Raw genomic sequence first — 115343 nt, 5'->3', positions numbered from 1 at the left:
CACTGTGAGAATGGCCGCAAAGTAGCCGAGTTTCTCAAGGTCCACCCCAAAGTGGAGAAGGTATACTGGCCGGGCTTCGAGGATCATCCGAACCACGCCGTGGCCGCCCGGCAGATGCGCGACTTCGGGGGCATGATTTCCTTCGTGCTTCAGGGCGACCGGAAAGAAGATGCCATTGCAGTCCTCGAAAAATTCCAGCTCTTTTCCCTGGCCGAAAGCCTGGGCGGCGTGGAAAGCCTTTCGGGCCACCCCGCCACCATGACCCACGCCAGCATTCCCGCCGAGGAGCGCCGCAAGGCTGGCCTCTCTGACTCGCTGATTCGTTTGAGCGTGGGCATTGAGGATGCCGAGGATCTGCTGGAAGACCTGCACCAGGCCATTGGGTAGTGCAGGCAGGCAAGATACTTCTTGGGGTAGGTCTGCTGCTGGGCTCAGCTGGTGCGGCCGTGGCTCAGCAGCAGGCTCCGAAGCCGAACGGCGCGCCGTTTAGCCGGGCCAATATCATTTTGGCCTACACTTCTGCTCCGCCTGACTCCGTACTGACGCGGTTACGGCAGCATGTAGCCTCCCGCGGGTTTATCATCGACAGTCTGGACGCTTCCCGCGGCTTGCTGACAACCAAGGTGGTAGTGCCCGCCCAGCGCCCGGAGGAACAGCTGAAGCTGCGGGCTGTGCGCGTGGCAGGCGGCTGGAAACTGACGGGTCTGTTTACGTTGGAAGGGCCCGGACGCGGCAATGCTACTGCGTTTCCGGCGCAGTTCCTGGGCCTGGAAAACGCCCCTGCCAAAACCGCCTTTCGGCAGGTGGAAGCCCTGGCCCGGGCCGTGCCCCAAGCAACGCTTCGCTATGACCGGGGCAAAGTCAGTTTCAGCGCCTTCACGCAGCTGGAAGAAGCCCTAAAAGCTGTGTGGTAGCAGAAAATTACCTTGTTTTGAACGCCCGGTCTTATGGCCGGGCGTTCGTGTTTGGGGTGGGGTAGGCGCGGCCTCAGGTTAGCCGACAAACCGGGGGTAGGCAAACGCCGGTGGCAATCTGCCGCACTGGAAATGGCGTACATCCTGGCTCATGTTTTCTATCTGCCTGCTTTCCTGATGCGGATTCTCCCTTTTCTCTTCCTGCTGCTGGGGTTCAGCTGCACTCAGCCCACCTCGGACCCGGCTCCGCGGCCTTCCGTGCCTACTGCGCCAGCCCCCAACAGCGCCCCCATCAGCTACCTGGCCCTCGGCGACTCTTACACCATTGGCGAGGGGGTAGGGGAGGCCGACCGGTGGAGCGTTCAGCTCGCCCGCCAGGGCCAGACGGCCGGGATTCAGCCCCCCGACATCATTGCCCAAACGGGCTGGACCACTGCCCAACTGCTTCAGGCCATTCGGGCCAGCAATACTACGCGCACCTACGAGCTAGTTTCCTTGCTTATTGGCGTGAACAACCAGTATCAGGGCCTGCCGCTGACTACCTACCGCGCCGAGTTTCGGGAATTGCTGCAAACGGCCACGCGCTTTGCCGGCGGCCGCCCAGGCCGGGTGGTGGTGCTGTCTATCCCAGACTGGGGCCAGTCGCCCTACGCCCGCCGCCTAGACCCCGCCCGGATTGCCTCCGAAATCGACCAGTACAACGCTGTAGCCCGGCAGGAGTGCACCCAGGCTGGCGTGGCCTTTGTTGATATTACCGACCTGACCCGGGCGGCAGGCGGCGACCCAACCCAGTTTGCCAATGACGGGCTGCACTACTCCGGTAAGCAGATGCAACAGTGGGCTTTGCGAGCGTGGCCAGTGGTGCGCCAGCTGTTGCCCTAAGGGCAGCCGGCGCGGGGTAGGTGGCAGAGAAGGGAGCAGGCAGAAGCTACCCCTTTTCGCGGCCCCATAAAGTAAAAGCGGCGCGGCCTCGTCAGCGGGTACAGGCTTGCCTATTGGGCCTCTGATTTTATGAAAACACCTTCCCGCTTTACCGGTAAAAAGTACCTGAACACCGTGCCCACCAGCATGGCCATGAACTACGGGCGCCTATTGCGCCGCTGGTTGCTGGGCAAGGAAGAGCGGGAGCCCCGCCGGCCCCTGGGCCCCTTCCGCACCGATGCGGCCGTTTTGCAGGAGCCCGTACCCACCACCGCCCTCCGCGTTACCTGGTTCGGGCATTCGAGCACCCTACTGGAAGTTGATGGTAAGCGGTTTCTGACTGACCCAGTGTGGCGGCTGCGGGCCTCGCCGGTAGCCCTGGGGCCCAAGCGCTTTTTCGCCCCGCCGCTACCACTTGCCAAACTGCCCCAACTAGACGGCGTTATTCTCTCCCACGACCACTACGACCACCTCGACAAAGACGCCATTCGGGCGCTGGCCCCAACGGGAGTGCACTTCTACTGCCCACTGGGGGTAGGCGCCCACCTGCGCCGCTGGGGCGTGCCCGCCGCCCAGATAACCGAGCTAGACTGGTGGCAGGAAGTTCAGGTAGGAGAGACCCACACGCTGGTTGCCACGCCCGCCCGGCACTTTACCGGCCGCCGCCTCACCCGCGACAATACGCTCTGGGCCTCCTGGTGCCTGCTCGGGCCCACGCACCGCGCCTTTTTCGGCGGCGACTCCGGGCCCTACGAATCGGGCTTCCGGGAAATAGGTGCCGCCTACGGACCTTTCGACTTGGTAATGCTCGAAATTGGCGCTGCCGATGCCCAATGGGCCGATATTCACATGGGCCCCGATGAGGCGCTGGTAGCGCATCGGGCCTTGGGCGGCGGGGCCCTGCTGCCCCTGCACTGGGCCACGTTCAACCTGGCTTTTCACAGCTGGCACCAACCCGCCGACCGCCTCGTAGCCGCCGCTGGCCCCGCCGTGAAGCTCCTACTACCCCCTCCCGGACAGCGTGTAGAAGTAGCCGCCGGGCCACTGCCTGGGCAGTGGTGGCAGGCCTATAGGTAGGCGTAATGGGCTCTGGTTAAGCAGGCTGACTCACGCTAGCAACAGAACACACTAACTGCTTCGCCTCCGACTCCGCATGATGTTCTGCTGCGCTGTTCTTCACTCATTAAGCAAGTAGTAACCTAAATAAGAGGGGGAGGCGCAAACAAAAACCGCTGGCTGCTTGTAGTAACCGCACTTGCAGCCCAAAGGAGTAATTCGGGCTGCGTCTTTTACCATTGCCGCGTGAAAAATTACTTCTCAGCCGCTTCTGCTTGGCAGGCCCGCCGGTTGAATCCAACTGGCGTTTTAGTGCATATGTCTTGCTTGTCCGCTGCTGTGGTGGCAGCCGGGGGCGCAGGTTGCTGTTGCTGTTGTAAGTAAAGTGCATGGCTGCGTGTGAGCGGCCCCTGGGCTAGTAGCTGCCCGTTTTTCATTCCTCCTGTTGCTTCCTGTTTGAGCTGAACGCTACCGGCCCCTGGCCCTCAGGTTGCGTATGCGGCAAAGAGGCCGTTGGTTTCACTGGCTGCCTCACGCGCGTGCTGGCTCCGTGTTGATGAAGGAAAACCTGTCCCTTTCGTGAGTTGAACCAGCCCCGGCCCCTGAATGGGCGCTGATGGCTGGTCGTATGTTTCTTTTTCCGTTTCTTATGAATTCTCTTTTCCCAAGCCGAATCGGGTTGGTTGCGGCATTGTCGCTGACCAGCTTGGCTGCTGCGGCCCAGAACGTGTCCGTATCGGGGCGCGTAACCAATGCTGCCGGGCAGGGCCAGCCGGGCGTAACGGTGCTGGAGCGCGGCACCACCAACGGCACCAGCACCGACGCCGACGGCCGCTACCGCCTGGAGGTAGCACCCACGGCCACCCTGGTTTTCTCCGCCATCGGTTCCACTACCCAGCAACTCCCCCTCAACGGTCGGACCAGCCTGGACGTGCGCCTTACGGACAACGAAACGGCCCTGAATGAGGTGGTAGTCACTGGCTCGCGCGCCACGGAGGGCCGGTCTAATATCCTGACTACCTCGCCCGTCGACGTTATTTCGGCCCGCGAAATCAAGGCCTACGCCCAGACCGACGTCACTCAGATCCTGACTTACATTGCTCCTTCCTTCCAGAGCAGCCGCCAGACCGTAACCGATGGCACCGACTTCGTGGACCCCGCTACCCTGCGCGGCTTAGGCCCCGACCAAGTGTTGGTGCTGGTGAACGGCAAGCGCCGCCATACCTCGGCCCTGGTGAACATTAACGGCACGCCCGGTCGGGGCTCCGTGGGCACTGATATGAACGTTATTCCGCCCGCAGCCATCAAACGCATTGAGGTGTTACGCGAAGGCGCGGCGGCTCAGTACGGCTCCGATGCCATTGCCGGCGTTATCAACATCCAACTTAAGGACGACACCACCGGCGTATTTGCCAGCAGCACCGTGGGCCAGACAGTGGAAGGCGACGGGGAATTGGTGCAGGCTGATGCCAATGCCGGCTTTGGGCTCGGACGCCGGGGCTTTGTGAACGTGAGCGGGCAGTTCAGTAACCGTAGCTTCGTAGACCGCAGCCGCCCCGATACGGCCCCACTAATTTACCTAGGCAGCGGCGGCAACTACCCCAGCGGCCTCACCGACCAGCAAAAGCGGGAGTTGAAAGCTCAGGACGATGCCCTGGTAGCCGAGCGCGGCTTCAACCGCCGCAACATCCGGGTGGGTAGCTCCGACGTCCGGACCTACGGGGGCTTCCTGAACGCGGCCTATACTTTGGCCCCGAGCCTGGGGCTGGAAGCTTACGTGACGGGCGGCCTAACCCGCCGCACCGGCCGGGCCGGCGCTCTTTACCGCCTACCCAACCAAGCTACCCAAAGCGACCTGACCATCTACCCGAACGGCTACCTGCCCTTCATTAACAGCACCGTCGATGACGCCTCCTTGATTACGGGGGTGCGCGGCACGGTGCTAGGCTTCGCCGCCGATCTGAGCAATACGTACGGCCGTAATAGCCTCCGCTACGACGTCACGAATACGCTGAACGCTTCTTTGCCCCAGGGCACTAGCCCCACGGCGTTTTACGCCGGCACGCTCACATTTCAGCAGAACACCGTGAACTTGGGCTTCTCGCGCAAGTTTACCAGCGTGCCCGCCCTGAGCACGCTGAACGTGGCTTTCGGGGGGGAATTCCGGACGGATATATTTGAGATTGAGGCCGGTGAGGAAGGCTCCTACCTGGCCGGCACCCGCACCGTGAACGGGGCCCGCGCTGCCTTCGGAGCCCAGGGCTTCCCCGGCTACAAACCCCAGGACGCTACCAACCGCACCCGTACCAACGTGGCTGGCTATCTGGATTTGGAAAGTGACATCACGGAAAAGCTGCTGGTAAGCGTGGCAGGTAGGGCCGAGCGGTACTCCGATTTTGGCAACAACGTGAGTGGCAAGCTAGCCGCCCGCTACAGCCTGCTGCCCGACCTGGCCGTGCGCGGCAACCTGGGCAACGGCTTCCGGGCGCCCTCCTTGCAGCAGCGCTACTTTACCAACTCCAGCACCCAGTTTACCAGCGGGGAACTGCGTGAGGTGCTCACCACCAACAACGACGACCCCCTAACCCGGGCCTTCGGCATTGGCTCGCTGAAGCAGGAAAAGTCGAAGAACTACAGCCTGGGCCTGACGGCGCGCGTACTCCGCACGATTACGCTCACCGTGGATGCCTACCAGATTGACATTGACGACCGAATTGTGCTTAGCAGCCAGTTCAACCGCGGCAATGCGGCCGTGAATACCATTCTTGGCACGCTGCCGGTGCAGGGCATCCAGTTCTTTGCCAACGCCGTGAATACCCGTACCCGGGGCCTGGATGTGGTAGCCAATGAGCGGTTGCAACTAGGCGCTGACAGCCGCCTGACCCTGACGGCAGCGGCTAACTTCAACGAAACCACGGTGCGCAGCTTTAACAGCTCGTCCTTCATTGATGCCAACCCCAGCCTGCAAAACACCCTCTTTGACCGGGCTCAGCGCGCCCGCCTTGAAAACGGCCAGCCCCGCAGCAAAATCAACCTCAGCGCCGACTACGGCTACCGGATTTTCAGCGTGAACCTGCGCACGGTGCGTTTCGGGGAAATCCAAACCAAGGACGCCAACCCCGACCGTTCCTACATCGACCAGACATTCTCGGCCAAGTGGGTAACGGACCTCGTACTCAGCGCCCAAGTGCACAAGTACGTGGGTGTGAGCATTGGGGCCAACAACCTCTTCAACGTTTACCCCGACCGCCTCTACCAGGACCCCAACAACAACGAGCAAAGCCTAACCTACTCCACGTTAGATGCCACCAACCGGGGCCGCTTCCCTTACAGCTCCAACCAGTTCGGCTACAGCGGCGCCTTTTACTTCGGCCGCCTGAATGTGTCGTTTTAAGCGTTGATTGCCTTGTTACAGAAAAGCCGCTCAGATAAGCTCTGAGCGGCTTTTCTGTGTTATTAGGCTAGTTCGTCTGCTCTACGCCCACACCTAGCCAGCTTGTACAATGCTGCTTGTCATTCCGAGTGAAGCGAGGAATCTGAGCTAGCCGCTAACGAACAACCCAGATTTCTCGCCTCGCTCGGAATGACAGCAAGTACGCCTCAGAATGACAAGTGGCTATGACGTGGAAGAGCAGATTTACCGCGTCTGATAGCTAATTGAGCAGGCTCAACAGAAACAACGGATATAAGATGCTGAACCCAACAGAATTGGGTTGGCGGCCCCTTGCCTGCAGAGCTGAACAACTCTAGTGTTGTGTATTACCATTCCATGATTATATTGACTCAATTGTAGTCTGCTGCGCCGGGAGATTCTGCAAGTCACCTACTGCCTAACGCCTCTTACCTCAGATTGTATGAAGAGACTTCTCCTCCTGCCCGCCGTTGCTATTGCCCTAGTAAGCCAGGCGCAAGCCCAGAACGTCACCGTTACGGGGCGCGTGACCAATGCCGCCGGCCAGAGCCAGCCGGGCGTAACCGTGCTGGAGCGCGGCAGCAACAACGGCACCAGCACCGATGGCAACGGCCGTTTCGAGCTTTCCGTGTCGCCTACTGCTACCTTGGTTGTCTCGGCCATAGGCTCGGCTACCCAGCAGATTCCACTCAATGGCCGCACTATCCTGGAGGTGCGCCTGCAGGATGCCGCCACCGATTTGAACGAGGTAGTCGTAACCGGCTCACGCGCCACTGAAGGTCGTTCCAACGTGCTGACTACCTCACCCGTCGACGTTATATCGGCCCGCGAAATCAAGGTGTTTGCCCAGACCGACGTCTCGCAGATCCTGACCTACATCGCGCCCTCGTTTCAGTCGTCGAGGCAGGCAATTTCCGATGGCACCGACCACGTGGACCCGGCCTCCCTGCGCGGGTTGGGCCCCGACCAGGTGCTGGTGCTGGTGAATGGCAAACGCCGCCACTCTTCGGCCCTGGTGAACATCAACGGTACCGTGGGCCGCGGCTCGGTAGGAACTGACCTCAACACAATCCCGAATGCATCCATCAAGCGCATTGAGGTCCTGCGCGACGGGGCCGCCGCTCAGTACGGCTCCGATGCCATTGCTGGCGTTATCAACATCCAGCTCAAGGACGACACTACCGGCGTGCAGGCCAGCAGCACCGTGGGCCAGACCTATGAGGGCGACGGGCGCCTGTACCAAGCCGATGCCAACGTGGGCGTGGGCCTGAACGGGCGCGGGTACCTGGATTTGAGCGGGCAGTTTAGCAACCGGGGCTACACCAACCGTAGCGGCGTAGACACGGCTCCGTTGATTTACTTAGGCGGCAACAGCGGCACCTTCCCCGCCAGCGCCAACACCGAACAATTGCGCCGTGACCTAAAAGCCCAGGACGACGCCTTAGTGGCCCAGCGCGGCTACGACCGGCGCAACCTGCGCCTGGGTCAGTCGGAGGCTCGCACCTACGGGGGCTTCCTGAATTTTGGCTATACCTTGGTGCCCGCCGTTGGGCTGGAGGCCTACGTAACGGCTGGGGCGTCGCGGCGCACGGGCAAGGCCGCTGGCTTTTACCGCCTGCCCAACCAAGTTACCCAAACCGACGCCACCCTGTACCCCAACGGTTTCCTACCCTTCATCAACACCACCATCATTGACCAGTCCATTATTGCGGGGCTGCGGGCACGGGCCCTGGGGTTCGACATTGACCTGAGCAACACCTACGGCCGCAACGAACTGGCTTTCGACATTAGCAACACGCTCAACGCTTCCCTACCGGTGGGCATCAGCCCCACGAATTTTTACGCCGGCACCATTGCCTTTCGCCAGAACACGAGCAACCTAAACTTCACGCGCCGCTTCACCAACGTAGCCGTGCTGAGCACCCTGAACGTAGCCTTCGGGGCCGAGTACCGCGACGATAACTACCAGATTGAGGCCGGTGAACGAGGCTCCTACGAAAACTACGGCCGCGTAATTGCGCCGGGTCCGCCGCCCACCTTCGCGGCGGCCGGGGCCCAGGTGTTTCCTGGCTACCAGCCCTCTGATGCCCTGAACCGCTCCCGCACCAATACGGCCGGCTACGTGGATCTGGAAAGTGACATTACGGAAAAGTTGCTGGTAAGCGTAGCGGGTAGGGCCGAGCGGTACTCCGATTTTGGCAACAACGTGAGCGGTAAGCTGGCCGCCCGCTACAGCATTCTGCCCGATGTGGCCGTGCGCGGAGCAATCAGCAATGGCTTCCGGGCCCCGTCGTTGCAACAGCGCTATTTTACCAACACTAGCACCCAATTCGTGCAGGGTGCTCCCAACCAGGTGCTGACCGTTAATAACGACAATCCTATTGTGCGCAACGGCTTTACGGCTGGCGGCGTGGGGCAGCAGGGCTTCGGTATTGGCTCGCTGAAGCAGGAAAAGTCGAAGAACTACAGCCTGGGCCTGACGGCGCGCATCCTCAAAACCGGTACTATCACGCTGGATGCCTACCAGATTGACATTCAGGACCGCATTGTGCTGTCCTCGCAGTTTAGCCGCGCTAACCCCACGGTGGCCGCCATTCTCGGAACGCTGCCGGTAAGCCAGGTGCAGTTCTTTGCCAACGCCGTGAACACCCGTACCCGGGGCATTGATGTGGTAGCCAACCAGCGCCTCGACCTGGGTCCCGGCCGCCTAACCCTGACGGTGGCGGCTAACTTCAATGAAACCGAGGTGCGTAAAGTCAACAGTTCCCCAACCATTGATGCCGACCAAACCGGCCTGCAAAACACCTTATTCGACCGTCAGCAGCGTGGCCGCCTCGAAAACGCCCAGCCCCGCAGCAAAATCAACCTTACGGCCGGCTATGCCCTGGGTATTTTCAGCGTAGAAGCCCGCACCGTGCGCTTCGGGGCAGTGCAGTACAAGGATGCCCGGCTGGATAACCCCGGTGCTAACAACGGCTTTCTGTTCTCCAGCATCGACCAGACGTTCTCGGCCAAATGGGTAACCGACCTAACGCTGAGCGCCCAAGTGACCCGCCAGATCGGCCTGACGGTAGGGGCCAGCAACCTCTTCGATGTCTACCCGGATAAGTACCGCGTGAACGTGCTGAATAACGAGCAAAACGTGGCCGTAGGCGCTTTAGCCTACAACTCCTCTCGCGACAATACCAACCGGGGCCGCACCATCTACAACCCCAACCAATTCGGCTACAACGGCGGCTTCTACTTCGCCCGCGTTATCGTGAACCTGCCTACTTCCAATTAAACAGCTGTAGTGTGCGGAAGAAAAACGGCCGGCTCCCTCTAGGAGAGCCGGCCGTTTGGTATCGTGATAACCAGCAAACACTACTCACGCAGGAGCCGCACCTGCCGCCCATCAGCAGTGCGGGCTACATAGATGCCGGGAGCAAGGCTGGCGGCTGGCTGCCACACCACACTGCCATCCGGCTTACTAGTCAGCTGAGCCACCGTGCGACCCAGCCCATCCAGGACGCTTACCGTTTGAGTTCCGGCTTGGCCGAGTTGGAACTGCACCTGCTCGCGGAATGGGGTAGGGGTGGCAAAAATCGACAAAGGTTGCTTACCAAATTTGGTAGATAAAACTTGGCTGGTAACCAAGAAAGTAAGTGTCCGGCTGTCGGAGCCTAAGAGGGGGCATCCATTATCAGTTACGGTAACAGGCAGATAATAGCGGCCCAGCGGCAGGTTGGCCGGAACCTGCCACGTTAGGCGGGATTGGGTAGCCGACACAGTTTGAAGTGAAACGCCAGGCACAACGGTAGCAGCGGCGGTGCTAAAACTCAGCATCTGGCCAGCATCAGCGTCACTGGCATCCAGGGTAACAGAAATGGTCTGCCCTGGATTTGCCCGGATGGCTTTTTCGAACGGCTGGGTAGCCGCTCCGACCTGAAGAGAGGTGAAAGTAGGATTGGTATTACCACCAGGATTTGCCAGGTACGTAATGTCGCGGGTAATACTCCCAATGAGCGTCCAGGTAGAGTTGATACGCCGATACTCTTCCACTTTTACAGCTATAACGTAGGAGCCCACTATCAGTGAGAAAGGAGAGGTAGTAGCTTCGCCGGTAGCGGTGTTGAGCTGGAACGGAGAAGGCATAAACCCCGCAACTGGCTGAGCGCAGGGGAGAGCTGGTAAAGCAGCGCGGTACCCTCCTCCATCCATAGGGGTGACTAGCTTATGCACCAATGAATCGCCATCAGGCTCGAAAGAGCTAAAGCTGTAGCGCTGCATTTGGTTTCCTTGTAGGGTAGGAAAATCAGTATTAATAAACTTAGGAGAAGTGTTAATCAGCCCCGTCGAATTGTCCAGTAGCGCTTCGATATACACGCCCTGATCAATTGGGTTAGTAATATTCATTATACCACCGGTTCGATTTACTTGACTTACGTTCAAAACCCACCGCGCTGGTGGTAGCTGCACTTCTGTTTCAAAGACAACTGCCCGTATGGCGCTGGGGCTGGTGCAACTAATAGTGTTTAACGTGAACTTCCGAGTTGCTGTTAATGGAACAATAAAGCTACCCGGTAGCAAATCTGAGCAGCCGCCGCGGCCACACACTAGTGTAATGTGGCTAGTTCCCGCTGGTCCAACGCCTTCATAAAGTTTTACCGTGATGTGGTATCGGTCGGGAGAACCACTCACAGGCTCATAAAAAAATTCACCACCCCGATTATGAGTGGCGAATAACGGAGTAGTAATTAATAAAAGGGCCCCAAGTGCCATCAGCAGGCGGAACACCGAAGAAGTGGGCATGGTAAATAGGTTAAGAATGAAAGGAGTATGTTGTAGTAGTCGGAGCTAAGCATTACGGCCCGATATAAGTAGATGTAGCGGCTATTAAGCCGCTACATCTTGTTTCCAAGATAGTTAAGCGCCGTCTTACTTCCCACTTGCCGTAGAATTGCTGTCCAGAATCTTGAGCAGTTCGTTGAGCTTGGGCGTCAGGATGATTTCAGTGCGGCGGTTCAGGGCCTTGTTCTGGGGCGAGTCGTTCTGGGCCACGGGCACGTATTGGGAGCGGCCCGAGGCCGTGACGCGGGCCGGCGCTACCCCGCCCGTGGTAAGCAAGCGGGCAATTTCGGTGGCGCGCAGCACGCTCAAATCCCAGTTGTCCTGCATGGCGGCGGTGGGGCGGCTGAAGGCTACGTTATCGGTGTGGCCTTCTACTACCACGTTCACGTCGGGCTGGTTTTGAAGTACGGTAGCCAATTGCTTCAGGGCCTCCTGGCCTTTGGGGTCCACTTTCGTGGAGCCGGACTTGAACAGCAACTGCTCGGAAAGAGACACGTAGACTTTGCCGTCCTTCATTTTCACCTGCAAATCGGTGCCCTGGAAGCCGCGCAGGGCGTTCGTTACGCTGGCTTTGAGGTCGTCCACGGCTTTGTCTTTTTCAGCCAGGGCTTTTTGCAGCTCCGCTAGTCGGGCTTCGCGCACTTTCAGGTCGGCGTTGAGCTTGTCGATGTCGGCGCGGCTTTTCTTCAGGTTGGTGTCCAGCTCGCCCAGCTCGGCCTCGCGGCGGGCCAGGTCCTTGGCTACTTTGTTGTAGTCGGCCGACTTATCGGCCATGGCGCGGTCGGAGTTCTTGAGCAGCTTGTCGTAGGAGTCGGTGAGCTGGGTGTTGAGCTGCTGCATGCGGCGTAGGTTGCGGCCGGTTTCAGTGGAGTCGTCCACGAGGCGGCGGGTGTCGAGGCGCAGTTGGACCAGTTCATCGGAAGCCTTTTTTAGCTCCGTCACGGCTTGGCGCTGCTGGCGCTCCAGGTCGGTTTTGGCCTGCTCAGTGGCCGTCTGGCGGGCTTTCAAATCGTCGTATTTCTTGGAGGCTACGCAGCCGGGCAGGGTAGCGGCGGCGAGCAGGGCGGCCACCGTGAGGGTAGAAAAGCTTTTCACGAACAAAGAACAAAGTAGAGCGAAGGGTAAGGAAGCGAGCCGGGGGCCAGGCATTCCGGTGGCAAGGTACGGGCCCGGGGCCGGAAGTTCTACCAAACTAGGGGCCGCCGGCGTGGCCTCTTGGCTATATTTACCGTATGCCCCCCTCAGCCCTTTCGCAACTAACCCGTTCTGTGTATGGCCTCTATCCTCGATGACCTCGCCCCGGAAACCCTAGCTCTACTGGAACACCAGTGCCACACCATACCCAAGGAGCAACTGCACCGCCCCGGCCCCGATTTTCTGGATGACTACTTCGTGCCATCTAGCCGCAGCCCTCAGGTATTGCGCAGCTTGGGTCAGCTCTACAACCACGGCCGTTTGGCGGGCACCGGCTACCTCAGCATTCTGCCCGTCGACCAAGGCATTGAGCACACCGCCGGCGCCTCCTTCGGACCGAACCCCATGTACTTCGACCCCGAGAATATCATTCGGCTGGCTCTGGAAGGCGACTGTAACGCTGTGGCCACTACGTTCGGCACCTTCGGAACAGTAGCGCGCCGCTATGCCCACAAGATTCCGTTTCTGGTGAAAATCAACCACAACGAGCTGCTAACCTATCCCAATACCTACGACCAAATTCTGTTTGGCTCGGTGGAGAAAGCCTGGAATTTGGGCGCAACGGCCGTGGGTGCTACCGTGTACTTTGGCTCTGAAGAATCGAACCGGCAGATTCAGGAGGTAGCGGCGGCGTTTGAGCGGGCCCACGAGCTGGGCATGGCCACGGTGCTCTGGTGCTACACCCGTAATAACGCCTTCAAAACCAAGGACAAAGATTTCCATGTGGCCGCTGATCTTACCGGCCAAGCCAACCACTTGGGCGTTACCATCGGGGCCGACATCATCAAGCAGAAGCTACCGGAAAACAACGGTGGCTTCAGCACCCTAGGCTTTGGCAAAACCCATCCGGCCATGTACAGCCAGCTGGCCTCCGACCACCCCATCGACCTGACCCGCTACCAGGTAGCCAACTGCTATATGGGCCGCATTGGCCTTATCAACTCCGGGGGCGAAAGCCTGGGCAACGGCGACCGGGATGCAGCCATCAAAACGGCCATCATCAACAAGCGCGCCGGTGGCCAAGGGCTGATTTCGGGCCGCAAAGCCTTCCAGCGTCCCTTCGCCGAAGGTGTGGCCCTGCTCCACGCTATTCAGGATGTGTACCTCGACGACAGCATCACGCTGGCGTAAGAAGTAAAATGGTGACTGAGTGTCTGCTGCTTCACTCACTCCTCACTTCACAATTTCGCCACTTCACAAATTCACTATTTCACCATCTGGCTTAACTTGCACCGTGGAAGCAACCTCAGCCCGGTAGTAGCTGCCCTCCCCGGCCTTCCCCTCTCTCACCGATTCCAAGCATCCCAACCCCTATGTCTTCCTGGTTTAAGCGCAAAGAAAAAGGCATCGTCACGCCCACGGAACAGAAGAAGGAGACGCCCGACGGCCTGTGGTATAAGTGTCCGGAGTGCAAAACCGTGGCTACCATGGCCGAGCACAAGCGCCTGCTTTCTACTTGCGGCAGTTGCCATCACCACGACCGGATTGACGCGGCCGAGTACTTTGATTTCCTCTTCGACAACCACGAGTATCAGGAGCTGGACGCCGAACTGCGTTCCGCTGACCCGCTCAATTTCGTGGACACGAAAGCCTACCCCCAGCGCGTAGCTGCTACCGAGAAAAACACCGGCCTCAAGGACGCCGTGCGCGCGGCCCACGGCCAGCTCAACGGCCTAGGCCTGGTAGTAGCCGCCATGGATTTCAAGTTTATTGGGGGTTCCATGGGCTCGGTGGTAGGCGAAAAAATTGCCCGCGCCATTGACTACGCCCGCCAGAACCGCCTGCCTTTCCTGATGATTTCCCGCTCCGGTGGCGCCCGTATGATGGAGGCTGGCTACTCCCTGATGCAGATGGCCAAAACCTCGGCTAAACTGGCCCTGCTCTCCGAGGCCGGTATTCCCTACATCTCCCTGCTGACTGACCCGACCACGGGCGGCGTTACGGCCTCGTTCGCCATGCTCGGCGACTTTAACATTGCCGAGCCCGGCGCCCTGATTGGCTTTGCTGGCCCCCGTGTTATCAAGGAAACCATTGGCAAAGACCTGCCCAAAGGATTCCAGAGCGCTGAGTTTGTGTTGGAGCACGGCTTCCTCGACTTTATTGTGGACCGCAAGGAGCTCAAGCAAAAGCTTACCGATTTGCTGACCATGCTTAAGCCTGCGGAAGTGCCTGCTGCTGAGAAGGCTGTGCTGGTTCGATAAGGAGCGGCCCGCCGCCGGAATAATTTTCGGCAAGCTTTTTGGAAAAAGCCCGTTGAACGCACGAGTGGTGCATTCAACGGGCTTTTTGCTGCGGCTTATCAAGCCTTACCTGGCTGCTGGTAGCATTGAAGCTGCGCTACAGTTGCCGAACATTTTTTCCTTAACCGTAGTAAGAAGGCCCAAACAACTCACCCGCCTCTTTCCCTTCACTCAAGTTCCAAGAATATGACTTCTCGCACTTCACTGTTGACCCTATTGATGGCTCTGGTGCTCTTCGTAAGCTCCTGTGCTAGCACCAACACCCGCAACCCTAACATTCCGGAAGCAGACACCAACGGCACGGGTCCGCGCAAAACCGGTACTAGCCGTACCGTGAAAGGCGGTGCTATTGGCGCTGGTGCTGGCGCAGTAGCCGGAGCTGTGTTGGGCCGCGTAATCGGTGGTAAGTCGGGTACGGCGGCCGGCGCTATTATCGGGGCGGCCGTGGGCGGCACTGGTGGCGCCCTGATCGGCCGCCGCATGGACAAGCAGGCCGAAGAACTGCAGCGTGACATGCAGAACGCTAAAGTGGAGCGTGTAGGCGAAGGCATCAAAATCACCTTCGACTCGGGCATCCTGTTTGATACCAACAAGAGCGACCTGCGCGCGGCTTCCATGACGGAAATCCAGAAAATGGCCGAAGTCCTGAAGAAATACCCTGATACCAACGTACTGGTAGAAGGCCACACCGACAACACCGGTTCGGATGCCATCAACCAGCCCCTGTCGGAGCGCCGGGCCCAGGCTGTAGCCAACTACACCCAGCAGCAAGGCGTTGATGCTGCTCGCATCACGAGCAAGGGCTACGGTTCTAGCCAGCCCATTGCCGATAACACCACGGCTGAGGGCAAGCAGGCCAACCGCCGCGTTGAAATTGCCATCTACGCCAACGAAAAGATGAAGAAGGCTGCCGAAAACGGCACGCTGTAAGCTTCTTCCGCTTTGCACAGCAAAAAGCCGCTCCCACTGGGGCGGCTTTTTTTGTTAGTTGTTTTTAGAACTTTCTACCCTAACTGGGAAATAGAAGGAAGGGTAGTAAAAGGACTTTTACGGGGTGTGACCCGAAAAGCAACCGGCAAAATTCAGTGATTCAGAAGGAGTTTAGCAGCAGACGTGGCAGAAGCAAATCGGGTAGTATAGCGAGCTGCACAGGTTTTTGCATAATTTTATCCGGGTCTACACGTTTTTGGCAAGGTGGTTGCAAACTAGGTATTCACAGAGGAGGTAGTCGAAAGAAAGTTGTACCGAATACCTTTGCCGCTAGATTGTTCTCTTACTTCAAACCAACACCCTTTTACTTCTGAACTCATGAAGAATCTTCGTTCCTTGTTCGCCTTGCTGCTGGCGGTTTTGCTGCTAGGCAGCAGCTACGCTGAAGCACAAACCACAACGACTGCGAAAAAGCCGTGGAGCAAAACCGCTAAGGGCGCCGTTATTGGTGGTTTGGGTGGTGCTGCCGGCGGCGCTGTTCTGGGCCGCGTGATTGGCGGTAAGTCGGGTACGGCCAAGGGCGCCATCATTGGCGCGGCCGTGGGCGGTGGCGCTGGTGCCCTGATTGGTCGCCGCATGGACAAGCAGGCTGCTGAACTGCAAAAAGAAATGGCCGGCGCCAAAGTAGAGCGCGTAGGCGAAGGCATCAAAATCACCTTCGACTCGGGCCTGCTGTTCGCTAAGAACTCTTCCGCACTGACCTCGGCTGCCCAGGAAAACATCAAGGACCTGGCGAGAACCCTGGTTAAGTATGGCGACACTAACGTCATCGTGGAAGGCCACACCGACAACACCGGTTCGGATGCCATCAACGACCCCTTGTCGCAGCGCCGGGCCCAGGCCGTGGCTAACTACACCCAGCAGCAAGGCGTAGACGCTTCGCGCTTCACGGTGTCGGGCTACGGCTCGAAGCAGCCCATTGCCGACAACTCCACGGAAGCTGGTCGTCAGGCCAACCGCCGCGTAGAAGTGGCCATCTTCGCCAACGAGAAGCTGAAGAAAGCTGCTGAAAAAGGCACTATCTAATAGCTACCACAGCTACGTAAAAGCGGAGGCTTCCAAATTGGGAGCCTCCGCTTTTTTGTGAACGGCCCTGAATGAGGTGAGCTATAAAGACTGCTCCCTGGCTGAGTCATAACGCCAGCCTTGGCGCAACCCCGTACCGGACTCGGCGGTACAACGGTTATGCCCATAACTTACGACTCTGCCGCCCCCGAAAAAACCAACGAGAATCATCGGATTCTAGATCAGTTCTACCCTCCACTCACCCAGGGTACTACGCGCCGCTCGCCCATGCGGGAGTTGATATCTACCGTATTGTCGCACCGCACTACCCACGCCGACGAAGAGCTGGCCTACGACCGGATGCTGGAAGCTTTCGGCGACTGGGAAGGGGTAGTGGCGGCGCCCACCGCGGAGCTGGCCCACGCCATCCGGACTACCCGCTGGCCCGATACCCAAGCTCCACGCATTCAGGAAATCCTGCGCCGCATTAAGGCCGAACGAGGCGAGTACAACCTGGACTTTCTGGAGGAGTGGCCAACGGAAAAAGGCATGCAATGGCTAAACGACATGCCCGGCATCGGGCTGAAAACGGCCTCGCTAGTGTTACTCTTCAACTTCCGCAAGCCAGTGTTGCCCGTGGATACGCATGTACATCGAGTGGCCCAGCGGGTAGGCATGATTGGGCCGAAAGCCTCCGTGGAGAAAGCCCACCAAGTGTTGCTAGAGCAACTGCCGAAGGACTCGCTGCTACTGCTCAACTTTCACAAGCACAACTACTGGCACGGCCAGAAAATCTGCTTTTTCACCAAGCCAGATTGTGCCCGCTGTCCGCTGAAGGGTTTCTGCAACTACTATCGGGAGCATTATGGCCCGGCTACCGCGGAGGCCCTGGCCGCTACCCCCACCCACTGGGACCTAGCCTGGGGCAGCCTGCCTCACTGAAACCACTTGCTATTGCAGCCGCGCAATTCGGCTCTGAAGGGTGTCCACCAGCGGGTGTAAGTAGGCCGGTATATTCCGCTTCTGCGTGTCAATCAGCCAGAAACGCCGGGTGCCCTGGTCGTTCAGTTCGAGGTAGTAGCCACCCCAGTCGCCGGCGTCCGGCTGTCCAATCACATGCCCAGATTCGGCGAGCAGTTGCGTCGGAATCAGGTTAGGCAGGTCGCTTACCTGGGTGTAGTCGGTGGTGGGGCGGGCTACAAACTGACCTTGGTAGGGGGTAGTGGCGCTGGGGTACTGATCTTGGGTATCCTCGGCCAGCGTGCGGGCGCGGGTATTCAGCTGATAGATTTCGATGCACCGTTCGCCGGAACACTCCCCGTAAAAATGGCCGAACACTAGCGTGCTAGGGGCTGCATTTTCTTTGGCGCAGGCCATGAGAAAGGTAGTAGCCAAAACAAAAGGGTATACCGCAAGGCGCATAGTAAGGTCATTTAGTGGATAATGGAGGTTGTGGAAGGAGCCTTCAGCCTCTGGAATAGTTGCATGCCGTTACTTTTCCTCCGCGGTCTGGTTTAGTAGAAGCGGCTTGGGGCCGCGTGCTGTACCTTTACCTGCCTATGCGCCTTGTTCGTCATCCGGTCCTCTGCAACTACTACGTTACCTACCGCTGTAATGCCCGGTGTTCTTTCTGCGACATCTGGGAGAAACCCTCGCCCTACATTCAGCTGGCCGACGTGGAGCGCAACCTACACGACCTGAAGCGGCTAGGGGTATCGGTAGTGGATTTTACGGGGGGCGAACCGCTGCTGCATCGCCAAATTCATGAGTTTGTGGGCCTGGCGCACGATATGGGGTTTATCACGACCCTTACGACCAACTGCCTGCTGTATCCTAAATACGCCGAAAAGCTCCGGGGCAAAGTCGACATGCTGCACTTCTCCCTGGACGCCTCCGAGAAGGAAGTACACGATAAAGGTCGGGGCGTGGCCTGCTTTGACTTCGTGCTGGAAAGCATTCGGGTAGCCAAGGAGCTAGGGGAGCGGCCCGACATTCTCTTCACGGTATTCCGGGAAAATTTGGCCGACCTGGAAAAAGTGTACGAGCAAATTACCCGGCCCAACAAGCTAGTCCTAATTCTGAATCCGGCTTTTGAGTACAACACCGTGGACGCGGGCGAGCAATTGACGCCCGCGGAGCTGGATTATCTCTCGGCCTTTGGCAAGCGCCCCGGCGTGTACCTCAACGAAGCATTCATCCAGCTTCGGCGCGACGGTGGCAACCACGTAGCGGCGCCCATCTGCCGGGCCGCCAGCACTACCCTGGTTATTTCGCCCAGCAATGAGCTAGTGCTACCCTGCTACCACTTAGGTGAGCAGAAATTCCCCATCGACGGCCAGCTCTATGACTTGTACCAGTCGGCCCCGGTGCAGCAACTAGCTGCTCTGGAAGGCCGGCTGCCGCAGTGCGAGGGCTGCACCATCAACTGTTACATGCAGCCCAGCTTTGCCGTGGAAACCAGCAAGTATTTCTGGCAGGCACTACCCAGCACGCTCAAATACAACTGGGAAAAAGGCACCTGGAAGCGTATGCTTGCTCGGTGAAGTAGTGAGTCTGGGGAATTGTGGATTGAAAAATAGAGACGTTATCATCTTGAACGGAGCGAACGATAATGGCCGGTTTGTTCACCACGCGCTACTTACTTAACCACGACTTTCTCTCCTGGTCAACTTGTTAATTCTTCAAATCAGCACTTCATCTCATGCCATTACTGCTACCTGTTCAAGGAAAATACCCGCAGCTGGGAGCCAACTGCTTTGTAGCTGAAAATGCTACTATTGTAGGCGACGTTACGCTGGGAGCCGACTGTACCGTGTGGTTTAGCGCCGTGGTGCGCGGAGATGTAAACAGCATCCACATCGGCGAAAAAACGAATATTCAGGATGGCGTCGTAATTCACTGCACTTACCAAAAGTCGGCTACCACCATTGGTTCACGGGTAAGCATCGGGCACAAAGCCGTTGTGCACGGCTGCCGCGTGGAAGACGACGTGCTCATCGGCATGGGCGCCATTGTGATGGACCAAGCGGTAGTGGGGGCGGGCTGCATTATTGCGGCCGGTGCTGTAGTGTTAGAGAATACCCAGTGCGAGCCGGGCTACCTATATGCAGGCATTCCCGCTCGTAAAATCAAGCCCGTTACCGAGGAGCAGCGCGCCAACATGCTCCGCACCGCCGATAATTATGTGCTGTACGCCAGCTGGTTTACTGCTGCCAGCAATACATCCACCTAACAACAAAAGGGGCCGTACGTTGTGCGGCCCCTTTTGTATGTCGAAACTAAACTCAACTACTTGGTAGTAGCACTAGCAGGCTCAGGTTTGTAAATAGCGCCGGTAGCGAAGTCAATGACAGCACCTGGCCAAAATAACAGAATATCGGCTATCAGTGCGCCTACCCGAATATCACGCTGAGGCTGGCCAGCAGCAGGCTTGGTCTTTTGATACGTGCTAATAGGGCCACCGAAAACGGTAGCGCAGCTAGATAGGGTGGCCGCCGTGAGAGCCATGATAGCAAGCTGTCGAAGTTGCTTCATAAGGAGGAGAATATGAAAGAGAAAAGAAACAATACGATCCAAAACTAGAGCTAATAATTTATAAAAACCACCTTCGTTCCAGAAAGCATATCGTGCCACGTGCGCTTCTTGTTGAGGAGCAAGCTAGCGGGCTCCAGCGGAATAAAGCGACAAAGCGTGCGCAAGAATACAGCGGCCAAGGAAGGTCGTTCGTCCTGCCGATTCACTACCAGCGTGTGCGTGAGAAACTTACCCAAACTACGCTGGAAGAAATACTCAGTGGCTAGATAGTACACAAACAGGAAGCCTACAGACGTGAGTCGTAACTGCAGCTGCGTTGTAGTGGAGGGGCTACCCCACCGGATTAGCGCGGAAATAAGTAACAGGACGCCAATGTTATCAATCAGCCAGTTGAAAAACCGACGCGTTTTGGAAGCTTCCACAGCAAATAAGTGAGTAAGGCCGCAAAGGTGCCCGTTTTTCTGCAGTGTCCAAGCTCTTACAAGGCCAGCGTTTCGTCGGCTTCTTCCTGCTCTTCTTGGGTTGTTACGCGCAGCTGCACTAGCTCCACGGCGCGGCGGGAGCGTTTCAGCACCCGGAATTCGTAGTTGTCGAGCACGGCCACGTCGCCGACCTCTGGAATGTTACCGTAGAGCACATTGAGCAGGCCGCCTACGGTTTCGTAATCGTCGCCCTCGGGCAGGGGGTAGGGCAGGTACTCATTGGCGTCGGGTATGGCTGTAGCAGTGTTTACGCGGTATTCCGACTCCGACACTTTCTCTACTACCGGCACCTCATTGTCGTACTCGTCCTGGATTTCACCCACGAGCTCCTCCATGATGTCCTCGATGGTCACGATGCCGGACACGCCCCCAAACTCGTCTGAGACGATGGCCATGTGCATGTGCTTGCGCTGGAACTGGCGCAGCAGGCGGTTGATTTTCTTGGTTTCAGGCACGAAGTAGGCCGGCCGCATAATCTTGGCTAGCTCAATGGGTTCGTGCCGACGAATAATCTGTAGCAAGTCCTTCACGTAGAGTACGCCCACAATATTGTCGATGTTCTCTTCGAACACCGGAATGCGCGAATAGCCCTCGTTGTACACCATTTCCAGCACGCCGTCCTCGGGCGTATCCACGGCAATGGCGCAGAGCTTGGTGCGCGGCACCATGATTTGCTTCACCATCCGGTCGTTGAACTCGAAAACGTTCTCCAGCAGCTCGTGCTCTGACTCCTGAATTTCACCGCTCTGCTTGCTCTGGTCGAGTAGCAGGCGCAGTTCCTCAGACGTATGCACCTCCGAGCCGTGGGTAGCATTGCCTCCAAACAAGCCAGCTACCATGTTGGAGAGCCGGTCCAGAATCCAGATGAAGGGTTTGGTTACAAAGGCAAACGCGTAAAGGGGCGCCGCAATGGCAATGCTAGTCGTTTCGGGCTTCTGAATAGCCAGCACTTTGGGGGCCTGCTCCCCAAGCACGATGTGCAGCACCGTAATCAGGGTAAACGACGTGAACAGGGCAATCTGGTGCACGGTCGCGTCGGAGAGAGTGATGCCAAACTGGTGAATAATGGCCATTACTACTTCCGCTACCACACTTTCCCCAATCCAACCCAGCGCCAGCGAGGCCAGGGTAATGCCCAGCTGGGTGGCCGATAAATAGTAGTTCAGGTCGTGCAGCATGTTCTGCACGAGTTTGGCCAAGCGGTTGCCGCTCTGTGCCTTTATCTCAATCTGCGAGAGGCGAACCTTGACGAAGGCAAATTCAGCGGCTACAAAAAAGCCATTCACCAGCACCAGCAGAATTGTCAGTAATATTTTTAAGCCCATAGGTTTGGAGGCGAGACTCGACCGGCCTGCCTTCCTTTGTAAGGCAAAAGTACGACATTCGGCGCAAGCGGTTCGGAATGAATGACGAGGCCGCCGGGCACAAGGTTATGGTTGGCCTAGGAAGTAATAGGCGGCGGCCATAAAACTCCTGTTGCCATCCGGCTGTTGCGGTTTCTGCCGACCTTTGTATTTCCTGTCGACTTTCTCTTGCTATTTCTTCCCCGAACCCATGCCCCGCAGTAAATTTCTTCTGCTTCCGCTGGTGCTGCTGCTCCTGACTACGCTCAGGGCCGCCGCCCAAATTCTGACGCCTACCACGCTTTCTACCGCCCTTAGCAAGCCCACGGCCAAGGTAGGTGAGGAGGTGGAACTCATCGTGAATGCCCGCATCGACAACACCTGGCATCTGTACGCCACCAATTTCGACCCCGACCTGGGCCCGACGGTGTTTACCTTCACCTTCGCCAAAAGTCCGGCCTATGAGTTGGTGGGCAAGCCGCAGTCCATCGGCACCAAGAAAAAATTCGACGAAGTATTTAAGGGCGACGTAACCTACTTCGAACGCACCGGCCAGATTCGGCAGCGCATCCGCCTGCTCCAGCCCGGGGCCCTGACCGTGAAGGCCGAAACCGAATTTCAAACCTGCACCGACGTGGACGGCCGCTGCATTCCGGGCGAGGAAAGCCTGAGCTTCGGGCCCATTGAGGTAACGGGTACGGCCGTCCCAACTCCCGCGGCTACTTCCAAGGGCGCGACGGGCGCGGTAGTTGTTCCCCCCGCCGCTGTTGCTACCACAACTACTCCCGACACGGCAGGTACGGCCGTCAGCCCCGCGCAGACAACCCCTGCGTCCGCAACGGTTACTACCCCCGACTCCAGCGCTGGAAGCGTGGCCGTTGCTCCGGCTGAGGCAGTAACGCCGCCGCCTACCAGCCTGGCGGCTAGCAGCGCAGCCGCAGCTACTGATGCTACCAGTGGAGGGTTGTGGAGCTTTGCGTTGGCGGCCTTCGTATCGGGGTTACTGGCCCTTGTCACGCCCTGCGTGTTTCCCCTGATTCCGATGACCGTGTCCTTTTTCACGAGCGGCTCGGGCAGCCGGCAGCAGGGCATTCTTAAGGCCGTGGTGTATGGCCTATCCATCATCTTCGTGTACGTGGTAGTCGGTTTGCTCGTCACCATTTTGCTGGGGGCCGATGGCCTGAATTTAATTAGCACCCACTGGCTGCCTAACCTCATTTTCTTTGTGGTGTTCGTAGTGTTTGGGCTATCATTTCTGGGCTTGTTTGAAATCACGCTACCCCACGGCATGGTCAATAAGATTGATGCCCAGGCCGACAAAGGTGGTTGGGGTGGCGTATTCTTCATGGCCCTCACCCTAGTAGTGGTATCCTTTTCTTGCACCGGCCCCATTGTGGCAACCATTCTGAGCTTGGCTGCCCAGGGCGAGCGGGTAACGCCCGTGGTTGGCATGTTGGGCTTTTCGCTGGCATTTGCGCTACCCTTCACATTGTTCGCCATTTTTCCGGCCTGGCTGAAGGGTCTGCCCCGCTCGGGCGGCTGGCTAAACACCGTGAAGGTGGTGCTGGGCTTTGTGGAGCTGATGCTAGCCCTGAAGTTCCTGAGCATGGCTGACTTGGCTTACCACTGGAACTTGCTCCCGCGTGACATCTACCTCGTGCTCTGGATTGCCTTGTCGGGCCTGCTGGGGTTCTACCTGCTGGGTCGCTTCAAACTTTCCCACGACTCCGACCTGACCCACCTGAGCGTGGGACGCCTGTTGATGGCCGTGCTGGCCTTCAGCTTCATGACCTACTTAGTGCCCGGCCTGTTTGGGGCCCCGCTGCCTCTGCTGGCCGGTTACCTGCCGCCCCAAAGCCGCAACGACTTTACCCTGGCCCGCCCGGAGCAAGCGGCATCTACCCCCATCAGTGCCACGGGTAACAGCCTCTGCGAAGCCCCGCGCTACGCCGAGTTTCTGGAGCTACCCCACGGCTTGCCCGGCTACTTCGACCTGGAGCAAGCCAAGCGCTGCGCCCGCGCCCAGAACAAGCCCATCTTCATTGATTTCACGGGCCACGCCTGCGTAAACTGCCGCAAGATGGAGGCTACCGTCTGGAAAGATCCGCAGGTGCTCAAGCGGCTGCGCGAAGACTTTGTGGTGGTAGCTCTCTACGTGGATGATAAAGCCAGCCTACCCCAAAACGAATGGTACGTTTCTGCCCACGACGGCAAGCAGAAAACCACGCTGGGCAAGAAAAACGCTGATACGCAGCTTACGGGCTTCAACGTGAATGCTCAGCCCTACTACGTGCTTCTCGACCCCAACTCGGCAACTGACTTGGCGCATGCCCTAACGCCCCCCATTGCCTACGAGCCCGACGTTGCCGCCTTTGTTCAGTTCTTGGATGCCGGATTAGCCCAATTTCGTCAGCAGGCCGCAGTAGCTGGTCGCTAGCTACAGGGGCCCTCACAAAGCAGAAAGCCTACCCCGGTACTACTACCAGCGGTAGGCTTTCTGCTTGATAAATGAATAAATAGAACTGAGCCCGAGTTGTTACACCCAGCGGGAAGGTTGTTGGGCGCTTCAACGCGTTGGGGTGAGTTAGGGGTAAAGGCGGCTTTTTTTACAATAACCAATGCTTATCCGATGATAAACTGCGAACTTTGCGGCCGATTTCGCCGGGTAGCACTGGTTGCAATTTGCGTAGGAACCATCAACAAAAGAAAAGGCGGCACCCACCCAGATGCCGCCTCTCGATTCAGAACGTACCCACCCAGATACGTCCCGTTTTTCCTCCTCACTTAGTCCACCCAATACGTATTCGTGCTGTAGAAGAAGGAGTCGAACCTTCACGGAGTAGTTAGCCGGCCGCCGGACCAGTTTTTCCCGAATCTCCACCCTCGAGAGAGGAGGGCATGTCTGCCAGTTTCATCATTCTACAGTGTGTAAAACAATCCCCTGCCGTTCGCGTTGGATTATGACAAATGTAGCAGGTTGATTGCTGTGATAAAATAATTTCAGACATTTGAAAAAATATTTACATACTTTTTAAAAAGCGCCTGCTTTCATTGTAATATATACAATCAACCAGTAAAAAAATGGCCCGCAATTACGAACTTGACGACACCGACCGGAAGATTCTGGCTCTGTTGATTGAAGATGCCAAGATGCCGTACACTGAAATTGCCCGGAAGGTGCATGTTTCGGGCGGTACCGTGCACGTGCGCATGGCCCGGCTGGAGGAGCTGGGCATCGTACAGGGGGCTACCCTCAAGATTGACTATCAGAAGCTTGGCTACGGAGTGCGCGCCTTCCTCGGGATTTACCTGCAGAAAAGCTCGGTGTACGAAAGCGTAGTAGAACAGCTGCGCCAGATTCCGGAGGTAGTGAGCATTGATTTCACAACGGGCGCCTACGGTATTTTCGCCCGACTAATCTGCCGCGACACCAACCATCTGCGCGAAGTACTCCACGAGCAGATTCAGCTTATTGAAGGCATTGAACGCACGGAAACCCTAATTTCTTTGGAAGAAGCCTTTAACCGTCCTATCCAACTTCAGGAAGTGGAAGAGCGCACCAATTAAGCTCACGTATTCCCTTAGCTTACCAGCCTTGAATGCCGTTACCTCATGTAGTTTGAGGTAGCGGCTGCTGCGTTTTTGGGGGGTTCAGTAGGCCATGGCAACGAGGCGCAATTGGCTCGCAAAAAGCTAGAATAGTATTTTTTCGGTTTAGTTGGATTGTGTCTTGGGCGCTGATAAACTGTTAGTTATATTTCGTACCATCCGTTGTGGTTACTTAAGCTGTGGTCTACTAACTAGCTGCTCATGAGAATACGTTACGCTTTTCTCTTGCCTGCCCTATTGGCAGCACATCTAAGTAGTGGGCAGAGTCTGCCAGCCGTATATTTGAACAAGCGGGATGAGGCCACCATTCCCGACAGTGCTACCCACTACCGCATCGTGGATCGGAAAAGTGACCTGCTTGGAACTTACTCCATGCGGGAATATTCGCTTTCCGGCACGCTGCTGCTGCGCGGCACTTTATCTTCCATTGACCCACCTGTGCGCAACGGCCTGCTTACCTGGTACCACCCCAGCGGCAGCAAGGCCGGCCAAGTTCACTACAACAATGACGAAGCCGATGGCCTCTACATTGGTTGGTACGATGACGGCCGTGTGAGCCAGCGCGGGGAGTACGCCGACGGACAACGGGTAGGACGCTGGATTTCTGTGCACCGCAACGGCCAAAAACGCTCGGAAGGGCGCTATAATCTGGGCCGCCCGGTGGGCGAGTGGCATTACTACTACGATACGGGCGAGCTAAGCGCCATTGAAATGCCCGACCGTCAAGGCAAACCCTTGGCCTTGGCTTTCTTTAACAAAGATGGCTCTCCCTACATGGGCAAGGTGCGCACGCGGGAGCTGCCTCAGTTTCCGGGTGGAGAGGCCGCCTTGCTCAACTTTGTGGCCCGCAACACCACCTATCCGCGCAACAGCCGCCGCAAAGGCATTACGGGGAGCGTGTACGTAAGCTATACGGTGGGAGAAGATGGCCACGTGGGACAGGTACGAGTGGTGCAGGGCCTCGCGCCGGAAGCCGACCAGGAAGCCCGGCGGGTGGTGGCTAGTCTGCCCGCTTTTGAGCCGGGCCGGGAGTACAACCTGCCCACGGCCATGACCTTTACCATCCCCATCTACTTTGCTCCGAATTTCTCGCTGCTCTCCGGACTGCGCCCGCCCCAGGTACCGCCCTCCGAGGCCCGGGCTTCGGCCCCCGATGAGGAGTAGATAACCGCCATTCAATCAGAAAGCCCCGCTCCTTGGTTAGGAAGCGGGGCTTTCTGATGGGTAGCTGGCTACACTAAGCCGTTACCTGAGCGTCAAGCTTTTGGGCCAGTACGTGCTTGGGCACGGCACCTACTTGCTTGTCTACAATCTGGCCGTTCTTGAACACGAGCAGCGTCGGGATGCTGCGGATGCCAAACTTGGCCGAAGTCTGCGGGTTCGAGTCTACGTCAACTTTGCCAATGATGGCTTTGCCTTCGTATTCGCCAGCCAGCTCTTCTACTACCGGGCCTACCATGCGGCAGGGGCCGCACCACTCGGCCCAGAAATCCACGAGCACGGGCTTATCGGAGTTGATGATCTGGTCGAAGTTAGCATCGGTAATTTCGATGGCTTTATGTCCCATAACAGTAGGGGGTTTAATGGAATGTGTGTGCTGTTTACGGTCAACCGGGCCGCAAGGTAGCAGATTGCGTTTCAACAAGGCTCGGGCCGGAAAGTTCATTCGGCCAAGGTGGCAGCCCGCCCGGCCAATATGGGCAAAGCCCGGGTGGCCCTGGCCGCGCTCAGGCCAGGCCACCCGGGCCGCATTACACGAAGGATAGCTTACGAGTGATAGGCCCGGGCATATTCCTGCGCCCGGTTACGGAGCTTATAGAACACATAGAGATTAAAGAAGTGCATGCCGCCCAGAATCAGAATGATAGTGCCAATCTTGATGCTGAGTGTTTCCACCGATTGCTGGTAACTGGTAACTGCATCGGTGCTGCGCAGGGTGAGGGTAGCGTAACCGATGTTGATGAGGTAGAAACCTGTCAGCAAAAGTTTGTTCACGGAGTCGGCCAGCGGCTCATTACCGTGAAAAATATCGACCAGGAACGTGCGGCCGTTCTTGAAAAGCGTGCGGGCTACCCATACTGTCAGCAGCACCGTGGTGGGCAGATACACCCCGTACACCAGCAGATAATAGTTCATGATTTTGAGAGGTTAGATGTGAGAAAAGAAAAGGGGATAAGCGCGTTATTACTTAATAAAAGGTCCGCCTACACCAGTTGCGGTAGCAGGTTAGCCAGGGCCGTAGGGCAGGAGGGGTAGCGGAACTGAAAGCCCGCCTCTAGCAGCCGTTGGGGCACTACCTTCCGGCTTTTCAGAAGTAGCTCGGTTTCGGTGCGTAGCAAGAAGGCCCCAATTTCCAGCAGCCACCGCGGCTGCGGCAAGCGCCAGCGCGGTTGGTAATGGGCGGCCAGCACAGCATTAAACTCGTGGTTGGGCAACGGCTGCGGGGCGCACAGGTTAAAGGTGCCTTCCAGGGCGGGATGAGCCAGCAAAAACTCCACGGCCCGGCAGAAATCCGTGATGTGCAGCCAGCTCATCCACTGCTGTCCACTGCCCTGGGGTGTGCACAGCCCAAACCGGGCCAGCCGGGCCATCACTGGCAGCGCTCCACCGTCAGCCCCGAGCACAATGGCAGTGCGCAAGGCCAAGCGCCGAGTACGGGGGGTAGGAGCTAACCAGAATTCTGCCTCCCACTGCTGGGCTACCATTTCCGAAAAGTCGCGGCCCAGTTTGCCGGTAGCTTCCGAGTTAGCGGGTTGCTCGTCGGTGGTGTGGGCGTAAATCGTAGCCGAGGAGGAATTCAGCCACACCGCCGGCGGATTCTGGCAGCGAGCAATAGCCTCGCCCAGCACCCGGGTGCTTTCCGTGCGGCTGCGGGTTATAGCGTACTTGTTAACGGCATTGTAGCGGCAATCTACGCTCCGACCCACCAGATTAATAACAGCCGCGGCCCCTTCCAATTTGGTCGCCCAGGAGCTTAGCGTGCGGCCATCCCAGGCCGTTTCGCCAAAGCGTTGAACTCGGCGCGTAAGCGTGAGTACCTCGTAGCCCAGCTGCCGAAAGTAACGCGCCAGATGATTGCCTAGGAACCCGGTACCACCAGCTAAAATCAATCGAGGCTGATTCATGAGAGGAGGGAATAAGGAGAGGAGAAATGACCTTTTGTGACTGGTTGTGTTTATTTTGAACTTTCAATAAAATTTGAAATACTAGAGTAAAAAAATAAGCGCTTAGGTGCCCGGGCGCATGAGCTTCATGAACGTGCTAAGAAACCAGTTTTCATCAGCCTTAATAAGGGTAGCAGCAGCTCGATCAGCAAACTCGGCGAAGTTGTGGATGCTACCGATCATCTTGGTAAACGCTTCGGCTTCTTCGGGAGTAGTTGTGGCAGAAGGCTCTACTTGGCTGATTTCGCCAAGTACGCGCATAATGGGCTCCAACTCGCGCTTGCGTCGCTCCTTCAGAATCAGGGTAGCTACCCGGTGAATGTCTTTCTCCGCCGAAAAAAACTCCCGCCGCTCCCCGGGTCGCAACTCTTTGCGCACAATGCCCCAGTCCATGAGGGCGCGCACGTTCATGTTCACATTGCCCCGGGAAATCTGCAGCTGCTCCATGATGTCCTCGGTGCTCAGCGCCCCCACCGACACCAGCAACAAGGCGTGCACTTGCGCCATTGTGCGGCTCACGCCCCAGGCCGAGCCCAGAGTGCCCCAGCCTTCAATGAATCTGCGCTTGGCTTCGTCGAGTTGCATGGTTCAAATGTAGAAGAGTATTTTAAACTTTCAATAAAAATTGAAAGAATATTTTGAAGGGAGTGGTCCGCCGGGATAAGAATGTTTTTGATAAGTAGGGACACTGATAATAGGTTGATTTTTGATGGGGAACATGCTACTGCGTATCAGGCAGAAAACAGCTTGATAACTATTCTTACTGCTCCAAATAAGGCCGCTAATACAACCAGGAAGGCCAGCACGCTCAAAGCCGGCGAAAGCGGGAAAAGCAGCAGCCCCAAAACTGTAAAAATGGCCGCACCGGCCAGTAGTCCTAGGCAGCGCAGAAAAGCAAACGCGGCTTCTCCTCCTGATACCTGCGGTTGAATTACCCGGTCCTTACCAAAAGCTTGGGGTACGAGTATGGGCAGACTACCTATCCCAGACCTTGGAAGGATAATTCTACCAGGAAGCGTATGCTGCTTACGCCGTGTGGCACGTGTTCCTTCCGCCGAACAACGTAGCTTAGGAAGCCGCTGTACTGCTACTAATGGGTGATTAAGAGAACAGCCCGTGAGCGTATCGGAAACCTGGCGAGCCGTTGAGGAAACCAACTGCTGGGGTGCCATACCAGGGGCGGGCGGTAGGAGCAGGCGGTTCGACTGACAACCGAATAGCTCCGATAGCAAGAGGCTTACCAGTACAATCCTTACTTTCTGCATACTAGCCGGTTGGTTGAAAGTGCCCGTTCATCGCAAACAGGTGCGTGAGAGAATAGGTGGCGAGGTGGTTCTCTGGCCGATTGATAACCTATTTACCCGCACTTTCCCGAAGCTTATCCAACTCATCTAGGTCAATTTCGCCCCGGGCTGCCGGTACCCAGCGCCACGCGGGCCTATGGTTGGAAGGAGCGTCGGCGCTGACTTCCAGGTAGCTGGGCTGAGCGGCGTTGGGAATGAGGAGCTGGCAGAAATCGGCGCCGGGTAGCTGCACCTCCAGCCGCAAAATGCGGCCGTAGTAGGGCCAGCGAATTTCCATGTACTCATTCGGGCCAATGTAAGCTACCTGCTTCGTGCCCATAAACACGGTAGCAGGTGCCGTTATAGCATCAGCCCGGCGGTAAATATAAATATAGCAAGTATCGGGGTGAGCTAGGCGCGACTGGAGCGGGCTAGGATAGGGTGCCAGTTGGCCAGTACGCATATCCACCTCGTAGCCGGTTGGCTCGCCGGTATGGTCGGGAGCCCTGACGGTAGCTACGCCCATTGCCCCGGCTCGCACCTGTGCTTCGGACCGAGCCCGCGCGTACTCCAGATCAAGCGGCGCCTCCCCAACGAACGTGAAGAAGTTACGCTGGTGAACGAGGGGAAAGTACTTCTTTTGGTGTTGCACGTACAGCTGCCGGCCATCGGAATACGCCCAAGCATCGAGCGGTATGTGTTTTTTAATGTAGTTGTTATACACGAAAGGGCGGATCTGTTGGACCCCAGCCCACAATACCCGGCTCATTTGCCCGCCCAGCTTTGAAGGAATTGTATCAAGCTGGACTAAAGAAGTAGAGTCGGGGAGGTTAGCCAGAAACTGCTCGAACGTGTAGTAAATGCCGGCCCGGGGAGCTTTGCGCAGGATGGCAGGTAGGGCCGCTGCCGGATCAGAGGTAGTGGTGGACATCGTACTACGAAGGAGTTCCAACAGCTGGGCCGGGGTGGCGGCAGCCCGTTGCCAGGAAGCATCCTGTACCTGCCCCAGGCACTCCTGTAGTAAAGCAGCCAAGTGGTTGTCATGAAACCGGGTGGTTTCCATGGCGCGCTTGGTTCGGCGAGCGGCTATACTCTGCATGAAATGGTATCCGTCAGGCAGGTGAGCGTACACGTCCGCCGCCAAGTCCGCGCTGGCTTCCTCCGTAAAACCGTTCAGAACTTCGCTTACGCGCAGCTGGCGCAGGCAAAGCACCACCGGATGGTCCGTGGGTCGGGCCGGCAATTGCTTCTGCAGAAAGGTTGTTAACTCCGTTTCCAGCCCATTACGGAAGAGCACTGCCGTCGGGCGGTTATCTAACTTCCGGTACACAAGGCCGATACTAGATTTGTTGGCTCGGCCATCCAACACCTGCTCCACATATATTGTGCGGGCGGGTAACTGAATGGTTTGCTGGCTTAAGTTCAGGTAGTACTGTTGCGCCTGAGAAGGAAGAGTAGTAAAGAAAGTAAAGAATAGAAAGAAATTGAAGGCGTAGAGTTTTCTCATTAATCCTGGAAAAATAACACGTAAATACCCCGGCTAGGTGAGGAATGAAGTCTGTCTAGCCGGGGTAAATGAAAGTAAATCAATTGCTTAAATCAATTGGCAGGCGTCGATTTCCATTTCGCGCATTTTGCGGATGAATTCCTTGGGCTCAATGCGGTAGCGGCGGGAGTAGGTGTCTACCGTCAGGTGCTCATGGGGCTCGGCGAACTTGATTTCGAGCTTCTTCGAGCCGGCGCAGCCTTCCACGGCTTCCATGAACCGGTCCATGAAGGGCTCCGTGATGGTACGCAGGTCCAGTTGCACGCGCACGCCGTTGGCGAGCTTCTCAGCCACGTTGAACAGGGGCTCCATGGTCAGAATCTTAAACTCAAACTGGTCGGAGTCGCGGAAGCGCTGGGCGTACTTGCCCCGGATGTACATGGGCGGTACCTGTTCTTTGTCGTAGTTGCGCGGGTTTATCAGGGCCGAGAAGCGGGAGTAGTCGTCGCGGAACAAAGCTAGGTTCAGACTCGACTCGTAGTCTTCCACGCTGAAGGAAACGAAGGGCTGACCGGTCTTGGTGGTTTTAAACAGCACATTGGAAATCAGGCCTGCTACCGTCACCTCGCGGTTTTTGTAGTTCTCTACCTTGTCCAGCCCGCAGGTGCAGTAGGAGTCAATTTCCAGCTTGAAGTCATCCAGTGGGTGGCCGGAGAGGTAAAAGCCTACTACCTCTTTTTCGCGGCGCAGCAGCTCCGTAGCGGCCCAAGGCTCCATGTCGGCCACTTTGGGTAGGGGCATGGCTACGGCCCCAAAGGCCCCGCCCCCAAACAGACTCTGCTGGGCCGAATCCTGGTCGGCCTGGTATTGCTGGCCCATACGCACGGCTTTCTCAATTAGGTTCTGGTCGCCGCTGGGGGCCTCCACAAACTGACGGCGGTGGTAGCGCTCAAACGAGTCGAAAGCGCCCGAGAGAGCCAGGCTTTCAAATGTTTTCTTGTTCACGGCCCGCAGGTTCACGCGCTTCGAGAAGTCGAAAATATCAGTGTAGGGGCCTTTTTTGTCGCGCTCCTGCACAATGTTTTCAATGGCGGCCTCGCCCGCGCCCTTCACGGCGGCCATGCCAAAGCGGATCTGGCCCTTTTCGTTTACGTTGAACTTGAGGATGGATTCGTTCACGTCGGGCCCGAGTACGGCCACGCCCTGGCGGCGGGCTTCCTCAATAAAGAAAGTCACCTTCTTAATGTCCGACATGTTGTTGGTCAGCACAGCGGCCATGTACTCGGCGGGGTAGTTCGCTTTTAGATAACCCGTCTGGTAGGCAACCACCGAGTAGGCGGCGGAGTGGGAGCGGTTGAAGCCGTAAGCCGCAAACTTCTCCATCACGTCGAACACCTCATTGGCCTTTTTGGCCACGATGCCGTGCAGCTTCTTGGCGCCCTCGCAGAATTTCTCCCGCTCCTGCGCCATCTTTTTCATGTCTTTCTTACCCATGGCCCGGCGTAGCAAATCGGCGCCGCCCAGGGAGTAACCGGCCAGAATCTGGGCGGCCTGCATGATCTGCTCCTGGTACACCATAATGCCCTGGGAGTAGTTCAGGATGGGCTCCAGCAGCTCGTGGGGGTATTCAATTTCCTCGCGGCCGTGCTTGCGGTTGATGAAGTTCGGGATGAACTGCATGGGGCCTGGCCGGTACAGGGCGTTCATGGCAATCAGGTCCTCGATGTTGGTGGGCTTGAGGTCCTTGAGGTACATGCGCATGCCCTCGGATTCAAACTGGAACGTGCCAATCGTGTCGCCGCGCTGGTACAGCTCGTAGGTTTTGGGGTCGTCGAGCGGGATGTCGTCGATGTTGATGTCGACGCCGTGGTTCTTCTTGATCAGGGCCAGGGCGTCCACGATAATCGTGAGCGTCTTGAGCCCCAGGAAGTCCATTTTCAGCATCCCGGCACTCTCAATCACCTTACCGTCGAACTGGGTAACGAGTAAATCCGAGTCCTTGGACGTGGACACCGGAATGTACTTGGTGATGTCGTCGGGGGCGATGATGACGCCGGCGGCGTGGATGCCCGTGTTGCGCACCGAGCCTTCCAGCTTCTCAGCCAGACGCAGAATTTGCCCGCGCAGGTTGTCGGGGGCGTCGTCGCGCCGAATCATGTCCAGCTCCTGGTTTTCGGCAAAGGCTTTTTGCAGGGTGGTGCCTACCTGCTCGGGTACCATCTTGGCCAGTTCGTTGGTCTGGGGCAGGGGTAGCTCCATGGCCCGGGCCACGTCCTTGATGCTGGACTTGGCGGCCATGGTACCGAAGGTGATAATCTGGGCCACCTGGGTTTTGCCGTACTTACCCACCACGTAGTCGATGACGCGCTGACGGTTCACGTCGTCGAAATCGATGTCAATATCAGGCATCGATACGCGCTCCGGATTCAGGAAACGCTCGAACAGTAGGGAATACTTAATCGGGTCGATGTTGGTGATGCCCACGCAGTAGGCCACCGCCGAGCCCGCCGCTGAGCCCCGGCCTGGCCCTACGGCCACGCCCACACTGCGGCCGTGGTTGATAAAGTCTTGGGTGATAAGAAAGTAGCCCGCAAACCCCATGGTTTCAATGATGCGCAGCTCATAATCCAGGCGTTCCTCGATTTCCGGCGTGCGCTCGGAATAGCGGGGCGGCTTGGTCATGGTCACCACGCCTTTGCCTGCACTCGGCCCGAAAGCCCCCACGTAGGTCAGCTCGCGCAGGAATTCATCGGCGTTGGCGAAGGGCGCGGGAATGGGAAAATTAGGGAGCAAAATGTCGCGCTGCAGCTTGGGCGGCGTGATTTTGTCTACAATTTCGTTGGTGTTGTCCACGCTTTCCGGCACGTCCCGGAACAGGTGGTTCATCTCGTCCTGGCTCTTGAAATAGAACTGGTCGTTGGGGAAACCGAAGCGGGAGCGGGGCTTGGGCATTTGGGCTTCCTCATCAATGCGCATGAGCTGGCGGCGCACCTGGTCGTCGGAGGAAGCCAGGGGGCGCAGGTTGTCGAGGTGGTCATAGAGCACTTTGTTTTCCCCCGAAACCAGCCGGAAATACTTGGTTTGGAAGTCACCCACCGGGATGCTGTGCTCCTCGCCCGTGTTTACGCACAACAGCAGATCGTGAGGCGCAAAGTCGGTCTGGTCAACGTAGTGGGAGTCGTTGGTGCAGATAACCTTAACGTTGTACTTCTGGGCCCACTTTAGCAGCACCTGGTTCAGGTCTTCCTGGCTTTTGCCCGTGTTGTCGATGTTCTCGATGCCGTGGCGCTGAATTTCGATGTAGTAATCCTGCCCGAACACATCCAACCACCATTGCAGCAGCTTCTCGGCTTCTGCCTCGGTTTTCCAGAGCAGGGCTTGCGGAATTTCGGCGCCGATGCAGCAGGAAGTAGCAATAAGCCCTTCGCTGTACTGCAGCAGCAGTTCCTTATCGATGCGGGGGTACTTGCTGTACACGCCCTCAATAAAGCTCATGGAGCAGAGCTTGGCCAGGTTCTGGTAGCCGGCCTGGTCCTTGGCTAGCAGCAGCTGGTGGTGGCGCACGTCCCGCTCGCCTTTTTCGCGGCTGAAGCTTTTCTTGTGCCGGTCCTCTACCAGGTAAAACTCGCAGCCCACAATGGGCTTCACGTTGTACTTATTGGCTTCCGCTACAAAGTTGAAGGCCCCAAACATGTTGCCGTGGTCGGTAAGGGCTACGGCGGGCATGCCATCGGCTTGGGCCTTTTTCATCAGGGCCGAAATGCTGGCCTGACCATCGAGCAGGGAGTATTGGGTGTGGCAGTGGAGGTGCGAGAATACGGGCATGGGCAACAAACCGGGCACCGTTAGGGCGCCAAGCGGAAAGTAAAGTTACCCACGAAACAGCCGCCGGAAAAGAGTGCGCGGCAAGGGATTTTAGCGTATAATCAGCAAGCCGCCGCCGGCAATTTGGCCCCCAACTGCTCATAAGGAGGCCCAATTCACAACGTAAGCGGGTACTACTGCTTTAGCTTGGTTAACTCGGCCTGCTCCAACTGGGTTACGGCCTCGGCCAGCTGGGCATTTTCTTCAACCCGCCGGTAAAACCGCTTAAACTCAGGGCTGCGGGGCATGGAGTTCATGTCGGCCCACACCTTGCTGGCGGTGAGCCGGCGCTGGGCCTGTTGCCGCTGCTTCTCGGAAAGGGCAATAAGCCAGCCGTACAGTTCTACCGCTACACTATCCCGGCGCGGCGACATTTCGGCTACCATGCGCCGGGCTATCCGAATGGCCGCCGTATCGGTGGTGGTAGTGAATAGCTTTCTGGAATAGGCTACGTAGTCGTGGATATAGGTAAGCAAGTGCACTTCCGCGCGCGAGGTTGGCACCAGCTCCGGCGCCGACGAGGAAGGTGCCCCTTGTGCTAGCGTAGTTGCGGGCAGCAACATAAATCCACTGAAACAGGTGGCTAACCAGCGTATTCTTGACGGCTTCATGGGGGCAAGCTACAAACTGAACAAGAAAACGAAGCTCCTTCCCGAGTTGTTCGCCTCACCTCCCGCTTCTCGCTGCTGAATGATGGAGAAGTAAAATCAGCTACAACACGCGGCGATAGTGCGGTTTTATGAGGCAAGGCTAGTACGTAGTCAGGGCCAGTTAGGAAGCAAACCAGCGGGTAGTAGCCAGCCAGAAGCAGCGGGCGTAGGAAACGGCTGCGGTAGCGCACAAAAAAGGCCACCTGCTTTGTCAGGTGGCCTTTTTTGTGCGCTGTAGGGTAGGCTACTTGGTAGCTTCCACGGTCAGTACTTCTCCGATCTTCACGGCTCCATCGTTCTTGCTGTTCCACTCCTGCAACTGCGCCGGCGTGACCTTGTACTGCTTGGAAATGCTAAACAGTGTTTCGCCCTTTTGCACGGTGTGGCTGCGGGCGGCCTTTGGGGTAGTGGCTTTTGCCGGGGCGGCGGGCTGGGGCTTTGCAGGTGCTGGTGCTGCGCTGGGGGTAGTTGTTTTGGCTGGCGTTCCGGAAGCTGTAACGGCCGGAGCAGCTGAGGCAGCACCAGCTACCTTGGCAGCTACGACTGGCGCCGGTTGCGCCTTAGCCGCGGTCGGAGTAACCGTGGCCACAGTGGCCGGCGCTGCAGGTGCAGGTGAGGCAGCCGGGGCTTTGGTCGTGCCCACGAACCCCGAGGCGAGCAGGCGCGCAGCGGCGTCTTTGAGGGCCGGATTCTTGGCCGCGCGGGCATCGAAGTTCTTAAACTGGGGGCTGCGTAGCAGCGTGTTCAGCTCTACCTGCCAGGGTTGGCTCCGCAGGCGCTGGGCTAGGAGCTGCTGCTGCTCGCGCGGCAGGCTGGCCGTGTAATGGCTCAGTCGCTGATTCAAAGCGGGAATTTCGACCAGCGCTGCGTCAATCAGCGCCACGGCGCGGGTATCATTGGGCTCGAAGTAAATGGCCCGGAGCTGGCGGACGCTGGTTTGCACCAAACTCGACATCACGCGCACGGAATCGTCGGAAAGGGTAGGGACAGGTGGGGCCTGCTGGGCCTGGGCGGCAAAAGAGACCAGGGACAAGCCGATCAGCAGATAAAAGGTGCGGGCTAAAAAACGCATGAGAAATAAAAGCGGAAACTAACTCAAAGACGAAAAGGGTAGGACTTACTTAGCGGGCTTGATAACAAGTACTTCGCCCGGTTTCACGGAGAAATCAGGCTTGCTGTTCCACTCCATAATTTGCTTAATGGTAACCCCGTACTTGCGCGACACGCTGTACATGGTTTCCCCAGCTAGCACCGTGTGCCGCACGGAGGCCGGTGCGGCCGGGGCTGCAACGGCAGGAGCCACTGCCGGGGTAGCGGCCGGTTTAGACGCCGCAGGCACGGGTTTGGAAACCGGAGCGGAAGGAGCTATTGCACCGTTTTCTGCATCAGGAGCGGTAAGACGCAACACCTGACCGATGCGCAGGGAAGGATTTGGGGGCAGGTTGTTCCACGCTACAATATCGGCGGGGCGCAGGCTGAAGCGCCGGGCCACCGAGTACAGGTTTTCCTTGGGCTGCACCACGTGCTGGCCGCTGGCCGGAATGGGCTCCACCACGGTAGGAACTGGCATGGCTGGGGCCGCCGGACGCGGAGCACCCGAAACAGCCGGGGCCGCTGGGGCAGAAGCGGGAACAGTTGTCGTTGGCTTGGTTGCCGGGGCTGGCACGGGAACGGAAGCCGGGGTTACAGGCGCCGGATGAGGAGCAGGGGTAGCGGCTGGCTCGGCAAGGGGCTCTTCGTCCTGGGGCTCATCGGCTACGGCGGTGGTAGCAGGCAGCGGCTTTTTGGGCGCGGGGGCGCTCGGCGAGGGGTTCGGGGTAGCAGCAGGAGTAGCGGCCGGGGGGAGGTCGTTGAGATTTTCAGTGTGCTCGTCGGTGGCGCTGTCGGGCTGTACTACGGTGCCGCTTTCTTCTTCCACGGCATCTTCCAGGACGCGGCTGGAGCCCGCCGTACGACCCATGTACGGCTCGGTTTCGTCCAGCTTGCGTTTCTTTTCCGGCTGCTTGGCTGGGGCAGCGGGGGTAGGGGCCGGTGCTGCCGACGTTGTTGTTGGAGTAACGGCGGGGGCAGCGGCCGTCGCAACGGGCTTTTCAAAAGCGGCCAGGGCCGTGGCGTTGTTGCCATCGGCGTACTCCACGGGCACATTTTTGGGCCTCGTGTGCTGCAGCCAGAGCACGCGGCCGGGGCGCAGCTCCTCGTTGCGGGCCATGCGGTTCTTACTCCAGATGGCCTTAGCCCGCATGCCGTACTTCTGCGACACGATGGCCACACTTTCGCCGGGGCGGGCCACGTGGTACTCCACGGCGGCTTTGTCGCGCTTTTTCTGCACGAAGTAGGGTTGGCCGGGTACAATGTTGTCGAAGGCGAACAGGTCATTGTACTGCATGAACCGCTTCATCTTCAAGCCCGCCCGCTTAGCCAGGCTTTCCTTGGTGTCGCCGGGCAGAGCCACCAGGGCGCGTAAGCCGTTCACCCGCACAAAGTCGGCGTTTTCCGGATCGGGGGCGGGCTGGTTGAGGAGCTGGCCGGCGGTAGCGTTTTTCTGCTGGGCGGCCAGGGCTGTCAGCTGCAACGGGTCGGTGATGGGCACCAGCATGGTGTACACCCGGTCGGTGGGTACGGTGGGAGCCAGTAGCCAGCGGTTGTGCTTGGCAATGTCCTCGGGGTCTTGCTGCAGGGCCTGGGCCATTACCGACAGGGATTTACCCGCCGGAGCCGGAAACTCCTGAAACAGCAGGGGCGGCCGTGTATTCAAGCCCAGCGCCGGCTCAAAGGCTACTTTATGGGCCAGGAAAGTCAAAATGTACGGGTTGGTCTGCTCCGTAACTTCTACTTCGGTAGCGTCGAAATCAGTAGGTAAGGTGTAGGGTTTGGTGCCGGTGAGGCCCAAGTTGTAGCTGAGCAGCGTATTGGTCCAGTTATGAAACGTTTTGTTGTTGCGCAGCAAATACTGCGCAGCCGCTTTCGAGGAGGCCACCACGTGCTTGCGCTCATCCACGGCATCGTTCATCACCAGCCCAAAATCGGCGGCCGACTCGCGCTTGAACTGCCAGTAACCCACGGCATCGTGAATGCTCTGGGCGTCGCCTTGCAGCCCGCTTTCCTGCAGGGCCAGAAAGTGAAAGTCCAGGGGTAGTCCTTCCTGTTGAAATACCCGGTCAATGAGCGGAAAATAGGCATCGGCCAGCACCACGCGGGCCTGGAAAGAGGCCGGATGACGCCGCAGGGCATCTACTTTTTGCTGGATGGCCGCCCGGCCGCCCGGCGTAAGGCGCAGGCGCAAGCCCGCCAGACTAAGCTCGGCAGGCACCGGAACAGTTTGCCCCGTTACCAGCAACGGCAGCAGGAAAAATAGCAGGAGTACAACTCGTTTCATAAACAGGCAAGCAACAAGCCGGGCCGCTCGCACATGCGTTGCCAGCCCCGTCAGTCTACAAAGTAGAGGAAAAAATGGGTGTCGACGGGACTCTTTGCTGCAAATCCAACAGAATGGTAGAATACTACCCTAGACTTACCTCCGGCTTCTAGCATCGTTCTGGGGGTGAGGCCCTACATGCCTCCACCGGGCGGAGGCCCAAACCCGCCCGGACGCTGGCCGCCGGGGCGCTGGCTCTCACCAGGCAGGGCGTCGGGGCGGCCACTGCCGCTGAAGCTGCGGATGTTGTAGGTGAACATCAGCATGAAGTAGCGCTGCAGAATGTTGGTTTGAATGTCCTCGGTGTAGGCGGCCGTGATGTTGCGCTGAATGCTGTTGTTCTGGCCCAACAAGTCAAAGGCAAACAGCTTCACTTCCGCCTGCTGCTTCTGGCCCAGCTTTTTGCCCACCGAGGCATTCCAGAGCACAAAGTTCTGGTTGTAGCCGGCCGAGAGGCCCGTGAACAGCTGGTGGTTCACATCGGACTGCACCGTGATGCCCTTCACCACAATCCAGTTCAGGCGCAGGCTGGTGTTCTGGCGGAAAAAGCGGCTGTTGAGCTGCTGGCGCAGGGTGTTGCGCACATAACTCTGGCTGGAGTTCGAGGACAGCGTGAAATCCAGCTCGGGGCTGATGTTGCTACTGAGCACGGCGCCCAGCCCCACGTTGGGCGTGCGGCTGTAGTTCAACTCCCCGAATACTAGGCCCGGCGTTTGGGCGTAGGTGGCGTTGGCGTTCAGGTTCAGATTCGACTTGATGAAGGCCAGCGGCAGGCTGTAATTCACGAAGGAGCGGAGCGAATACTGCTGGTTCAGGTTGACGGGCCGCGTAAGCTGGCCCCCGGCCGGAATAACTACTCCACCGGCTATTATGGGTTCGGCGCCGGCATATATCGTGTTGTTAGTAATGTAGTTATCGACGTAGGAACCGCCGAGCAGGGCAAAGAAGGAAGTCGACTTTTCGGGCACGGCCGAGGAGTAGCGCAGAAACAGGTTGTGGCGGTTTTCCTGGCGCAGATTGGGGTTGCCAGTGGTCAGCTGCAGCGGGTTGGAGTTGTTTACTACTTCCTGCAACTGGCTGATGCTCGGCGGATTGGTATTCATGCGGTAGTTTACCCGCAAGTTCTGCTGCTTCGAGAAGTTGTAGCGCAGCTGGGCATTCGGCAGCACGTTCAGGAAGGTGCGCTGGGTAGTGCCGGGGCGCGGAAACTCCTGCTCGCTGCGGAGCTGGGCGCTTTGCACGGCCGCGCCCACCGCCCACTGGAAATCCTTGGTTTGGAAGCGGTAGGTCACCTCGCCGGTGTTCGTGAGGTAGCGGCTCTGAAACACGTTGCTCAGCGTGTCGTTCAGAATGGAATAGCGCTGCTCACCGGGCGAGAAGTTGTAGGTTTTCTTGTCCGAGTCGTTGGGAGTGTAGGAGACGTTGTAGCCCAGCTGCAGAATGCTGTTTTGGCCCAGAGGCTCCGTGTAGTTGACGTTGCCGGTCCAGGCCCAGCCAGTTTGCGCCAGCTCCGAGAATTGATTGAGGGTAGTTGTGCGGAGCGTGTCCCGGCGCAAAAACGAGGTAGTGGAAAACAGGTTGTTGTCGCCGTCCTTGTTGTTATAGCTCGTGTTCAGGCCCAGCGAGAAGGTGCGGCCGCGCTTCTGGAAGCGGTGGCGGTACAGCAGTTGATTGCTGGCCGTTAGGCCCGTCAGGGCCGAGCGGTAGCTGCTGTTGTTGGTGCCTTGGTCAGTGCCCGCCTCGCTGCCGGTGGCCTCAAACGTGCGTCCATCGAGCAGGCTGGTGCCGGTGTTGCGCTGCATCGAGAAGCTGGGTCGCCACAGCAGGGAGTTCAGGGAGTCGAACTTGTGGTCGAGGCGTAAATTGAAGCGGTTGTTGATGTTACGGCTGCTGGCCAGGGAGTTTTCGTTGTAGCGTAAGTCCTGGGTTTGGCCAGTGGGCGCCACGTAACGGCGCAGCAGGTTGGTGCGGCTGGTGTTGTCGCTGAGGTTAAAGAAGTAGCTACCCTGCACGTCGGTTTTAGAGCCCCAGCTGTCGGAGTAATTGAGGCCCAGGGCGTGGGTTTTCGAGATGCCGCCCTGCTGGCTCACCAGGAAGTCGCCGGCATTATTGCTACCCCCACCCTGGCCGCCTTGCCCGCCACCGCCCACTCGGCCGCCGCCCTGGCCCCGTTGGCCCTGCCCGCCGCCTCCGCCCTGGCGCGAGGAGCCCACTACCCCCAGCAAATCCTCGGTGCCGAAGTTCTGCTCGTTCACATTGTTGCTCTGGGCTACCACGGAAAGGCGCTGCTTTCCTTTAAAGGAGTTGATGTTGCCGCTTACCCGGTATCGGTCGTCCTGGGGGCCGTAGCCGGCCAGCACCCGCCCGAAGGTGCCGTTGCGGAAGCTGGGCTTGGTTACAATGTTGATGGTTTTCTGCTGGTTGCCATCATCAAAACCCGTGAACTGGGCTTGATCCGAAGACCGGTCGTAGACTTGAATCTTGTCGATGACTTCGGCCGGAATGTTTTTGAGTACGGCGTCGGGGTCGTTGCCGAAAAACTCCTTGCCATCCACCAGCACCCGCTGCACCTGCTCGCCCTGGGCCTGTACCCGGCCCGAGGTGGGGTCCACGGTTACGCCCGGCATTTTGGTAATTAAGTCCTGGGCGTTGGCGTCGGGGTTGGTTTTGAAGGAGCCGGCATTGAACTGGGCCGTGTCGCCCTTCTGCACGGCCGCGGCGGCCCGGCCTACCACTTCCACCCCTTTCAGGGCAATACCGCCGCCTGCCTGCAGCCCCAGCGTGCCCAAGGCCAGCGGCTGCCCGGCGCCTACCTCCACCGTGCGGCGCAGGTTCTGGTAGCCCAGAAAAGAAACGACCAACACGTAGCGGCCGGGCGCCACGCCGGGCACCGTAAAGGAGCCATCGGCCTCCACGGCAGCCCCGCGCCGAGCGGAGTCGGGTATCTGGGTGAGCAGCACGTTGGCCCCAATCAGCGGCGACTGGTCTTTGCCGTCAACTACCCGCCCACTGACGGTAGTGGTTTGCGCCTGCGCCGCCCCCCGGATAAGTAGCGTAAGCAGGAGCAGCAGGAGTAGAAAACGTTGTTGCATCAGTCGGAAAAAATGAGTCCCTAGCCGGGATAGACGCAAATTCCGAGGGTTCGTTTAACGCAATCAGCCGTGTTCTATATAGATGTTCAGTAATTGTAAGGCTACACCTTGAAAACCAAGGTTTTATTTTAGAGAAATTGCAAGAAACGTACACCGATGCAGCCTGTGCTTGGCCTTGCTACTATTTCTTACGCACCAGCAGTAGCCCGTCGCGCAGGGGCAGAAACACGTTTTCTACCCGCTCATCGGCCTGCACTTTATCGTTGAAGGCGCGCACGGCGTGGGTGTCTTTGTCGGCGGCTTTTACGGGGTAGGAGTCAACCACTTTGCCGCCCCACAGCACATTATCAATCAGCAGAAACCCGCCGGGCCGAACCTGGGGGAGCACCAGCTCATAATAGGTGTCGTTGTTGATTTTGTCGGCGTCGATGAACACTAGGTCCCAGGGGTCCGCCAAGGTAGGTAGAATGCGGCGGGCGTCGCCGATGTGCAGCTGAATCTGCTCTTCCCGGCCCGCTTCCTGCACGTAGCGCCGGATGCGGCTTTCCAGCTCCGGGTTCTGCTCAATGGTGTGCAGCACCCCGTCCGGGGTCAGACCCTCAGCCAGGCACAACGCTGAGTAGCCCGTGAACGTGCCCAGCTCCAGCACCCGCCGGGGCCGTATCATGTGGCTGATCATGCTCAAGAGCCGGCCCTGGGCGTGACCCGAGAGCATGCGGGCGTGCAGCAACTGCACGTGGGTTTCGCGGTTCAGGCGAGCCAGCAATGGGCTTTCGGCGGTGGTATGGCGGTCGGCGTAGAGCTGGGCTTCGTCGGCGGAGTACATGGTAGGGAAAATAGAACTGTCATTCCGAATGCAGTGAGGAATCTGGGGTTGCTACCAGGAGGGTAGGCCAGATTCCTCACTGCGTTCGGAATGACAGACAATTAGGATTCAAGAAACGGAACCAGGAAGAATTTCCAGACCAGAAAGCCCGACTTCCCGGCCTCGTACACCGCATTTACTACCTGATACAGGCCCTCGTAGCGGTAGCCGCTGCCGGTTTCGGTGGGTACTTTGCGAAATACACGCACGGGCAGTTCGGTTTCTAGGCTGCGGCGCAGCATCAGGTTACGGCCGGTCATTTCCTGGTTGGTCACCTGCTTGCCCGAGCGCGGGTCGCGCCCGCCGCTGCCGGAGTAGATGATGTCTTCCTCCCGAAAATCATCGTCCTCGTACTGGTCAGCCAGGATAATTGAGTCGGCTCCTTCCAACTCACTACCGCTCACGCCCGCCCGGGTAGGCCGGTGCAGCCCCGCCCGGCTCAGCGCCAGCCGGTTCTCTAGCACGTCGCCGGGCCGGTAGTAACTGATATGGCCGAAGATGGGCATAGGAAGTAGGGTAGGAGGGTGTGGGGGTAGGAGGGGAAGAGGAAAAAAACCATCGTACATGTGCCCGGCGGCCTTTATTCGCGCTGGCTTGGTAGGCGGGTTTATCTACTATTTCCTTCGTCGGTTTGCCGGCATAACTAGTTGCACTCTTACCCGCTCACCTTCCTCCCCTCATACCCTTAGCAAGCTACTCCGGCACGTACTGGAGCACGCTTAGGTTGTCCTCGTGCAGAATGTCGTTGGCCAGTTCCAGGAGCTGGGAAGAGGTAATGCCCCGAACCTGCTCGAAGATTTCGTTGATGCTTTCTACCCGGCCCAGGTCGAGGGTGCTTTTGCCTAGCAGCTGCATAAGGCCGCCGTTGCTTTCCTCGGCCATGGCCAACTGGCCCATGAGCTGCTCCTTGGACGTGTGCAGCTGCGAGGTGCCCAGAGCTTGCTCACGCAGGCGCTTCAGCTCCTTTTGCACCAAAGAAATTGTGCGGTTTACCTGCTTTTTCTCGGTGCCGAAGTAGATGCCAAACAGACCCGTATCGGTGTAGGGCGAGTAAGTCGCGTCGATGGTGTACACCAGACCGTATTTCTCGCGCACGGCTAGGTTCAGGCGGGAGTTCATGCCGGGACCGCCCAGCAGGTTGCTTAGCAGGAAAAACGGAATGCGTCGCTCGTCGTGCAGGGCGTAGGCGGGGCCACCAATCAGGCAGTGAGCCTGGGTTATGGGCTTGCGTTCCACCCGCTCCAGGCGCTGGTAGCCCGTAAACGGCACCCGCGGCCGCTCACCTAGCTTGGCCGGCAGCGGAGCCAAGAATTTATCGGCCAGGCGCTTTACTTCCTTGAAGGGCAAGTTGCTGACGGAGCTGAACACCAGCCGGTCGGTGCGCACGTTATCCTGCAGAAACTGCCGGAAGTCGGCCTGTTGAAACCCCGATACGCTTTCCCGAGTCCCTAGAATGTTGTGGCCCAGGGTGTGACGGGCAAATACTACGTCGTCGAAGTCGTCGATAATGGCGTCCTCGGGGGCGTCGTGGTACATGGCCATTTCCTCCAGAATCACGCCGCGCTCCTTCTCAATCTCCTTTTCCGGGAACACCGAGTGAAACGTCAGGTCCGTGAGCAGCTCAAAAGCCCGCTCAAAGTGGGTGCTGAGCAAGGAGGCGTAAAAGCAGATTTTCTCCTTAGTGGTGTAGGCGTTCAGCTCGCCGCCTACCGTTTCGAGGCGGTTGAGAATATGGAAGCTCTTGCGCTTTTCGGTGCCTTTAAAGGCCATGTGCTCCCAAAAGTGCGCCAACCCCAGCTGATGAGGTTTTTCGTCGCGGGAGCCAATATCCAGCAGAAAGCCGCAGTGCGCAATTTTGGTGTGCAGAACTTGTTTATGCAGAACCCGGATGCCGTTGGGCAGCTCGTACAGGTCGTAATCAGACATTTAGTTAGGGTCTTAGGGACTTGGGGGCTTGGGAACTTGGTTTATCTAACTTAACCAAGCACTACCCCGGCCCTGTATAACCACGCAAGTGCGCAGCTGGTTGCAAAGGTACGAGTAGTGAAATGGTGATTCGGCGAGTTGGTGATGTAGCAAAGGACCTTGTCACGAAAGCACGGCAGTGTAACAACGAATCGTTCAGGCGTAATAAGGTCCTTCGCAAGCTCAGGATGACAGGCAGTTATAAAGTCATTACCCTCGCTAACTCACCGAATCACCGTTTCACCAACTCACTTTCCGCCAAGGCAGCTAGTAACTGCTGGGTTTCGATGCCGTGGGCGCAGCGGAAATGGCCGAGCGGGCATTGGCGGTGGCCGTGCAGGCCGCAAGGCTGGCACACCAGCTTCTCCTCAATCTGCACTACCCTCGAAAACGGGCTCAGCGGCCCGAACCCGAAATACGGTACCGTGGAGCAGTACACGGCGCACACCGGCGCACCCACGGCCGAGCACAAATGCATGGGTGCCGAGTCGTTGACGTAGTTAAGGGTAGCGCCGCGCATCAGGGCCGCCGAGGCTAGCAGGGAAAGTTTGCCGGCTAGGTTAACGACGCCCGGGCGGGTAGTGGCCGCTTTAATTCGCTCACAACCCTCCACATCGGGCGGGCCCCCAAGCAAAAACACGGTGTACTGCGGCGGGAGGGCAGCCAGCAACTTCAGCCACTGCTCCTCGGGGAATTGCTTGGTAAACCACACCGAAGTGGGTGCAATGCAGAGGTAGGGGCCGCCGGCCGCGGTGCGCGCTACCTGGGCCGCGGCGGCCTCGTCGGCGGCCGTGGGGTAGAGGCGGGGCGGCGTCAGGGGGCCGTCGTAGGTGGGGTCTAGCAGGTGCAAGTTGCGCGACACCTCGTGCACGCCCGCCCCAATTACGTGCGGAATGGCCCGGGTAAAGCGGGCCGCGAACGGGTTTTTGTCGAAGCCGATGCGCTCCGTTGCGCCCGAGAAGGCCGTGAGGAAACCCGTGGAAGCAAACCGCTGCAACGTCACCACGCGCCCGTACTGGGCGCGGCGGATTTGCTGCAGCAGACGCCACAGGCCGCGGTACTTGTCTTTCTTTTTGTCCCAAATAAGCACCTGCCGCACGTGCGGATGGCTTTTCAGCAGCCCTTCGTTGCCCTTACGCACCAGAAAATCAACGGGGGTACCGGGCTCCGTGCGCTGCAAATGCTCCAGCAGCGCCGTACCCAGAATGACGTCGCCGATGAAAGCGGTTTGAATGAGCAGAACGGCGGAACGGTTGGCAGGCTCGGGCATAGTGCAATAGCAGGCCACAAAGATACCGCTTACTCGCACGTTCACCACCTTTTTGTCTTATTACTGGCCGGAGGGTAGGCGATGCTGGCTGCACAAGCCCAAACGAGCGGCCGAAAGGAAACTTCGCCGGCCCGGCCGCCCGTAGCACACCTCCCCCGCAGCCAACTCCTCCCAAAGCCGCGCGGAACTGCCTAACTTGCCCCGGCCGCTGCGGCGGCTGCCCTTGGTTTCCGTTTGTGCCACCTTTTCCGCTTGCCACTCATGCGCTACGGCTCTATTTCGCCCGATTTATTTACGCAGAACCGCCGCCGCTTCACCCAGCTGCTGCCCCCGGCTTCCCTGGCCATCTTCCAGTCCAACGACATCATGCCCACCAACGCGGATGGCACCATGCCGTTCCGCCAGAATAACGACCTGTTCTACCTTTCCGGCGTTGACCAGGAGGAAAGCATCTTGGTCATCTTCCCCGACGCGATACTGCCCCAGCACCGCGAAATTCTGTTCCTGAAAGAAACCTCGGAGCACATTCTGGTCTGGGAAGGCTATAAGCTGACCAAGGAGCAGGCCCGCGAGCAAACCGGCATCCGCACCATCATGTGGCTCGACTCCTTTAAGTCGGTGCTGCCGGCCCTCATGAATGAAGCCGAAAACGTGTTTCTGAACGCCAATGAGCACATCCGCTCCGTGGTGGAGGTAGAAACCCGCGACGCCCGCTTTATCAAGTGGATTAAGGAAGCCTACCCCCTACATACCTACCGCCGCGCGGCGCCCCTGCTGCACCAACTGCGCGCCATCAAGAGCGAGGAGGAAATCCGGCTGATGCGCCGCGCCGCCGACATCACCGAGCAGGCCTTCCGCCGCCTGCTGGGCTTCGTGAAGCCGGGTGTAATGGAATACGAAATTGAGGCTGAAATCTTCCACGAGTTCCTGCGTAACGCTTCCCGCGGCCCGGCTTACGGCTCCATCATCGCCAGCGGAGCCAACGCCTGCATTCTGCACTACGTCAGCAACGACCGGGAATGCAAGGACGGTGACGTGCTGCTCCTGGACTTCGGGGCTGAGTTTGCCAACTACGCCGCCGACCTCTCGCGCTCTATCCCCGTGAATGGCACCTTCACCAAGCGCCAGCGCGACGTATACGAGGCCGTGTTGCGGGTGATGAAGTTTGCTACCTCCCAGCTCGTAGCCGGCAACAATATTGAAGAATACCATGCCGCCGTGGGCCGCCAAATGGAGCAGGAGCTGATTAAGCTGGACCTGCTCAACGAACAAGATGTAAAGAACCAGGACCCCGCGGCGCCGCTTTACAAAAAGTACTTCATGCACGGTACCTCGCACTACCTGGGCCTGGATGTGCACGATGTGGGTGCTAAGTACCGCGTGTTCGAGCCAGGCATGGTATATACCTGTGAGCCAGGAATCTACATTCGGGAAGAGGGCCTGGGTATTCGCCTCGAAAACGACATTCTTATTACCAAAACCGGTAATGAGGACCTGATGAAAAATATCCCGCTGGAGGCCGACGACATTGAGCGGCTGATGCGGCGCTAGGCGGCACCCGTTCAAACCAGTTTGGCTCTGTTGAAGACGCTCCCCGGTCGGGAGCGTCTTCTTTTTCTATAAGTCAATTAATTGGCCTTATCCGAGAAAAAATTTTATTGCTGCAACACGAATGCAAAACCGCCTCCTGCTATACGTGGTAAATATAAATAACTGAATATGTAGTTGTTGAGCTTGGTAAACACGGCTTTAAAATGGGTTTTTGCCAGCTGAAGGGCAACTTTATTAGGATAAGGAAGGTATAGGCGGATAGCTCGGATTCATCCTGCCCGGGCGGTGGCGGCTTCCGCCTGTGCAATTCTTCCACCTAATATCGCCCTCATGAGACACCTTTTAACAACTTCAGCGGCCCTGGGGCTGACGCTTCTTCTGGCGGCGGCGCCGCGGGTCCAGGCGCAGAACGCCGACCGCAAGACGGCCATCGGCCTCAACGTGAGTGCCATGCAGTACAAGGGCAACTTCGGTTCTGACTACTGGAACTGGAGCGAGAACAAGTACGCGCCCGGCCTGACGATCAGCCGCTACCTGACCAGCGGCCTGGACCTGCAGCTGAGCGGCAATTACGTGGAGCTGAAGAAGACGGCCCCGGCCGGCGCCCCCTACTTCGGCAGCAACTTCGCCACCAACGTGGTAAATGTGAACCTGGGCCTGAAGTTCAAGCTGCTGAGTGAGGATTCGCCCGTGCGCCCCTACTTGCTGGCCGCCCCGGGCCTGACCTACACCAGCCGCGAGGGTACTATCTTCCGCAACAACCGCACCGAGCCCACCGACCAGGACAAGAACTACTTTGACTTGTTCGGGGCCGCGGGCATTGACTTCCGCCTGGGCGAGGCCGTGCACCTGTTCGTGCAAACCGGCCAGCACTTCCCGCTCAATGCCAACATTGACGGCGACCCTGCCCGCGACGACAACAGCATCGACGACCGGTTCTTGCAGCACACCGTGGGCCTGAACTTTGCCTTGGGTAAAGCCAAAGACACCGATAACGACGGTGTTTCCGACCGCAAAGATAAATGTCCTGACACGCCCGCTGGCGTAGCAGTTGACGAAACCGGCTGCCCACTTGATGGCGACAAAGACGGCGTTCCAGATTACCAGGACCAGTGCCCAACCGAAGCTGGCACGGCGGCCATGCAAGGCTGCCCCGACCGGGACAACGACGGTGTGGCTGACAAGGATGACCAGTGCCCCGACCAGGCTGGCCTACCCGCCCTGCGCGGTTGCCCCGATGCCGACGGTGACGGCGTAGCTGACCAAAACGACAAGTGCCCCGGCACCCCGGCCGGTACCCAGGTGGATGCTAACGGCTGCCCGCTGGTAGTAGACGCCGACGGTGATGGTATCCCAGATAGCGCTGATAAGTGCCCCGACACGCCGCGCGGCGCCAAAGTAGACGCCAACGGCTGCCCCATGGAAATTGATCCGGGCGTGCGCAAACTGGAGCAGCCCATCCGCTTCGAAACCAACAGCACCGTGATTAAGCGCACCTCCTACGGCACGCTCGATAAGATGGTGAAAGCCCTCAACGACCATCCCGAGTACAGCCTGCGCGTGATTGGCCACGCTGACTCCCGTGGTACCGATGAGTACAACCAAGCTCTGTCGGAGCGGCGGGCTGGCTCGGTGAAGCGTTATTTCACCGGCAAGCAGGTTGACCCCACCCGCATCGTAACGGAAGGCCGTGGCGAATCGGAGCCAGCGGCGCCAAACACGTCGTCGAAAAACATGTCGCAGAACCGCCGGGTAGAGTTCAAGTTTGAATTCTTCATCCCGAACGCTCCCCAGCCCTAAGGCCCGGTAGCAACCTCCAGAAAAGCGGCGTGCCTCTAGGCGCGCCGCTTTTTTTACGGGCTGGTGCTGATGGTAAGCGCCACCGTGCCAACAGCCAACCGCTTGCCCGCGTACAGGGCCTACAATCTCTCTTCTCAATCTACACCTACCCCACATGAAGCTTCGTAACTTCTCCTTCCTGCTAGCCGTGGCTTTGTTGCTGCTGGCTGGCTGCCGCGCCAGCGGCCCGGGCCAGCCCGCCCGTACGGTCGCTGAATTCTTCAACAAATACGAAAACCGTCCTGGCTTTAAAGCCACCGATTGGAATGCGGGCCTGACCACGCGCTTTTTGCTCGGGCGCATTGCCAAAATAGGCGGCGACAATGACGTAAGTCAGGCCCTAACCGCCATCCGCAGCGCCCGGATCATCACCTTCGCCCCCACCACCGGCAGTGCCCGCGACCTAGTGGCCGAGGGGTTAGACAAGGAAGTGGAAGGGCTACTGGCCAATGAGCGCTACACTCCTTTAGCCGTGTCAGCCTCCGCCGATAATCCGAATCAGCTGCGTTACTCCGTGCGCGAGCAAGGCGGCCGGGTATCGGAGTTTGTGGCGGTAGGCAAGCAAGAGTCAGCCGATTCGTTTGTGCTGGTTTCGGTAGCCGGCAACTTCACTCGGGAGCAGGTCAGCCAACTGGCCAAAATTCTGCCCAATGTAGTGGGCGAGGCCAGCCGGTAGTCATCTGCTTGGTTTGAAAAACAAAAAAGCGACCCTGCCGGCTGGCAGGGTCGCTTTTTGTGTGGGGGCGCCAAGGCTTATTTGAATTCCAGCACATTCAGGAAGAATACCTCCCGGTCGGGGCCTTTTGTGGGCTTGATGTGCTGATAACCCGAAGCCAGGAAGCGGCCACCATACCAAGTGATGAGTTGCTCCTGCTGAGTATTGGTGGTTTTTTCGGCGGCCTCGGTGGTAGTAGTCTGGAGCTCTACCTTCCAGTCGTTGGGGGTAGCGGTGGTCTGGTCTACCATTTTGTAATAGAACTCATTTTCTTTCAGGTAGGCCATTACCAAGCGGCGCCCGTCGCCTAGGGGGCGCACCCGCACGGCTTCCTGCAACGAAAAATGCTCTACCTCATCAAGCAGAAAGGAATTATCCCAGAGTAGGTTGCCCTGGCGGTCGAAGCCACAGATTAGGGCGTGCGTGGTCCGGTAGCCCTCATTACGCCGATTCACGGCGTTGTAGGAGCGCGCCAACGGGCCGAAGTTGTTGCCGTAGCCGTAGTTGTAAAGGCCACCCAGGTTGTTGTAGCTAGACGTGTTATAGCGCGGGAAATACACTTCGGCTACCAACACGTACCCCTCGGGGCTGGGCAGCATATCATGCATGAGCAGGCGGTAGCGGTGGCGGTACTGACGGTCGGAGGCGCGAAGCCGCTCACTGCGTTGCCGCATGCGGGCCACCCGCGCGGGCTTCATAAAGTCAAAGAAGTGCTTGAAATTCAGGAAATCGTAGTAGCGCAAGGAGCGGCGCTGCCCGGTGGGCGTAACGCCAGCGTTTAAATCGGCGGCAAACAAGCCCTGGGAGTAGCGAGAATCGCGCAGGGTATAGGTGCCCGCTAGGAGCCGGGCAGCGCTGTCGCCGGGGCTGAGCTGGGCCTCCAACAGTCCCCGCTCACTGCCCGCCTGCACAAACTCGGAGTGCAGCAGCTGCCCGTTGTCGGAGAGCTGCTTGAGCTGCAGCCGCGACTTAAACCCGTTGGTTTCGCTCAGAATCAGCTCGGCACGCTTAGTTACAGAGTCGGCCAGGAACGTGAAGGTAGCGGGCAAGGGCTCATATACCGAAGGCAGAAACCGGAAGGTGGCGGCCCGTAAATCCAGCAGCAAAATGGTTAGGTGCATGTCGGCCTCAACGGTTACGAACAAGTTGCCATCCAGGGCTTTGAGGTCGTGCACCTGGCGGGCGCGCTTGGTTTTGAACTCCCCCGTACCTAGCTCTCCGGTGCGTGAGTCGAAAGCTGCTACCCACAAAGTGCCTTCCGTGGTGCCCTGAAACAAGGCATACACATCAGTGCCCTCGGCGCAGATCTGCCGAAACTCGTAGCCGCGTGGCACGGGTAGGGGCACCACTTGGCCCGGCTGAAGGCGGTGGTCAAACTTTTGGAAGGTATACTCCGATTTGCCCGTCAGCAAGGGTTCCTTTTCTACTAGCAGCACCAAGCTGCTGTCTTCCAGCAAGGGCTGCACTAGCACGTCGCTGGAGTAGGCTTCCAGGGGTAGCTCCAGCCGGTAGGGCTGAGTGGGTACTACCGGGGGCTTGGGCGCTTGGGCTGCCGCCGCGAAAAAGCAGAACAGCAGGCCAGTAAAGAGGTACAGGTGTCGCATAAGGAGGGCCGGAAAGGGTGGGAGCCGCTGGTTAAGTAAGATACGGTGAAACCCGCACAACACCTAACTGAACCGCCTGGCGGTCCGGCATTTGTTCGGCGCTCTGGCCCTGGTAACGCAAGCTGCCCAGGCCGCTGGCGGCCTGGGCAGTAGGTACATTGGTAAAAACTGGAACGGGCGTTTAGCTGGCTAGCTCCAGCAGCACATCAAACTCTTCTCCCTTGAGGGGCATCACCGAAAGCCGGGACTGACGCAGCAGCCCAATCTGCGAGAGGCGGGCGTCTTGCTTTATTTGGGCCAGGGCTACGGGGCGGGGGAGGGGCTGATGAGGTTTCAGGTGCACCGCTACCCAGCCGCTGCCGGCTTCGGCGGTGGCATCGGGCGCGGCTGGCGCGGCTACTGCCGCAATGCCCACTACCTGCTTGTCCGTGACGCTATGGTAGTACAGTACCAAGTCGCCGGGCTGCATTTGCTGCAAGAAATTGCGGGCCTGAAAGTTGCGCACCCCAGTCCAGTCGGTGCCGCCGTCGCGGGTGAAATCGGCCCAGGAGTAGGCCGCGGGTTCGGATTTAACGAGCCAGTAGTTCATAGCCCGCAAGCTACAAAAGAAGCCGCAGTGCCTGCTGGCGCCCTGGCCGGGCTAGTACACCCGGCGCGCCTGCAAGCTTTGCTTGTCTAGGAGCTTAACTTCCAGCAAATACCCCGGCCGCGTGCCATCCGTAAACCGGATGCGGTACTTGTGGGCATCTTCTCGGGTCCAGGCGCCGGGGCGTGATTCCAGGCCGTCGGCGGGGCCTGGTCCTTCCTCCACAAACTGACCATCGGCCTCCAATCGGAAGCTGTCGTAGTGCCACCCGACGTTCATCTGGGGCTCGGACTTGAAGACAAAGAAGTCGCCCTCCTTTTGCTGGAAGGTGTTGTGCCAGGTCTGGCCAAATAGTAGCTCAGCTGGCACCGAGGACTCCTCTTTCTTGCAACCGCTCAGAAAAAGGACCATTACAAAGCAGACAAGCAAAGTAGCGCGCATAAGTCAGGAAATCAGTACGCCTAAGGGAGCCTCGCGCCCGCCGAATGGTTGCACGGCGCTACGGCTCTACCCGGCGCACTTTCAGCATGTCGTTTTCCAAGGACACAATTTCCAGGGTGTAATCGGGCTCCTTTTTATCGTCGAGGGTGATGCGCAGGCTATGGTCGTTAATGGCTGACCAGCGGCCCTTGCGGCCCTCAATGCCATCGGTGGGGGCAATGTCGTACTGGGTGAATAGGCCGTTGTGGTCGAAGGCAAAGCCGGTGCGGCCCCGCGAGGGCGGGAAGGCGTAGGTGTTGGGCCGGTACACACGCACGTCGCCCTGGTCTTCCTCGTGGGCGTGCAGCCAGGTGCGCTCTAGTTGCTTGAGTTGGGTGGCCGTTTTGGGGTCGTTGTTGCAGGTAGCGGCCAGCAGCAGCACGCTTAAAGAGCACAGGAGCGTGAACAGACGCATGAAAGAGCGGTTTACGTGAGCAGGAAGTAAAAAGGAAATAACCGTTACCTAAACGGCTTTCGTAGCAGGAAAGACGATTCCCGGCCCGCTTCCTGCTCCGAATGTAGCAAATCGGAGGCCGGGAACTGTGTTTCGGCCGGGAGCACGCGAATGCCTCTCCCACAAGTTACCTTTGCCCGCTATGGACAACCGCGCCCTTATTCGTGCCTTCCGCCTCACGGCCCAACTGCTGGAGCTGCACGAGGAAAATCCGTTTAAAATCAGGGCCTACGAGGGCACCGTGAATGCCCTGGAGCAGCTAAGTGTGCCCGTGGCCAGCATTGAGCGCCACGGCCTACCCGACCGCACGGGCCTGAGCAAAACTGCCGCCGCCAAAGTGGCCGAAATGCTGGATACCGGCTCGTTTGAGGAATTGACGCGCCTGCTGAGCATCACGCCGCCCGGCGTAATCGAGCTGCTGAACATCAAGGGCATCGGCCCCAAGAAAATTCGGGCCCTGTGGAAAGAGCTGGGCATTGAAAGCCCCGAGCAACTGCGCCAGGCCGCCGAAAACAACGAGGTCAGCAAGCTCAAAGGCTTCGGCCAGAAAACCCAGGACTCTATTCTGGCGGCCCTTGAATTTACGAGCCAGAGCCAGGGCAAACTGCTCTATCCGCAGGCGGAGGAATTGGCTGAGGACTTGGCCCGCCGCGTGCACGAGGTAGCCGGGGTGGAGCAAGCCGCCGTAGCCGGCGAAGTGCGCCGCCGCCTCGAAACGATTGAAACTGTGCTGCTGGTAGTGGCTACTACCCAGCCTGCCGAGGTGCACACTTTGCTAGACCAGTTGGAAGGCATTACGCCCGATGCGCGCCGCAGTGGCCCCTTTGCCTGGCGCGGCACGGCCACGACCTCCGGCGTAAAGGTGGAAATCGTGCTGGCTACCCCCACCGACTTCACCAACCAGCTGCTGCTGCACTCGGCCGCCGAACCCCACCTGAGCGGGGCTATTTCGACGGAAACCCGGCCCGGCCAGCCCGCCACCCTGCGTCAGTGGTTAAAGCGGGAACGGTTTGCCTCGGAGCAGGACCTCTACCAGCGCGCTGGCCTGCAGTACGTGGAGCCCGAGCTGCGCGAAGGCCTCGGCGAGCTGGCTTTGGCCCGCGAAAACAAGCTGCCTACCCTGCTGGAAGACCAGGACCTGCGCGGCTCCCTGCACAACCACAGTACCTACTCCGACGGTAGCCACAGCCTGCGCGAAATGGCCACGTTCCTGCGCGACCAAGGCTACGAATACCTCGGCATCTGCGACCATTCGCAGGCGGCGCACTACGCCAACGGCCTGCAGCCGGAGCGCGTGCGCCAGCAGCAGCGCGAAATAGATGAGCTCAACCAGGAGCTGGCCCCGTTCCGCATTTTTAAGGGCATTGAGTCGGATATTCTCTCCGATGGCTCCCTAGACTACCCGCCCGCGGTGCTGGAAACCTTCGATTTCATTGTGGCCTCGGTGCACTCCAACCTGAAAATGGACGAGCGCAAGGCCACTACTCGCGTGCTGCGCGCCATCGAAAACCCTTACACCACCATGCTGGGCCACCCTACCGGCCGCCTGCTGCTGCGCCGGGAGGGCTACCCCCTCGACCACAAAGCAATTATTGACGCCTGCGCCCAGCACAACGTCATTATCGAAATCAACGCCAACCCCTGGCGCCTCGACCTGGACTGGCGCTGGGTACGGTACGCCCTAGACAAAGGCGTGCCGCTTAGTATCAACCCCGACGCTCACCACACCAACGGCTACGCCGACATGCGCTACGGCGTGCTCATGGGCCGCAAGGGTGGGCTGACCAAGGACATGACCTTTAACGCCAAGTCGGCGGCGGAAGTAGCAGAATACTTTGCCCAGCGCAAGGCCGGCATTAAAGCTCCGCTGGAATTCAAGGATTCGTTGTTTGGGTAGAGGTGATACGTGGTAGGTAACAGGTGACAAGCCGGGTCGTCGTTCCGGGCTTGGTGAGCGGTCTTGCGGGCTGACTCTGAGTAGCACCACAACCTCAGCCCGCGAGATGCTTCGCCTTGGGCTCTGCACGGCGTTCTTGTAGTCTTTACCTATCACCTCATCACCATTCACCTGTCACTTACACCCATGAAGATTCTGGTTCTGCGCTTTTCTTCCATCGGCGACATTGTGCTGACCACACCCGTGGTGCGGTGCCTGAAGCTGCAGGTGCCGGGGGCGCAGGTGCACTTTGCTACCAAGCCAGGCTTCCGCAGCTTTCTGGAGCCCAATCCCTACATCGACAAGGTGCACTGCCTGACCGGTTCGTTGCGGGAGTTGGTAGCCGAGCTGAAGGCCGAGCAATTCGACTTCGTTGTGGATTTGCACCACAACCTGCGCACCGCTTTGCTTAAGGCTCAGCTCGGGGTGAAGTCGGCCTCGTTTGACAAGCTGAACTGGCGCAAGTGGCTGTTGGTGCGTTTCAAAGTGAATACCCTGCCCCGCGTGCACATCGTGGAGCGTTACCTGGCCGCGGCCGCGCCGCTGGGCGTGAAAAACGATGGGCAGGGGCTGGATTACTTTATTCCGGCCAAGGATGAGGTGAACCTGAGTGCGGCGCTACCCCCGGTTTTTCAGCGGGGCTACGTGGCCTTTGCCATTGGAGCCCAGCACGCTACCAAGCGGCTACCCGTGGAGCGCATTATTGAACTGTGTGGACTGCTGCGCCAACCCGTGGTGCTACTGGGCGGCCCCGAGGACGAAAGTACCGGCCATATCATTGAGCTGGCCTTTGACAACCAAACGGCCAGTTCCCCGCCCGCGCCCGCTCAAATTCCTGACAGCCCCTACTATTTTCCGGCGCTACCTGCTGCGCCGGCTCCGGCCACCGTTATTTACAATGCCTGCGGCAAGTTCAATCTGAACCAGTCGGCGTCCTTGGTGCGGCAGGCGCGCTTCGTAGTCAGCCATGATACTGGTTTAATGCACATAGCCGCTGCATTTCGGAAGGAGATATTCAGCGTTTGGGGTAACACGGTGCCGGAGTTTGGCATGTACCCGTACCGCACAGAATTCCGCATTCTGGAGGTGCCTGGGCTACCCTGCCGGCCCTGTTCCAAGATTGGCTACGAAAAATGTCCGCAGGGGCACTTCCGCTGCATGCGGGATATTCAGTTTACCCTGGACCTGCCCCCAGCCCGTGACGGACGGTAAAATTCAATTTTAGGTCAGCTAAGAAACGCATGATATTGGGATGGTATCTAGTATACTTGTAGGCTGATTGGTCAGGCATAATCCTAAAATCATTCATTTTCTTTTTTCTATGCAAGTTTCTACCCTTCGGGTACTGATGGTTCTGTTCGTGTCCGTGCTGTTGACGGCCTGCGGACCCAGCATTTATATGGCCCAGGACTTCCGTTCCTATGCCCCCAAGCACAAAACGGTAGCCATCCTGCCCGCCGCCGTTACCATGCAGTTGCGCCCCAACCAAATGAAGAGCACTACCCCGGCCCAGCTGCAGGAAATGGAGCTGAAAAGTGGGCACGACTTTCAGGAAAAAGTGTACTCCTGGCTGCTTCGTCGTAAAACGCAGCGTGGCTACACCGTTGATTTTCAGGATGTGATGCAAACCAACGCACGCCTGCGGGAAAGCAACATTCCGTATAACGAGCTGCGCACTCACTCTCCCCAGGAGCTGGCTAAAATTTTGGGCGTGGATGCTGTGCTGACGACCAGCGTGCGGACCACCAAACCCATGAGCGACGGGGCTGCCGTAGCTGTCGGTCTGTTGGTAGGTGCCTGGGGTGCTACCAACCAAGCCAACATCACCGTGAACATTCACGAGGGCGAAGCCGGCAAGCTGCTGTGGAAGTACGACTACCTGGCTTCGGGCTCGGTGTTCAGCTCCACCGAGAACATCGTGGACATGCTGATGCGCAACGCCTCCAAGAAATTCCCCTACACGCCGAAATCCTAAAGATAGCACTGCCTGACCGCCGCTATCCTATCAAGCCGCTTCTGTCTACTGGGCAGGAGCGGCTTTTTCGTGCCGGCACAGCTCGTGCTGATGTGGAACGGCAGCGCTTACCAGTTCTCCAGTTGTGCTCTTTGTGCGATTCCGTGAGACAGGATGAGGAAAAATTCGTACGTTCTGCTTTTAAGTAGTCGCCGCATCTTACCTGTTTTTCCATTTGCCATGCCTGAAGCTTCCCCTCCCGCCACGGTACTTGTTAAAGTTGGTCCTGAGGCCTTGTTGGCCGAAATTCAGGCGGGCCACCATACGTATTTCGTGGATGAGCCGCGGAGTGTAGGCGGGCAAGACCGGGGGCCTACTCCGTACGATTTGCTGCTCTCGGCCTTGGGCGCGTGCACGGCCATCACGCTCCGGCTGTATGCCACCCAGAAACACTGGCCGCTCGAAGGCATTGAGGTGGGCCTCAGCCACCACCGCGTCCATCGCCTCGACTGCGACCAGTGTGAGCAGGCCGGGGAAATGCTGGAGGAAGTCCGCAAAGAGCTGCGTCTGCTGGGGCCCCTGACTCCGGAGCAGCGCCAGCGTCTCTACCTGATTGCGGAGAAATGCCCGGTTCAGAAAACCCTCACCAGCGGGGCCCTGCGCGTGGTAACCACCGTGCTGGACTAGGTGCCCTGCGGCACGTACCGGACCCGTGACTGTTTCCGTAGCGGGGTATATTCGTTCCTGCTTTCACTCCCACTTGCCATGCCTCTCTGCCACCATCTTCACTCCTTGGCAACGATACTGCCCGCACCCGCTGAGCCCACCTGCCCTGAATGCGTGGCCCTGGGCGACACCTGGGTGCACCTGCGGGTATGCCAAACCTGCGGCCAAGTAGGGTGCTGCGACTCCTCGAAGAACAAGCACGCTACTCGCCATTTTCACGCTACCCAGCACCCAATAGTGGTTTCGGCTGAGCCCGGCGAGCAATGGGCCTGGTGCTACGCGGATAATCAACTGGCCCACTATTGATTTACTGGAGCACGGATTCACCTACCTTTGCTTCTTACGCAGCGTACGGGTCATCACTATCCGCCTGATTCGGCGTTGTCTGCTGCATATGTCGTCTTCGAGTACTACCGTTGATATTCTTGCCCGCCTGCGCCACGAAACCCGGGCCGTGCACGAGGCTCTCGAGCAACTGCCCTTCAACCAGGCCCTGGGTAACGGAACCATCACGGAGGCGCTTACCCAGCAGTTTCTGGCGCGGCTCTACGGCTTTGTAGCGCCGTTCGAAGCCCAGCTCCGTTCTAACGAAGAATTACTGGGCCCGGCCTGGGAGTTGCCCCGCCGCTACCGGGCCCACCTGCTGCGCCAGGACTTACCCGAAGCTGCTACCCTGCCGCTCGTGCCTGAGCTGCCCCCCTAGAAACCCGCGCCCAGCTTTTGGGGGCTATGTACGTTCTGGAAGGCTCCACCCTGGGCGGGCAGGTAATTGCCCGCCAGCTAGCCAAAGCCAATATTCCGGCCCGCGCGTATTTCAGTGGGCACGCCGAGCAAACCGGCCCGCTCTGGAAAACCTTTGTGGGTTTGCTTACGCAAGCTGCTACTCCCGCCAATGCCGATGCTATTGTAGCGTCGGCCTCGCTTACTTTTCAACGTTTACACGCATGGTTAGAACAGGCGCAACCCTGACCGACGAAAGTCTGGTAGGGCAACCCATTACCCTCACCAACTGCGACCGGGAGCCAATTCATATTCCGGGCTCCATCCAGCCCTATGGGTTTCTGTTGTGCCTGGACCCGCGCACCCACCGGGTGGTGCAAGCCAGCGCCAACACCGACCAGCTGCTGGGCTTACCCGCCGAAACCCTGATTGGCCGCGACCTAACCTTCCTCTTCCATGAGGAGCGCCTGCAGGAGCTGTCTACCCAGTGGTTTACCCTCGATGAAAACCAGCGCCTGCAGGGCGTGCGCCTCGATCAGCTGGCTAGCCAACCCTACTTCAAGCTTATTCAGCACCGCTTCGACGACTTGCTGTGGCTGGAGTTCGAGCCGGTGCAGGACCTGACCGCCGGCCCGCTGGACATGCCTTCGCTTAACGAAGCCCTGGGCCAGATGCTGGGGGCTACTTCGGTCAAGGAATTTTGCCAGCACGCCGTGCGGCAGGTAAGCAACATCACGGGCTTCGATAGGGTGATGCTCTACCGCTTTGCCGAGGATGAAAGCGGCGAGGTGGTGGCCGAAGCCTGCCGCCCCGACATGGAGCCCTTTCTGGGCCTGCACTACCCCGCTACCGATATTCCGCAGCAGGCCCGGGCCATGTACCTGCGCAACTGGCTGCGCTTTATTGCCGATGTAAACTACGCGGCTGTGCCCCTGGTGCCCGTGCGCACGCCCTCCACCGGCCGCCCGCCCGACATGACCTACGCTACCTTGCGCAGCGTGTCGCCTATTCACGTGGAGTACCTGAAAAACATGGGTGTGCAGGCTTCCATGAGCATTTCCCTGATTCAGGACGGCAAGCTATGGGGGCTGCTCATGTGCCACCATGAGTCACCGCGCCTGATCAGCTACGAGTTGCGCGACCTGTGCCAGTTCATTGGCAAAACGTTTTCTTCCCTGCTTAAAAGCAAGGAGCAGGCCGAGGTATTCGCCTACCAGCTGCGCCTGCGCGAAACCCAAGCCCGGTTGTTTGCCCTGATGGCCGAGCTGCCCGATTTCCGCCGGGCCCTTTACGAACATACGCCTACCGTACTCGATGCCTTTGCGTGCGGGGGCGTGGCCGTGTGCTTCGACGGAGAACGGGCGCTGCTGGGCGCTACCCCTACCCCGGCGCAGCTAGATGAGCTTATTACCTGGCTGCATACCAACGTACCGGAGGAGGTCTTCTATACCAGTTCCTACGCCCGCCACAACCCGGCCGGCGTCCAGATTCGGGCCGTGGCCAGCGGCATTCTGGCCATCAGCCTCGACCGGCAGCACCGCGACTACATCATCTGGTTTCGACCGGAGGTGTTGCAGCAGGTAACCTGGGCCGGCAAGCAGCAAAAGCAGGAGGAAAACCGTAACGGCGAAATCGTGCTGTCGCCCCGGCAGTCGTTTGCGGCCTGGAGCCAATCGGTGGAAAACACGTCGGAAGCGTGGCGCCCCATTGAAATTGAGGCCGCCCAGGAGCTGCGCCTGCGCATTGCCGATATGCGCCTGAAGATGTTCAGCGAAATGGAAACCCGCGCCGCCGTGCTCAGCCGCCTGAACACTGAGCTGGAGCGCAGCAACGAGGAGCTGGATTCGTTTGCTTACGTGGCCTCCCACGACTTAAAGGAGCCGCTACGGGGCATTCATAACTACTCCCTGTTCCTGCTGGAAGACTACGCCGACAAGTTGGATGAGGAAGGCGTAGAAAAGCTCCGGACCCTGATTCGCTTGAGCCAGCGCATGGAAAACCTGATTGAGTCCTTGTTGCAGCTTTCCCGGGTAGGCCGCGTGGAAACCGAGCTGCGGCCCGTAAGCGTACAGGCTGTGCTAGCGGAAGTGACGGATATACTGCAAGTGCGCCTGCGCGAAACCAACACAACTTTGCTAGTGGAAGGAGAGTTGCCCGTGGTACTGGCCGACGAAGTGCGCCTGCGGGAAGTGCTCAATAATCTGCTTACCAACGCCATGCGCTACAACGATAAACCCGACCGGTACGTATGGGTAGGCGTAGCGCCCGAAGGTCTGCTGAGTCCGCGCGGACCGGTTCCGGCCAAGTTCCGGACCCTGTACGTGCGCGACAATGGCATTGGCATCGACCCCAAGCACCACGAAAGCATCTTCCGCATTTTTAAGCGCCTGCACGGACCCAACAAGTACGGCGGCGGCACGGGGGCTGGGCTGGCCATCGTGAAAAAAATGATTGAAAAAATGGGCGGGCAAATCTGGGTTGATTCCATAACCGGACAGGGCTCGACCTTTTATTTTTCCGTTCCAATACCCGATTAAGTTGAACACAACTGCTATAAAGCCTATTCTAATTGTTGAAGACAGCGCCGAAGACTTTACGGCGCTGGGCCGGGCTTTCCGTAAGCATGCGCTCCAAAACCCGGTGCTCCGGTGCGAAGACGGCGAACAGGCCCTGGACTACCTGCAGGGCCAGGGCCGCAAAATTGGCTGGCCGCAAACCCTACCGGCCATCATTCTGCTCGACTTGAACATGCCCGGCCTGGACGGGCGCGACGTGCTGGGCGCCATCAAAGGTGACCCCTCCCTGCATTCTATTCCGGTGGTCATATTCACCACTTCCGCCAACGCCAAGGACGTGGCTACCTGCTACCAGCTCGGGGCCAACAGCTACCTGACCAAGCCGCTGGCCTACGCGGAGCTGGAAGAGAAGGTTCGCCTGATTGTGCATTATTGGCTGGAAGCCTCTGAATTGCCTGCTTAGCCCGCCGCCCCGTTGCCTATTACCGCGTGAAAAAAATCTTGCTGGTTGAAGACAGTGATACCGACCGGGCAGTGCTGCGCCGCTACCTAAGCCGGAACCCGGGCGAAACGCTGGAACTGCACGAAGCTACCACGGTGGCCGAGGCCGTAGTCGCGTTTCAGCGCTACCAACCCGACTGCGTGCTTGTAGACTACAACCTGCCCGACGGTACGGGCCTGGAAGTGCTGGAGCAGTTCAAGCAACTAGTGCCCGTCGAGCGGCTGTGCGTGGTGATGATAACCGGCATTGACAGCGGGGAGCTGGCTGTTCAGGCCCTGAACAACGGCGCCCTCGATTACCTGATCAAACACCGGTTCGACCATGATATGCTGTTAAAGGTGGTTCGTCACGCCATTGAGCGCAACGAATGGCGGCAGCACCAGGACCGCTACCACGCTGATCTGGAGCGCATAAATCAGGAGTTGCGCCAGTCATTGGCGGAGCTGACGGCAACCCGGCAGGAGCTGGCCGCCTCCAATGAAAGCCTGCGCACTGCCCACACCGAAGCGCAGACCCGCAACCGCGCCCTGGATACCGCCAACCGCCAGCTAGCCCGCACCAACCAAGACCTGGATAACTTTGTGTACGCGGCGTCCCATGACCTGAAGCAGCCCGTGCAGAACTTGCAAGGCCTGTTTGATGAGTTGTGCCGGGTAGTCAATTTCGAGGAAGGGGAAAGCCAGCTGTTAATAAGTATGACCAAGGCTTCCCTGCACGATTTGCTTACTACCATCGACGATTTGTCGGTGATTGTGCAGGATACTCGTCAGCCCTTATCGGCTACGCAGGAGGAGGTAGCGCTAGCCGAGCTAACCGACGACATCCAGCAGGCCCTGGCTCCGCAGCTGCGCACTACCGCAGCTCTCATCGACTATGACTTTCAGGCCCTGCCCACGGTGCATTACAACCGGGGTCATCTGCGCACTATTCTGCTAAACCTGCTCAGCAACGCCCTGCGCTACCGTCATCCGGACCGGCCTCCGCGGGTGCGGGTGCGCGGCTGGCGTGGCCCTACCGGCCAGGCTATGCTCTCCGTCACCGATAACGGCCTGGGCATTGACCTGTCCCGGCACGGGGCCGATTTGTTTCAGCTGTTTCGTCGCTTCCACCCCGATGCTGCCGAAGGAACCGGCGTCGGGCTGTTTCTCGTCAACCGCATCGTGGAAAGCAATGGGGGCGAACTGCAGGTAGAAAGCACCGTGGGGGAGGGGTCTACCTTTCGGGTAGCCCTGAACTAGGTGGTGGCTTCGTGTTGGCAAGTACTACGTAACCAATTCTATACAAAATACGAAGTGGGCTACAAGCTCTTTTCTCTTGGAAAGAAACTCGTAGCCCACCTCGGTTTATCAGGTAGTCAGAACACTACCCAAGCAGCTCTACCCAATCTTGCTGAAGCCGCAGTAAGAGTGGAGCACTTCCGGCAGATGGATGCCATCTTCCTGCTGGTTATTTTCCAGCAGGGCGGCCACAATGCGCGGTAAGGCCAGGGCCGAACCGTTGAGCGTGTGCAGTAGCTGGGTTTTGCCGTTTTCGGTACGGTAGCGCAGCTTCAGGCGGTTGGCCTGGTAGGTTTCAAAGTTCGAGCAGGAGGACACTTCCAGCCAGCGGCCCTGGGCCGCCGACCACACTTCCAGGTCGTAGGTGAGGGCGGAAGTAAAGCCCATGTCGCCGCCGCAGAGGCGCAGCACGCGGTAGGGCAGCTGTAACTTCTGCAGCAGCCCCTCAATGTGAGCCAGCATTTCTTCCAGCTGGGTGTAGCTCTGCTCGGGCAGGGCCACTTGCACAATTTCTACCTTATCAAACTGGTGGAGGCGGTTGAGGCCGCGCACATCGGCGCCCCAGGAGCCAGCTTCGCGGCGGAAGCAGGGCGTGTAGCCGGCGTTACGAATCGGGAGTTTCTCTACCGGCACAATTTCGTCGCGGTAGAGGTTGGTGATGGGCACTTCAGCCGTCGGAATCAGAAACAGGTTGTCCTGGGCATCGTGGTACATCTGGCCTTCCTTGTCGGGGAGCTGGCCCGTACCGTAGCCCGAGGCCTCATTGACCAGCACCGGAGGCTGAATTTCTATGTAGCCGGCGTCGCGCGCCTCATCCAGGAAAAAGTTGATGAGGGCCCGCTGCAGCCGGGCACCCTGGTTTTTGTACACGGGAAATCCCGCGCCCGTAATCTTGACGCCCAAGTCAAAATCGATGATGTCGTACTTCTTAATCAGCTCCCAGTGGGGTTGGGCGCCGGCGGGCAGGGTAGGCTGCTGGCCTACTTCGCGCACCACCTCGTTGTCCTGGGCCGTGCGGCCTTCCGGTACGCTGCTGTGGGGTAGGTTCGGCAGCTTATACAGCGTTTGCTGAAGGGCCAGTTCCACTTGGCTTAGCTCGTCGGCGTGGGCTTTGGTTTGCTGCTTGAGCTCGGCCGTGCGGGCTTTGAGGGTTTCCGCGCCGGCTTTGTCGCCGGTTTTCATCAGGCCCCCAATCTGGCGGGCTAGCTCGTTGGCTTCAGCCTGGGCCGAGTCGTGGGCCGTTTGCAGGTCTTTGCGGCGCTGGTCCAGGGTCAGAATGGCCTGCACATCGGCTTCGGCGGTTTTGTAATGTTTTTTGGCCAGGCCGGCCAGCACCGCATCGGTGTGCTCTTTCAGGACAGAAACTTGCAGCATAACAGCAGAAAACGCAGAATGGAATAAGACAAAAGTAAACGGCTTATTTAATAGATGCAGACGGCGGGCAAAAAATCCAGCTTTCTAGCTTGGCACCGCCCTTGCCGGGCAACCAGATTCGGGGAAAGGGAATGATAAGCGCCCCGAAAAAGTTAAGTGGTAATTGGCTGGCTGGGTGCATCCTTTTGGCCAGATTTCGCGTTAGCAATCCAAACTGCAAAATCTTCCCTTTGATTTGGCAGTTCCGGCACATTCCGCTAACATTGCAAGTAGTAGCCGGTGCTGGCTGCCGGGCTCGTTGGGTACTCTTCCCGCGCCCGGTCGGCAATTTTCTTCTGTGCTTCCCGGCCCACCCACGGTTTTCACTCCTCGCTTCTTTCTTGCGTTTGGCGCTGCGTCGCGGCTGCTATTTGTGCCCGGAATGCCCTGTGCTGTCTTTTTTGGTTTCCCGCCGCCCCGCCTGAATTTTTCGCTCAGCTTCTTATATGTACACTATTGACGAGTTGAAGGACCGGTTGTTGTCCGAACTAAAGGAAATTGCTGAAAAACTGAATGTTGGCAATTTTAAAAAACTCAGTAAACAGGATCTGATTTACAAGATTCTAGATCAGCAAGCTATTACTCCTCCCGATAAGCTTCCCCAAAAAGTGAAAACGGCTGCTGCCGCCGCTCCTGCGGAAGAGCCCGCCGCCGAGCCGGCTCCCGTTGCGCCGGAGGCGGCCCCAGCTGCCAAAGCCGCCCGGGCCCCGCGCGCCGCGCGCCCCGCCGCTGCTCCCCGCCGCGAGCCCGCTGCCCGCAACAAAGCCGCCGTAGCACCTACCTCCACGCCTGCCGCAAAAGCTTCCGCCGATGCACCATCCGCTGCTCCCGCACCCGAGGAAGTTGCTACCCTTGCTAGCGCGCCGGTTAGTGCGCCAGAGCCGGCGCTGGCTGCCGCCGCTGTTGAAGCCCCCGCGGCCGAAGTAGCAACGGAAACGGCTCCTGTCTCCGAACGGCCCGTAAAGCTGTATCAGCGCCCTGAGCGGCGCACCCGCACCGACCGCGCCGGCCGGCCCATCGTGGCTGCCGCCGCTGACGAAGTAGCTGTTGAAGCTACCCAACCTGACGCTCCGGCCGCCCAAGTAGCGGAAGCCGTGCCTACCCCGCTGGAAACCACGGCCCCAGCTCCGGCCCGCGAGACGCGCCCAACGGAACCTGCCGTTAACGGCCGCGAAGGCCGCCCCGACCAGCCCCGGGTCTTCCGGGAAGGTCGCGAGTACCGCAACGATGCCCCCCGGGAAGGCCGTAATGACGCTCCTCGCGCTGATTTTCGCGCTGATGGAGTAGGCCGGCCCGAAAGTAATGGTCGCGGCGACCAGCCCCGCGAGCAGCGTAACGACGCCCCCCGGGCCGACTTCCGCCCCGACGGCCTCTCGCGCGACGGACGCCAAGACCAGCCCCGCATTGCGCGGGAAGGTGGCCGCCCCGATGCCCGCGAGCAGCGTGAGCAGCGCCGTGAGGAGCGCTACGCCGCCCGGGAGCTGCAGCGCCAGCAGCGCCAAGAGCAGCGCCAGTCGGAGCGGCAGGGCCAGCCCGCTGGGGTAGCAGAACAGCCTCGCCCGGAGCGGACGGAGCAACGCCCGACCCGGCCCGAGTTCGACATTGTGATTCCCGGCGAAGGTACGCTGGAAATGATGCCCGATGGTGGCTATGGTTTCCTGCGCAGCCCGTTCTACAACTACCTCGCTTCGCCCGATGATATTTACGTGGCTCCGCAGCAGGTAAAGCAGTTCGGTCTGAAAGCCGGCGATACGGTGAAATGCACCATTCGCCCGCCCCGCGAGGGTGAGAAGTACTTTGCCTTGGTAGGGGTAGAAGGCATCAACGGCCGCTCCGTGGAGGAGGCCCGCGACCGTATCCCGTTCAACAACCTGACCCCGTTGTTTGCTGAGGAGCGCCTGAAACTGACCACTAAATCGGGCCAGTACAGCACCCGAATTCTGGACCTATTTGCCCCCATCGGCAAAGGCCAGCGCGGCCTGATTGTGGCCCAGCCCAAAACCGGCAAAACGGTGCTGCTCCAGGAAATTGCCAATTCCATCAGCGAAAACCACCCCAAGGTGTACCTGATGATTCTGCTTATTGACGAGCGCCCGGAAGAAGTAACGGACATGGCCCGCTCGGTGAAAGCCGAAGTGCTTAGCTCTACCTTCGATGAAACGGCCGACCGTCACGTGAAAATTGCCACCATTGCCATGGAAAAGGCCAAGCGCCTCGTGGAGTGCGGCCACGACGTGGTGATTCTGCTCGATTCTATTACCCGCCTGGCCCGCGCCTACAACACGGTGCAGCCAGCTTCCGGCAAAATCCTGTCGGGTGGTGTTGATGCTAACGCCCTGCACAAGCCCAAGCGCTTCTTCGGTGCGGCCCGTAACGTGGAAGATGGCGGCTCGCTGACCATTATTGCCACGGCCCTGATTGAAACCGGCTCGAAGATGGATGAGGTAATCTTTGAGGAATTCAAAGGTACCGGCAACATGGAATTGCAGCTGGACCGCAAGCTGGCCAATAAGCGCATCTTCCCCGCCATCGACGTACCCGCCTCTGGTACTCGCCGCGAGGACTTGCTCATGAGCAAGGACGAGCTGAACCGCATCTGGGTGCTGCGCAAGTTTATGTCGGATATGACGGCCTCCGAAGCTATGGAGTTCCTGAAGGACCGCATGAAAGGCACCCGCGACAACGACGAGTTCCTGATGGCCATGAACGGCTAACCAGAAGTAGTATAGCCAGAAAAGGCTGCCACAGCAGATGCTGTGGCAGCCTTTTTCTGTTAGACTGCATAAGCAGCCAGAGCCTGCTGGTTCCTTGTCCGCGCGATTTAAATTGTCGTCACCTGGCCAATGTGTGTACTGGCTTGCCCGCTCTCGCATTGCTGAGCACAGTTCTGACGGCAAGCAGAGTTGCGTCAATTTTTAGCCAAAGAAATTGAGGATATACGTTGTTTTTTTGTCTTTAAATTATATTTATTATTGCAAGTATTCTCCGGATAAGCGCTGTATTCTGCGAATAAGTGCTGATTATAAAGTGATTCCGAGTAAAAAAATTTAAAGAGTAAAAGATTCAATAAATTGCATTTGTCAGAAATTTCTGGCTTAAAACCTGAACGAAAAAGATGAGAAACATTTACCTAACGCTGCTGAGTGCCGTATTATTCCTGGGCAGCTCTGGCACAGTCTGGGCGCAATGCAACAACCAGATTAAGTTTCTGTACTATAATGCAAACGGTATTGAGCAAGATGCTACAGTGAATAATGGCCAATCTGGCACCGCCATACCCGTTTGTTCTTCGCCTAACGGAGCTATTGGGGTCCGGATAAGCTCAACTTCGGATGCTAATTTGCAAGTTTACCGGTTGGCAACTACGAATGGAGTAGTATCAGAAACACTGATTTCGCAAGCTGTACGAGCAAGTGGTGATTTTATAAGCGTGAGCTTGCCGCTCACTACCTCCACCACGTACCGGGTGCGGTCTAGCACCTTAACTTGCTCGGGGGGCACATCCACCAACTTCGCAGATATCACGTTGCAACCTTCGCTGGCTTTATCGGCTAGTGTAGCTGGCGTATGCGTGGGGGAGCAGGTTACGCTCGCGGCCAGCGGGGCTAGTGGTAACAATCCGCAGTACACTTGGTACCAGGATGGTGCGTTGCAGCCAGAAACCGGAGCTACCCTGACCCGCGCTAACCTGACGGCTACCACCACTTTCTCGGTAACAGCAAACACCGCAACCTGCGGCACCAGCACCCAGCAACTGGTAGTACCGGTCAATGGTCTTTCTGTCTCGAATGCCGCGCCTACCATCTGCTCGGGCTCTTCTACCTCGTTTACCGCCAACTACTCGGGCAGCGGTGCTACCTTCCGTTGGTACAGCAACACCAGTGGACAATTACTACAAACAAATACGAATGTTACCTCTTCCACGTACACTACTCCTACTTTAACAACCAGCACAGCGTACCGGGTGGAAGCAACCACGAACGATTGCAGCAGTGTTCCGCTAACTCAGGTAGTGCAAGCAAATGTGGGCGCCCTTACGGCCGCCGTATTACCGGGCACTTCGCTTTCGGTTTGCCCAAGTAGTGCCGTAACCCTGACGGCTTCTTCTAATAACCCCAATGCCACTTACCAGTGGTTTACTCTCAATGTTGCGAATAATGGTAGCGTAACTGAAGTGATTATTCCCGGAGCTACCAGCGCCCAGTACAGCTACTTTACGGGCAGCCAAGGTAACGTGACGGATAGGTTCCGGGTGCGGGTTTCAGCGGCTAGCTGCACGGCGCAGAACGTTGATGTAACGGTTGGTCGGGCAACGGCTATTAACACGATTAGGGCCTCGGCCAGCAGTGTATGCGCCGGTACGCCCGTGGCGCTAACGGCGGGCAGCAATATATCCGATGCCACTTACGCCTGGTACATCAATGGCAACCGTGGGGCCGTGCTGTCAACGTTGGCGCAGTTCTCGCCTTCCCCGACGGCGACGACGCAGTACAACGTAGATGTAACTACCGGTTGTGGCGTCCAGACCCTGAGCACGACAGTTGCTACAACGCCCGCCGTGTCCGTAACGCCCGAAGCTGCAACCGTATTTCTGGGTAATGCCGTTACCATTACGGCCAGTGGTGGCACCACCAGCACGTACGTATGGACGGCTACCAACGACAATGTCACCACCACGCTTGCTGAAACGGGGGCTACCATCAACCCCATTCCAGCAGCCGGTACTACGGTGTACCGAGCTACCGGAACGCTTGCCAATGGTTGCACGAACACTGACGTTGCTACCATCACGGCCCGGCCGGCCGGCCAGGTACTGCCCGTAGAGCTGACCGATTTCTCAGCAGCTTGGACGGGCAAGTTTCCCGTACTTACCTGGGTTACCGCCTCAGAGAAGAACAATGCCTACTTCGCGGTAGAACGTAGCTTTGATGGGGTATCATTTACAACAGTGGGTGAGCGGGCAGGAGCTGGTACCACCACTACCCGTACTACCTACGAGTTTGTTGATGCCGCCCTGAGCAAAGGCGTGGTAAGCACGGTGTACTATCGGCTTCGGCAGGTAGATAAAGACGAAAAGGAACACCGTTCTATGGTGCTAACCGTCCGGACACCAGGAGTGGCACGCAGCCTGAACGCAGCCTTGTTCCCAAATCCTTTCGAAGACGAAGTATGGGTTCGGTTCGATTCGGTTACGCCGGGCCAGGCAACCATCGTGGTTAACAATATAGTTGGTCAGCTAGTCCTCCGCCAGACGGTGTTAACGGGCGTAGGCTTGCAAGAAGTTAAGCTAGACGCCCCCCAAGGGCTACGGGCAGGTGTTTATCAGCTCTCAGTAGAGCAGGGCCTGCAGAAGCAAGTGCTTAAAATGGTACGCAAATAAACCAACGGTCTGCGTTGTCAACGAAGCCGGCACCCAACAGGGGCCGGCTTCGTTATGTATTACCCCGCGCCAGCAATTAGTAAATAACTCAGTTGTAACAATGCACAGCTAGGAGCGTGCTTAACCGTATACGTTTGTTGTTACGACCCCCGAAGCTCAACTTTGTGCCCTATGGAACAGCAACACCCCGACGACCTGCCCGAACTCCTGTATATCTCGGACCCTTTGTGTGGTTGGTGCTACGGCATGAGCCCCGTGATTCAGCGGGTGCAGCAGGAATTTGCCGGGCGCGTGGAGGTGTCGGTGCTGTGCGGCGGCATGGTAACGGGCGAGCAGGTAGGCCCCATCCGGGAAGACTGGCCCTACATTGCCGGGGCGCTAGAACAGGTAGAACGGGTGACGGGTGTGCAGTTTGGAGCCGCGTTTCGGGCGCTAGGGCAGGAGGGTAGCCACGTGCAGGACTCTGAGCCGCCATGCCGGGCCATTCACGCGTTTCGGCAGTTGCGGCAGGAGCAGGCGGCGCAGTTTGCTCACGCCGTACAGCGCGCCTACTTCCACGATGGCGCCGACTTGAACGACCTGACAACCTACGAGCCTCTGGCCGCGGCCCATGGCCTTGACCCCGCCGAGTTCCGGCAACAGCTCACCCGGCCCGAAATCATTCGGGGCACGCAGCTGGAGTTTGCTGCAGTAAGCAAAATCGGTGTGCAAGGCTTCCCAACAACCATTTTGCGGGTAGGCAGCCAGGGCTACGTGTTGGCTCGTGGGTTCCAACCCTATGAGAGCTTCCGCACCGATCTGGAAGCAGCTCTGCAGCAGGCCGACGGAAACTAACTTGCACTATTTATTGCAGCACAAAAAAGCCGAAACAGTAGTGTTTCGGCTTTTTCGGGGTTAAGGCAGGCGTACAACCTGTTTGCGCAGCGGCGACCAGGCAATGACGTGGCGGTCTTCCTTGCCTACCGTATATTCAAATGCAACGGACTCGGGGCGCCGACGCAGGTCGGCCCAGGCGGCTTGGTCAAGGCCGGGAACGGCGGCCGTATCGGTGGGGTAGGTGGCAGCGGAAGCAACGGCTGGCCGGCGGAAGTTTTTGGCGGCGAAAAACTCCTGCACCCGGCGGCGCACGTAGGCTTCCCGCTCGGCTTGGGTGGCCGTGGGTCCTTGCATCTCATATACCATCATGGCCTCCAAATCGGGGGCGGAAAGAACCTCCCGGAAAATCACTTGCCCGCCAGCCGTAGTAATAGTGAATGTGGCCTCCCCGGTGAGCACCGAAGCACCACGCAGTACCAGTGAAAACGCATCAGGAGCGCCAGGGGCCGAAAATTGGTGGCGGGCCTTGGCCGTGAGCAGCGTATCGGCCTGGGCATCAATGGGGGCCGGGCGGGCCGTATCCATCGGTTCAGGGCCGGCCGCCTCGGAGCCAGATGACGCAGCAGTAGTCGAGGTAGCCGACTCAGAAGAAGGAGAGGAGCAGCCTACTACGAATAGGAGCGGGGAAAACCACAAGAAGGCGCGCATGGCAAGGAGAATATAGAGGAAGCAAGATACTGTACGCAAGCTGAGCAGGTGGTGTTTGCTGGCGTGCCCTGGAGTTGCTACCAGAACAGCATCAGCAAAAAGGCCGCGCTCAGGCACAACGACGATACCTGGTTCATGCGCATGGTATGGTCGAAATCAGCCGCCGACTCCTGGCGCCACACGGCGCGGGCCCACCGCAGAAACAGCACCACTACAGGCCCAGTAGCTACCAGAAAAACAAGGACGTGGCGTGCTTCGTCCCGCCAGAGGTAGGCGGCCACAAGCACTGCCGCTCCCGTGGCCAGGGCCAGGCCAGCGAATACAAACGTGCCCCGCAGGCCCAGCCGCAAACTCAGGGTCCGGTCGCCCCGGCGAGCGTCTTCCGCGTGCTGGTACACTTGGGTCAGGGGGTAGGAGCCGCACAGAAATAAGGTGCTTACCAGGGCCAGCACCAGGTTTTCGGGAGCTAGCAATTGAGCGGTCGAGGCGCCCACGCCGACTTGCGTCATCAGAAAGGTGTAGGCTCCCTGAAAAACCACCACTACCGCCGTACTTAGCAGCGGGTACTTTTTCAACCGGATTCCCTCGTAGCTGTACGCTTTCGATACCAGCAGGTACACGGCCACTAGGCCCGCAAATGCTGGGCTCAGCAGTAAACCTCCCGCCACGGCCAGGACATCAAACAGCCACACTAGGTGCAGCAGCTCCCGCGTGACTTTCGGGGGCTGCCGCAGCCCGCCAATACTACCCTCGTCCCGGTCGTAGTAGCTGTTGTAGCCGTTCGAAGCGGGGTAGGCCAGCAGGTGCAGCACCACAAATACGCCCACTGCCCGCGCTACGCTGAAGCCGGGAGGCAAGGCACTCAGGCCAAACCAGAAAACGGGCATCAGGTACACTGAAAACGGAATGCGCAGCAGGGGCAGGGCGCGGCGGTAAGCGGCAAAGGGCATAGGGTAGGCGGGCAGGGCAGCTTCGGGGAGAGGAAGATGGCCCGGCGCAACTGTGCACCAACCGGGCGAGCCGCAAGCTACGGGTTAGCCCTCAGTTTCGGTGGGTACGCCTATCAGGTACGTAACCTCCGGGCCCCACCAATGCCGCACTACCCCTGCTTGCCACCGATATGCTCCGGCTGCATCGGCGCGGTGGGCCAGGGCCAGAAGCTGGGCCGGCGGGTACATACGCAAAATTGAAACGCAGCCGTCCCAGATAGTGAACAGTGGAATTAGGGGTAGTACGTAGGTGAAAAAAAGCCGGCTGAGGCGGAAAGGCCGCATGAAGGGCGTGATAAGCAGCTGTGCTACTGGCAGCACGGTGCAGGCCAGCAGAATTTCCGCCCAATGTTTGCCAGCTCCCTCAAACACCCCAATGCCCGCGCGCTGCCGCACGGCATCGGCCAGAATGGCCTCGGCGGCAGCGGGAGGAAAGTGATGGAAGGCCGAAAAGATGGTGCGGAACCCAGTTAAGGCCGGGGCTACAGCCGTGGCATCGACCGGGGCTAGCTCGTAGCGCAGACCGGGCGTTTGGGCTTGTAACGTCTGCCAGGCGAGGGGTTGCGGGTAGAGGTCGGTGAGCGTAACGGTGGCGGTGGGTAGGCCCGTCGTCTGCAACTGGCGCAGCAGCGGGGCGGTGCCGCCGCCTGCCCCCGCCCCCAACTCCAGCAGCTGGGTTTGCCGGGTGTGGCGCAGGGCTTGCTGAAGCAGGGGTACGATGGGCTGGTAAGTACCCAGGGCCGTAATCATGTAGCGCAGGTAGTCCATCATCCCGGCCCGAATAACCTGCGGAAACCAGGGTAAATCTTCAAACTCAAACAACTGGAGGCGGAGCTTCATGGGCATAGCCTACGCGAAGCCGCCGGTTTTGGCTGTGCCTCCTCCCGTCGGATGGTTTAGTCGCAGGCGGAAGTGCGCCCCGTGTTGTTCTGCTGGCTGGGGCTGTAGAGCCACAGTACGGTAAGCATGGCCGCGGCCCAGTACGGCAAAGACATGTTCAGCAGGTCGGTCATGGAGTCAATGGGTAGCAGTACCTCCAGCAGCTGATTGGCCAGCAGAAAAAACAGCGTAACGCCCCCCAAGGCCAAGGAACGCCGCGACAAGCCCACCCGCAGCCGACACATGGCGCTAAAAAACGGAATGACCAGCGGGACAATGGCTAGCGAAACCAAGGCCGCTACCAGCCCGCTCATCAAGGCAATGGGGTAATCGTCGATGCGGTCGAGGGAAAAGTCTAGCAGCAGCCACAGCGTGCCGCCAATGTTAGCCAGGGCCCAAAGAATAAAGGTGCGCGTGATAGTAGAGTGGCCGGCAGTAGAAAGTAAGACCATAAGGCAAGCGAATAAAAAGAAAACAGAGCCCACGCAGTGGAAATGGGCAAGAAGACGAATGCTCCGTCATAAGAGCGCAGTTCAGAATACGCCGCTACTGGTGTATTGGATTGTATAAATCCAGTTTTTTATTGGGAATGGCGTATTCTCAAAATGGGTCAGCATTCGGCTGCCTATCCGCACTTGTTCAGTTCTCCTTTCTCAGAATAGGGCAACTGGCTACCTTCTCAACTGCGGCCCCTACGGCCGGATACACATCCTACAGCCAGCGCGCTGCCTCAAATTCGCACGAAATTCCAGTTATCCAGCTTGGCAGGACAGTGTTGAGTAGTCACTTAGATAGTACAGGGTTAACCTGCTCTGAGTGCTTAATTTTGCAATGCGTGGCAGCGCTAGCTACAGTGCGTTTTGCAGGGGGCAAGTGACCAGCGCCGAAAAATAGTTGGTAAGAAATGTAGGAAGTTCGGGCAAACCTGTCTTGCTTTGTAGCGCAAAGTTCTTTAGAATATGTCGAAGCCTGCCACAGACCCGCTGGTTCAACTCACCGAGATTCGCGCCATTATGGAGCGGTCCTCGCGCTTTATCTCGCTTAGTGGCCTTTCTGGGGTAGGGGCGGGGATAGTAGCACTAGTCGGTGCGGCCGTTGGGCACTGGTATCTGCAGCAGCACTACCCTAACGCGGGCTACTTGCGGTTGCTGCAAAGCACCCCCGAGGAGCGGCGACTAGTGCTACCCTACTTGCTGCTGCTGGCCGTGGGCATCATTGGGGTGGCGCTGGCCGTAGCCATGTTTTTCACGGTTCGCCGCGCCCGCCGGGCCGGACAACCCCTCTGGAGCGCCCTGGGTCGGCGGCTGGCCTTGAGCCTGATGATTCCGTTGGTGGCCGGCGGCTTGTTTTGCTTAGCCTTATTTGTGGAGGGCGCCGTGGGGATGGTGGTACCGGGGCTGCTGCTGTTCTACGGCCTGGCCCTACTCAACGCCAGCAAGTATACCCTCGATGAAATTCGGTGGCTGGGCCTCACGGAAATAGGGCTGGGTTTAGTTCTTGTGTTGATCCCTGGCCTGGGGTTGGCGTTCTTTGCCCTCGGTTTCGGGCTGGGCCACATCGGTTACGGCCTGCTGATGTACAACCGCTACGAGCGAAGCTAGTCCGCTTCTGCTCTTACCGGGGCCGGGGTAGCCGCCCCAGCCTTCTGCTTCTTCTGCTTCTGTGAAACACCTCATCCACACCCTTAATAAAGCATTCGACAACCGAGTCCGGTTGGGCGTGATGGCCGTGCTGATGGCCAATGAGTCGGTGAGCTTCAATGAGTTGAAAGATGCCCTGGACCTAACCGACGGTAACCTCGCCAGCCACGTAGCGGCGCTTGAAAAGGCGGGTTACGTGCAGGTTAGCAAGCAGTTCGTGGGCAAGAAGCCTAACACGACCTACGCAGCCTCCACAGAAGGCAAAAGTGCCTTTCAGGAACACTTAGTGGCGCTAGAAAAACTGCTGCGCGGGGCGTAGTCTTTTTTTTGCCCATAAACTTTGAAATACAAAGTACTTTAAAATAAAAGCTATGACGTCCTTTTCTGTTTCTGCACCTGCGGCGGCAGCTCCGGTTACGCGCCGGGCGGCCCTGCCGCTTACCAGCCTCCAGAAAGTGCTGCTCCCGCTCGGGGCCGTGCTGTTCGATGTTCTGTTCTGGAACCAGGAAGTGGGGCTGAATCTGAGCGTGTACACGCTGTTCGTGGTTGGGGCTACCCTGGCGGGGCTCCCGCGCCGTGCCGCCGCGTGGCGCTCCGGCTATTTCCGATTGATGCTGGGAGGAACCCTGGTCAGCGTGGGCTGCGTGCTGCTGCTTGGCTCGGGCGCCGCCAAGCTGGCCTGCGTTGCTTCCCTGCTCTTGCTGCTGGGCTACGTAAACCAGCCCCACCTAAAGCTACTAGCGTTTGCCCTGCTCACGAGCCTAACCAGCGCCGCGCGGGTAGTGCCCGGGCTGCTGCCCTACTTGCGCCTGCCCAGCGGGGGCGCAGGACGCTGGAGCCGCACCCGTTTCTACGGGCGGCTGTTGCTCATGCCGCTGGTGGTGCTGGGGGTGTTTCACCTGCTGTTCAGCATGGCCAACCCGCGCTATGCCGCGCTGGCTTCGGCGGCGTTTGCCACGGTAGGGGAGTGGCTGGCGGCCCTGCTACCGGCCATATCGGTGCCCCACCTAGTGTTTTTCCTGGTAGGATTGGTGCTCACGGCGGGCGCGCTGGTACTGGTGCCGGTTCATTTCTTCCTGGATCGGGAGTCGCGCTTCGGGGAGTTTGTGCGACGGCAGCGCGACCGGGTGGCATCTTTTAGCGTGCGCAACCCCAATTTCCGAGCGCAAACTTTCCGCTCCCTTGATTTGCGCAAGGAGTACCTGGCAGCTCTGGCTGTGTTTGGGCTGGTGAATGTCCTGCTGCTGGTCGTTAACATCATTGACATTAACTGGATCTGGCTAGGCTTTACACCTTCGCCCGGCTTCGACCTGACCCAGTTTGTGCACGAGGGTACCTACGTGCTGATCCTGAGTATCTTGGTTGCTATGGGCATTGTGCTGTGGTTTTTCCGGCGCAACCTCAATTTCTACGCCCCCGGCTTGCGGGCCCTGCGCTGGGGCGCTACGGTGTGGGTGGTGCAGAACGCGGTGCTGGTGGTATCGGTGGGGCTGCGCAACTACTATTACATCACCTACACGGGCCTGGCGTATAAGCGCATTGGGGTGTACGGGTTTCTGCTCCTGACCTTGTTTGGGCTAGGCACGGTACTGCTCAAAATCTGGCAGCGCCGCTCGGCTTACTCTCTGGTGCGGCTGAATGCTCTGGCGGCCTACGCCCTGCTCCTGCTGCTGGCCCTGGGCAACTGGGAAATCTGGATGGTACGTTACAACCTGAGTCCGCGCTTCAAGGCCGTAGATCTAGGTTTTCTGCTAGAAATGCCCGAGCGGGTGCTGCCCGAGCTAGCGGCCCGCCAAAGCGTACTCAACGGCATGACCCGCATTGTCATTAGCTCACCCGGCAGCTACACCGAAGTCAATGCTACCCCCGCCGAAGCCCAGGAAGCTATTAAGGCTCGCGTTACGGGCTGGGTCCGCAACTACCCCGAATACCATAGCTGGCAGAGCTGGACCTACGCGGAAGCCGACGCTTACGAGCGGTTAAAACAATAAGCTCCTGGTACTGAAGGTGGGCCTGCGCGCCCACTGGCTTACCCGATAGTCAGGCATCCTATTTCTACCCGTCGGAATTACTACCCCGTCATTGCTAACCCTACTTCTTATTCCCTATTCCTTGATTTTCTGACTATCCGGCAGCCAGTGATGCCGGGGACTATAGCCCGGTCGGGCAGGTTCGCCTTCTTCTTCTCCTACCTCTTTCCCCTTCTCTCATATCTCTGTTATGAATCTTGCGCAAGTAAGTCTGACCCTGGCCGGTGTGCTGCTCTGTGCCGCTTGCATTGGAGCCCTAGCCCTGCTCCTGACCTGGCGGGAACGAGCCGCCACGGCGCCAGCACGGTGGCAGCGCTTTGTCACCGTGGTGCTGCCCGGATCGGCCCTGCTGCTGGGCCTCATGCTCTGGACCCTGCTACACGTGATGCTGCTGTGGGCACCCGGCACCATGGGTGTCGTAGCGGCGGTGAGGTAAACTACCAGCTAGCCAGCCGGCGTAATGCCCGCTTATCATCTAAGTAATTCCTGCCGGGTTATTCGCCGGCGCAGATACCCCTATGGAAAATACACTAGACTCTAGCGAAGCAACTACTACGCAGCTAGGCCACTACCTCGCTATTCTGCAGCAACTCAAAGACACTATCACCATGCTGCTGATGAATTTCATGCTGTTTTTTGGAATTCTATTTTATGGTATAGCCGTACCAGGTCTTGTGCTGTACGCCTTGCGCTGGCAGCTGGTGCGCGGTAAAAACAACTGGCAGAAGGCTGCGCTGCTATGGGGTTTGGGTGTAGTGCACGAACTACTGTGCGTGGTGCTGTTCTGGTCAGTAGGAGCGGAGGATGATCTTTTCGAATGTGGTTCTTACCTAGTGTATGGCTACATGGTAGGGGTAGGAATAAGTCTGGCGGGGTTCCTAAATGCATTCAGCCACCGCCAACACGCTGAGCAATGACCAGGGTTGGCCATCCAGAAGTCGTGTGCCCTGCGGCTGCCCCAGCCACTACCTATGCCGGGCTGCTAGCTAGATTTATTGCCAACACCGTGCTACCTGCTGTGTCACCGAAAGTATGGCTGTTGCTAGGCGTGGTAGCATTGAGCGCAGTAGGGCTTTATTATGAGCAGGAAGTGTTTCCTCATGTGCCACGCGCGGTATCTTTCCTTTGCCTGCTGCTGGTTGGTTCTGCCTTGCTGCTGCCTTGGTTTGTGGCTGCCGCCGCTCGGCGCATTAGCCGGCGCGTAAGTGGGTTGCTCTGGCGTTTGTTTTGGCTGTTACTTGGGGTAGGGAGCTACGTGCTGGGGGCGCTGTTGCTGCTACCGGGGCTGGCTGCCACCGTATGGTTGCTGGTTTCTCCGTTAGAATAAACGTGGGTCTGAAACGGGGCAGGCGTTGCCATATAATGTTGTAGAAATTACCGGGAAGATGGAGGCTGCATCCTAAAGCAGTGGCACAACGCGTGTTTCCTCGTGCCCGGCTGCCTTGAACTGGTATATTTGCGACTCCGTTGCTGGCTCGCCCGGCTTCGTTTGCTTCACTGCGCCCTGCATGTCTGCTCCTCAGTCGTCGAAAACAACTTCCCCAGCCCTGCCACCCCGCCGTTGGCCTAACATCCTTTCCCGCACGCTGTGGGGAATTTTTGTGCTGGGCGCGGGTACTTTCCTGCTCTACCCCATTCTGGTGAGCATGAACTTTCTGTTCCTGTTTGGTAAGTCGCCGAGCCTGGAGGAGCTGGAGAATCCCCGGGTAGAGCAGCCCTCCGAAGTGTACACCGCCGATGGCGTACACATAGGCCGCTACTTCCGCGAAAACCGCTCCCCGGTGCCCCTGAGCAAGATGTCGCCCTGGCTGATTAAGGCCCTGGTGGCCACCGAGGACGTGCGCTACCAAGACCACTCCGGCATCGACCCCAAGGCCATTGCCCGGGCCGTGCTGGGCGCCGCTACCGGCGGCAGTGGGGGCGGGGGTTCTACCATTACCCAGCAGCTGGCCAAAAACCTCTACAAAACCCGCCGCAAGGAAAATACCGGCCTGCTGGGCCATTTGCCGCTGGTGGGCACCATCATCAGCAAAACCAAGGAGTGGCTGACAGCCGTGGAGCTGGAGCGCCGCTACACCAAGGATGAAATTCTGGCCCTGTACTTCAATACCGTCGAGTACGGCTCCCAGGCCTACGGCATCAAGGTAGCGGCCAAAACTTTCTACAGCACCTCCCCCGACAGCCTGACCATTGAGCAGGCTGCTACCCTGGTGGGCATGCTCAACAACCCCACGGCCTACAACCCCAAGTTTCACCCCGTAGCCTCCCGCAAGCGCCGCGACCTGGTGCTCACGCGCATGGGCCAGGCTGGAGTGCTCACGCCGGAGCAGGTAAAGTCGGAGCAGGCCACGCCCATCGTGCTCCAATACCAGGTAGAAAAACACGTCGATGGGCCCGAAACGTACTTCCGCGGGGCTGTAAGCCAATTCGTGAACGAGTGGTGCAAGAAGAACGGCTACGACATGTACCGCGACGGATTGCGCATCTATACCACCATCGACTCGCGCATGCAGGGCTACGCCGAGGAGGCGGTGCAAAAGAAGATGAAGACCCTGCAGCGCACCTTCGACAACTTCTGGCGCAACCGCGGCAAGGACCCCTGGGTAGACGAGGAAGGCAATGAGATTCCCAATTTCATCGAAACCCAGATGAAGCGCACCGAGCAGTACAAGGAGCTGGCCTCCCGCTACGAAGGCCGGCCTGACTTGCTCGACTCGGCTCTGCACCGCAAGCGCCCCATGAAGGTCTTTACCTGGAAGGGCGACGGGGATACTACCCTGGTCATGTCGCCGCTTGATTCGCTGGCTTACTACAAGCACTTCCTGCACGCGGGCATGATGACCATGGACCCGTTCACGGGCCAGATCAAGGCTTGGGTGGGCGGACTTAACTACCGCTTCTTCCAGTACGACCACGTGCGCCAAGGCAAGCGCCAGGCCGGCTCTACCTTCAAGCCCTTCGTTTACCTTACGGCCCTCGACAACGGCTACTCGCCCTGCGACCGAATCCGGGATGAGCGGGTAACCATCAACTACGTGGAAAACGGCCAGCCCATGGAGTGGAAGCCTGACAACGTGACCCGCGAGTACACCGGCATGAACATGACCCTGCGCTACGCCATGGCCCGCTCGGTGAACTCCGTCACGGCCCAGCTCACCGAGAAAGTAGGCTGGGAAAACGTGGCTAAGTACGCCAACAAGGTCGGTATCCGGAGCAAGCTGCTGCCTGTACCCAGCATCGGCCTCGGCTCGGGCGGCGACGTAAGCGTGTACGAAATGGTGAATGCCTACAGCACCTTTGTGAACCAAGGCTTCCGCCCTGAGCCCATGCTGGTAACCCGCATTGAGGACCGCAACGGCAACGTCATTGTGCAGTTCGACCCCCAGCAGAAGCGCGTGATTCCGGCCGAAACGGCCTGGCTGATGACCTACATGTTGCGCGGCGGCATGGAGGAGCCCGGCGGCACCTCTCAGGCCCTCTGGGACTACGAGCTGTGGCGCAAAAACAACCAAATCGGGGGCAAAACCGGCACCACCAGCAACTACTCCGATGGCTGGTATATGGGCGTGACCAAGGACTTGGTAACGGGCGTGTGGGTAGGCGGCGAGGACCGGAGCATTCACTTCCTGAACTCCCAGCAGGGCGAAGGCGGCCGTACGGCCCTACCCATCTTTGGTACTTACATGGAAAAGCTCTACCAGGACCCCGAGCTGGACATCCGCATGGGCCCGTTCCCGCAGCCTACCGTCAAAATCAGCAAGAAATACGTGTGCGTAACCGCCGAACCGCGCCGTCGCCGTGAAGCTGAAACCGTGGATACCATCGTGGTCGACAACCTGCTGGAAAACCTCAACAACGGCACCGTCCCCGTCCCGGACAGTTTGTAGAAAAGGATTGCCACTATGAACAGAAAAAGCCTTGGTCGACATAACCAAGGCCTTTCTATTCAGCGGTTATAGTGAAATCTACTCCTCCCCGTAAAACGACTTAAGCGCTTCCCGAAGGGTAGAAAACTCAAACTTGAAGCCTTGCTTCAGGGTTTTCTCGGCGCTTACCCGCTGACTAGCCAACACGATTTCGCTCATTTCGCCCATCATCAGCTTCAGGCCGAACTCGGGCACTTTAGGCAATACCAGTGGGCGGTGCAGCACGGCTGCGAGGGTTTCAGTGAATTCCTTGTTGGTAACAGGATTGGGCGACACGGCATTGTAGGTGCCCTGCCACTGCGGCTCCTCCATGGCCTGAATAAACAGGCGGCACAGGTCGTCGAGGTGAATCCAGGACATGTATTGCTTGCCGGAGCCCAGCGGAGCACCCGCCATCATCTTCACCGTGCGCGCCAACGGCACCAAGGCCCCACCCTCCGGGCTGAGTACAATGCCAATTCGGAAAATGGCGGTGCGGATGCCGTCGGTGGCTACGTTTTGGGCTGCTGCTTCCCACTGCTGGCATACTTCTGCCAGGAAATCATCGGGGGCGGGGGCCGTTTCTTCCGTTACTATCTGGTCGTCCCGGTCGCCGTAGATACCAATGGCCGACGCCGATATAAAGGTTTGCACGTGGTGGGAGCTTTTCGCCAGTTCCCGGGCCATCAGCTGGGTGCCAGCCAGCCGGCTCGACAGGATTTCCCGCTTGCGCTCCTGAGTCCATTTGCCATCCGAAACGCTGCTGCCAGCCAGGTTGATAATGTAGTCGGCGTAGGGTACGGCCGCTTCATCAATGGTGCCGGCTAATGGGTCCCAGCGGAAGCTGCGGTAGCGGCCGCTACCGGGAGTGCGGCTCAGCAGGGCTACTTCATACCCGGCATCAATCAACATTTCGGCGAGGCGGGTGCCAATCATGCCGGTGCCCCCGGTAATTAAAACTTTGCGCGACATGGAAGAGAACAGGTAGCCTAGCGCCGAAAAGGCGCCAGAACTTTGAACGGAGAGTGGAAAAGCGGAAGGAAAGCTAACAGCTTTTTATTTGCCAATCAGCCGCAGGAACTCGGAGCGCAATGCTTCGTCGCGGACAAAGGCGCCGCTGTATTCCGCCGTTAGGGTGCTGCTACTCGTATCGTTCACGCCCCGGCTCATCACGCACAAATGATCGGCCTCAATAAGGACGGCTACGTCGTCGCTGCGCAGGGTAGTTTTCAGCTCCTCTGCAATCTGGCGGGTCAGGCGCTCCTGCACCTGGGGGCGGCGGGCAAAGTACTGTACTACCCGGTTAAGCTTGCTCAGGCCCACCACATGCTCACCCGGTAAATAGGCCACGTGGGCCTTGCCGATGATGGGCACGAAGTGGTGTTCACAGCAAGAAAACAGCGTAATGTCGCGCTCCACCAGCACATTCCGGTACTGGTAGCGGTTCTCGAACAGCTTTACATCGGGCCGATGCTTGGGGTCGAGGCCCTTGAACCACTCCTGCACGTACATCTTGGCCACGCGCTTGGGCGTGCCACTCAGGCTGTCATCCGTGAGGTCCAGCCCCAGAATCTGCATGATGTCGTGGAAGTGCTCGGCAATGGCGGCAATTTTTTCGTCGTCGCTGAGCTGAAAGGCGTCGGCCCGGAGGGGCGTGCGCAAATCAGCTGGCAACTCTACGTCGATGGCGGGGCGGGCTGCGGTACCATCCGCGGTGGAGGCTGCAGCAGCGGGGTTATCCATGGTATTCTACAAAATTGCGTTCGGTCTCGTACAGCGTAACCGACATGGCTAAGTGCTCTTCCACGTGCGGGCGCAGCCGATTCCAAATCACGACAGCAATATTTTCAGCCGTCGGGTTAAGGTGGCGAAACTCTTCCGTGTCCAGATTCAGATTTCGGTGGTCAAAGGTATCCAGAATCTCGCGCTTGATCAGGTCGCTCAACCGCTTCATATCATACACGTAGCCCGTAGCGGGGTCAATGTCGCCGGTCAGGCGAACAATGAGCTCGTAGTTATGGCCGTGATAATGAGGGTTGTTGCACTTGCCAAACGTAGTCTGGTTCTGCTCGTCATTCCAGGCCGGGTTGTGCAGGCGATGGGCAGCGTTGAAGTGTTCTTTGCGGCAAACAGTGATAGGCATAGTCGGGGTTAAACTGGCTGCAGTTGCTTTTGTTTCAGAAAGTATAGAGAATATCAAGTAGTTGGCTTAGCCATGAGGGGGTAGCTCAACAGGAATAGATGCCATTATCTGGTATATAAACGATTATGAATATTAATTTTCTAACAAAAGTCAGTTTTCTTCAAAAAAAACAATCCGGGCCCTGGTGAGATGCTGGCAGGCTAGTTAAATTTGATGAGTCGGAGTTCGTTTACCCGACGGTCATACCTGCAAATCATTTTCTTCTCAACTTATTTCATTTCCTATGAAACGAGGCGTACTCTTTTCTTTGCTGCTGATGTTGGCAACATCGGTGACTAGCTTCGCGCAAAAGTCGCCGGTTGATGAAACGGACATGGCTGTAAAAGGCATTCCGCGTAAGGGGCAGCGGGTTTCTGTGCAGCTGGATAGCAAGCGCGTAGAAGACTCCTGGAAAAAGCAGCTGGACGAGCAGTTCGGTAGCAAAGTGAAAGCTGACAAAGGCGTATACACCATGGACGGAGTCGTGATTGACGCCGTTTCTAAGACGCCAGTACGCGTAATCAGCAAAGTAGACGCCGTGCCCACCGGTACGACCATCTGGTGGTCGATTGACTTGGGTAACGCCTACCTGGGCAAAGAGGCTACGCCGGTGCAGTGGAAAGCTGCTGAAGGCTACCTGAAAGACTTCGCCCGCAAGCTCTACCGCGAAGACTTGGCTGTACAGGTTGCCGAAGCCGAGAAAGCCCTCGTGTCGTCGCAGAACAACCACATGGCGGTTATCTCGAAGGCCGATGCCATCAAGAAGGACATCGAGAAAAACAAAGCGCGCAAGATTGAAATCCAGCAGCAGCTGGCCCAGAACGCCGCTGAACTGCAGCAGTACAACAACCAGGTTGACATGAACCTGAAAGAGCAGGAAGCTGCCCGCGCCGACATTGTGAACATGCGCGTAGCCCTCGAGGCCGTAAAGGAGCGCATGAACAAGATTGAGTAGTCGGCCTTCCGATTATTACTTGTGAACAAAAAGCCCTACCTGCTAGCAGGTAGGGCTTTTTGTTGCTACGCTTGTTACGTACGGGCTAGTTACTGCAGCCAGCGACGAATGTATTGTTCCGCTGCCTTCTCGTCTTTCCAGCCAGCAATGCGGGTTTCGCCGGGGCGGCCGCGGTGCTGGAACCACAGGCTCAGCGACTGGCGCACGCCTGGGTAGCGGCGGTTCAGGGTAGCCCAATCCGTGACATCCGGCAGGATGCGCTGGGCCGGTCGCGCCGGAACCGCCACGACCAGCGGCTGCAGGGCCCCGTTCACATCGAGCAGCAGCAGGGCCACGGGTACTACCTCCAGCACGGTGCCCGCGGGCTGCCCTTCGGCTAACACCAGCGCCGGCACGGGCCCGTCCGTTTCCTGAGGACGGCCGGGCGCGCTGACGTTGGTACCCGGAATAAAGCCCAGGTTGCCCGGCACCGGCAGAAATTCTATTAGCTGGTCAGTGCCAGCCTGCTCCAAGGGTTGAAATTCATGCGTTTGGGCGTTGTAGCGCTGCTCGCGGCTGGTGCCAGCGGGCATTTCCACTACCACCTGCAAGAGCTTGCGCTCGGCCGAAAAGGTAGGCAAATCGGCGTAATCCGTTTGGCAGCCCGCCAACGAAGCCGCGCCGATTTCGGCCAGCAGTAGATACCAACGCAAACGCATGAATTTCATCCAGGGATAAAGTTGCTACTGCGCTAATTGCTCATTTAAAACCCGGAAGGGGTTCAACTCCTCTAGGTGCAGCACAAAGCGAATTCGGTCGGTAAAATCCTTGCGACTGTCGGGCAGGCCGTTCGCGTACTGCGAGCCAGCGACAGGTAAGTAAAGCCGCAGGATGTTCTTGGCAATGGGTACTACCAGGCCCGCGTCGTAGTACAGGCGTTGGGCCTCCAAGCCGGGGCCTACGGTCTGGAACTCCTTGGTTGCGCCCAGATCGGCAAAAACGGCCAGGGAAGTTACGGGCAAGTCGGCTTCCACGCCCAGGGTGCTGAGCCACCGTCGGCTGCCGACGGGCAGGTAGGCCTTGAACGCGCCGTCCCGATCGTCGGTTTGATGACGCTGGGCCGTGTACGTATCAGAAATCTGCTGCCGGTCCAGGAAGGCCGTCTGGCGGCGGTAATCGGGGCTACCGCTTAAGCCAATGACAAAGGGACTTTCGGCTCCAGATTTCAGGAATCTGCCCCCAAACAAGCGGGCCCGAATCTGTTTCTTGGCGTTATAGTAACGGCTGTACGTTGCCGTGGCCCGCAGCAGGGCAGCTTCCCGGTCGGTGTTGTCTACCTCTACATCGGGTGTCATGTAGTTGAATTCAACGTGCGCGCCCCAGCTCTGCAGGGCATTTTTGTGCTGCACCCGGTACTCCAAGGTCTGGAAGCTGCTGGTCTGGCCCAGGTTCTGGTTGCGCACGGTGGTATTGGCAAAGCGCAGTAAATGCTGGGGCTGGTTGAAGGCCGAGTGGGGTAGGAGCAGCGTAACGCTGGGTTCTATTTTGCGGTAGCGCTCAAAACGCTGTACCTGGATGCCGGTGAGCAGCTGGCGGGCTACCGTGCGGGGTAGCACATTCAAGTTCAGCGTACCAATACCGTTCAGCTCGTTGCGGTTAAAGCTGTACATGGGCATGGCCAGGTAGTTGAGCCGCTTGGGCGCCAGGGCGTTGTTATAAAAGGCAGCCCCCAGCATGAACTTGTCGGACGTATTAGCTCCGATTACGGGTAGCCAGTTGATGGTATGCCGGTCCCAACGCTCTATGCTGGCTAGCGGCTTCAGGCGCAAGGGCTCCCAGGTCCGCAGTGAGCCGCTGAGGTTCATTCGGTCGTCGCGACGGTTGAGCTGGGGCGTGAGGTAGCCAGGGTCGACCACCACGCTGACCACGCCGGCCCGGCGGAAGTTTAGCTGCGTTTCATCCTGTTCATCGTCCTCAGTACCGCCGAACGCGGGCGTCCACTGGGTTTCCAGCACGTTGCCTTGGGCATCGAGGGTAGCAACGGGCACGGCAAAGGGCGCGGGCGAATCATTGCGCACCAGCACTTTCACCGTCTCATTCTGCACTAGCAGGTCAGATACGGCAGCTTCGTAGCGGTTTTGGGTCGTGAGCATGTCGCGGAAAAACCAATCCAGCTTCTGGCCGCTGGTTTCTTCGAATACCGCCTGCATGTCCTCGGGGTAGGGGTGCCGAAACTGCCAGCGCTGGTAGTAAGCGTGCATGGCCGCGTCGAACTTCTCCTGGCCCAGGTACCCGGCCAGGTAGCGCAGCAGAGCGGCCGTTTTGCCGTACACAATCAGCCCGTAGTTCAGCTTGCCGTACTCGGCGGAAGAAATACCGCTTACTGGCTGATCGAGGCCCCGCGAGGCCACGGCCTGAAAAGGCACCTGATTCAGGGCTGCGGCCGGCAAACCGTCAACGCCTAGCGTGCGGGCCAGGCGCGACGACTTCACCAGAAACTCCAGCTGCCCGGCCGTAGGATTTTCGCGCTCGGCCACGCGGTTTTCCACGTAGGAGTTGACGCCCTCGTCCAGCCAGGGGAAGTCCCGCTCATTGGAAGCCAAAATGCCATAAAACCAGTTGTGGCCTACCTCGTGCACAATGGCCGAAGGTTGGGTTACCGTTACCATGGGGTATTCCATGCCGGAACCGGCACTCAGGGCCCCGTCCACGGCGGTAGCGGAGGCGTAGGGGTATTCGCCTACCCACTCGGAGTAGGAGGTAAGGGCCTTGTTTACATCCGTGAGGCCTTTAATCCACTTTTCGGCGTCCTTGTTGGTGAACAGAACCCAGGAAGTGACCTGCCGACCGGAGGGGAGCGTAACGCCGCTTTTGAGCACGTTAAAGCGCTTATCGGCAAACCAGGCGAAGTCGTGCACCCGGTCCTGCACGTAGCGCAGGGTTTTGGTATCGGAGGAGGAAGCCGGAAACTTGAGGTCGTCGCCGAAATCTTTTTGGGTTTTCTTAGCGGCCGTGGTAGCTGCCAGCTGATCGAGGCGCTGCTGCTCATCGGGGTTTTGCAGCACGCCCGTGGCGCCTACCACGTAGTTGGCCGGCAGGGTAATGCGCACATCAAAGGAGCCAAACTCCGAGTAGAACTCGCCCTGGTCGAGGTAGGGCATCTGGTGCCAGCCTTTACGGTCGTACACAGCGGGCTTGGGGTACCACTGCGTTATCTGGTAGCTCTGGTCGACGTGGCCAAAGCGGGAAAAGGAATTCGGAATCTTAACCCGGAACGGCGTGGTAATGGTGATGCTGGCCCCCGGAGCAAGCGGCTGGGGTAAAACCAGCTTAGCCATGTCGGGGTTGGCGGCATCGTACTGCAGCGTGGCCGGCTGGCCGTTCACTTGAAAAGCCAAGCCGTCAATAAAGCCACGTTGCTCAGGTTTGGCAAATTGAAACTTGCGGCTGCCGTTGCGGAGCTGCTGGCGGGCAAAAGCCGTGTTATTGTCGCGGTAGGCGTTGGGCCAGAGGTGAAACCAGATGTAGGGCAGCGCATCCGGGGAGTTGTTGGTGTATACCAGTTCCTCCCGGCCGCTGAGCGTGTGCTGCTGGTCGTCTAGGGTAACATCAATGGAGTAGTTAGCTTGCTGCTGCCAGGTAGTAGTGGCCTGCTGGGCGTGGCTTAAAAGGGGTAGAATAGCTAGGCCACATAGGCTTATACATCTTTTCATGCGGTACGAGGAAAGGGGATTGGGTGGTGGCATGGGAAGGCGAAAGTAGCCCTTCGGACCGGAACATGGGCCACAACCTTTGCCACACAGCCGCGTTTGCACGAATATTCCCAACTGTGCCGCTGCTGGCGGCAGCCTAACCATTCACACTATGTCTTTCCACAAGATTCCCAAGGACGATACCCAGCACCAAAACCACCTCGACGGCGCCGTTGGCATTCTAACCGGCGACCTGCAGGAAGAAGCTACCAAGTCGGGCCTCGATAACCATTTCCAACGCTGGATCGAGGACCTAAAGGACGTAAACAACCCCGAGCTGCACCAGATTGTGGTGGATATGCAGGCGCTAAAAGCTCACTTTGGCGGCGGCACTATTGATAAAGACCTGGTAGGTCAGCTTTTGAGCCGCTTGGGTACCAACACGTCTAAAGCGGCTGTATTTGCTGAAAACCCAAATACGGCCCAGCGGGTAGCCAACTTGGGCGAGGCGCTCAGCGCCGCTGCTAAGCAAATGCGCGGTGGCCAATCCAGCCCCGAGCAGGATCTGCAGCAGAATTCCTAGGCAACTAGGTTGCTGCGCTGCAGTAAAAAGCCATAAACGAAACAGCCGGCCCTCCGCAAGGAGAGCCGGCTGTTTTTATAAGCAGGAAAGCGGTGAAGCTTACGCAGTAGCCTTAGCTACGGTAGCACGCTTTTCTTTGATACGAGCAGCTTTGCCCGACAGGCCACGCAGGTAGAACAGACGAGCACGACGCACTTTACCGCGACGCACTACCTCAATCTTGTCGATGTTGGGCGACAGGAGGGGGAAGATACGCTCAGTGCCGATCTGGTTCGAAATCTTACGAACCGTGAAGGTTTCGCCGTTCGAATTGGTATTCTTGCGCTGGATAACAACGCCCTGGAACTGCTGAACACGCTCCTTGTTGCCCTCGCGAATTTTCACGTGGACGTTGATGGTGTCACCGGCGGCAAATTGGGGGAAGCTGGCGCGGCGCTCCTGGGATTCCTGCTGGATAAAATCGAGTAGTACGCTCATGGCTGGAAAAACTGTAAAGGACGGCCGCGCCGTCCGAGGGGTTTCTGGTAAAGAGGCGCAAATATAGCCCTCTATTTTGAAATTGTGAAATTGTGAGTTGGTGAAATTGTGAGTTTGTCGTTCTGCTTGCGCTACTTACGGGTGCAGCGCAACAGATTCGCTCTTCACAGCTTCGCAAGCTCACTCTTGCAATAAATCTGGCCGCCGCTGTTGGGTGCGGATCAGAGCTTGCTCATGGCGCCAGATATCAATTTTCGGGGTGTTACCCGAAAGCAAAATTTCTGGCACCGATAAGCCCCGCCATTCAGCTGGCCGAGTGTATACAGGCGGCGCCAGTAGGTTATCCTGAAACGAGTCGCTCAGGGCAGATTCCTCGTTGCCGAGTACTCCGGGCAGCAGCCGAACCACGGCATCGACCAGAATAGCTGCGCCTAGCTCGCCTCCGCTCAGTACGTAGTCACCAACGCTGATTTCGTGGGTGATGTAGGCCTGGCGGATTCGCTCGTCTACGCCCTTGTAGTGGCCGCAAAGAATGAGCAAGTTGCCCGCCAAGGACAGTCGGTTTACCAGTGGCTGCCGCAACGTATCCCCGTCAGGCGTCATGTAGATAACGGCCTCGTAGGAACGTTGCGCCAATAGCTCATCGAAACAGGCCGCAATTGGCTCCACGCGCAGTACCATGCCAGCCCCGCCCCCAAACACGTAGTCGTCGATCTGACCATGCTTGTTGATGGCGTAGCGGCGCAGGTCGTGCAAATGAATTTCGGCCAAGCCTTTGTCCTGTGCGCGCTTCACGATGGAGTGAGCAAAGGGGCTGACCAGCAAATCCGGCTGGCACGTGACAATGTCAATACGCATGGAAAAAGAACGAGCTACGGTTCTACGAATTCATCGGGCTCGTCCCGCTCCCGGGAGGCGGGCGTCAGATACACGTCGAGCAAACCCTCCGGCAGGTTCACAAACAGCTTACGCGCCGCTTGATCGGCCTGCTTAACCAGTTCATCCACTACCGGAATCAGAACCTCAACTCCCTTATAGCGCATCGACAGTACGTCTTGCTGCGGCAGTTCGTAGAAGGTTTCTACCGTACCCAGCTCTCCCAGTTGCTCATCAACTACTAGGTAGCCAACTACATCATGAAAGTAGAACTGATCTTCGGCTAGATTTGGCAGTTCCGTTAGAGGGCGCCAGAGCTTGGCATTGCGGAGCGGCTCGGCATCTTCGATGCGGTCGATACCCTTGAACTTGAGCAAGGCCCGCGCGTCGCTCTGCGGCTGGAGCTTTTCCACGGCGTAGTCCGTGAGCTTACCCGGAGCGGTGGGCAACTCCACCAGCACAGATTTCAGCTTGCGGTAATCGTCGAGGTTATCTACGTCGAAGGCGGCTACCACAAACCCTTTGAGGCCGTGGGGCTTTACCACCGAACCCAGCTCGTAGCAGTCGTCGAGAGTCATGGCAGGGAAGATGAGGAGGGAAAACACGCAAAGGTGATGAGGTAGAAAAGGGTAGCGTAGTTAAACCACTAGCACCCCTTTAGTACCTCATCACCTTCTTACGTGAGCCTAAGACTAGGCGCCAGCTTCCTCAGTGGTGTCGGCCGAAGCTTCAGCATCGGTCGTTTCGCCTTCGGCTGCCGGAGCAGCCGGGGCGTTGGCAGCCTCCAGAGCGGCTTGCTTCGCGCGCTGGGCTTCAGCACGAGCTGCATTTACCTTGGTTTCCGCGGCCAGACGCTGCTGACGAGCTTCTTCCTTGGCAGTGCCCAGGCTGGTGCGCTTGCCTTCGATTTTAGCATCTTTCTGCTCTTTCCACTCGGTGAAGCGCTGGTCAGCAACGTCCTGCGAGATGGCGCCTTTGATGACGCCGAGCTGCAGGTGCTTGCGGTAGAGCACGCCACGGTAAGAAAGCATAGCACGCACGGTATCCGTGGGCTGGGCACCCTTCATAATCCAGTCGAACGCCTTATCACCATCGAAGTTGATGGTAGCGGGGTTAGTCTGGGGGTTGTAGGTACCGATTTTCTCGATGAAGCGGCCGTCGCGGGGCGAGCGGGAGTCGGCAACAACGATGTCGAACTGAGCGGCCTTTTTGCGGCCACGACGGGCGAGGCGGATTTTAACTGCCATAAACCGGTTTGGTTAAGCGACGCATCCCGTGCGTCTGGTTGAAAATGAGGTGCAAAGGTAAGGCAAAAGGTGGAGTTGTGAAAGGTGAAATTGTAAAACGAGTTATGAGCCGCGCAGAAAAAGCCAATCAATTACCGCAAGCCAGAAGCCTACGAAACAAAACCAGCCCCTCATGCCGATGCACAAGGGGCTGATTTTTACACAGGCGAAAGGGAAACTTACCATTTCACCTTTCACCAATTGGCTAAGCTGCCATGTTCACGGGCTCCTGCCACTTACGTTTCACTTTCACCACCCCAATTTTATCCAGGCTCCAGATAAACATGTAGGTAGGGTCCAGCTCCCACTTCTTCACGCCGAAATTGACGCGCATGGGCAGCTTGTGGTGGTTGTTCTGAAACAGCTCGCCGAAGGCTAGGAAGTCGAAGGGCAGCGTGTTTTTAGAGTGGTCGTGGTTATCAAAGTTCTGGTAGCCGTATTTGTGGCCGCCCCAGTTCACAATAGCGCCGTGAATCGGGCCCATCAGGAAGTGCAGGGGTAGCAGCAGAAACTGCCACCACGCCGTAGCAAACTGCACGTAAAACAGCACGTACAGGGCGCCCCAGCCGATGCGGGAGTACCACTTGTCGCCTAGTTTCTCAATGGCGTCCCACTCAGGGTAGTCGCCCTCGAAGCGCTCCGCGGCGGCGTAGTTGCGGTTGAGCACGGCGTTGTAGATGTTCTTCGTCTTCCACATCATCGTGAAAGCGTTAGACGAGTACAGCGGGGAGTGGGGGTCCAGCTCGGTATCAGAGTAGGCGTGGTGCATGCGGTGCAACAGCGCGTACGCCCGGGGCGAAAGGAACGAAGAGCCCTGGCAGATATAGGTGAACAGGAAGAAGAACCGCTCCCAAAACTTGTTCATCGTGAACATCTTGTGGGCCGCGTACCGGTGCAGGTAGAACGTCTGCGTAAAGAGCGACAGGTAGTAGTGCGCTACGAAAAAGAAGAGTATCGCCATAGGGGCAAAAAGTTAGAGGTCGAAACCGGTAGCGGCCGAAGCCTCAACGCGCTAAGCGCAAAAGCCAGGCTTTAGTTCAGCCACTGTTTCGCAAAACTACGGCCACACCTGTCCCAGGTGCAATTGCCCTGGCTAAAAGGCCATAATGTTATTCAGGTCTAGCTAGCTAAAGCTTCGGGCCCAGGCAGCGGAATGCAAAAACCTAGTAGTAGGCTTCGGCGGCTTCCCAGTGTGCAACGTCGGGTAGGGGAGCCTTGAAGCACATTTCTTCCTTAGTAACGGGATGCTGAAGCTCTAGCTGCCGGGCGTGCAGGGCAATGCTCACGTCGGGCAGGGGAGCTAGGAAGCCGTATTTGACGTCGCCAACGATAGGCGTGCCCAGGCCGGAGCTGAGCTGCACCCGAATCTGGTGGGGCCGGCCGGTAATGGGGTTGACCTGTACCAGCCAGCGCGAACCCGCCTGCCCCAGCACCTGGTAGTCCAGATCTGATTTCAGGCCCTGGCCGTGGCGCTCGGTGTAGGCCTTGGTGGTATTGCGAATGGGGTCTTTTACCAGCCAGTGCGTGAGGTGGCCGGTCGTCGGCTCGGGGCATTTGCCGGTCAGGGCCCAATAGGTCTTGTGCACCTTATTGTCACGGAACATTTCGTTCAGCCGACTCAGGGCCTTGCTGGTTTTGGCTAGGGCCACCACCCCGCTCACGGGCCGGTCGAGGCGGTGAGCTACGCCCACGAAGGCCGCTCCGGGCTTTTTATACTTAAAGCGCAGATATTCTTCGGCTTTGGCAGAAAGCGGCTCGTCGCCGGTAGCATCGCCCTGCACGAGCAGACCGGCGGGCTTATTAATAATGAGCAGATGGTTGTCTTCGAACAGAATTTCCTTCCGCTCCGACCACAGATTCGGACGATTCACTGGTAACTAATGAGGAATGAAGAACGAGGAGTGAGCAAATAAGTGAGGAAGAAGCAAGCACATCTTGACCGAGGTACCTTCTTCATCTCTCATTCTTCATTCCTCAGCAAACTTAATACGCTTCGTCCTGGCTCGGGAAGTCGCGTGATTTTACGTCTTGAATGTAGCGCTGCACGGCGTCGTGCATTAGGTTGCCTAGGTCAGCGTAACGGCGCAGGAAGCGGGGCTTAAACTCCTTGGTAATGCCCAGCATGTCGTGCACCACCAGTACCTGCCCATCTACATCGGGGCCGGCGCCGATACCGATAACCGGAATAGTAAGTTTCTCGGCTACCTGCTTAGCCAAGCTGGAAGGTATTTTTTCCAGCACGAGGGCAAAACAGCCAATTTCTTCTAGCAGCAGGGCGTCTTCAATTAGCTTCTGTGCCTCGGCTTCCTCTTTGGCCCGCACCGTGTAGGTGCCAAATTTATAAATACTTTGGGGAGTAAGGCCGAGGTGCCCCATCACCGGGATGCCCGCCGTCAGGATACGGGTAATGCTGTCCTTGATTTCAGCGCCGCCTTCCAGCTTGATGCCGTGCCCCCCCGACTCTTTCATGATGCGGATAGCCGAACGCAGAGCCTCCGAAGAATTGCCCTGGTAGGAGCCAAAAGGCATGTCCACCACCACAAACGCCCGCTTTACGGCCCGCACCACGCTCTGGGCATGGTAAATCATCTGGTCCAGAGTGATGGGGAGGGTCGTTTCGTGGCCGGCCATCACGTTAGAGGCCGAGTCACCTACGAGGAGCACGTCCACGCCCGCCCCGTCCAGAATTTGGGCCATGGAGAAGTCGTAGGCCGTGAGCATGGATATTTTCTCACCGCGCTGCTTCATGGCCAGCAACTGGTGCGTGGTCACGAGTTTGACTTCTTTGTGCTGAGACATGCTAGGGTGCTGTAAAGGAGTGGAAAACGGAAAAGACGGGAGCAAAAGTGACTAATTTCTTTTAATCCGTGGGCATGATCCTCCGCTCCCTTGCTCATCCATTGGCTCCGATCCTGACAGCAAGCCTACTCCACTGAAGGCCGCTAGTAGTTCAGGAAGGTTTTGTTGCGGCTCAGTTTCAGATCCTGAAGCAGGGAAGACTTGGCGGCAATGGTTACAAAATAGCCGCGTGTGGGTCCAAACGGCCGCCAGTTGCCGGTAATCTGCCAGCAGTGCAGGTCCTTGGTAATGTCCAGGTTGGTAAAGGCTGGCGTCTTATTAACGAAGTCGTAGTTGGTGCTGAAGCCGAAGCGCAGGGTTTCGGTGAGCTTTACTGAGCCATTTAGGTTCAGTGAGGCCGCCGTGTAGGCGCTGCGCCGGATGCGGTTGTCGCGCGCGGGGAGTGGCCCCTGATCGGCGTACGACAAGGTGAAGGAGGTGTTCAAATCCCACGGAATCGAAAAGTCCACGTAATCCTCGTACGGGTCAATGCGGGTAGGGGAGCCCAACGACGGATCGTTCACGGGGGCTACGTCGCGGCGAATTGTGGACTTGCGGTTGCCCTGAGCCGGGTTGAACTGGTAGCTCAGGGAGGCGTTGGCAGTAGCCAAGCGCGCTAGCCGGAAGCTCTTCTGCTGCCACAAGAATTTGTCGATTGGGCGGCTCAAGGAATCCCGCTGATAGAAATCGAAGTTACCGTTAATGGTTACGCCCAGCTTACGTGCTACCTGCGTATGGAACGTGACGTTCAACGGGTCCAGTTGGAACGATTCTTTGACGAAATCATAGCCTATGTTAAAATCAAGGCCATCAATGAGGCTTACCTTTTTGAATGGGGTAGTACCCGTCGTATCCTCAGAGTTGCGCACTTTCATTTCCACTGAGTTCTGTAGGAAAAAGCTTAAGCGGCGCACCTCGGTGGTTGTAGGTGGGTCGTACACCGAGTTGCTGTAGCGCGGGAGCAAAAAGCCCCGGTTGTCTCTGTACACCTGACCTTCGGAGTATAGTAGCCCGGTCAAGGGGTCCCGCAGACCGTCCAGCCGCACGCCCTGGAAAGCAGGATTGTCCCGACTGGGGGCCGGGGAATAGTTAAAGGTGAGGTTTGGGGTCACTTTATGCCGCAGCGCCTGGATTTTGTGCGTGCCTTTGCGTACGAAGGTACCGTAGAAAGATGTGCCCAGGTTGGCGCCGAACGTGTAGCTATAAAGGCGGTTGAACTGCCGTAGGGTATCAATCTGCACCGCGCGGGCTTCGGGAATGTACTCGTAGTTGAGTTTCTTGAAGTACCAGTTTTCGCCGTAAGTAACCGTTGGGTTCAGATTGAAATGCTTCAGCAGGGTGTAGCTACCCAAGGTAATACTGAAGTTGTGCTGCATGCCGGTTTGGGAGTTGCGCAGCAGCTTATCGAGGTTGCTGAAGCGAACCGGTAGCGTGGAAACTTGAGTGGAGCCGCCAATCAGGGGAATGGCGCCGCTATTAATTACGCGGGCCGGCAGGGCGTTGGATAGCTGATTCTGGTAACGCAGGTCATAAGAAAAAGCCAGCTGCTCAAAGATCCGGCCCCGCGACTCCAGACCCAGGAGCTCATACACGTACTGCCGGGCCAAGCCCACGGTCACGTCGGGTAAGGTAAAGTCCATGGTGCCCGACTGGGTGTTCTGGTTTTGGCCGAGGTTGACGTTGTAGTTGATGGGTAGGTTGCGCAGCTGCTTGGAATACGTGATGTTAGACTGGAAGGCCGGCGTGAGGTAGAGGCGCTGGTTGTAAGAGTTCTGCCGGTAATAGTTGTTGCTGCTGATGTTCACGTTGGCCGAGAACCGACCACCGCCCGGACGTGCTACCGGGGTATGGTTCCAGGCCAGCGCGAAGTTGCGCGAGGAGCGCGGAATGTTATAATTCGGGTTGGTATTAGCATCGGTAGTACCCAACAGGCGCTCGGTAGGCTGGGAGCTGTAATTGAAATTGAACAGTCCGTTGTAGCGGTAGCGCGTGATGTACTGCACCTCGGCCGTGCCGCGCCAGCCCCCAAGCCGGTCGCCGTTGCCGGAGTAAAGGTCGCCGGTTAGGCGCACCCCAATGTGTTCGTTGGCCGCCCAATAGTAGCCGCCATTGCGCAGGAAGAAGCCCCGGTCGGCAGCCTGCCCGAATGTGGGAATGATGAAGCCCGAAGCCCGCTTGTTGCTTTTGGGGGTAGGAAAGTACCCGAACAGAAAGCCCAAGGGGGTAGGAATATCCCCGATAACTAGGTTGAAAGGCCCCGTCACGACTTTCTCGCCGGGAATCACCTTCATTTTGGAAGCATTGATGAAAAAGTGCGGGTTTTCGAGGTTGCAGGTAGTGTAGCGCCCACGCACCCCGAACAGCTCGTTCCGGTCGTTCTTTTTAATGGTTTCGGCATGCACAAAGCCTTCGCCCTGCTGGGTTACCACATCCGTGATGCGGCCGCGCTTGCTTTTGAGGTTGTAGTCGATACGGCCAGCCTGGTAGTTCTGGGAACCCTGCTTAAATAAGGGCCGGTCGCGCACCTTGCCCGTGGAATCGGCCCGGCCCTCCGCCGTTACCAAGTTGCGGCTGTAGTCTACCGTAATCAGGGCGGCCTTCAGGTTCATGTCGCCGTAGTCCACGTCGGCCTTGTCGTAGAGAATGGCGCGCTTGTTTTGCACCTCAAACCGAATGGAGTCCTGGGCCTTGTACTTGACGGTAGTTTCCACGGCTCCCTTGCGGCCGCCCGCAGCTACGTTCAGCGAATCAGGCGTGCCGCTCACCAGCCGAGTCGTGTCGGTGCGCACGGGGGCGCCAGGTTTGGGGGCGTTCAGAATCTGGGGCGCCGGCCGTACGTCCTCCAGCACGCTGCTCGTGCGGGGGCGCTGCTGAGCCTGCCCCGGGCGTAGTAGGCCTAGGCTGAACAGTAGCGTAAATAGCAGCGGCAGCCGCAATAGCGGCGAAAGTGCACTCTCTATAGAATTGTACACAGGCACGAGTGGGGCCACGTAGTTTTTATCGTTTATTTTGTGGCGGTTTGCAAAGGTAGCTGGTCGCTGCCCCAACTAACGAACTCCGTGCGGAATATTGTCGCTCTGGGCACGGTGGCCCTGTTATTTCTCGCCGGCCCTACTTCTTCTTCCCCCCCGCAGGCTCCGGCCGGGAGCGGGCAGCCCCCGTATCGGTATCGGCTGCGCACCGTTGTGCTCGATGCCGGCCACGGCGGCAAAGACCGGGGCTGCGCCGGCGTGAAGGCCCGGGAAGCAGATGTAGCCCTGAAAATTATTCTGGCTCTGGGACGGCAGATCGAGGAAAACATGCCCGACGTGAAGGTGGTCTACACCCGCAAGACGGACGTATTTGTGGAGCTAGCCGACCGCGCCGGCATCGCCAATAAAAACAACGCCGACCTTTTTATTTCCGTCCACTGCAATGCTAGCGCCCCGGCGGCCAACGGCACGGAAGTCTGGACCATGGGGCCGCACAAAACCGACGCCAACCTCTCGGTGGCCAAGCGCGAAAATGCGGTAATTCTGCAGGAAGAAAACTACCAGGAGCGCTACAACGGCTTCGACCCTACCTCACCCCAGAGCCACATCCTGTTTTCCCTCTACCAGAGCGCCCACATGGTGAACAGCATCCGGTTTGCCCAGAAGGTTGACCGGCAGTTCCGCACCACCGTGAACCGGCCCTCCCGCGGGGTAAAGCAAGCGGGCTTCCTGGTGCTGTGGAAATCCACCATGCCTGCCGTGCTGATTGAGTCCGGCTTCCTAACTAACCGCCAAGAAGAATTGTACTTGAACGATAAGACCAATCAGTCGTATATGGCCTCGGGTATTTACCGCGCCTTCCGCGACTACAAAAATGAGCTGGAAGCTAACACCGGGGAATAACCTGTCCGGAGCCTGTGTAACCGGATAATTTGCTTCCGACTCCCTTTAACCAACTGCTGACCCCGTGTCGAAAGAAATAAAAGTAGCCCTGTTGGGCATCGTTGCTGTCGCCTTGCTAGTTGTGGGCTTCAACTTTTTAAAGGGCAGCAATATCCTGTCGACGGACCGTACCTTCTACGCCAAGTATGACAACGTGGACGGCCTGAACGTAGGCAACCCCGTCATTCTGAACGGCATTAAGGTGGGCCAAGTCAAGGAAATGACTCTGGTGCCGGAAGAAGGCAACCGGGTGAAAGTGGCCGTGGAACTGCAGAAGGGCGTCACGGTCGGCGACTCCACCGTAGCCAGCCTGAGCGGCTCGTTGCTGGGCTCAAAAACCATCACGCTTTTTCTGGGCAAGAACAGCAAGGTCTATGACGGCGGCGAGGAGCTAAAGTCCTACACCGTGGCCAGCATCACCGACGCCTTTCAGGCCAAGGCCCTACCCGTGCTGGGCACCGTCGATTCGACCCTGATTAAGGTGAACGGCTTTCTGAACAAGGATGCTAAGGTGAGCCTGCAGGCGACCCTGCAGAACGCCCAGGGTAGCACTGAGGCCCTGAAAAATCTGCTGCTGATGAACCAGCGCAACATCAACCAGATTACCACCAACATGGCCCGCCTGACCGGGGAGCTGAATAAGACCAGCGCCAAGTTCGACCGGATTGCGGCCAACTTCTCTACCCTCAGCGATTCGCTGAAGAACGCGCCAGTGGGGCCGGCCATGCGCAAGCTCAACGCCACCATGACGGAGGCCCAGGGCACGATGACTACCCTGAACCGTTCCCTCACCGACCAGAAGGGCTCCCTTGGCAAGCTGATCAGCGATACGCTGCTCTACAACAACCTCAATGCCACGGCCGCCAGCTCCAATAACTTGATTAAGGACTTGCAAGCCAACCCCAAGCGCTACGTGCACTTCTCGGTGTTCGGTGGGGGGAAGGATAAAACCAAAAAGGAGGTTGAAACCACCACCGTGAAGCCCAACGGCACCGTCACCGAAACCGAATCTAAAACGACCGTTAAATAGGTGCCTGCCACAAACGGCAATCCTCTTACCTTTGAATCCGCCCCGCGAGGGGCGGATTTTTTTGTTGCCTCCACCCACCAGTAATCGTCTATTATCCTGAGCCCAGGCAAGCGGCCTACCCGCTGGAGCCACTTGTGCACCCGGCGCTAGGCCCTTGGCAGAACTCAGGATGACAGGATGAACCGCTACCCCACCCATTCCCACCCATGAACCTCGAATTCAACAAGAACGAAGACAGTAGTAAGCAGCTTACGTTTCAATTGCAGCAGCGCCTGCAGCGCGTGGCCCTCGGGGGCGGTGAGAAGCGCATTGCCGCCCATAAATCCAAGGGCAAGCTCACGGCCCGGGAGCGAATCAGCTACCTCCTGGACAAAGATTCGGAAACGGTCGAAATTGGGGCATTTGCCGGGGAGGGCATGTACCAGGAAGAAGGTGGCTGCCCCGGCGGCGGAGTAGTAGTGGTTATCGGCTGGGTACAAGGCCGTCAGTGTGTGGTAGTGGCCAACGACGCCACCGTGAAGGCCGGCGCTTGGTTTCCGATTACGGCTAAGAAAAACCTGCGGGCCCAGGAAATCAGCATCGAAAACAAGCTGCCCATCATTTACCTCGTTGACTCGGCGGGCGTGTACCTGCCCATGCAGGACGAAATCTTCCCCGATAAGGAGCACTTCGGCCGCATCTTCCGCAACAACGCCGTGATGAGCTCCATGGGCATTGTGCAGTTGGCCGCCATTATGGGTCCTTGCGTGGCCGGCGGAGCCTACCTGCCTATTATGAGTGATGAGGTCATGATTGTAGACGGTACCGGCTCGGTGTTCCTGGCTGGGTCCTACCTCGTGAAGTCAGCCATTGGCGAGAGTATTGACAACGAAACGCTGGGTGGCGCTACTACCCACTCCGAAATTTCGGGCGTTACGGACTACAAGTTCCAGACCGATGAGGAGTGCCTGGAGCACATTCGCAACATCTTCGATAAGCTTGGCGGCCAGGCTACGGCGGGCTTCTCGCGCAAAGCGCCCGCCCTACCCAAAGAAGACCCCCGCGAAATCCTGGGTTTGCTGCCCGCCGACCGCGCCAAGCCCTACGACATGATGGACATCATCCGTCGCCTCGTGGATGACTCGGAGTTTGAGCCCTACAAGGACCTCTACGGCCAGACGCTGATTTGCGGGCTGGCCCGCATTGATGGCTGGGCTGTGGGCATCGTGGCCAACCAGCGCAAAATCGTGAAGACCAAGAAAGGCGCCATGCAGATGGGTGGCGTTATCTATTCCGACTCCGCCGACAAAGCCGCGCGCTTCATCATGAATTGCAACCAGAAGCGCATCCCGTTGGTGTTCCTGCATGATGTGTCGGGCTTTATGGTGGGTAGCCAGTCGGAGCACGGCGGCATTATTAAGGATGGAGCCAAGATGGTAAATGCCATGGCTAACTCCGTGGTGCCCAAGTTCTCCGTGATTGTAGGCAACTCCTACGGGGCCGGCAACTACGCCATGTGCGGCAAAGCCTACGACCCCCGCCTGATTGTGGCCTGGCCCACCGCTCAGTTGGCCGTCATGAGCGGGGCCGCCGCCGCTAACACCCTCCTGCAGATTCAGGTAGCCGCTGCCGAAGCCAAAGGCGACAAGCTTACTGACGAGGCCAAGAAGGAGATGTTCGATAAAATCAAAGCCCGCTACGACGAGCAGCTCTCGCCCTACTACGCCGCCGCCCGCCTCTGGGTCGACGCCATCATCGACCCATTGGAAACCCGCAAAGTCATTTCCCAAGGCATCAGCATGGCCAACCACGCGCCCATTGAAAAGGCATACAACGTGGGCGTCATTCAGGTGTGATGACCATTCTGCTGGAAGATCCACTTCAATTTCGGTGGCAAACGGACTTGGGTAGATTATTGCCCTCAATTCGCCAACAGGTTGAGGAGTTGAGTTGGGTTATTTCCAATCTGCAATGCTTGCATCTTCAGGGGGTTGTGCCAGCGGTTATCGACTGGGAAAAGCAGATGGAGTACTACTATTCTTATACTGTCGTGTCTGGCAAGATGCTATACGACACGTTTGTTGATAAAGGCATACAGGTAGTGTGGGGCGTTTTCTGTGGCATTTCAGGCAAAGTTTCAGATTTGGCACCTAATGAAGTTCCTTATGCTGACGGCAACCGAGAGCTATGGACTGAGCCAGAGGGCTTTCAGTTAGTGGCTTCTGAAATCGAAATAGTAGCCTTTGATAGCTCTTTTACACTGGTGAAGTTCCGGGATGAGAGCTTGGGGCGTCAATTCTTAGAAGCATTCCCCAACGGCAGAATCGTGCAAAGCCCTGACGATATGTTGAAGTCCTATTAGTAGCAATTATGAAAACCCTCTACCTCCTAGCTGGCTGCAACGGCGCGGGCAAAACCACCGCTGCCTACACCCTGTTGCCAAATTTGCTAGGGTGCCGGGAGTTTGTGAATGCGGATGAAATTGCTCGGGGCCTCTCTCCGTTTCAGCCTGAAACAGTGAGTGTACAAGCCGGGCGGCTGATGCTCATGCGGTTGGAAGAACTCTTAGCGTCGAGCGAGACTTTTGCGCTGGAAACCACGCTGGCTACGCGGCACTACCTATCATTTATCAAAAAGGCCCAAGCGCAAGGCTACACCGTACATCTGTTCTTTTTCTGGCTTAGTACGCCGGGAGCGGCCGTGCAGCGGGTCCGGATTCGGGTGCAAGAAGGCGGCCACAACATCCCAGAAGATATTATTCGGCGGCGGTATGAGTTGGGGTTACGGTACTTCTTCTCCATCTACAGACCAGCCGTTGATAAGTGGTTTTTTATTGACAACTCGGCTGGCAAACCTCGTCGTATAGCGCAAGGCACAACCAACTCTACAGCTGTAGAGGAATCAGTAATTTGGCAATCTGTAAGCAGCGACTATTTATGAACAAGCCAAGCACAACATCTTATACTGACGAGCAACTTCAGACCGCACTAGAAGCAGCTTACGAAAATATGCTGGCTTTCAAACGCTACAAGCAGACCCCCGTGGTGATTGTGCGCAATGCACAAGTGGTAGAAGTGGCGCCGGATGTAGTGCCACCTGCTACGCAGGTTGCCGCCTAGCGCATATTTTGACCTACAACGGCCCGCCAGCTTTATATAAGTGGCGGGCCGTTCTCGTTTCAGATCCGGCAGGCCCCGTACCTTTGCCCCCTCATTCTGACCTCCTGCCCCGCGTGACTGAACCGACTCCTTCTGCTTTCGACAAAGCCCGCACGGGCCTCTGGGTTAGCCTGCAAAAGCACCTAACTGCCGTGTACGGCGCAGAAAAAGGCTTTCTAGCTGCTACTTCTTTTACGAACTCGTTTCCATTTTCCCCAGCGGCCGCCAGTGAGGAGCAGCTGGCTACCTACCACGCCGCGCGCTTAACCCTGCGCGACCTATACACCGACGAAACCGCCCAGCTCGACACGCTAGTAAAAGCCATCCGGACCAAAGCCTATACCGAGGACGAGAAAAAGCAGCTGTACCTGCTGCTGCTGGGCTACATGGATATTGCTGCCGCCGCTTTTGAGCTGCTCCACACCCATGTTCCGACCCGGCAGCCCGAAGATGAGGAGCTGACGGCCACGGTTGCCCGGTTCGAGCGGGTGCGCAAGTTTGCCCGCCTGAACGTGAAAGGCTTGGCCGGGCTGCTGGGGTAGGGAAGGAGCCCCGTAAGTAACAGGAAGCTGCTATATTCCGGCGCCTTAGCTTGCTCACCACCCGCGCCATGACTGCCGATTACCTGACCAGCGTCCGGAAACAGTTTGCTTACTACCAGCTGCTCGGGGAGCAGACTTTCGCCCAGCTGCCCGACGAGGCGCTGTTCTGGCAGGTGAACCCGGAAAGCAACAGCATTGCCACCATTGTGAAGCACCTGTGGGGCAACATGGTGTCGCGCTGGACGGATTTCCTCACCACCGATGGCGAAAAGGAGTGGCGGCAGCGGGAGGCCGAGTTCGACAATGACCTAAAGAGCCGGGCTGAGCTGCTGGCTAAGTGGCAGGAGGGCTGGCAATGCCTGTACGCCGCCCTGGATTCGCTGACGCCCGCCACCTGGGACCAACCCGTGTACATCCGCAACCAGGCGCACAGCCTCACGGAGGCTATTAACCGGCAGCTGGCTCACTACCCCTACCACATTGGGCAAATCGTGTTTATCGGCAAAATGGTGCGGGGCGCGGCTTGGCAGTCTCTCTCTATTCCGCGGGGCACATCGGAGGCCTACAATGCTGCTAAGTTCGCCCAGCCCCCGCACAAAGCCCACTTCACTGATGAGTACCTGAACTCCGCGCCCCAGGCGTAAAGGCTGGTCGTCGTGCGTTGTGGTTAGGGGTTGAAGCTATTTCCGCTTGCCCTTGCGCTTATCTATTCTTGCGTTACCCTTTTCTCTATTTCCTTTCTGAATCTACTCCCATCCAGCTTATTGCCCATGAGAAAGAGCCTGCTGACCACGCTTCTGGCCCTCGCGGCTGCTACCAGTAGCTACGCGCAAGACTACAAAGCCGTGGTGAAAGCCATTGCCAACGACAAGCCCAAAGAGCAAACGCAACTTATGATTCTGGGCTCCTCGCATTTCGGGCAGGAGGGATTTTACAAGGGTTTTCCCAAAGCCGATCTGTTCAGTGAGCAGCGGCAGCAGGAGGTGGCCCAGCTGAATAAGCAGCTGGCGAAATTCAATCCGGACGTCATCATGATTGAAACCACTCCTGAGGAGCAGTATAGCGTCGATAGCCTCTATACCCTCTACAAAACCGGCAAGGTGGAGCTGAAGGATATTCCGTACGGTCGGGCCGAGCGGTTTCAGTTTGGCTACCAATTGGGTAAAACGCTGAATCATAACCGAATTCACTCGGCTGATTACTATGAGGCGGTGTCTAACCGCATTCTGACGAGCGGGGAGAACTTTGAGCTCTACCAGACGGACGCCGCCAAATTTTCCGGCATCGGCAAGGCAGCCGAAGCCCGGTTCAAGGAAGGCAATGCCACGCTGAAGGAGTTCCTGCTGTTCATAAATGACCCAACGGTGCTGGATTTTACCTACCGGGTGATGTTCGTGAATCCGGCGCGGGTGAAGGATGGTAAGTTTACCAACCCGCCGGCCCAGTACGTGGACACGGCCTACGTGAATAAGCAGTACATCGGGGCCGAATACATTTCCATCTTCCACGAGCGGGACCTGAAGATATATTCCAACATCGTCACCACCCAGCTGCGCGAAAAAGGCAAGCGCATCCTGCTGATTATGGGCCAGCGCCACGCGGCTACACTGCCCAAAATATTCGCCAACGACCCGGCGTATAAGCTAGTACCCGTAAGCGCCTACGTGAAGTAAGCGGCTAATTATAAATGTGTTGTTGGAATTTCTGGCCTGCTAGCGCCTGCGTGCCGGCTTTCCAGATTCCTCGCGCTGCAGTGAAAAGGCCGAACCTCAATTGCTCGGTTTGATTAGCTGAAGCTTAGCTCTAGTAGCAAAACTAGGTTGCTGCGTGTAGCTGCTAGCAGCCTGGTTACGTATTCGGCTAACGCTTTCTTACGCTGATCCGAATGTCTGCTAGCCCAACCCCCGAGTCTTCGTTACCGCAACTGCGCGCCCACTACGACCTGTCGCAACTGGAGATGTCGGAGCTGTTAGGGGTTTCGCGGGCGCTGGTGGCCTTAACGGAAACGGGGCAACGCGCGCTGCCGCTGACTGCTCGGGAATTGTTACCTGCTTTGGTGCCAGCAAAGAGCCCCGCGCTGGGTTCCTCGGGAGAAGGCTTCACTTCCCCGCTTGCCGATTGGGAGCCATTGGAAGCGTATCAGAAGAAGTGTCAACAGCAAGCCGCCCGGTTACGGCGCGAGCTGACCCGGATGCAGGAAAAAGCCGCTCAGCACTACCAGCGCCTGCAGGTGCTGCCCAGCTTGCCAGTCAACCTGCCCGCTTCGGCGGACCGTCAGCGGGTGCAGCAGTGGGTGGAGCAGCGCCTGGAGGAAGCCCGGCTGGAGCTGCAACGCAGCGGCCCCGCGGCCCAGGCGCTGCTGGCCGTGCGCATTAAAGCCCTGGAATACGAGGCCGCCGAGGCGCTGCGGGAGTTGGCCATGGCGGGGGCGCTCAGCCGCAGCAACCGGTAGAAAGTTTCCGACCCAAGTTGCTCCCTTAGAAAAGTAGATAGGGGAGGAGGTAGCCCATAGCTGGGTATTTGCAAGAGAAAGCGCCGTCGTTGAAGAAATAACAGCGGCCGTTGCTGGCACCCTTTCGTATAGCCTTCGGACTTAACCCCGAAGAGTATGGCGAAGAAAACTGTCTCGGAAATAATAGTAGACACGCTGCAAGCTGCCGGTGTAACGCGGGTGTACGGCGTGGTAGGCGACTCACTTAACGGCATCACTGAGGAAATCCGCAAGCGGGAGGGCATTGAGTGGATTCACGTGCGCAACGAGGAGGCGGGTGCCTTCGCGGCCGGGGCCGAAGCCCACGTAACGGGCGCACTAGCCGTGTGCGCGGGCTCCTGCGGCCCCGGTAACACCCACTTGCTTAACGGCCTCTACGACTGCCACCGCAGCCGCGTGCCAGTACTGGCCCTGGCCGCCCAAATTCCGAGCGTGGAAATCGGGACCCAGTATTTTCAGGAAACCCACCCGGAAAACACGTTCAAGGAGTGCAGCCACTACTGTGAGCTAATCAGCCACCCCGACCAAACGGTGCGCACCACGGAAATTGCCGTGCAAACGGCGCTTACCAAGCGTGGGGTAGCCGTCATCGTCGTGCCCGGCGACATCAGCCACCAGAAAGCGGAAGCGCCCGAGCCGCGCCTACCAGTGTTGCGCAGCAAGGCTACCTTGGTACCAGCCATGGACGACATCCGGGCGGCGGCCGACCTGCTGAACCTCAGCGACAAAGTGACGATTATGGCCGGGGCCGGCTGCGCCGAAGCCCATGCTGAGCTGCTGCAAGTAGCCGAGGCCCTGGGCGCCCCGGTGGTGCACGCCCTGCGCGGCAAGGAGTACGTGGAGCCCAATAATCCCTACGACGTGGGCCTTACGGGCTTGCTGGGCTTTGCCTCCGGCTACGAGGCGCTCATGGAGGCCGACGCCATGCTCATGCTGGGTACCGATTTTCCCTACGCTCAGTTCTTGCCTCAGGAAGCCCGCACCGTGCAGGTAGATGTGCGCGGTGAACATATTGGTCGCCGGACCCGAGTCGAGGTAGGACTAATCGGCGACGTGGCCGCTACACTCCGGGCCCTGCTGCCCTTGCTGAATCGTAAGCAGGACCGCCACCACCTGGAAAAAGCCCTGGCCAACTACCGCGACACGCGCGACAACCTGGATGAGCTGGCCACGGGGGAGCCCGGCGACACCAGCATGCACCCGCAGTACGTAACCCGCTTGCTCAATGAACAGGCCGCCGAAAACGCCATTTTCACCTGCGACGTGGGGACGCCCACTATCTGGGCCGCCCGCTACCTCCGCATGAACGGTCAGCGCCGGTTGGTGGGCTCCTTTAACCACGGCAGCATGGCCAACGCCATGCCCCAGGCCCTGGGTGCCCAGTTGGCGTTTCCGGGTCGGCAGGTAATTGCGCTGGCCGGCGACGGAGGGTTTGCCATGCTGATGGGTGAGCTCCTGACACTCCGCCAACTCAAGACGCCGGTTAAAGTCGTTATCTATAATAACAACAGCTTGGGGTTTGTGGAACTGGAGATGAAAGCGGCCGGCATTCTGGAGTACGGCACCGAGCTGGAGAACCCCAACTTCGCGGCCCTGGCCGAAGCGGCCGGCGTGCGTGGCATCCGTGTTGCAGACCCCGCCGACTTACCCGGCGCCATTGCAGAAATGCTGGCCCATCCCGGCCCCGTGGTGCTGGATGCGGTAGTAAAGCGCGCGGAGCTGTCCATGCCTCCTACCATTCAAAAGGAGCAGATACTGGGCTTCAGTCTCTACACGCTAAAGGCCATTATGAGCGGCCGGGGCGATGAAGTGCTGGAGCTAGCCAAAACGAATCTGCTGCGGTAAGTAAGACGGCTATACCAGGGGTAGCGCCTCACACTAGCTTCGCATAGAACCGGGATGCACCCCAAGGCAGCGTTTTTTTTGGTGAGTGTGAAATGGACTGTTAGCCCAAGCAACGGTCCAAAAAGCTAAAAAAGCATAGTTGTGATTCCGAACGTGGTTAGGAACCTGGGCCAACTGCTCGCTACGTAACCTAGATTCCCGACTACGTTCGGAATGACCGCTTGAAAGCACGTTTCAAACGTATGCTATAAGAAGCGCTACCCCTCTCGTGCCGCTTAACAGGGAATGCAACGGCACGTTGAACAATCTAGACCTTTAGCTATGTTAGTTACCGGCAACCGACGACAGATAAACCACCTCCGTTGCTTTTCTTTGCTCTTTCCCCTTTCTCAGGCTGCCCGGAGCTAGCCTACTCGCTCGTTACATGACCAATAAAGAAATCAAAGCCCTCATCTCCCTGCTCGACGATCCGGAAATCGCCCCGCAGATTCAGGAGAAAATTCAGACGCTGGGGGAAAGCATCATTCCGTTTCTGGAGGAATCGTGGGAGGAGACCCTGGATACTCAGCAGCAGCAGCGCCTCGAAGACCTGATTCACCACTTGCAGTTTGAGGGCCTTCAGCAGCGCCTGCGCGTGTGGCGCGACTCCGGGGGCGAAAACCTGCTGGAAGGCATGTGGCTGCTGAACTCCTACCAATATCCCGACGCCGATTTCCAGGTGCTGAACCGGGCCATTGAGCAGCTGCGCTTTGAAGTCTGGACCCTGTTGCAGCCCGAAATGCACCCCGCCGACCAGGTTCAGACGCTTAACCACGTCCTGTTTCGCACCCATAAGTTTGCCGCCAACACCCAGAATTTTCATTCGCCGGCCAACTCCATGCTGCACCGGGTACTAGAAACGCGGCGGGGCAACCCGCTCACGCTCTGCGTGATTTACCTGCTAGTAGCCCAGCGGTTGAAGTTGCCCGTCTTCGGCGTGAACCTGCCCAACCTGTTCGTGCTCACCTACCGGCCCGAAAGCCCCCTGGAGCCGTTCTATATCAACTGTTACAACCGAGGCCTGGTCCTGTCCCGCACTGATATTGAGCACTACATCGGGCAGCTGAACCTGACGCCCAACGAAATGTTCTTTGAGCCCTGCTCCCACATTGATATTGTGCGCCGGGCCCTGCGTAACCTGCAGCTAAGCTTTGAGAAGCTCCAGGAGCCCTCCAAAGCCGCCGAGGTAGCCCAACTGCTCGCCATCCTCACCAACGAATCAGAAGCTGCCGATACGGACGGCTCCCCCGAAACTGGGGACGAGTAAAAAGGGTAATACATTTACCAGAGAAAAGGCCGCTGATGTATACATCAGCGGCCTTTTCTCTGGTAAATGTCAAAACTTAAGTAGAAAATTAAAACGGGCGTGTAGAGCGCCCCGCGGCATTTCGCGTGCTGACGTAGGGTAGTAACTCAACATAATTCAAATGAAACGCTACGCTACGCTTTACTGACAGGTTCTATAAGCCAAGGAGGTAGCCTCATTCTCGCTGCTTACAGCAAGCAGCTTAAAATTTCTTGATCAGACAGCCGGCAGCTCGCTTGTCGGGTACGCCGGCCGCGCGGCCAGCCAATACGTTGTCGAGGGCCTGGGCCAGGTAATGTTCCCGCACGTAGCCTTCCACCTGCGGATTGTCGTCGATGGCTCCCTTGTAGCGCACGGCAAATCCGTCGCCAACGGGCTGGAGCAGCACAACTTCGGGCGTTTTGGTGGCCCCCAGTAGGGCGCTTACTTTCTGGCCTTCGTCGGTGAGTAAGGGCAGGTCGGCGCCGCCGGTGGTCTTGATTTTAAGCTTTTCAGCGTCGCCAGTATCGGCGCTAGCTTCTAGGTTAATGGGCGCATTCACGAAGAGAAATTGCACTCCTTTAGCGCTGTACTCTGCATTCAGGGAATTGAGCCGGCTCTGGTAGAGCTTGGAAAACGCGCAGGTTGGGTTCACGAATACCACCACCACGGCCTTGCTGCCAGCGTAGCTTTTCAGGGCTACCTCGGTGTTTGTACTGTTTTTAAGGCTAAAATCAGCTACCGAGCGGCTACCCTGCGCACGGGCTACCCCTACGGCCACGGTACAAAATAGCAGGGCAGCGGCGGTAAGAATGGAAAGGCGGCGAAGGGACATGGGTAAAAGGGAAGAGGTGGATTTGCGAAATTGTGGCCAGTGGAATTCGTGAACAGCGGCTCCGCTGTTTCACACCTTCACAACCTCACAACTTCACCAATGGCGTAAGTTAGAACGTAGCCGGGAATTGAGCGCAGGTAGTGAATTTGGTGTTGGCTGCGGGAGTTTTCGAGCAGCAGGTGTCCCGTCAACACACCTGCCTCCCGCAGCTCAAACGGGGTGAGCAATAATTGCTCTTTGAACACCAGGCCCCGGCGGCTATGCAGCTTATACAGCGTCTCCTTGGCACTCCAATAGAGACAATACTTCGCGGCATCATCGCCAGCATCGGCCTGCTCCGTTCCCGATAGAAACCGGCGGGCCAACTGTTGCGCTTTGGGCCGTACCAACTCAATATCTATGCCAACTGCCTCGCGGGTAGAGAGAAGCGCTGCCACCCACTCACCGGAATGGGAAAGGGACACGCCAGCCGCGGGCAGTTCGGGAAAGTACGGGCGGCCGTTCGGGTCGTTGTGTAGGGTAGCGGGCGTGTCGTTCAGCTCTTGCAGAAGCTGATGGGCCAGCGCCCGACCCGCCAGCCACTGCCGGGCCCGCAGTTCATCGCGCCCATCGGGGAAGCGGGCGAGGTAGTGGGCTTGGGCGGGCAGCAAGGGCCACAGCTCCGGGGCCGTTTCCGTGAGGTGCCAGAGGCCCAGCACGCAGGTTTGGGAAATGGGGGAGAGGAAGTGAAGGGGCAAGCGGGGAGCTGATGAAGGAGTGAAGAAGTGAAGGTACACCTTCGGGGTAAAACTGCTCGCTTAAGCAAAACTGCTTCCGGGTATGGTTCGGGAGGTATCTTTGCGCTCGTTCACTTACTCGCTTATTCCTTGTCTTCCCGCCCTCAGGTTCAGAAACTCGCTACCCTCACTGGCCACCGCGACTGTGTGTACGCCCTGGCTGGTACCGTTGGGCAGGAAACATTCTACTCGGCAGGGGCCGATGGCATGGTGGCCGCCTGGAGCAGCGCGGCCCCGGAGCGCGACGGCGAACTGGTGGCAAAGGTGGAAAACTCGGTATATGCCCTGCTGCACCTGCCGGCGCGTAATTTGCTGGTGCTGGGCCATAACTTCCAGGGTGTGCAGGCCATTGACCTGGGCGAGAAAAAGCTGCTTTTTGCTACGGCTCTGCCCGCGGCGGCCATCTTCGATGTGGCGTATTCTCCGCAACGGCAGCGCCTGTACGTGGCCCTCGGCGACGGGACGCTGGCCGTGCTCAGCGCCGCCGACTTTAAAGTTGAGACTCTAGTACGCCTGTCCGAGAAAAGTCTGCGGTGCCTGGCCCTGCACGAGGAGCGGGGCGAGCTGGCCGTGGGCGGCTCCGATTGGCTAGTGCGGGTGCTGGATGTTGATTCCTTGCAGAGTAAGCACGTCATCAAGGGTGCCACCAACTCCGTATTTACGGCCGCTTACTCGCCAGACGGGCGCTACCTGCTTACGGCGGGCCGCGACGCGCACCTGCGCATTTGGGACGTGGCGGCGGGCTACCAAGAGCACCGCAGTATTGTAGCTCACATGTTTACCATCAACCACCTGGCTTTCTCGCCCGACGAGGCCGTGCTGGCTACCTGCAGCATGGACAAGAGCATTAAGCTCTGGGACGCGCGCACTTGGGAGTTGCTGCGGGTAGTCGACCGGGCCCGGCATGCCGGCCACGGCACCTCCGTAAACAAGTTGTTTTGGCCGGGAAGGCAGAATAGGCTAGTTTCGTGTAGCGACGACCGCAGCCTTGCGGTGTGGGAGCTGTCGTGAAAAGAAGCTAGGGAATAGAAGACACGAGCTGGTAGAAGAAAGAAAACGACAAAGTGTTTTTTCTGCTCCAACCTAGTTTCTATAGCCCAACTTCTAGCTCCTGTCTCCTCTCTTCTAGTTTCTCAAAAAATGAAAATTACCGCCCTCGATATTCGGCAGAAAACCTTTGAAAAAGCCTTTCGGGGGTTAGACAAGGATGAAGTACAGGCCTTCTTGCTGACGCTTTCCCAGCAATGGGAGCGAATGGGCGACGAAAACCGGGAGCTGCGCCTCAAGCTCGACCACGCTACCCAGGAAACCCAGAAGATGCGCGAGGTGGAAACCAGCCTGTACCGCACCCTGAAAACGGCTGAGGACACCGGCAACAGCATCACCGAACAAGCCCAGCGCGACGCCCAGCTGCGCATCCGCGAGGCCCAGCTTCAGGCCGAGCAGCTGCTGGCCGATGCCCGCCAGAAGTCGCGCGCCGTGGTAGAGGATGCCTACCAGCAGGCGGAGCGCACGGTAGCGGAAATGCAGAAGGAAGTAAGTGGCCTGGGACAGGAGTGCCAGCGGCTGGAAAGTTTGCTCGATGGCCTGACCCGCGACCTGCATACGCTGGCTTCTGATGCGCTTGACAAGGTAGAAAAAGCCCGCAACCGGCCGAAAGCCAGCACGGCGGCCATCCTTTCGCGCGCCGCGAGCGTAAAAGTGAACCGTGTCCGCTCAGCGGACGACTCACTTCAATCTGACTCCCCCATGTACGTTTCCACTGCTTCTACTTCTTCCGCTGCCGCCGTTGCTGGTGGTTCCGCCGCTTCGCTCGGGGGCTCCGTAGCGCCTGCTGAGCGGCCTGCCGCTCCCGCTGAGCGCCCTGCCACCACGAGCTATAACCCCAAGCCCGGTCAGCAACCCGACCCCGGCGCCCCGGCCCAGCAGCCCGGCCCGGAAATTGACCGCCCCGGCAGCCCCAACGAAAACCCTGGCATCTCGCCCGCGCCCCACATTGACCCTCCCGGCCCTACCCACGTACCTGAGCCCGCAGCCCCGCGCGTAGAGCCCATTGCCCCAGACATCCAGCCTATTGGCCCTAGCCACCCCGAGATTAATCAGCCGGCCCCCGTCACCCACCCCGGTCAGCCGAGCTTTGCCACGGCCGCTTCACTAGGCGAAAAGTCATTTTTCGACGAGCTGTAAGCCTTGCGCAACTACCCTGATTCAAAACATGAAGCCTGCCTTTCGGGGTGGGCTTCGTTGTTTTGCAGCCAACATTACGTGGGGCACAGCAGCTCGTTAGCAGTAGAGTAACTCGGTATTTGAAGTAGAAAGATGCTGCCGCAAGTACCAGCAGCTGATGCTGACGGCGGTAGTCGCCGTCTTAGCTCTGACCGGACTTTAACTATCACCTGAGCAGGTAGCGAATGGAGCCCTAATGCGGATCAGCCGGCTCGTTCATCACCTCACCATTTCACACCTCACCACCTCACCACATGGGCCAGATTGCACTGGAAGGCATGGAGTTCTTTGCCTTCCACGGATACTACGACGAAGAGCAGAAGATTGGCAACAAGTATGGCGTCGACCTGTACATCGACACGGACTTGCACGCGGCCGGCGCTTCCGACCAACTGCGGGAAACGGTTAACTACGAAGTGCTTTACCGAGTAGTAGCCGAGGAAATGAGTGCCCCGGCCCGCTTGTTAGAGCATTTAGGCCACCGAGTATTGGACCGGGTACTGGAAGAATTTCCCTACATCGACGGGGTGCGGGTAAGTGTCTCGAAATTTAATCCGCCCTTGGGAGGCATCTGCCACCGGGCCCGTATCACGCTGGAGCGGCGACGTTAACCTACCCCACGCCCAACCAAGAAACCAGCCCTAACAGGCTGGTTTTCTTCTTGCTGAAATATTATACGAAAAAAATCGTAGATTAAACTTGTATCTACGACATGCTTCGTATATGTTTGGACTACGAATTAGTTCGTAGTGTTGGCCCGGTCAAGCTCCTGCGCGTAGGGGCGGCCACCAGGCAACGACTGGCTTTACGGCCAGCGTCTTTCTTAGTACCGCTTTTCTGTATTACCATGAGTAAATCCTCCCTTCCTAAACCTACTGAATCGGAGCTGGAAATCCTGCAGGTGCTCTGGCAGCACGGCCCGAGTACCGTTCGGTTCGTGAACGACGAGCTCAGCCAGAAGCGCGACGTGGGCTACACTACCACGCTCAAACTGCTCCAGCTCATGCTTGACAAGGGCTTGGTGCTGCGCGACGACGACAGCAAAACCCACGTGTACCGCGCCGCCGTGCGCGAGGAAGAAACCCAAGGATTGCTGCTCGATAAGTTCGTGGAATCGGCCTTCGGGGGCTCGGCCATGAAGCTGGTCATGCAGGCCCTGGGCAACCGGCGCACGTCCCGCGAGGAGCTAGCCCAAATCCGGCGCCTGCTCAACGACATCGAGATTCAAAACGACACTACCCCACCTTCAACCGATGACGCCCGATGAACTGGCTTGAACAACTGCTGCCGCCCGCGCTGGTACGCGCCCTGGGCTGGACTTTAGTACACTCCTTGTGGCAGGGCGCCGTAGTGGCGCTGGCCCTAGCTGGCTTGCTGCTGCTCTTGCGCCAGCACAGCGCCGAGGTGCGCTACCGCACGGCCGCCCTGGGTTTGCTGGTGCTTCTGCTGCTGGCGGGCGTCACCTTCGGCCGCTACTATACTGCCGCCTACGTGGAGGCCGTGCCCACCGTGGCAAGCTACCTGTCCGGGGAAAACCAGGCCGCCGCACTGGCCAGCGAACTGCCAGTTGCCGCTAGCGCCGCGGCAGCGCCCACGGCCAGCGGCAGTCAACGGGCCGTTGCGGCAGTGGCTGCGCCGGCCGCACCCACGGGGCTGCAGGCCTGGCTGGCTTACTTTGATCAGAACTTGCCGGTGCTGGTAGCGGCCTGGCTGTTGGGCCTGCTGGCCATGACGCTGCGCCTGCTGGGTGGGCTGGCCTACGTGCAGCGCCTGCGCCGCTACCGGGTGCAGCCCCTGCCCCAGGAGTGGCAGGAGCGTTTGGCTGCGCTGGCTACCCGCGCCGGTTTGCAGCAACCCGTGGAACTGCTGGAATCGGCGCTGGTGCGGGTGCCGGTGGTGGTGGGGCATCTGCGGCCCGTGGTGCTGCTGCCGCTGGGCACAGTTACGGGCCTGAGCACGGCCTATCTGGAAGCTATTCTGGCTCACGAGCTGGCCCACGTGCAGCGCCGCGACTACCTAATGAACCTGTTGCAGTCGGTGGCCGAAACCCTATTCTTCTACCATCCGGCCGTGTGGTTTATTACGGCCTGCCTGCGCACGGAGCGCGAAAACTGCTGCGACGACGCCGCTACGGCCCTGGTAGGCGGCAACCCCCTAACGGTAGCCCGCGCCCTGGCCGCCCTGGCCGAATTGAGCGTGGCACCAGAGCCCGTGAATCAGTTTGCCCTGTCGGCCCTGGGGCCCGATGGCTCGGTGCTGGGCCGCATCCGGCGGCTGGTGCAGGGGCGCACGGCGCCTACCTTCTCCGAGGGCTTCATGGCGGCCTGCGTAGTGCTGGGCGGACTAGTGCTGCTAACCTCGGCCGTAGCCATGGCCGATCCGCGCCCGGCTACCGGCTCCGACTCAGATGGAGGTAGCCTCTCGCGCCTGCCCTTCCTAGACGCGGCCGTCGATACAACCCGCAAGAAGGGTGAAGTGGCCAGTGAGTTTGTGGTTCCGGAGGCCGACCTACTCAAGCCGCTGCCTCTACAGGTTGAGGTGGCCGCGGAAGTCCCGGACGCTACGGCAGAAGTAGTAGATATAGTTGCTGAGGTTCCGGAAGTGCCCGCCGCTCCGCTGGCTTTCGCCAGTGCTCAAGATGACGATGACGACGATGATAAGGGCAAAAAGCGCCGCAAGCGTACCCAGCAGGTAGTAGTGGTGCAGGAGCCCCGCCGCGGCCGGCCCGGCACGGTCGTTATCGAGAAAGACAAGAAAGGCCGCATCACCAACCTGACCGTCGACGGCGAGCAGGTGGACACTGGCACTACCAGCAAGAAGAAAAGCAAAGGCACTGCCCGCCAGGTAGAAGTAATTCGGGTGCCTGCCAACGGCGGGAGCTGGAGCAACAATAACTTCCGCTTCGACGACAATTTCACCCGTTCCTTCAAGCTGCGCTCCAACGGTGAATCGGGGCAGAATTTCACCTTCCACGGACCTGACGCGGGCGACGTAATCCGGCTGCGGCGCGATGCTGAGCGGGTTTCGGCTGATGCCCGCCGCATGCTGCGCGAAAATCCACAGTGGCGCGTAGAAATGGGCCGCAGCCATGACTTGTGGACCGAGGACCACGCCCAGCTACGGGTGCGGGCGCTGCAGGGCGCTGAGCGGT

General features: G+C 58.3%; 101 protein-coding genes (2 of these 101 only partly in view). 57 read left to right on the top strand and 44 right to left on the bottom strand.

Going from position 1 to position 115343, the window contains the following annotated elements; genetic code table 11:
* From MWH26_RS13910 to MWH26_RS13885, 6 genes are all read left to right on the top strand, one after another.
* Window positions 1-387: the 3' end of a cystathionine gamma-synthase gene (locus MWH26_RS13910; protein ID WP_247974765.1), read on the top strand. Its footprint begins 753 nt before the window's first position; 387 of the gene's 1140 nt are visible here — the last part of the coding sequence; its start codon lies beyond the left edge, outside the window; it ends in the stop codon at window positions 385-387.
* On the top strand, window positions 387-914 hold the full coding sequence (locus MWH26_RS13905; RefSeq protein WP_247974764.1) for a hypothetical protein: 528 nt from the start codon (window positions 387-389) through the stop codon (window positions 912-914). Before MWH26_RS13910 ends, MWH26_RS13905 begins: the two co-directional genes overlap by 1 nt.
* Before the next feature lie 177 nt (window positions 915-1091).
* On the top strand, window positions 1092-1796 hold the full coding sequence (locus MWH26_RS13900; RefSeq protein ID WP_247974763.1) for an SGNH/GDSL hydrolase family protein: 705 nt from the start codon (window positions 1092-1094) through the stop codon (window positions 1794-1796).
* Between the two features lie 129 nt (window positions 1797-1925).
* A complete protein-coding gene (locus MWH26_RS13895; protein ID WP_247974762.1) occupies window positions 1926-2912 on the top strand; it encodes an MBL fold metallo-hydrolase in 987 nt (328 codons plus the stop codon).
* 628 nt (window positions 2913-3540) lie between these two features.
* A complete protein-coding gene (locus tag MWH26_RS13890) occupies window positions 3541-6285 on the top strand; it encodes a TonB-dependent receptor (protein WP_247974761.1) in 2745 nt (914 codons plus the stop codon).
* A gap of 460 nt (window positions 6286-6745) precedes the next feature.
* A complete protein-coding gene (locus MWH26_RS13885) occupies window positions 6746-9586 on the top strand; it encodes a TonB-dependent receptor (protein WP_247974760.1) in 2841 nt (946 codons plus the stop codon).
* An 80-nt stretch (window positions 9587-9666) separates the two neighbouring features.
* On the opposite strand, the gene MWH26_RS13880 is transcribed toward MWH26_RS13885, so the two are convergent.
* Both MWH26_RS13880 and MWH26_RS13875 read right to left on the bottom strand, forming a co-directional pair.
* Window positions 9667-10437 carry a hypothetical protein gene (locus tag MWH26_RS13880; RefSeq protein ID WP_247974759.1) on the bottom strand — a complete coding sequence of 257 codons (771 nt, stop codon included), beginning with the start codon at window positions 10435-10437 and terminating at the stop codon, window positions 9667-9669.
* Window positions 10438-11220: 783 nt separating this feature from the next.
* A complete protein-coding gene (locus tag MWH26_RS13875; RefSeq protein WP_244697198.1) occupies window positions 11221-12228 on the bottom strand; it encodes an OmpA/MotB family protein in 1008 nt (335 codons plus the stop codon).
* 177 nt (window positions 12229-12405) lie between these two features.
* Between MWH26_RS13875 and MWH26_RS13870 the strand changes: the two genes are divergently transcribed.
* From MWH26_RS13870 to MWH26_RS13850, 5 genes are all read left to right on the top strand, one after another.
* Window positions 12406-13458, top strand: a complete 1053-nt coding sequence (locus MWH26_RS13870; RefSeq protein ID WP_247974758.1) for a class I fructose-bisphosphate aldolase — start codon at window positions 12406-12408, stop codon at window positions 13456-13458.
* 182 nt (window positions 13459-13640) lie between these two features.
* Complete coding sequence (accD, locus tag MWH26_RS13865; RefSeq protein WP_247974757.1) at window positions 13641-14528, top strand: acetyl-CoA carboxylase, carboxyltransferase subunit beta; 888 nt, start codon at window positions 13641-13643, stop codon at window positions 14526-14528.
* 225 nt (window positions 14529-14753) lie between these two features.
* Entirely contained in the window at window positions 14754-15497 is a 744-nt protein-coding gene (locus tag MWH26_RS13860) for a YiaD family glycine zipper/OmpA-like lipoprotein (protein ID WP_244697195.1), read from the top strand.
* Between the two features lie 378 nt (window positions 15498-15875).
* Entirely contained in the window at window positions 15876-16583 is a 708-nt protein-coding gene (locus MWH26_RS13855; RefSeq protein WP_244697194.1) for a YiaD family glycine zipper/OmpA-like lipoprotein, read from the top strand.
* A gap of 159 nt (window positions 16584-16742) precedes the next feature.
* The gene (locus tag MWH26_RS13850; RefSeq protein WP_247974756.1) at window positions 16743-17504 is read left to right on the top strand and encodes an endonuclease III domain-containing protein; all 762 of its coding nucleotides are present in this window, start codon (window positions 16743-16745) and stop codon (window positions 17502-17504) included.
* Window positions 17505-17513: 9 nt separating this feature from the next.
* Here MWH26_RS13850 and MWH26_RS13845 read toward each other — a convergent pair whose 3' ends face one another.
* Window positions 17514-17957 carry a hypothetical protein gene (locus MWH26_RS13845; protein WP_247974755.1) on the bottom strand — a complete coding sequence of 148 codons (444 nt, stop codon included), beginning with the start codon at window positions 17955-17957 and terminating at the stop codon, window positions 17514-17516.
* A 164-nt stretch (window positions 17958-18121) separates the two neighbouring features.
* On the opposite strand from MWH26_RS13845, the gene MWH26_RS13840 reads away from it, so the two are divergent.
* Window positions 18122-19105: a radical SAM protein gene (locus MWH26_RS13840; RefSeq protein ID WP_244697191.1), complete on the top strand. Its 984-nt coding sequence runs from the start codon at window positions 18122-18124 to the stop codon at window positions 19103-19105.
* Window positions 19106-19263: 158 nt separating this feature from the next.
* Window positions 19264-19794, top strand: a complete 531-nt coding sequence (locus MWH26_RS13835; RefSeq protein WP_247974754.1) for a gamma carbonic anhydrase family protein — start codon at window positions 19264-19266, stop codon at window positions 19792-19794.
* 56 nt (window positions 19795-19850) lie between these two features.
* On the opposite strand, the gene MWH26_RS13830 is transcribed toward MWH26_RS13835, so the two are convergent.
* The 3 genes from MWH26_RS13830 to MWH26_RS13820 are packed head-to-tail and all read right to left on the bottom strand — an operon-like array spanning window position 19851 to window position 21903.
* Complete coding sequence (locus MWH26_RS13830; RefSeq protein ID WP_247974753.1) at window positions 19851-20096, bottom strand: hypothetical protein; 246 nt, start codon at window positions 20094-20096, stop codon at window positions 19851-19853.
* Between the two features lie 50 nt (window positions 20097-20146).
* Window positions 20147-20518, bottom strand: coding sequence for an RDD family protein (locus tag MWH26_RS13825; protein ID WP_247974752.1), 372 nt, complete (start codon window positions 20516-20518; stop codon window positions 20147-20149).
* 56 nt (window positions 20519-20574) lie between these two features.
* The gene (locus MWH26_RS13820) at window positions 20575-21903 is read right to left on the bottom strand and encodes a hemolysin family protein (protein ID WP_244697188.1); all 1329 of its coding nucleotides are present in this window, start codon (window positions 21901-21903) and stop codon (window positions 20575-20577) included.
* A gap of 229 nt (window positions 21904-22132) precedes the next feature.
* Here MWH26_RS13820 and MWH26_RS13815 point away from each other — a divergent pair, with 229 nt between their 5' ends.
* From MWH26_RS13815 to MWH26_RS13805, 3 genes are all read left to right on the top strand, one after another.
* Complete coding sequence (locus MWH26_RS13815) at window positions 22133-24358, top strand: protein-disulfide reductase DsbD family protein (protein WP_247974751.1); 2226 nt, start codon at window positions 22133-22135, stop codon at window positions 24356-24358.
* A gap of 644 nt (window positions 24359-25002) precedes the next feature.
* A complete protein-coding gene (locus MWH26_RS13810) occupies window positions 25003-25488 on the top strand; it encodes an Lrp/AsnC ligand binding domain-containing protein (protein ID WP_244697187.1) in 486 nt (161 codons plus the stop codon).
* A 324-nt stretch (window positions 25489-25812) separates the two neighbouring features.
* Entirely contained in the window at window positions 25813-26694 is an 882-nt protein-coding gene (locus MWH26_RS13805; RefSeq protein WP_247974750.1) for an energy transducer TonB, read from the top strand.
* Between the two features lie 73 nt (window positions 26695-26767).
* Here MWH26_RS13805 and trxA read toward each other — a convergent pair whose 3' ends face one another.
* The 14 genes from trxA to MWH26_RS13735 form a co-directional block, all read right to left on the bottom strand.
* Window positions 26768-27097, bottom strand: coding sequence for a thioredoxin (trxA, locus tag MWH26_RS13800; protein ID WP_135397675.1), 330 nt, complete (start codon window positions 27095-27097; stop codon window positions 26768-26770).
* 200 nt (window positions 27098-27297) lie between these two features.
* The gene (locus MWH26_RS13795) at window positions 27298-27666 is read right to left on the bottom strand and encodes a hypothetical protein (RefSeq protein ID WP_244697185.1); all 369 of its coding nucleotides are present in this window, start codon (window positions 27664-27666) and stop codon (window positions 27298-27300) included.
* A gap of 68 nt (window positions 27667-27734) precedes the next feature.
* On the bottom strand, window positions 27735-28655 hold the full coding sequence (locus tag MWH26_RS13790; protein WP_247974749.1) for a TIGR01777 family oxidoreductase: 921 nt from the start codon (window positions 28653-28655) through the stop codon (window positions 27735-27737).
* Between the two features lie 102 nt (window positions 28656-28757).
* The gene (locus MWH26_RS13785) at window positions 28758-29279 is read right to left on the bottom strand and encodes a GbsR/MarR family transcriptional regulator (protein ID WP_188556233.1); all 522 of its coding nucleotides are present in this window, start codon (window positions 29277-29279) and stop codon (window positions 28758-28760) included.
* Between the two features lie 768 nt (window positions 29280-30047).
* Window positions 30048-31484, bottom strand: coding sequence for a hypothetical protein (locus MWH26_RS13780; protein WP_247974748.1), 1437 nt, complete (start codon window positions 31482-31484; stop codon window positions 30048-30050).
* 87 nt (window positions 31485-31571) lie between these two features.
* Window positions 31572-35288 carry a DNA polymerase III subunit alpha gene (dnaE, locus tag MWH26_RS13775; RefSeq protein WP_247974747.1) on the bottom strand — a complete coding sequence of 1239 codons (3717 nt, stop codon included), beginning with the start codon at window positions 35286-35288 and terminating at the stop codon, window positions 31572-31574.
* Between the two features lie 173 nt (window positions 35289-35461).
* Entirely contained in the window at window positions 35462-35890 is a 429-nt protein-coding gene (locus MWH26_RS13770; protein WP_247974746.1) for a hypothetical protein, read from the bottom strand.
* A gap of 331 nt (window positions 35891-36221) precedes the next feature.
* On the bottom strand, window positions 36222-37049 hold the full coding sequence (locus tag MWH26_RS13765; RefSeq protein ID WP_247974745.1) for a LysM peptidoglycan-binding domain-containing protein: 828 nt from the start codon (window positions 37047-37049) through the stop codon (window positions 36222-36224).
* A 45-nt stretch (window positions 37050-37094) separates the two neighbouring features.
* Entirely contained in the window at window positions 37095-39353 is a 2259-nt protein-coding gene (locus MWH26_RS13760; protein WP_247974744.1) for a LysM peptidoglycan-binding domain-containing protein, read from the bottom strand.
* A 173-nt stretch (window positions 39354-39526) separates the two neighbouring features.
* A complete protein-coding gene (locus tag MWH26_RS13755; protein WP_247974743.1) occupies window positions 39527-42484 on the bottom strand; it encodes a TonB-dependent receptor in 2958 nt (985 codons plus the stop codon).
* A gap of 181 nt (window positions 42485-42665) precedes the next feature.
* A complete protein-coding gene (locus tag MWH26_RS13750; RefSeq protein WP_247974742.1) occupies window positions 42666-43310 on the bottom strand; it encodes an O-methyltransferase in 645 nt (214 codons plus the stop codon).
* A gap of 101 nt (window positions 43311-43411) precedes the next feature.
* A complete protein-coding gene (locus MWH26_RS13745; protein WP_247974741.1) occupies window positions 43412-43855 on the bottom strand; it encodes a YDG/SRA domain-containing protein in 444 nt (147 codons plus the stop codon).
* 187 nt (window positions 43856-44042) lie between these two features.
* Window positions 44043-45275, bottom strand: coding sequence for a M16 family metallopeptidase (locus MWH26_RS13740; protein ID WP_247974740.1), 1233 nt, complete (start codon window positions 45273-45275; stop codon window positions 44043-44045).
* Between the two features lie 271 nt (window positions 45276-45546).
* The gene (locus MWH26_RS13735) at window positions 45547-46584 is read right to left on the bottom strand and encodes a glycosyltransferase family 9 protein (RefSeq protein WP_247974739.1); all 1038 of its coding nucleotides are present in this window, start codon (window positions 46582-46584) and stop codon (window positions 45547-45549) included.
* Between the two features lie 261 nt (window positions 46585-46845).
* On the opposite strand from MWH26_RS13735, the gene MWH26_RS13730 reads away from it, so the two are divergent.
* From MWH26_RS13730 to MWH26_RS13715, 3 genes are all read left to right on the top strand, one after another.
* Window positions 46846-48135, top strand: coding sequence for an aminopeptidase P N-terminal domain-containing protein (locus MWH26_RS13730; RefSeq protein WP_247974738.1), 1290 nt, complete (start codon window positions 46846-46848; stop codon window positions 48133-48135).
* 330 nt (window positions 48136-48465) lie between these two features.
* On the top strand, window positions 48466-49935 hold the full coding sequence (locus MWH26_RS20205; protein ID WP_311136864.1) for an OmpA family protein: 1470 nt from the start codon (window positions 48466-48468) through the stop codon (window positions 49933-49935).
* A 154-nt stretch (window positions 49936-50089) separates the two neighbouring features.
* On the top strand, window positions 50090-50650 hold the full coding sequence (locus MWH26_RS13715) for a DUF4252 domain-containing protein (RefSeq protein WP_247974737.1): 561 nt from the start codon (window positions 50090-50092) through the stop codon (window positions 50648-50650).
* A 77-nt stretch (window positions 50651-50727) separates the two neighbouring features.
* On the opposite strand, the gene MWH26_RS13710 is transcribed toward MWH26_RS13715, so the two are convergent.
* The 4 genes from MWH26_RS13710 to MWH26_RS13695 form a co-directional block, all read right to left on the bottom strand.
* A complete protein-coding gene (locus MWH26_RS13710; RefSeq protein ID WP_247974736.1) occupies window positions 50728-52293 on the bottom strand; it encodes a hypothetical protein in 1566 nt (521 codons plus the stop codon).
* Window positions 52294-52474: 181 nt separating this feature from the next.
* Window positions 52475-52882, bottom strand: coding sequence for an EVE domain-containing protein (locus tag MWH26_RS13705; RefSeq protein WP_188556247.1), 408 nt, complete (start codon window positions 52880-52882; stop codon window positions 52475-52477).
* A gap of 51 nt (window positions 52883-52933) precedes the next feature.
* Window positions 52934-53290 carry a hypothetical protein gene (locus tag MWH26_RS13700; protein WP_247974735.1) on the bottom strand — a complete coding sequence of 119 codons (357 nt, stop codon included), beginning with the start codon at window positions 53288-53290 and terminating at the stop codon, window positions 52934-52936.
* 88 nt (window positions 53291-53378) lie between these two features.
* Window positions 53379-53774, bottom strand: a complete 396-nt coding sequence (locus tag MWH26_RS13695; RefSeq protein ID WP_247974734.1) for a hypothetical protein — start codon at window positions 53772-53774, stop codon at window positions 53379-53381.
* A gap of 181 nt (window positions 53775-53955) precedes the next feature.
* On the opposite strand from MWH26_RS13695, the gene MWH26_RS13690 reads away from it, so the two are divergent.
* From MWH26_RS13690 to MWH26_RS13645, 10 genes are all read left to right on the top strand, one after another.
* Entirely contained in the window at window positions 53956-55710 is a 1755-nt protein-coding gene (locus MWH26_RS13690; protein WP_247974733.1) for a DNA polymerase/3'-5' exonuclease PolX, read from the top strand.
* A 186-nt stretch (window positions 55711-55896) separates the two neighbouring features.
* Window positions 55897-56961, top strand: a complete 1065-nt coding sequence (locus MWH26_RS13685) for a glycosyltransferase family 9 protein (RefSeq protein ID WP_247974732.1) — start codon at window positions 55897-55899, stop codon at window positions 56959-56961.
* A 109-nt stretch (window positions 56962-57070) separates the two neighbouring features.
* On the top strand, window positions 57071-57724 hold the full coding sequence (locus tag MWH26_RS13680) for a hypothetical protein (protein ID WP_247974731.1): 654 nt from the start codon (window positions 57071-57073) through the stop codon (window positions 57722-57724).
* 219 nt (window positions 57725-57943) lie between these two features.
* Window positions 57944-58390 (top strand): OsmC family protein, encoded by a 447-nt coding sequence (locus tag MWH26_RS13675; protein ID WP_247974730.1) that lies wholly within the window; start codon window positions 57944-57946, stop codon window positions 58388-58390.
* Window positions 58391-58495: 105 nt separating this feature from the next.
* Window positions 58496-58735, top strand: a complete 240-nt coding sequence (locus tag MWH26_RS13670; RefSeq protein ID WP_247974729.1) for a UBP-type zinc finger domain-containing protein — start codon at window positions 58496-58498, stop codon at window positions 58733-58735.
* An 88-nt stretch (window positions 58736-58823) separates the two neighbouring features.
* Window positions 58824-59132, top strand: coding sequence for a biliverdin-producing heme oxygenase (locus MWH26_RS13665; protein WP_247974728.1), 309 nt, complete (start codon window positions 58824-58826; stop codon window positions 59130-59132).
* A gap of 26 nt (window positions 59133-59158) precedes the next feature.
* Window positions 59159-59398: a biliverdin-producing heme oxygenase gene (locus tag MWH26_RS13660; protein WP_247974727.1), complete on the top strand. Its 240-nt coding sequence runs from the start codon at window positions 59159-59161 to the stop codon at window positions 59396-59398.
* Window positions 59374-61686, top strand: coding sequence for an ATP-binding protein (locus MWH26_RS13655; RefSeq protein WP_247974726.1), 2313 nt, complete (start codon window positions 59374-59376; stop codon window positions 61684-61686). The genes MWH26_RS13660 and MWH26_RS13655 overlap by 25 nt, the downstream gene beginning before the upstream one ends.
* Window position 61687: 1 nt before the next feature.
* Window positions 61688-62128 carry a response regulator gene (locus MWH26_RS13650; RefSeq protein ID WP_244697158.1) on the top strand — a complete coding sequence of 147 codons (441 nt, stop codon included), beginning with the start codon at window positions 61688-61690 and terminating at the stop codon, window positions 62126-62128.
* A 26-nt stretch (window positions 62129-62154) separates the two neighbouring features.
* Window positions 62155-63405: a sensor histidine kinase gene (locus MWH26_RS13645; RefSeq protein WP_247974725.1), complete on the top strand. Its 1251-nt coding sequence runs from the start codon at window positions 62155-62157 to the stop codon at window positions 63403-63405.
* 138 nt (window positions 63406-63543) lie between these two features.
* Here MWH26_RS13645 and serS read toward each other — a convergent pair whose 3' ends face one another.
* Window positions 63544-64818, bottom strand: a complete 1275-nt coding sequence (serS, locus tag MWH26_RS13640; protein WP_247974724.1) for a serine--tRNA ligase — start codon at window positions 64816-64818, stop codon at window positions 63544-63546.
* A 485-nt stretch (window positions 64819-65303) separates the two neighbouring features.
* Here serS and rho point away from each other — a divergent pair, with 485 nt between their 5' ends.
* The 3 genes from rho to MWH26_RS13625 all read left to right on the top strand — a co-directional run bounded on the left by rho (window position 65304) and on the right by MWH26_RS13625 (window position 71071).
* Complete coding sequence (gene rho, locus MWH26_RS13635) at window positions 65304-67571, top strand: transcription termination factor Rho (protein ID WP_247974723.1); 2268 nt, start codon at window positions 65304-65306, stop codon at window positions 67569-67571.
* Window positions 67572-68383: 812 nt separating this feature from the next.
* Complete coding sequence (locus tag MWH26_RS13630) at window positions 68384-70237, top strand: Ig-like domain-containing protein (protein ID WP_247974722.1); 1854 nt, start codon at window positions 68384-68386, stop codon at window positions 70235-70237.
* A gap of 171 nt (window positions 70238-70408) precedes the next feature.
* Window positions 70409-71071 carry a DsbA family protein gene (locus MWH26_RS13625; RefSeq protein WP_244697152.1) on the top strand — a complete coding sequence of 221 codons (663 nt, stop codon included), beginning with the start codon at window positions 70409-70411 and terminating at the stop codon, window positions 71069-71071.
* Between the two features lie 60 nt (window positions 71072-71131).
* Here the strand turns inward: MWH26_RS13625 and MWH26_RS13620 are convergent, their stop codons facing one another.
* The 4 genes from MWH26_RS13620 to MWH26_RS13605 form a co-directional block, all read right to left on the bottom strand.
* Window positions 71132-71761, bottom strand: a complete 630-nt coding sequence (locus tag MWH26_RS13620; RefSeq protein ID WP_247974721.1) for a hypothetical protein — start codon at window positions 71759-71761, stop codon at window positions 71132-71134.
* Between the two features lie 77 nt (window positions 71762-71838).
* Window positions 71839-72711 (bottom strand): UbiA family prenyltransferase, encoded by an 873-nt coding sequence (locus tag MWH26_RS13615; RefSeq protein ID WP_247974720.1) that lies wholly within the window; start codon window positions 72709-72711, stop codon window positions 71839-71841.
* Window positions 72712-72795: 84 nt separating this feature from the next.
* Window positions 72796-73590, bottom strand: a complete 795-nt coding sequence (locus MWH26_RS13610) for a methyltransferase domain-containing protein (protein WP_247974719.1) — start codon at window positions 73588-73590, stop codon at window positions 72796-72798.
* Window positions 73591-73646: 56 nt separating this feature from the next.
* Window positions 73647-74081, bottom strand: a complete 435-nt coding sequence (locus MWH26_RS13605; RefSeq protein ID WP_247974718.1) for a hypothetical protein — start codon at window positions 74079-74081, stop codon at window positions 73647-73649.
* A gap of 507 nt (window positions 74082-74588) precedes the next feature.
* On the opposite strand from MWH26_RS13605, the gene MWH26_RS13600 reads away from it, so the two are divergent.
* The 7 genes from MWH26_RS13600 to MWH26_RS13570 all read left to right on the top strand — a co-directional run bounded on the left by MWH26_RS13600 (window position 74589) and on the right by MWH26_RS13570 (window position 81186).
* A complete protein-coding gene (locus tag MWH26_RS13600) occupies window positions 74589-75230 on the top strand; it encodes a hypothetical protein (protein ID WP_247974717.1) in 642 nt (213 codons plus the stop codon).
* A 61-nt stretch (window positions 75231-75291) separates the two neighbouring features.
* Entirely contained in the window at window positions 75292-75588 is a 297-nt protein-coding gene (locus tag MWH26_RS13595; protein WP_244697145.1) for a winged helix-turn-helix domain-containing protein, read from the top strand.
* 52 nt (window positions 75589-75640) lie between these two features.
* On the top strand, window positions 75641-77260 hold the full coding sequence (locus MWH26_RS13590) for a DUF4153 domain-containing protein (RefSeq protein WP_247974716.1): 1620 nt from the start codon (window positions 75641-75643) through the stop codon (window positions 77258-77260).
* 229 nt (window positions 77261-77489) lie between these two features.
* Window positions 77490-77735 carry a hypothetical protein gene (locus MWH26_RS13585; protein ID WP_247974715.1) on the top strand — a complete coding sequence of 82 codons (246 nt, stop codon included), beginning with the start codon at window positions 77490-77492 and terminating at the stop codon, window positions 77733-77735.
* 82 nt (window positions 77736-77817) lie between these two features.
* Window positions 77818-78216, top strand: a complete 399-nt coding sequence (locus tag MWH26_RS13580; protein ID WP_247974714.1) for a hypothetical protein — start codon at window positions 77818-77820, stop codon at window positions 78214-78216.
* 101 nt (window positions 78217-78317) lie between these two features.
* Window positions 78318-78626 (top strand): hypothetical protein, encoded by a 309-nt coding sequence (locus MWH26_RS13575; RefSeq protein ID WP_247974713.1) that lies wholly within the window; start codon window positions 78318-78320, stop codon window positions 78624-78626.
* A 181-nt stretch (window positions 78627-78807) separates the two neighbouring features.
* The gene (locus tag MWH26_RS13570) at window positions 78808-81186 is read left to right on the top strand and encodes a transglycosylase domain-containing protein (RefSeq protein WP_247974712.1); all 2379 of its coding nucleotides are present in this window, start codon (window positions 78808-78810) and stop codon (window positions 81184-81186) included.
* 78 nt (window positions 81187-81264) lie between these two features.
* Here the strand turns inward: MWH26_RS13570 and MWH26_RS13565 are convergent, their stop codons facing one another.
* The 3 genes from MWH26_RS13565 to MWH26_RS13555 all read right to left on the bottom strand — a co-directional run bounded on the left by MWH26_RS13565 (window position 81265) and on the right by MWH26_RS13555 (window position 83347).
* A complete protein-coding gene (locus MWH26_RS13565; RefSeq protein WP_247974711.1) occupies window positions 81265-82176 on the bottom strand; it encodes a TIGR01777 family oxidoreductase in 912 nt (303 codons plus the stop codon).
* A gap of 84 nt (window positions 82177-82260) precedes the next feature.
* Window positions 82261-82947 (bottom strand): GTP cyclohydrolase I FolE, encoded by a 687-nt coding sequence (folE, locus tag MWH26_RS13560; protein ID WP_247974710.1) that lies wholly within the window; start codon window positions 82945-82947, stop codon window positions 82261-82263.
* Complete coding sequence (locus tag MWH26_RS13555) at window positions 82940-83347, bottom strand: 6-pyruvoyl trahydropterin synthase family protein (RefSeq protein WP_244697138.1); 408 nt, start codon at window positions 83345-83347, stop codon at window positions 82940-82942. The genes folE and MWH26_RS13555 overlap by 8 nt, the downstream gene beginning before the upstream one ends.
* Window positions 83348-83630: 283 nt before the next feature.
* Between MWH26_RS13555 and MWH26_RS13550 the strand changes: the two genes are divergently transcribed.
* Window positions 83631-84341 carry a DNA repair ATPase gene (locus tag MWH26_RS13550; protein WP_244697137.1) on the top strand — a complete coding sequence of 237 codons (711 nt, stop codon included), beginning with the start codon at window positions 83631-83633 and terminating at the stop codon, window positions 84339-84341.
* Between the two features lie 89 nt (window positions 84342-84430).
* Here MWH26_RS13550 and MWH26_RS13545 read toward each other — a convergent pair whose 3' ends face one another.
* Window positions 84431-85048, bottom strand: a complete 618-nt coding sequence (locus MWH26_RS13545; RefSeq protein ID WP_247974709.1) for an inorganic diphosphatase — start codon at window positions 85046-85048, stop codon at window positions 84431-84433.
* A 15-nt stretch (window positions 85049-85063) separates the two neighbouring features.
* Window positions 85064-88033 carry a M1 family metallopeptidase gene (locus tag MWH26_RS13540; RefSeq protein WP_247974708.1) on the bottom strand — a complete coding sequence of 990 codons (2970 nt, stop codon included), beginning with the start codon at window positions 88031-88033 and terminating at the stop codon, window positions 85064-85066.
* Window positions 88034-88184: 151 nt separating this feature from the next.
* Here MWH26_RS13540 and MWH26_RS13535 point away from each other — a divergent pair, with 151 nt between their 5' ends.
* Window positions 88185-88595 carry a hypothetical protein gene (locus MWH26_RS13535; protein ID WP_247974707.1) on the top strand — a complete coding sequence of 137 codons (411 nt, stop codon included), beginning with the start codon at window positions 88185-88187 and terminating at the stop codon, window positions 88593-88595.
* A gap of 99 nt (window positions 88596-88694) precedes the next feature.
* On the opposite strand, the gene rplS is transcribed toward MWH26_RS13535, so the two are convergent.
* The 8 genes from rplS to MWH26_RS13495 all read right to left on the bottom strand — a co-directional run bounded on the left by rplS (window position 88695) and on the right by MWH26_RS13495 (window position 97044).
* Window positions 88695-89072 carry a 50S ribosomal protein L19 gene (gene rplS / locus MWH26_RS13530; protein WP_247974706.1) on the bottom strand — a complete coding sequence of 126 codons (378 nt, stop codon included), beginning with the start codon at window positions 89070-89072 and terminating at the stop codon, window positions 88695-88697.
* A gap of 180 nt (window positions 89073-89252) precedes the next feature.
* Window positions 89253-89930: a tRNA (guanosine(37)-N1)-methyltransferase TrmD gene (gene trmD, locus MWH26_RS13525; protein ID WP_244697132.1), complete on the bottom strand. Its 678-nt coding sequence runs from the start codon at window positions 89928-89930 to the stop codon at window positions 89253-89255.
* Between the two features lie 14 nt (window positions 89931-89944).
* Window positions 89945-90526 (bottom strand): ribosome maturation factor RimM, encoded by a 582-nt coding sequence (gene rimM / locus MWH26_RS13520; protein ID WP_247974705.1) that lies wholly within the window; start codon window positions 90524-90526, stop codon window positions 89945-89947.
* 114 nt (window positions 90527-90640) lie between these two features.
* Window positions 90641-91195, bottom strand: a complete 555-nt coding sequence (locus MWH26_RS13515; RefSeq protein ID WP_244697130.1) for a 30S ribosomal protein S16 — start codon at window positions 91193-91195, stop codon at window positions 90641-90643.
* A gap of 244 nt (window positions 91196-91439) precedes the next feature.
* Window positions 91440-92195 (bottom strand): acyl-CoA desaturase, encoded by a 756-nt coding sequence (locus MWH26_RS13510; RefSeq protein WP_244697129.1) that lies wholly within the window; start codon window positions 92193-92195, stop codon window positions 91440-91442.
* 202 nt (window positions 92196-92397) lie between these two features.
* The gene (locus tag MWH26_RS13505; protein ID WP_244697128.1) at window positions 92398-93105 is read right to left on the bottom strand and encodes an RluA family pseudouridine synthase; all 708 of its coding nucleotides are present in this window, start codon (window positions 93103-93105) and stop codon (window positions 92398-92400) included.
* Window positions 93106-93217: 112 nt separating this feature from the next.
* The gene (gene panB, locus MWH26_RS13500) at window positions 93218-94033 is read right to left on the bottom strand and encodes a 3-methyl-2-oxobutanoate hydroxymethyltransferase (RefSeq protein ID WP_247974704.1); all 816 of its coding nucleotides are present in this window, start codon (window positions 94031-94033) and stop codon (window positions 93218-93220) included.
* 143 nt (window positions 94034-94176) lie between these two features.
* A complete protein-coding gene (locus MWH26_RS13495; RefSeq protein WP_247974703.1) occupies window positions 94177-97044 on the bottom strand; it encodes a putative LPS assembly protein LptD in 2868 nt (955 codons plus the stop codon).
* A gap of 87 nt (window positions 97045-97131) precedes the next feature.
* Here MWH26_RS13495 and MWH26_RS13490 point away from each other — a divergent pair, with 87 nt between their 5' ends.
* From MWH26_RS13490 to MWH26_RS13440, 11 genes are all read left to right on the top strand, one after another.
* Window positions 97132-97947, top strand: coding sequence for an N-acetylmuramoyl-L-alanine amidase family protein (locus MWH26_RS13490; protein WP_375374018.1), 816 nt, complete (start codon window positions 97132-97134; stop codon window positions 97945-97947).
* A gap of 64 nt (window positions 97948-98011) precedes the next feature.
* Complete coding sequence (locus tag MWH26_RS13485; RefSeq protein ID WP_247974702.1) at window positions 98012-99016, top strand: MlaD family protein; 1005 nt, start codon at window positions 98012-98014, stop codon at window positions 99014-99016.
* Between the two features lie 206 nt (window positions 99017-99222).
* The gene (locus tag MWH26_RS13480; protein WP_247974701.1) at window positions 99223-100851 is read left to right on the top strand and encodes an acyl-CoA carboxylase subunit beta; all 1629 of its coding nucleotides are present in this window, start codon (window positions 99223-99225) and stop codon (window positions 100849-100851) included.
* Window positions 100851-101357 carry a hypothetical protein gene (locus tag MWH26_RS13475; protein WP_247974700.1) on the top strand — a complete coding sequence of 169 codons (507 nt, stop codon included), beginning with the start codon at window positions 100851-100853 and terminating at the stop codon, window positions 101355-101357. Before MWH26_RS13480 ends, MWH26_RS13475 begins: the two co-directional genes overlap by 1 nt.
* A gap of 8 nt (window positions 101358-101365) precedes the next feature.
* A complete protein-coding gene (locus MWH26_RS13470; RefSeq protein ID WP_247974699.1) occupies window positions 101366-101935 on the top strand; it encodes an ATPase in 570 nt (189 codons plus the stop codon).
* Window positions 101936-102227: 292 nt separating this feature from the next.
* Window positions 102228-102695, top strand: coding sequence for a hypothetical protein (locus MWH26_RS13465; RefSeq protein WP_247974698.1), 468 nt, complete (start codon window positions 102228-102230; stop codon window positions 102693-102695).
* A 68-nt stretch (window positions 102696-102763) separates the two neighbouring features.
* Window positions 102764-103339 (top strand): DUF1572 domain-containing protein, encoded by a 576-nt coding sequence (locus tag MWH26_RS13460; protein ID WP_247974697.1) that lies wholly within the window; start codon window positions 102764-102766, stop codon window positions 103337-103339.
* 126 nt (window positions 103340-103465) lie between these two features.
* A complete protein-coding gene (locus tag MWH26_RS13455; protein WP_247974696.1) occupies window positions 103466-104368 on the top strand; it encodes a DUF5694 domain-containing protein in 903 nt (300 codons plus the stop codon).
* A gap of 212 nt (window positions 104369-104580) precedes the next feature.
* The gene (locus tag MWH26_RS13450; RefSeq protein ID WP_247974695.1) at window positions 104581-105147 is read left to right on the top strand and encodes a helix-turn-helix domain-containing protein; all 567 of its coding nucleotides are present in this window, start codon (window positions 104581-104583) and stop codon (window positions 105145-105147) included.
* A gap of 156 nt (window positions 105148-105303) precedes the next feature.
* Window positions 105304-107031: a ubiquinone-dependent pyruvate dehydrogenase gene (gene poxB, locus MWH26_RS13445; RefSeq protein WP_247974694.1), complete on the top strand. Its 1728-nt coding sequence runs from the start codon at window positions 105304-105306 to the stop codon at window positions 107029-107031.
* Window positions 107032-107455: 424 nt separating this feature from the next.
* Window positions 107456-108337 carry a transglutaminase-like domain-containing protein gene (locus MWH26_RS13440; protein ID WP_247974693.1) on the top strand — a complete coding sequence of 294 codons (882 nt, stop codon included), beginning with the start codon at window positions 107456-107458 and terminating at the stop codon, window positions 108335-108337.
* A 241-nt stretch (window positions 108338-108578) separates the two neighbouring features.
* Here the strand turns inward: MWH26_RS13440 and MWH26_RS13435 are convergent, their stop codons facing one another.
* A complete protein-coding gene (locus tag MWH26_RS13435) occupies window positions 108579-109190 on the bottom strand; it encodes a redoxin domain-containing protein (RefSeq protein ID WP_244697118.1) in 612 nt (203 codons plus the stop codon).
* 77 nt (window positions 109191-109267) lie between these two features.
* Window positions 109268-109927 carry a 4'-phosphopantetheinyl transferase family protein gene (locus MWH26_RS13430; RefSeq protein WP_247974692.1) on the bottom strand — a complete coding sequence of 220 codons (660 nt, stop codon included), beginning with the start codon at window positions 109925-109927 and terminating at the stop codon, window positions 109268-109270.
* Window positions 109928-110056: 129 nt separating this feature from the next.
* Here MWH26_RS13430 and MWH26_RS13425 point away from each other — a divergent pair, with 129 nt between their 5' ends.
* The 5 genes from MWH26_RS13425 to MWH26_RS13405 form a co-directional block, all read left to right on the top strand.
* Complete coding sequence (locus tag MWH26_RS13425; protein ID WP_247974691.1) at window positions 110057-110977, top strand: WD40 repeat domain-containing protein; 921 nt, start codon at window positions 110057-110059, stop codon at window positions 110975-110977.
* A 129-nt stretch (window positions 110978-111106) separates the two neighbouring features.
* Complete coding sequence (locus tag MWH26_RS13420) at window positions 111107-112153, top strand: DivIVA domain-containing protein (protein ID WP_247974690.1); 1047 nt, start codon at window positions 111107-111109, stop codon at window positions 112151-112153.
* Between the two features lie 293 nt (window positions 112154-112446).
* Entirely contained in the window at window positions 112447-112803 is a 357-nt protein-coding gene (folB, locus tag MWH26_RS13415; protein ID WP_244697114.1) for a dihydroneopterin aldolase, read from the top strand.
* A gap of 236 nt (window positions 112804-113039) precedes the next feature.
* Window positions 113040-113459: a BlaI/MecI/CopY family transcriptional regulator gene (locus tag MWH26_RS13410; protein WP_247974689.1), complete on the top strand. Its 420-nt coding sequence runs from the start codon at window positions 113040-113042 to the stop codon at window positions 113457-113459.
* On the top strand, window positions 113456-115343 hold the 5' portion of the coding sequence (locus MWH26_RS13405) for a M56 family metallopeptidase (protein ID WP_247974688.1). The gene runs 905 nt beyond the window's last position; only the first 1888 of its 2793 coding nucleotides appear in the window; it begins with the start codon at window positions 113456-113458; the stop codon falls past the right edge of the window. Before MWH26_RS13410 ends, MWH26_RS13405 begins: the two co-directional genes overlap by 4 nt.

The sequence above is a fragment of the Hymenobacter sublimis genome (assembly GCF_023101345.1).
GTDB lineage: Bacteria > Bacteroidota > Bacteroidia > Cytophagales > Hymenobacteraceae > Hymenobacter > Hymenobacter sublimis.
The sequence above is the reverse complement of the archived record's forward strand: the minus strand, read 5'-3'. Positions and strand labels throughout refer to the sequence as shown.

Bases quoted from the DNA above. Each gene is read 5' to 3' on its own strand.
- folB (WP_244697114.1), top strand. From the start codon at position 112,447: ATGGGCCAGATTGCACTGGAAGGCATGGAGTTCTTTGCCTTCCACGGA.
- MWH26_RS13510 (WP_244697129.1), bottom strand. From the start codon at position 92,195: ATGGCGATACTCTTCTTTTTCGTAGCGCACTACTACCTGTCGCTCTTT.
- MWH26_RS13730 (WP_247974738.1), top strand. From the start codon at position 46,846: ATGCGCTACGGCTCTATTTCGCCCGATTTATTTACGCAGAACCGCCGC.
- MWH26_RS13420 (WP_247974690.1), top strand. From the start codon at position 111,107: ATGAAAATTACCGCCCTCGATATTCGGCAGAAAACCTTTGAAAAAGCC.
- rplS (WP_247974706.1), bottom strand. From the start codon at position 89,072: ATGAGCGTACTACTCGATTTTATCCAGCAGGAATCCCAGGAGCGCCGC.
- MWH26_RS13605 (WP_247974718.1), bottom strand. From the start codon at position 74,081: ATGGTCTTACTTTCTACTGCCGGCCACTCTACTATCACGCGCACCTTT.
- MWH26_RS13840 (WP_244697191.1), top strand. From the start codon at position 18,122: ATGCGCCTTGTTCGTCATCCGGTCCTCTGCAACTACTACGTTACCTAC.
- MWH26_RS13610 (WP_247974719.1), bottom strand. From the start codon at position 73,590: ATGAAGCTCCGCCTCCAGTTGTTTGAGTTTGAAGATTTACCCTGGTTT.
- MWH26_RS13740 (WP_247974740.1), bottom strand. From the start codon at position 45,275: ATGTCTGATTACGACCTGTACGAGCTGCCCAACGGCATCCGGGTTCTG.
- MWH26_RS13515 (WP_244697130.1), bottom strand. From the start codon at position 91,195: ATGGCAGTTAAAATCCGCCTCGCCCGTCGTGGCCGCAAAAAGGCCGCT.
- MWH26_RS13535 (WP_247974707.1), top strand. From the start codon at position 88,185: ATGTCTTTCCACAAGATTCCCAAGGACGATACCCAGCACCAAAACCAC.
- MWH26_RS13620 (WP_247974721.1), bottom strand. From the start codon at position 71,761: ATGCGCGCCTTCTTGTGGTTTTCCCCGCTCCTATTCGTAGTAGGCTGC.
- panB (WP_247974704.1), bottom strand. From the start codon at position 94,033: ATGTCTCAGCACAAAGAAGTCAAACTCGTGACCACGCACCAGTTGCTG.
- MWH26_RS13890 (WP_247974761.1), top strand. From the start codon at position 3,541: ATGAATTCTCTTTTCCCAAGCCGAATCGGGTTGGTTGCGGCATTGTCG.
- MWH26_RS13765 (WP_247974745.1), bottom strand. From the start codon at position 37,049: ATGCGTTTTTTAGCCCGCACCTTTTATCTGCTGATCGGCTTGTCCCTG.
- MWH26_RS13830 (WP_247974753.1), bottom strand. From the start codon at position 20,096: ATGAAGCAACTTCGACAGCTTGCTATCATGGCTCTCACGGCGGCCACC.
- MWH26_RS13770 (WP_247974746.1), bottom strand. From the start codon at position 35,890: ATGTTGCTGCCCGCAACTACGCTAGCACAAGGGGCACCTTCCTCGTCG.
- MWH26_RS13735 (WP_247974739.1), bottom strand. From the start codon at position 46,584: ATGCCCGAGCCTGCCAACCGTTCCGCCGTTCTGCTCATTCAAACCGCT.
- MWH26_RS13835 (WP_247974754.1), top strand. From the start codon at position 19,264: ATGCCATTACTGCTACCTGTTCAAGGAAAATACCCGCAGCTGGGAGCC.
- MWH26_RS13480 (WP_247974701.1), top strand. From the start codon at position 99,223: ATGAACCTCGAATTCAACAAGAACGAAGACAGTAGTAAGCAGCTTACG.
- MWH26_RS13540 (WP_247974708.1), bottom strand. From the start codon at position 88,033: ATGAAAAGATGTATAAGCCTATGTGGCCTAGCTATTCTACCCCTTTTA.
- MWH26_RS13590 (WP_247974716.1), top strand. From the start codon at position 75,641: ATGACGTCCTTTTCTGTTTCTGCACCTGCGGCGGCAGCTCCGGTTACG.
- MWH26_RS13470 (WP_247974699.1), top strand. From the start codon at position 101,366: ATGAAAACCCTCTACCTCCTAGCTGGCTGCAACGGCGCGGGCAAAACC.
- MWH26_RS13455 (WP_247974696.1), top strand. From the start codon at position 103,466: ATGAGAAAGAGCCTGCTGACCACGCTTCTGGCCCTCGCGGCTGCTACC.
- trxA (WP_135397675.1), bottom strand. From the start codon at position 27,097: ATGGGACATAAAGCCATCGAAATTACCGATGCTAACTTCGACCAGATC.
- MWH26_RS13870 (WP_247974758.1), top strand. From the start codon at position 12,406: ATGGCCTCTATCCTCGATGACCTCGCCCCGGAAACCCTAGCTCTACTG.
- serS (WP_247974724.1), bottom strand. From the start codon at position 64,818: ATGCTGCAAGTTTCTGTCCTGAAAGAGCACACCGATGCGGTGCTGGCC.
- MWH26_RS13685 (WP_247974732.1), top strand. From the start codon at position 55,897: ATGAAGATTCTGGTTCTGCGCTTTTCTTCCATCGGCGACATTGTGCTG.
- MWH26_RS13790 (WP_247974749.1), bottom strand. From the start codon at position 28,655: ATGAATCAGCCTCGATTGATTTTAGCTGGTGGTACCGGGTTCCTAGGC.
- MWH26_RS13585 (WP_247974715.1), top strand. From the start codon at position 77,490: ATGAATCTTGCGCAAGTAAGTCTGACCCTGGCCGGTGTGCTGCTCTGT.
- MWH26_RS13565 (WP_247974711.1), bottom strand. From the start codon at position 82,176: ATGTCGCGCAAAGTTTTAATTACCGGGGGCACCGGCATGATTGGCACC.
- MWH26_RS13760 (WP_247974744.1), bottom strand. From the start codon at position 39,353: ATGAAACGAGTTGTACTCCTGCTATTTTTCCTGCTGCCGTTGCTGGTA.
- MWH26_RS13570 (WP_247974712.1), top strand. From the start codon at position 78,808: ATGTCTGCTCCTCAGTCGTCGAAAACAACTTCCCCAGCCCTGCCACCC.
- MWH26_RS13545 (WP_247974709.1), bottom strand. From the start codon at position 85,048: ATGAAATTCATGCGTTTGCGTTGGTATCTACTGCTGGCCGAAATCGGC.
- MWH26_RS20205 (WP_311136864.1), top strand. From the start codon at position 48,466: ATGAGACACCTTTTAACAACTTCAGCGGCCCTGGGGCTGACGCTTCTT.
- MWH26_RS13410 (WP_247974689.1), top strand. From the start codon at position 113,040: ATGAGTAAATCCTCCCTTCCTAAACCTACTGAATCGGAGCTGGAAATC.
- MWH26_RS13665 (WP_247974728.1), top strand. From the start codon at position 58,824: ATGTCGTCTTCGAGTACTACCGTTGATATTCTTGCCCGCCTGCGCCAC.
- MWH26_RS13750 (WP_247974742.1), bottom strand. From the start codon at position 43,310: ATGTACTCCGCCGACGAAGCCCAGCTCTACGCCGACCGCCATACCACC.
- MWH26_RS13435 (WP_244697118.1), bottom strand. From the start codon at position 109,190: ATGTCCCTTCGCCGCCTTTCCATTCTTACCGCCGCTGCCCTGCTATTT.
- MWH26_RS13625 (WP_244697152.1), top strand. From the start codon at position 70,409: ATGGAACAGCAACACCCCGACGACCTGCCCGAACTCCTGTATATCTCG.
- MWH26_RS13700 (WP_247974735.1), bottom strand. From the start codon at position 53,290: ATGGTCCTTTTTCTGAGCGGTTGCAAGAAAGAGGAGTCCTCGGTGCCA.
- MWH26_RS13855 (WP_244697194.1), top strand. From the start codon at position 15,876: ATGAAGAATCTTCGTTCCTTGTTCGCCTTGCTGCTGGCGGTTTTGCTG.
- MWH26_RS13880 (WP_247974759.1), bottom strand. From the start codon at position 10,437: ATGCCTTCTCCGTTCCAGCTCAACACCGCTACCGGCGAAGCTACTACC.
- MWH26_RS13680 (WP_247974731.1), top strand. From the start codon at position 57,071: ATGCAAGTTTCTACCCTTCGGGTACTGATGGTTCTGTTCGTGTCCGTG.
- MWH26_RS13460 (WP_247974697.1), top strand. From the start codon at position 102,764: ATGACTGCCGATTACCTGACCAGCGTCCGGAAACAGTTTGCTTACTAC.
- MWH26_RS13450 (WP_247974695.1), top strand. From the start codon at position 104,581: ATGTCTGCTAGCCCAACCCCCGAGTCTTCGTTACCGCAACTGCGCGCC.
- MWH26_RS13655 (WP_247974726.1), top strand. From the start codon at position 59,374: ATGGTTAGAACAGGCGCAACCCTGACCGACGAAAGTCTGGTAGGGCAA.
- MWH26_RS13550 (WP_244697137.1), top strand. From the start codon at position 83,631: ATGAAACGAGGCGTACTCTTTTCTTTGCTGCTGATGTTGGCAACATCG.
- MWH26_RS13695 (WP_247974734.1), bottom strand. From the start codon at position 53,774: ATGCGTCTGTTCACGCTCCTGTGCTCTTTAAGCGTGCTGCTGCTGGCC.
- poxB (WP_247974694.1), top strand. From the start codon at position 105,304: ATGGCGAAGAAAACTGTCTCGGAAATAATAGTAGACACGCTGCAAGCT.
- MWH26_RS13555 (WP_244697138.1), bottom strand. From the start codon at position 83,347: ATGCCTATCACTGTTTGCCGCAAAGAACACTTCAACGCTGCCCATCGC.
- MWH26_RS13440 (WP_247974693.1), top strand. From the start codon at position 107,456: ATGACCAATAAAGAAATCAAAGCCCTCATCTCCCTGCTCGACGATCCG.
- MWH26_RS13850 (WP_247974756.1), top strand. From the start codon at position 16,743: ATGCCCATAACTTACGACTCTGCCGCCCCCGAAAAAACCAACGAGAAT.
- MWH26_RS13860 (WP_244697195.1), top strand. From the start codon at position 14,754: ATGACTTCTCGCACTTCACTGTTGACCCTATTGATGGCTCTGGTGCTC.
- MWH26_RS13710 (WP_247974736.1), bottom strand. From the start codon at position 52,293: ATGCGACACCTGTACCTCTTTACTGGCCTGCTGTTCTGCTTTTTCGCG.
- MWH26_RS13820 (WP_244697188.1), bottom strand. From the start codon at position 21,903: ATGGGCTTAAAAATATTACTGACAATTCTGCTGGTGCTGGTGAATGGC.
- rimM (WP_247974705.1), bottom strand. From the start codon at position 90,526: ATGACTCTCGACGACTGCTACGAGCTGGGTTCGGTGGTAAAGCCCCAC.
- MWH26_RS13615 (WP_247974720.1), bottom strand. From the start codon at position 72,711: ATGCCCTTTGCCGCTTACCGCCGCGCCCTGCCCCTGCTGCGCATTCCG.
- MWH26_RS13745 (WP_247974741.1), bottom strand. From the start codon at position 43,855: ATGCCCATCTTCGGCCATATCAGTTACTACCGGCCCGGCGACGTGCTA.
- MWH26_RS13475 (WP_247974700.1), top strand. From the start codon at position 100,851: ATGACCATTCTGCTGGAAGATCCACTTCAATTTCGGTGGCAAACGGAC.
- MWH26_RS13675 (WP_247974730.1), top strand. From the start codon at position 57,944: ATGCCTGAAGCTTCCCCTCCCGCCACGGTACTTGTTAAAGTTGGTCCT.
- MWH26_RS13795 (WP_244697185.1), bottom strand. From the start codon at position 27,666: ATGAACTATTATCTGCTGGTGTACGGGGTGTATCTGCCCACCACGGTG.
- MWH26_RS13715 (WP_247974737.1), top strand. From the start codon at position 50,090: ATGAAGCTTCGTAACTTCTCCTTCCTGCTAGCCGTGGCTTTGTTGCTG.
- folE (WP_247974710.1), bottom strand. From the start codon at position 82,947: ATGGATAACCCCGCTGCTGCAGCCTCCACCGCGGATGGTACCGCAGCC.
- MWH26_RS13580 (WP_247974714.1), top strand. From the start codon at position 77,818: ATGGAAAATACACTAGACTCTAGCGAAGCAACTACTACGCAGCTAGGC.
- MWH26_RS13690 (WP_247974733.1), top strand. From the start codon at position 53,956: ATGGACAACCGCGCCCTTATTCGTGCCTTCCGCCTCACGGCCCAACTG.
- trmD (WP_244697132.1), bottom strand. From the start codon at position 89,930: ATGCGTATTGACATTGTCACGTGCCAGCCGGATTTGCTGGTCAGCCCC.
- MWH26_RS13705 (WP_188556247.1), bottom strand. From the start codon at position 52,882: ATGAACTACTGGCTCGTTAAATCCGAACCCGCGGCCTACTCCTGGGCC.
- MWH26_RS13810 (WP_244697187.1), top strand. From the start codon at position 25,003: ATGGCCCGCAATTACGAACTTGACGACACCGACCGGAAGATTCTGGCT.
- rho (WP_247974723.1), top strand. From the start codon at position 65,304: ATGTACACTATTGACGAGTTGAAGGACCGGTTGTTGTCCGAACTAAAG.
- MWH26_RS13660 (WP_247974727.1), top strand. From the start codon at position 59,159: ATGTACGTTCTGGAAGGCTCCACCCTGGGCGGGCAGGTAATTGCCCGC.
- MWH26_RS13885 (WP_247974760.1), top strand. From the start codon at position 6,746: ATGAAGAGACTTCTCCTCCTGCCCGCCGTTGCTATTGCCCTAGTAAGC.
- accD (WP_247974757.1), top strand. From the start codon at position 13,641: ATGTCTTCCTGGTTTAAGCGCAAAGAAAAAGGCATCGTCACGCCCACG.
- MWH26_RS13780 (WP_247974748.1), bottom strand. From the start codon at position 31,484: ATGAGAAAACTCTACGCCTTCAATTTCTTTCTATTCTTTACTTTCTTT.
- MWH26_RS13815 (WP_247974751.1), top strand. From the start codon at position 22,133: ATGCCCCGCAGTAAATTTCTTCTGCTTCCGCTGGTGCTGCTGCTCCTG.
- dnaE (WP_247974747.1), bottom strand. From the start codon at position 35,288: ATGCCCGTATTCTCGCACCTCCACTGCCACACCCAATACTCCCTGCTC.
- MWH26_RS13900 (WP_247974763.1), top strand. From the start codon at position 1,092: ATGCGGATTCTCCCTTTTCTCTTCCTGCTGCTGGGGTTCAGCTGCACT.
- MWH26_RS13895 (WP_247974762.1), top strand. From the start codon at position 1,926: ATGAAAACACCTTCCCGCTTTACCGGTAAAAAGTACCTGAACACCGTG.
- MWH26_RS13600 (WP_247974717.1), top strand. From the start codon at position 74,589: ATGTCGAAGCCTGCCACAGACCCGCTGGTTCAACTCACCGAGATTCGC.
- MWH26_RS13755 (WP_247974743.1), bottom strand. From the start codon at position 42,484: ATGCAACAACGTTTTCTACTCCTGCTGCTCCTGCTTACGCTACTTATC.
- MWH26_RS13785 (WP_188556233.1), bottom strand. From the start codon at position 29,279: ATGCAACTCGACGAAGCCAAGCGCAGATTCATTGAAGGCTGGGGCACT.